This window comes from Rhizobium sp. AG207R (assembly GCF_027109195.1).
Classification (GTDB): Bacteria; Pseudomonadota; Alphaproteobacteria; order Rhizobiales; family Rhizobiaceae; genus Rhizobium; species Rhizobium dioscoreae.
On sequence record NZ_JAEPVT010000005.1, the window covers coordinates 1 to 112,728 of the forward strand.

114 protein-coding genes, 1 pseudogene and 1 riboswitch (1 of these 116 only partly in view) are annotated in these 112,728 nt (G+C 59.8%); of the genes and pseudogenes, 73 read left to right on the forward strand and 42 right to left on the reverse strand.

From position 1 onward, the window contains the following. The 14 genes from JJQ51_RS12405 to JJQ51_RS12470 all read left to right on the forward strand — a co-directional run. The coding region (locus tag JJQ51_RS12405) for a formyltransferase family protein (protein WP_269244778.1) at positions 1-386 on the forward strand (386 nt) is incomplete at its 5' end. Positions 387-389: 3 nt separating this feature from the next. Further along, on the forward strand, positions 390-1,295 hold the full coding sequence (gene folD, locus JJQ51_RS12410) for a bifunctional methylenetetrahydrofolate dehydrogenase/methenyltetrahydrofolate cyclohydrolase FolD (protein ID WP_269244779.1): 906 nt from the start codon (positions 390-392) through the stop codon (positions 1,293-1,295). Between the two features lie 338 nt (positions 1,296-1,633). Next, positions 1,634-1,747: riboswitch (guanidine-I (ykkC/yxkD leader) on the forward strand. Positions 1,748-1,821: 74 nt separating this feature from the next. After that, positions 1,822-2,895 carry a putative urea ABC transporter substrate-binding protein gene (locus JJQ51_RS12415; RefSeq protein WP_152092900.1) on the forward strand — a complete coding sequence of 358 codons (1,074 nt, stop codon included), beginning with the start codon at positions 1,822-1,824 and terminating at the stop codon, positions 2,893-2,895. Positions 2,896-2,952: 57 nt separating this feature from the next. Further along, entirely contained in the window at positions 2,953-3,771 is an 819-nt protein-coding gene (locus JJQ51_RS12420) for an ABC transporter permease (protein ID WP_113329776.1), read from the forward strand. Continuing rightward, positions 3,768-4,589: an ABC transporter ATP-binding protein gene (locus tag JJQ51_RS12425; protein WP_113329150.1), complete on the forward strand. Its 822-nt coding sequence runs from the start codon at positions 3,768-3,770 to the stop codon at positions 4,587-4,589. The genes JJQ51_RS12420 and JJQ51_RS12425 overlap by 4 nt, the downstream gene beginning before the upstream one ends. A 2-nt stretch (positions 4,590-4,591) precedes the next feature. Next, positions 4,592-5,410, forward strand: a complete 819-nt coding sequence (locus JJQ51_RS12430; RefSeq protein ID WP_269244780.1) for an urea amidolyase associated protein UAAP1 — start codon at positions 4,592-4,594, stop codon at positions 5,408-5,410. Between the two features lie 16 nt (positions 5,411-5,426). After that, positions 5,427-6,077, forward strand: coding sequence for an urea amidolyase associated protein UAAP2 (locus tag JJQ51_RS12435; protein WP_269244781.1), 651 nt, complete (start codon positions 5,427-5,429; stop codon positions 6,075-6,077). Between the two features lies 1 nt (position 6,078). After that, positions 6,079-9,615, forward strand: coding sequence for an urea carboxylase (gene uca / locus JJQ51_RS12440; RefSeq protein ID WP_269244782.1), 3,537 nt, complete (start codon positions 6,079-6,081; stop codon positions 9,613-9,615). Then, positions 9,615-11,426: an allophanate hydrolase gene (gene atzF, locus JJQ51_RS12445; RefSeq protein WP_145635579.1), complete on the forward strand. Its 1,812-nt coding sequence runs from the start codon at positions 9,615-9,617 to the stop codon at positions 11,424-11,426. The genes uca and atzF overlap by 1 nt, the downstream gene beginning before the upstream one ends. Before the next feature lie 725 nt (positions 11,427-12,151). After that, positions 12,152-12,994: a transporter substrate-binding domain-containing protein gene (locus JJQ51_RS12450; protein WP_095437550.1), complete on the forward strand. Its 843-nt coding sequence runs from the start codon at positions 12,152-12,154 to the stop codon at positions 12,992-12,994. A gap of 56 nt (positions 12,995-13,050) precedes the next feature. Next, entirely contained in the window at positions 13,051-13,713 is a 663-nt protein-coding gene (locus JJQ51_RS12455; protein WP_113351017.1) for an amino acid ABC transporter permease, read from the forward strand. A gap of 6 nt (positions 13,714-13,719) precedes the next feature. Next, on the forward strand, positions 13,720-14,379 hold the full coding sequence (locus JJQ51_RS12460) for an amino acid ABC transporter permease (RefSeq protein ID WP_113228797.1): 660 nt from the start codon (positions 13,720-13,722) through the stop codon (positions 14,377-14,379). A 13-nt stretch (positions 14,380-14,392) separates the two neighbouring features. Continuing rightward, on the forward strand, positions 14,393-15,163 hold the full coding sequence (locus tag JJQ51_RS12465) for an amino acid ABC transporter ATP-binding protein (protein ID WP_113351016.1): 771 nt from the start codon (positions 14,393-14,395) through the stop codon (positions 15,161-15,163). Positions 15,164-15,326: 163 nt separating this feature from the next. Next, positions 15,327-16,130, forward strand: coding sequence for an IclR family transcriptional regulator (locus JJQ51_RS12470; RefSeq protein WP_113351015.1), 804 nt, complete (start codon positions 15,327-15,329; stop codon positions 16,128-16,130). 107 nt (positions 16,131-16,237) lie between these two features. On the opposite strand, the gene JJQ51_RS12475 is transcribed toward JJQ51_RS12470, so the two are convergent. Together JJQ51_RS12475 and JJQ51_RS12480 are read right to left on the reverse strand one after the other, a co-directional pair. Next, positions 16,238-16,627 (reverse strand): nuclear transport factor 2 family protein, encoded by a 390-nt coding sequence (locus JJQ51_RS12475; protein WP_113351014.1) that lies wholly within the window; start codon positions 16,625-16,627, stop codon positions 16,238-16,240. 24 nt (positions 16,628-16,651) lie between these two features. Next, on the reverse strand, positions 16,652-17,404 hold the full coding sequence (locus JJQ51_RS12480) for an SDR family NAD(P)-dependent oxidoreductase (protein WP_113351083.1): 753 nt from the start codon (positions 17,402-17,404) through the stop codon (positions 16,652-16,654). 105 nt (positions 17,405-17,509) lie between these two features. On the opposite strand from JJQ51_RS12480, the gene JJQ51_RS12485 reads away from it, so the two are divergent. The 10 genes from JJQ51_RS12485 to JJQ51_RS12530 all read left to right on the forward strand — a co-directional run bounded on the left by JJQ51_RS12485 (position 17,510) and on the right by JJQ51_RS12530 (position 28,550). Next, positions 17,510-18,409 (forward strand): LysR substrate-binding domain-containing protein, encoded by a 900-nt coding sequence (locus JJQ51_RS12485; protein ID WP_210248395.1) that lies wholly within the window; start codon positions 17,510-17,512, stop codon positions 18,407-18,409. A gap of 914 nt (positions 18,410-19,323) precedes the next feature. Then, on the forward strand, positions 19,324-20,187 hold the full coding sequence (locus JJQ51_RS12490) for a DMT family transporter (RefSeq protein WP_113351012.1): 864 nt from the start codon (positions 19,324-19,326) through the stop codon (positions 20,185-20,187). A 410-nt stretch (positions 20,188-20,597) separates the two neighbouring features. After that, the gene (locus JJQ51_RS12495) at positions 20,598-21,398 is read left to right on the forward strand and encodes a class I SAM-dependent methyltransferase (protein WP_233788658.1); all 801 of its coding nucleotides are present in this window, start codon (positions 20,598-20,600) and stop codon (positions 21,396-21,398) included. A 91-nt stretch (positions 21,399-21,489) separates the two neighbouring features. Then, complete coding sequence (locus JJQ51_RS12500; RefSeq protein ID WP_113351010.1) at positions 21,490-22,515, forward strand: prephenate dehydratase domain-containing protein; 1,026 nt, start codon at positions 21,490-21,492, stop codon at positions 22,513-22,515. Continuing rightward, positions 22,512-23,939: an FAD-binding oxidoreductase gene (locus JJQ51_RS12505; protein ID WP_269244783.1), complete on the forward strand. Its 1,428-nt coding sequence runs from the start codon at positions 22,512-22,514 to the stop codon at positions 23,937-23,939. Before JJQ51_RS12500 ends, JJQ51_RS12505 begins: the two co-directional genes overlap by 4 nt. A gap of 35 nt (positions 23,940-23,974) precedes the next feature. Continuing rightward, complete coding sequence (locus JJQ51_RS12510) at positions 23,975-25,195, forward strand: alpha-hydroxy acid oxidase (RefSeq protein WP_113329166.1); 1,221 nt, start codon at positions 23,975-23,977, stop codon at positions 25,193-25,195. 38 nt (positions 25,196-25,233) lie between these two features. After that, entirely contained in the window at positions 25,234-26,214 is a 981-nt protein-coding gene (locus tag JJQ51_RS12515) for an ABC transporter substrate-binding protein (protein ID WP_210248394.1), read from the forward strand. Beyond that, complete coding sequence (locus JJQ51_RS12520; RefSeq protein ID WP_113395937.1) at positions 26,211-27,143, forward strand: ABC transporter permease; 933 nt, start codon at positions 26,211-26,213, stop codon at positions 27,141-27,143. The genes JJQ51_RS12515 and JJQ51_RS12520 overlap by 4 nt, the downstream gene beginning before the upstream one ends. After that, positions 27,143-27,940: an ABC transporter ATP-binding protein gene (locus JJQ51_RS12525; protein ID WP_162746304.1), complete on the forward strand. Its 798-nt coding sequence runs from the start codon at positions 27,143-27,145 to the stop codon at positions 27,938-27,940. The genes JJQ51_RS12520 and JJQ51_RS12525 overlap by 1 nt, the downstream gene beginning before the upstream one ends. Positions 27,941-28,031: 91 nt before the next feature. After that, positions 28,032-28,550: a MarR family winged helix-turn-helix transcriptional regulator gene (locus tag JJQ51_RS12530; protein ID WP_233788657.1), complete on the forward strand. Its 519-nt coding sequence runs from the start codon at positions 28,032-28,034 to the stop codon at positions 28,548-28,550. A gap of 208 nt (positions 28,551-28,758) precedes the next feature. Here the strand turns inward: JJQ51_RS12530 and JJQ51_RS12535 are convergent, their stop codons facing one another. After that, a complete protein-coding gene (locus tag JJQ51_RS12535) occupies positions 28,759-29,658 on the reverse strand; it encodes an AraC family transcriptional regulator (RefSeq protein WP_145635575.1) in 900 nt (299 codons plus the stop codon). Positions 29,659-29,832: 174 nt separating this feature from the next. On the opposite strand from JJQ51_RS12535, the gene JJQ51_RS12540 reads away from it, so the two are divergent. The 3 genes from JJQ51_RS12540 (at position 29,833) to JJQ51_RS12550 (ending at position 32,984) form a co-directional block, all read left to right on the forward strand. Then, positions 29,833-30,792: an aldo/keto reductase gene (locus JJQ51_RS12540; RefSeq protein ID WP_113395936.1), complete on the forward strand. Its 960-nt coding sequence runs from the start codon at positions 29,833-29,835 to the stop codon at positions 30,790-30,792. Between the two features lie 306 nt (positions 30,793-31,098). Then, positions 31,099-31,404: a hypothetical protein gene (locus JJQ51_RS12545; RefSeq protein ID WP_113395940.1), complete on the forward strand. Its 306-nt coding sequence runs from the start codon at positions 31,099-31,101 to the stop codon at positions 31,402-31,404. A 545-nt stretch (positions 31,405-31,949) separates the two neighbouring features. Next, complete coding sequence (locus tag JJQ51_RS12550) at positions 31,950-32,984, forward strand: LacI family DNA-binding transcriptional regulator (protein ID WP_113389544.1); 1,035 nt, start codon at positions 31,950-31,952, stop codon at positions 32,982-32,984. Positions 32,985-33,003: 19 nt separating this feature from the next. On the opposite strand, the gene JJQ51_RS12555 is transcribed toward JJQ51_RS12550, so the two are convergent. Then, entirely contained in the window at positions 33,004-33,954 is a 951-nt protein-coding gene (locus tag JJQ51_RS12555; RefSeq protein ID WP_113389543.1) for an alpha/beta hydrolase, read from the reverse strand. Between the two features lie 24 nt (positions 33,955-33,978). Next, positions 33,979-35,127: a Gfo/Idh/MocA family protein gene (locus JJQ51_RS12560; RefSeq protein WP_113389542.1), complete on the reverse strand. Its 1,149-nt coding sequence runs from the start codon at positions 35,125-35,127 to the stop codon at positions 33,979-33,981. Positions 35,128-35,303: 176 nt separating this feature from the next. Between JJQ51_RS12560 and JJQ51_RS12565 the strand changes: the two genes are divergently transcribed. From JJQ51_RS12565 to JJQ51_RS12620, 12 genes and pseudogenes are all read left to right on the forward strand, one after another. Next, a complete protein-coding gene (locus JJQ51_RS12565; protein WP_113395934.1) occupies positions 35,304-36,650 on the forward strand; it encodes an ABC transporter substrate-binding protein in 1,347 nt (448 codons plus the stop codon). Position 36,651: 1 nt separating this feature from the next. Further along, positions 36,652-37,584 (forward strand): carbohydrate ABC transporter permease, encoded by a 933-nt coding sequence (locus JJQ51_RS12570; protein WP_113389540.1) that lies wholly within the window; start codon positions 36,652-36,654, stop codon positions 37,582-37,584. Further along, a complete protein-coding gene (locus JJQ51_RS12575) occupies positions 37,581-38,417 on the forward strand; it encodes a carbohydrate ABC transporter permease (RefSeq protein WP_113389539.1) in 837 nt (278 codons plus the stop codon). The genes JJQ51_RS12570 and JJQ51_RS12575 overlap by 4 nt, the downstream gene beginning before the upstream one ends. Before the next feature lie 5 nt (positions 38,418-38,422). Next, positions 38,423-39,241 (forward strand): sugar phosphate isomerase/epimerase family protein, encoded by an 819-nt coding sequence (locus tag JJQ51_RS12580; RefSeq protein ID WP_113350999.1) that lies wholly within the window; start codon positions 38,423-38,425, stop codon positions 39,239-39,241. Positions 39,242-39,252: 11 nt separating this feature from the next. Continuing rightward, the gene (locus JJQ51_RS12585; protein ID WP_113350998.1) at positions 39,253-40,329 is read left to right on the forward strand and encodes a Gfo/Idh/MocA family protein; all 1,077 of its coding nucleotides are present in this window, start codon (positions 39,253-39,255) and stop codon (positions 40,327-40,329) included. Further along, the gene (locus JJQ51_RS12590) at positions 40,329-41,147 is read left to right on the forward strand and encodes a sugar phosphate isomerase/epimerase family protein (protein ID WP_113350997.1); all 819 of its coding nucleotides are present in this window, start codon (positions 40,329-40,331) and stop codon (positions 41,145-41,147) included. Before JJQ51_RS12585 ends, JJQ51_RS12590 begins: the two co-directional genes overlap by 1 nt. Further along, positions 41,147-41,974, forward strand: coding sequence for an alpha/beta fold hydrolase (locus tag JJQ51_RS12595; protein ID WP_113350996.1), 828 nt, complete (start codon positions 41,147-41,149; stop codon positions 41,972-41,974). Before JJQ51_RS12590 ends, JJQ51_RS12595 begins: the two co-directional genes overlap by 1 nt. Then, positions 41,971-42,696 (forward strand): ribulose-phosphate 3-epimerase, encoded by a 726-nt coding sequence (locus JJQ51_RS12600; protein ID WP_113350995.1) that lies wholly within the window; start codon positions 41,971-41,973, stop codon positions 42,694-42,696. Before JJQ51_RS12595 ends, JJQ51_RS12600 begins: the two co-directional genes overlap by 4 nt. After that, positions 42,693-43,661 carry an ROK family protein gene (locus tag JJQ51_RS12605; protein ID WP_113350994.1) on the forward strand — a complete coding sequence of 323 codons (969 nt, stop codon included), beginning with the start codon at positions 42,693-42,695 and terminating at the stop codon, positions 43,659-43,661. The genes JJQ51_RS12600 and JJQ51_RS12605 overlap by 4 nt, the downstream gene beginning before the upstream one ends. Before the next feature lie 5 nt (positions 43,662-43,666). Next, positions 43,667-43,861: pseudogene (locus tag JJQ51_RS12610) on the forward strand (ABC transporter); the annotation flags it as partial. A 207-nt stretch (positions 43,862-44,068) separates the two neighbouring features. Further along, positions 44,069-44,902 (forward strand): heparin lyase I family protein, encoded by an 834-nt coding sequence (locus JJQ51_RS12615; RefSeq protein WP_162748767.1) that lies wholly within the window; start codon positions 44,069-44,071, stop codon positions 44,900-44,902. Between the two features lie 256 nt (positions 44,903-45,158). Then, positions 45,159-45,896: a L,D-transpeptidase gene (locus JJQ51_RS12620; RefSeq protein WP_308936544.1), complete on the forward strand. Its 738-nt coding sequence runs from the start codon at positions 45,159-45,161 to the stop codon at positions 45,894-45,896. Between the two features lie 460 nt (positions 45,897-46,356). On the opposite strand, the gene JJQ51_RS12625 is transcribed toward JJQ51_RS12620, so the two are convergent. Beyond that, positions 46,357-46,533: a hypothetical protein gene (locus tag JJQ51_RS12625; protein ID WP_173002461.1), complete on the reverse strand. Its 177-nt coding sequence runs from the start codon at positions 46,531-46,533 to the stop codon at positions 46,357-46,359. Between the two features lie 294 nt (positions 46,534-46,827). Between JJQ51_RS12625 and JJQ51_RS12630 the strand changes: the two genes are divergently transcribed. The 6 genes from JJQ51_RS12630 (at position 46,828) to JJQ51_RS12655 (ending at position 52,900) form a co-directional block, all read left to right on the forward strand. Then, a complete protein-coding gene (locus tag JJQ51_RS12630; protein ID WP_113350991.1) occupies positions 46,828-47,214 on the forward strand; it encodes a hypothetical protein in 387 nt (128 codons plus the stop codon). A 197-nt stretch (positions 47,215-47,411) separates the two neighbouring features. Then, entirely contained in the window at positions 47,412-48,101 is a 690-nt protein-coding gene (locus JJQ51_RS12635) for a GntR family transcriptional regulator (RefSeq protein WP_112721997.1), read from the forward strand. A gap of 67 nt (positions 48,102-48,168) precedes the next feature. After that, on the forward strand, positions 48,169-49,683 hold the full coding sequence (locus tag JJQ51_RS12640; protein ID WP_113350990.1) for a putative N-acetylmannosamine-6-phosphate 2-epimerase: 1,515 nt from the start codon (positions 48,169-48,171) through the stop codon (positions 49,681-49,683). Positions 49,684-49,729: 46 nt separating this feature from the next. Further along, positions 49,730-51,055, forward strand: a complete 1,326-nt coding sequence (locus tag JJQ51_RS12645) for an extracellular solute-binding protein (RefSeq protein WP_113350989.1) — start codon at positions 49,730-49,732, stop codon at positions 51,053-51,055. Positions 51,056-51,210: 155 nt separating this feature from the next. Then, complete coding sequence (locus JJQ51_RS12650; protein ID WP_269244784.1) at positions 51,211-52,077, forward strand: carbohydrate ABC transporter permease; 867 nt, start codon at positions 51,211-51,213, stop codon at positions 52,075-52,077. Position 52,078: 1 nt separating this feature from the next. Continuing rightward, positions 52,079-52,900: a carbohydrate ABC transporter permease gene (locus JJQ51_RS12655; RefSeq protein ID WP_113350988.1), complete on the forward strand. Its 822-nt coding sequence runs from the start codon at positions 52,079-52,081 to the stop codon at positions 52,898-52,900. Between the two features lie 69 nt (positions 52,901-52,969). On the opposite strand, the gene JJQ51_RS12660 is transcribed toward JJQ51_RS12655, so the two are convergent. The 4 genes from JJQ51_RS12660 to JJQ51_RS12675 are packed head-to-tail and all read right to left on the reverse strand — an operon-like array spanning position 52,970 to position 56,401. Then, positions 52,970-53,956, reverse strand: a complete 987-nt coding sequence (locus tag JJQ51_RS12660) for a branched-chain amino acid ABC transporter permease (RefSeq protein ID WP_162748766.1) — start codon at positions 53,954-53,956, stop codon at positions 52,970-52,972. Continuing rightward, positions 53,953-54,861, reverse strand: a complete 909-nt coding sequence (locus tag JJQ51_RS12665) for a branched-chain amino acid ABC transporter permease (RefSeq protein ID WP_113350987.1) — start codon at positions 54,859-54,861, stop codon at positions 53,953-53,955. The genes JJQ51_RS12660 and JJQ51_RS12665 overlap by 4 nt, the downstream gene beginning before the upstream one ends. Next, a complete protein-coding gene (locus tag JJQ51_RS12670; RefSeq protein ID WP_113350986.1) occupies positions 54,858-55,607 on the reverse strand; it encodes an ABC transporter ATP-binding protein in 750 nt (249 codons plus the stop codon). The genes JJQ51_RS12665 and JJQ51_RS12670 overlap by 4 nt, the downstream gene beginning before the upstream one ends. After that, on the reverse strand, positions 55,604-56,401 hold the full coding sequence (locus JJQ51_RS12675) for an ABC transporter ATP-binding protein (RefSeq protein WP_113350985.1): 798 nt from the start codon (positions 56,399-56,401) through the stop codon (positions 55,604-55,606). Before JJQ51_RS12675 ends, JJQ51_RS12670 begins: the two co-directional genes overlap by 4 nt. Before the next feature lie 122 nt (positions 56,402-56,523). Here JJQ51_RS12675 and JJQ51_RS12680 point away from each other — a divergent pair, with 122 nt between their 5' ends. The 8 genes from JJQ51_RS12680 to JJQ51_RS12715 all read left to right on the forward strand — a co-directional run bounded on the left by JJQ51_RS12680 (position 56,524) and on the right by JJQ51_RS12715 (position 63,717). Beyond that, positions 56,524-57,258 carry a GntR family transcriptional regulator gene (locus JJQ51_RS12680; RefSeq protein WP_113351078.1) on the forward strand — a complete coding sequence of 245 codons (735 nt, stop codon included), beginning with the start codon at positions 56,524-56,526 and terminating at the stop codon, positions 57,256-57,258. Continuing rightward, complete coding sequence (locus tag JJQ51_RS12685) at positions 57,255-57,743, forward strand: DUF3830 family protein (RefSeq protein ID WP_113350984.1); 489 nt, start codon at positions 57,255-57,257, stop codon at positions 57,741-57,743. Before JJQ51_RS12680 ends, JJQ51_RS12685 begins: the two co-directional genes overlap by 4 nt. A 1-nt stretch (position 57,744) precedes the next feature. After that, complete coding sequence (locus JJQ51_RS12690) at positions 57,745-58,098, forward strand: TIGR04076 family protein (protein WP_095437503.1); 354 nt, start codon at positions 57,745-57,747, stop codon at positions 58,096-58,098. A gap of 5 nt (positions 58,099-58,103) precedes the next feature. After that, positions 58,104-59,159, forward strand: coding sequence for an aldo/keto reductase (locus JJQ51_RS12695; RefSeq protein WP_113350983.1), 1,056 nt, complete (start codon positions 58,104-58,106; stop codon positions 59,157-59,159). Then, positions 59,156-59,584, forward strand: coding sequence for a hypothetical protein (locus JJQ51_RS12700; protein WP_112344874.1), 429 nt, complete (start codon positions 59,156-59,158; stop codon positions 59,582-59,584). The genes JJQ51_RS12695 and JJQ51_RS12700 overlap by 4 nt, the downstream gene beginning before the upstream one ends. A gap of 51 nt (positions 59,585-59,635) precedes the next feature. Beyond that, a complete protein-coding gene (locus JJQ51_RS12705) occupies positions 59,636-60,892 on the forward strand; it encodes an ABC transporter substrate-binding protein (protein ID WP_113329194.1) in 1,257 nt (418 codons plus the stop codon). Positions 60,893-61,026: 134 nt separating this feature from the next. Then, positions 61,027-62,325, forward strand: coding sequence for an NAD(P)/FAD-dependent oxidoreductase (locus tag JJQ51_RS12710; RefSeq protein WP_113350982.1), 1,299 nt, complete (start codon positions 61,027-61,029; stop codon positions 62,323-62,325). A 174-nt stretch (positions 62,326-62,499) separates the two neighbouring features. Next, a complete protein-coding gene (locus JJQ51_RS12715) occupies positions 62,500-63,717 on the forward strand; it encodes an SfnB family sulfur acquisition oxidoreductase (protein ID WP_113350981.1) in 1,218 nt (405 codons plus the stop codon). Positions 63,718-63,799: 82 nt separating this feature from the next. Here JJQ51_RS12715 and ftsZ read toward each other — a convergent pair whose 3' ends face one another. From ftsZ to JJQ51_RS12735, 4 genes are all read right to left on the reverse strand, one after another. Further along, entirely contained in the window at positions 63,800-64,807 is a 1,008-nt protein-coding gene (gene ftsZ / locus JJQ51_RS12720; protein ID WP_145635572.1) for a cell division protein FtsZ, read from the reverse strand. A gap of 375 nt (positions 64,808-65,182) precedes the next feature. Next, positions 65,183-66,388: an acyl-CoA dehydrogenase family protein gene (locus tag JJQ51_RS12725; RefSeq protein ID WP_145319873.1), complete on the reverse strand. Its 1,206-nt coding sequence runs from the start codon at positions 66,386-66,388 to the stop codon at positions 65,183-65,185. 71 nt (positions 66,389-66,459) lie between these two features. Further along, positions 66,460-67,503: a substrate-binding domain-containing protein gene (locus tag JJQ51_RS12730; RefSeq protein ID WP_145635571.1), complete on the reverse strand. Its 1,044-nt coding sequence runs from the start codon at positions 67,501-67,503 to the stop codon at positions 66,460-66,462. 185 nt (positions 67,504-67,688) lie between these two features. Then, complete coding sequence (locus JJQ51_RS12735; RefSeq protein WP_113329199.1) at positions 67,689-68,360, reverse strand: TetR/AcrR family transcriptional regulator; 672 nt, start codon at positions 68,358-68,360, stop codon at positions 67,689-67,691. Positions 68,361-68,464: 104 nt separating this feature from the next. On the opposite strand from JJQ51_RS12735, the gene JJQ51_RS12740 reads away from it, so the two are divergent. After that, positions 68,465-69,832 (forward strand): cytochrome P450, encoded by a 1,368-nt coding sequence (locus tag JJQ51_RS12740; protein ID WP_145635569.1) that lies wholly within the window; start codon positions 68,465-68,467, stop codon positions 69,830-69,832. 41 nt (positions 69,833-69,873) lie between these two features. On the opposite strand, the gene JJQ51_RS12745 is transcribed toward JJQ51_RS12740, so the two are convergent. Further along, positions 69,874-70,911 (reverse strand): dipeptidase, encoded by a 1,038-nt coding sequence (locus tag JJQ51_RS12745; RefSeq protein WP_145635567.1) that lies wholly within the window; start codon positions 70,909-70,911, stop codon positions 69,874-69,876. A gap of 523 nt (positions 70,912-71,434) precedes the next feature. On the opposite strand from JJQ51_RS12745, the gene JJQ51_RS12750 reads away from it, so the two are divergent. The 3 genes from JJQ51_RS12750 (at position 71,435) to JJQ51_RS12760 (ending at position 73,746) form a co-directional block, all read left to right on the forward strand. Beyond that, positions 71,435-72,622 carry a helix-turn-helix domain-containing protein gene (locus JJQ51_RS12750; RefSeq protein ID WP_246661747.1) on the forward strand — a complete coding sequence of 396 codons (1,188 nt, stop codon included), beginning with the start codon at positions 71,435-71,437 and terminating at the stop codon, positions 72,620-72,622. A gap of 269 nt (positions 72,623-72,891) precedes the next feature. Further along, a complete protein-coding gene (locus JJQ51_RS12755; protein ID WP_069609932.1) occupies positions 72,892-73,113 on the forward strand; it encodes a hypothetical protein in 222 nt (73 codons plus the stop codon). A 195-nt stretch (positions 73,114-73,308) separates the two neighbouring features. Then, positions 73,309-73,746, forward strand: coding sequence for a VOC family protein (locus JJQ51_RS12760; RefSeq protein WP_145635565.1), 438 nt, complete (start codon positions 73,309-73,311; stop codon positions 73,744-73,746). A gap of 136 nt (positions 73,747-73,882) precedes the next feature. On the opposite strand, the gene JJQ51_RS12765 is transcribed toward JJQ51_RS12760, so the two are convergent. Next, positions 73,883-74,254 (reverse strand): hypothetical protein, encoded by a 372-nt coding sequence (locus JJQ51_RS12765; protein WP_168192600.1) that lies wholly within the window; start codon positions 74,252-74,254, stop codon positions 73,883-73,885. A 135-nt stretch (positions 74,255-74,389) separates the two neighbouring features. Beyond that, entirely contained in the window at positions 74,390-75,013 is a 624-nt protein-coding gene (locus JJQ51_RS12770) for a glutathione S-transferase family protein (protein WP_233788655.1), read from the reverse strand. Between the two features lie 113 nt (positions 75,014-75,126). Here JJQ51_RS12770 and ftrA point away from each other — a divergent pair, with 113 nt between their 5' ends. Further along, positions 75,127-76,119: a transcriptional regulator FtrA gene (ftrA, locus tag JJQ51_RS12775; RefSeq protein ID WP_113329205.1), complete on the forward strand. Its 993-nt coding sequence runs from the start codon at positions 75,127-75,129 to the stop codon at positions 76,117-76,119. Between the two features lie 550 nt (positions 76,120-76,669). Here the strand turns inward: ftrA and JJQ51_RS12780 are convergent. Together JJQ51_RS12780 and JJQ51_RS12785 are read right to left on the reverse strand one after the other, a co-directional pair. Continuing rightward, a complete protein-coding gene (locus JJQ51_RS12780) occupies positions 76,670-77,494 on the reverse strand; it encodes a hypothetical protein (RefSeq protein WP_113350973.1) in 825 nt (274 codons plus the stop codon). A gap of 231 nt (positions 77,495-77,725) precedes the next feature. Next, positions 77,726-78,748, reverse strand: a complete 1,023-nt coding sequence (locus tag JJQ51_RS12785) for a LacI family DNA-binding transcriptional regulator (protein ID WP_113350972.1) — start codon at positions 78,746-78,748, stop codon at positions 77,726-77,728. 167 nt (positions 78,749-78,915) lie between these two features. Here JJQ51_RS12785 and ltnD point away from each other — a divergent pair, with 167 nt between their 5' ends. From ltnD to JJQ51_RS12815, 6 genes are all read left to right on the forward strand, one after another. Then, entirely contained in the window at positions 78,916-79,824 is a 909-nt protein-coding gene (gene ltnD, locus JJQ51_RS12790) for an L-threonate dehydrogenase (protein ID WP_113389563.1), read from the forward strand. A gap of 3 nt (positions 79,825-79,827) precedes the next feature. Next, complete coding sequence (gene otnK, locus JJQ51_RS12795) at positions 79,828-81,102, forward strand: 3-oxo-tetronate kinase (protein ID WP_113389533.1); 1,275 nt, start codon at positions 79,828-79,830, stop codon at positions 81,100-81,102. After that, positions 81,099-81,749, forward strand: a complete 651-nt coding sequence (gene otnC / locus JJQ51_RS12800) for a 3-oxo-tetronate 4-phosphate decarboxylase (RefSeq protein ID WP_113350970.1) — start codon at positions 81,099-81,101, stop codon at positions 81,747-81,749. Before otnK ends, otnC begins: the two co-directional genes overlap by 4 nt. A gap of 2 nt (positions 81,750-81,751) precedes the next feature. Further along, positions 81,752-82,516 (forward strand): hydroxypyruvate isomerase family protein, encoded by a 765-nt coding sequence (locus JJQ51_RS12805; RefSeq protein ID WP_186450352.1) that lies wholly within the window; start codon positions 81,752-81,754, stop codon positions 82,514-82,516. A 196-nt stretch (positions 82,517-82,712) separates the two neighbouring features. Next, complete coding sequence (gene denD, locus JJQ51_RS12810) at positions 82,713-83,699, forward strand: D-erythronate dehydrogenase (protein ID WP_113329212.1); 987 nt, start codon at positions 82,713-82,715, stop codon at positions 83,697-83,699. Further along, a complete protein-coding gene (locus JJQ51_RS12815) occupies positions 83,696-84,472 on the forward strand; it encodes an SDR family oxidoreductase (RefSeq protein WP_113350968.1) in 777 nt (258 codons plus the stop codon). Before denD ends, JJQ51_RS12815 begins: the two co-directional genes overlap by 4 nt. 55 nt (positions 84,473-84,527) lie before the next feature. On the opposite strand, the gene JJQ51_RS12820 is transcribed toward JJQ51_RS12815, so the two are convergent. Both JJQ51_RS12820 and JJQ51_RS12825 read right to left on the reverse strand, forming a co-directional pair. Continuing rightward, positions 84,528-85,490: a S1C family serine protease gene (locus JJQ51_RS12820; protein ID WP_113350967.1), complete on the reverse strand. Its 963-nt coding sequence runs from the start codon at positions 85,488-85,490 to the stop codon at positions 84,528-84,530. A 172-nt stretch (positions 85,491-85,662) separates the two neighbouring features. Continuing rightward, a complete protein-coding gene (locus tag JJQ51_RS12825) occupies positions 85,663-86,145 on the reverse strand; it encodes a MarR family winged helix-turn-helix transcriptional regulator (RefSeq protein WP_233789797.1) in 483 nt (160 codons plus the stop codon). A 39-nt stretch (positions 86,146-86,184) separates the two neighbouring features. On the opposite strand from JJQ51_RS12825, the gene JJQ51_RS12830 reads away from it, so the two are divergent. Continuing rightward, the gene (locus tag JJQ51_RS12830; protein ID WP_113350965.1) at positions 86,185-87,453 is read left to right on the forward strand and encodes an FAD-dependent monooxygenase; all 1,269 of its coding nucleotides are present in this window, start codon (positions 86,185-86,187) and stop codon (positions 87,451-87,453) included. A 79-nt stretch (positions 87,454-87,532) separates the two neighbouring features. Here the strand turns inward: JJQ51_RS12830 and JJQ51_RS12835 are convergent, their stop codons facing one another. Then, positions 87,533-88,039 carry a hypothetical protein gene (locus JJQ51_RS12835; RefSeq protein ID WP_113350964.1) on the reverse strand — a complete coding sequence of 169 codons (507 nt, stop codon included), beginning with the start codon at positions 88,037-88,039 and terminating at the stop codon, positions 87,533-87,535. Between the two features lie 165 nt (positions 88,040-88,204). Here JJQ51_RS12835 and JJQ51_RS12840 point away from each other — a divergent pair, with 165 nt between their 5' ends. Together JJQ51_RS12840 and JJQ51_RS12845 are read left to right on the forward strand one after the other, a co-directional pair. Further along, entirely contained in the window at positions 88,205-88,486 is a 282-nt protein-coding gene (locus tag JJQ51_RS12840) for a hypothetical protein (RefSeq protein WP_269244785.1), read from the forward strand. A gap of 12 nt (positions 88,487-88,498) precedes the next feature. Next, entirely contained in the window at positions 88,499-88,837 is a 339-nt protein-coding gene (locus JJQ51_RS12845) for a hypothetical protein (protein WP_269244786.1), read from the forward strand. A 150-nt stretch (positions 88,838-88,987) separates the two neighbouring features. Here JJQ51_RS12845 and JJQ51_RS12850 read toward each other — a convergent pair whose 3' ends face one another. Further along, positions 88,988-89,236, reverse strand: a complete 249-nt coding sequence (locus JJQ51_RS12850) for a hypothetical protein (RefSeq protein ID WP_113350962.1) — start codon at positions 89,234-89,236, stop codon at positions 88,988-88,990. 278 nt (positions 89,237-89,514) lie between these two features. Here JJQ51_RS12850 and JJQ51_RS12855 point away from each other — a divergent pair, with 278 nt between their 5' ends. Then, positions 89,515-90,738: an ROK family transcriptional regulator gene (locus JJQ51_RS12855; RefSeq protein WP_113350961.1), complete on the forward strand. Its 1,224-nt coding sequence runs from the start codon at positions 89,515-89,517 to the stop codon at positions 90,736-90,738. 87 nt (positions 90,739-90,825) lie between these two features. On the opposite strand, the gene JJQ51_RS12860 is transcribed toward JJQ51_RS12855, so the two are convergent. The 8 genes from JJQ51_RS12860 to JJQ51_RS12895 form a co-directional block, all read right to left on the reverse strand. Continuing rightward, complete coding sequence (locus JJQ51_RS12860) at positions 90,826-92,853, reverse strand: beta-N-acetylhexosaminidase (RefSeq protein WP_269244787.1); 2,028 nt, start codon at positions 92,851-92,853, stop codon at positions 90,826-90,828. Positions 92,854-92,874: 21 nt separating this feature from the next. Further along, positions 92,875-93,345 carry a GNAT family N-acetyltransferase gene (locus JJQ51_RS12865; RefSeq protein ID WP_145319835.1) on the reverse strand — a complete coding sequence of 157 codons (471 nt, stop codon included), beginning with the start codon at positions 93,343-93,345 and terminating at the stop codon, positions 92,875-92,877. Positions 93,346-93,357: 12 nt separating this feature from the next. Further along, the gene (locus JJQ51_RS12870; protein WP_145635561.1) at positions 93,358-94,284 is read right to left on the reverse strand and encodes an ABC transporter ATP-binding protein; all 927 of its coding nucleotides are present in this window, start codon (positions 94,282-94,284) and stop codon (positions 93,358-93,360) included. Further along, positions 94,281-95,096, reverse strand: coding sequence for an ABC transporter ATP-binding protein (locus tag JJQ51_RS12875; RefSeq protein WP_145635558.1), 816 nt, complete (start codon positions 95,094-95,096; stop codon positions 94,281-94,283). Before JJQ51_RS12875 ends, JJQ51_RS12870 begins: the two co-directional genes overlap by 4 nt. After that, a complete protein-coding gene (locus tag JJQ51_RS12880; RefSeq protein ID WP_145635556.1) occupies positions 95,093-95,995 on the reverse strand; it encodes an ABC transporter permease in 903 nt (300 codons plus the stop codon). Before JJQ51_RS12880 ends, JJQ51_RS12875 begins: the two co-directional genes overlap by 4 nt. Continuing rightward, positions 95,992-96,975 carry an ABC transporter permease gene (locus JJQ51_RS12885; RefSeq protein WP_145319827.1) on the reverse strand — a complete coding sequence of 328 codons (984 nt, stop codon included), beginning with the start codon at positions 96,973-96,975 and terminating at the stop codon, positions 95,992-95,994. Before JJQ51_RS12885 ends, JJQ51_RS12880 begins: the two co-directional genes overlap by 4 nt. 22 nt (positions 96,976-96,997) lie before the next feature. Then, positions 96,998-98,689, reverse strand: coding sequence for an ABC transporter substrate-binding protein (locus tag JJQ51_RS12890; RefSeq protein ID WP_145635554.1), 1,692 nt, complete (start codon positions 98,687-98,689; stop codon positions 96,998-97,000). A 396-nt stretch (positions 98,690-99,085) separates the two neighbouring features. Then, positions 99,086-99,481: a RidA family protein gene (locus JJQ51_RS12895; protein WP_145635551.1), complete on the reverse strand. Its 396-nt coding sequence runs from the start codon at positions 99,479-99,481 to the stop codon at positions 99,086-99,088. Positions 99,482-99,835: 354 nt separating this feature from the next. On the opposite strand from JJQ51_RS12895, the gene JJQ51_RS12900 reads away from it, so the two are divergent. Both JJQ51_RS12900 and ligD read left to right on the forward strand, forming a co-directional pair. Further along, a complete protein-coding gene (locus tag JJQ51_RS12900) occupies positions 99,836-100,630 on the forward strand; it encodes an SDR family NAD(P)-dependent oxidoreductase (RefSeq protein WP_145635549.1) in 795 nt (264 codons plus the stop codon). An 83-nt stretch (positions 100,631-100,713) separates the two neighbouring features. Continuing rightward, positions 100,714-101,607 (forward strand): non-homologous end-joining DNA ligase, encoded by an 894-nt coding sequence (gene ligD, locus JJQ51_RS12905; protein WP_371864880.1) that lies wholly within the window; start codon positions 100,714-100,716, stop codon positions 101,605-101,607. 2 nt (positions 101,608-101,609) lie between these two features. Here the strand turns inward: ligD and JJQ51_RS12910 are convergent, their stop codons facing one another. From JJQ51_RS12910 to JJQ51_RS12930, 5 genes are all read right to left on the reverse strand, one after another. Continuing rightward, positions 101,610-102,176 carry a methyltransferase family protein gene (locus JJQ51_RS12910; protein WP_145635545.1) on the reverse strand — a complete coding sequence of 189 codons (567 nt, stop codon included), beginning with the start codon at positions 102,174-102,176 and terminating at the stop codon, positions 101,610-101,612. 3 nt (positions 102,177-102,179) lie between these two features. Then, positions 102,180-102,917, reverse strand: a complete 738-nt coding sequence (locus JJQ51_RS12915) for a glutathione S-transferase (RefSeq protein WP_145635543.1) — start codon at positions 102,915-102,917, stop codon at positions 102,180-102,182. Between the two features lie 193 nt (positions 102,918-103,110). Continuing rightward, positions 103,111-103,425, reverse strand: a complete 315-nt coding sequence (locus JJQ51_RS12920) for a plasmid stabilization protein (RefSeq protein ID WP_113350951.1) — start codon at positions 103,423-103,425, stop codon at positions 103,111-103,113. A 38-nt stretch (positions 103,426-103,463) separates the two neighbouring features. Beyond that, positions 103,464-103,673, reverse strand: coding sequence for a hypothetical protein (locus JJQ51_RS12925; RefSeq protein WP_113329232.1), 210 nt, complete (start codon positions 103,671-103,673; stop codon positions 103,464-103,466). Between the two features lie 274 nt (positions 103,674-103,947). Further along, complete coding sequence (locus tag JJQ51_RS12930; RefSeq protein ID WP_112721911.1) at positions 103,948-104,217, reverse strand: DUF2934 domain-containing protein; 270 nt, start codon at positions 104,215-104,217, stop codon at positions 103,948-103,950. A gap of 334 nt (positions 104,218-104,551) precedes the next feature. Between JJQ51_RS12930 and JJQ51_RS12935 the strand changes: the two genes are divergently transcribed. From JJQ51_RS12935 to JJQ51_RS12945, 3 genes are all read left to right on the forward strand, one after another. Further along, positions 104,552-106,015, forward strand: a complete 1,464-nt coding sequence (locus JJQ51_RS12935) for a phospholipase D-like domain-containing protein (protein WP_113350947.1) — start codon at positions 104,552-104,554, stop codon at positions 106,013-106,015. 123 nt (positions 106,016-106,138) lie between these two features. Beyond that, complete coding sequence (locus JJQ51_RS12940) at positions 106,139-106,981, forward strand: endonuclease/exonuclease/phosphatase family protein (RefSeq protein WP_113350946.1); 843 nt, start codon at positions 106,139-106,141, stop codon at positions 106,979-106,981. A gap of 103 nt (positions 106,982-107,084) precedes the next feature. Next, positions 107,085-107,882, forward strand: a complete 798-nt coding sequence (locus tag JJQ51_RS12945; protein WP_113350945.1) for an NAD-dependent epimerase/dehydratase family protein — start codon at positions 107,085-107,087, stop codon at positions 107,880-107,882. A gap of 3 nt (positions 107,883-107,885) precedes the next feature. Here the strand turns inward: JJQ51_RS12945 and JJQ51_RS12950 are convergent, their stop codons facing one another. The 6 genes from JJQ51_RS12950 to JJQ51_RS12975 all read right to left on the reverse strand — a co-directional run. Further along, on the reverse strand, positions 107,886-108,932 hold the full coding sequence (locus JJQ51_RS12950; RefSeq protein ID WP_112721908.1) for a sulfate/molybdate ABC transporter ATP-binding protein: 1,047 nt from the start codon (positions 108,930-108,932) through the stop codon (positions 107,886-107,888). 11 nt (positions 108,933-108,943) lie between these two features. After that, complete coding sequence (gene cysW / locus JJQ51_RS12955) at positions 108,944-109,816, reverse strand: sulfate ABC transporter permease subunit CysW (RefSeq protein ID WP_113350944.1); 873 nt, start codon at positions 109,814-109,816, stop codon at positions 108,944-108,946. Next, entirely contained in the window at positions 109,806-110,663 is an 858-nt protein-coding gene (cysT, locus tag JJQ51_RS12960) for a sulfate ABC transporter permease subunit CysT (RefSeq protein WP_069609968.1), read from the reverse strand. The genes cysW and cysT overlap by 11 nt, the downstream gene beginning before the upstream one ends. Before the next feature lie 6 nt (positions 110,664-110,669). Further along, positions 110,670-111,698, reverse strand: coding sequence for a sulfate ABC transporter substrate-binding protein (locus JJQ51_RS12965; protein WP_113350943.1), 1,029 nt, complete (start codon positions 111,696-111,698; stop codon positions 110,670-110,672). Positions 111,699-111,859: 161 nt separating this feature from the next. Beyond that, positions 111,860-112,315, reverse strand: coding sequence for a PTS sugar transporter subunit IIA (locus tag JJQ51_RS12970; protein WP_113350942.1), 456 nt, complete (start codon positions 112,313-112,315; stop codon positions 111,860-111,862). Between the two features lie 99 nt (positions 112,316-112,414). Next, on the reverse strand, positions 112,415-112,728 hold the final stretch of the coding sequence (locus JJQ51_RS12975) for a response regulator (RefSeq protein ID WP_069609971.1). 379 nt of this gene lie beyond the right edge of the window; 314 of the gene's 693 nt are visible here — the last part of the coding sequence; its start codon lies off the right edge, out of view — the gene reads right to left on this strand; the stop codon is at positions 112,415-112,417.

Sequence of the window (112,728 nt, forward strand, 5' to 3'; positions counted from 1 at the left end):
TGGCCCGCTACATGCAGGTTCTGTCGGATGCGCTGTGCCGGAAAATGTCGGGCCGCATCATCAACATCCACCATTCCTTCCTGCCGTCCTTCAAGGGGGCGAATCCCTACAAGCAGGCCTATGAGCGCGGGGTGAAGCTGATCGGAGCGACGGCGCATTATGTGACGGCCGATCTCGACGAAGGTCCGATCATCGAGCAGGACACGGCGCGCATCACGCATGCGCAGTCGGCCGAGGATTATGTCTCGATCGGCCGCGATGTGGAAAGCCAGGTGCTGGCGCGCGCCATCCATGCCCATATCCATTATCGCACCTTCCTCAACGGCAACCGCACCGTCGTCTTCCCGGCAAGCCCAGGCTCCTATGCCTCCGAGCGCATGGGGTAAGTGATGGCGCTCGCGACGGTGATCGACGGGAAACAAGCAGCAGCTTCGGTGATCGAGGCTGTGAAGGCTGCGGCGGCTGGGCTTGAGGCGGAGGCCGGGGTGAAGACCGGGCTTGCGGTCGTCATCGTCGGCGACGATCCGGCCAGCCACGCCTATGTGAACTCCAAGAGCAAGATGGCCAAGGAGTGCGGCTTCAAGTCCATCCAGCACACGCTGCCGGCGGAGACGACGCAGGAAGAGCTGGCAAGGCTCGTCCAGTCGCTGAACGACGATGCCTCCATCCACGGCATTCTCGTGCAGCTGCCGCTGCCGAAGCATCTGAATTCCGATGCGATCATTCAGTCGATCCGTCCTGAGAAGGATGTCGATGGCTTGCATGTTGTCAATGCCGGCAAGCTTGCGACCGGCGATCTCGAAACCGGGCTGATCTCGTGTACGCCGGCCGGCGCCATGCTGCTGGTACGCTCCATCCATGGCGAGGACCTGTCGGGTCTGAATGCGGTGGTCATTGGCCGCTCCAACCTGTTCGGCAAGCCGATGGCGCAATTGCTGCTTTCCGCCAATGCGACGGTCACGACGGCGCATTCGCGCACGAAGGATCTCGCCTCGGTGGCAAGAGGTGCGGATATTCTGGTGGCCGCCGTCGGCCGCCCGGAGATGGTCAAGGCCGATTGGGTGAAGCCCGGTGCCACCGTTATCGATGTCGGCATCAACCGGATCGATGCACCCGAGCGCGGCGAGGGCAAGAGCCGGCTGGTGGGTGATGTCGCCTATGGTGAAGCATCCGAAGTCGCTGCCGCGATCACGCCGGTTCCCGGCGGTGTCGGGCCGATGACGATCGCCATGCTGATGGCCAATACCGTCATCGCTGCCCATCGTGCCGCGGGTAAGAAGCCGCCGAGGTTTTGAGGGAGAGAGCTGTTTAGACCACTGCACCATCGAGCTCGTTTATCGGCGACGGCTAAAGTTAATCGACCAGCACGAGGAGCGTTTTTTGCCTCCTAAGCGAGTTCGCTATCACAAGGTGGGAGGAGAACTAGGCTTATCCAACTCGACACGAGCAAGCTCAGCCTGCTGCTTCCGATCGTTCCTTGTCAGTCGTCTAATGAGGATCATCGCGCTCATCAAAATTGCATATTCTCCGCGCAAATTTTCAGATCGCTCAATTTTTCATCAACACCATAACACCTTCCCTCGAACAAAATCAACCACTTACGATCTGGCACGCCATTTGCTTCGTATTTGGTTGAGTTGGTGGCTAGGGTTCCGGCGCTTCACATGAAGCGTGGCTGGTCCGAGAGCCACCACCGGCTGGGGGAGAAATCCCACCGGATGCACGGCGGGATAAAAGCCCGGGAGACCTCGTAAGCCAAGGGATTGGCGGCGCGATGGTCTTTGCCGATCCCTTTTTGAAAAAAGCAAAAGGGGAATTTCAATGCAGACTTTTTCGAAAATCCTTTCCGTCACAGCCCTGTCCGTATCGCTGGCCTTCGGGCTTGGTTCGGTCGCCAGTGCTGCGCCGAAGACCAGCTTCAAGGTCGCCTGGTCGATCTATGTCGGCTGGATGCCCTGGGGCTATGCGAGCGACCACGGCATCGTCAAGAAATGGGCCGACAAATATGGCATCAATATCGAGGTCACACAGTTCAACGACTATGTCGAGTCGATGAACCAATATACGGCCGGCGCCTTCGATGCCGTAACGCTCACCAACATGGATGGCCTTTCGATCCCTGCGGCCGGCGGCGTCGATACGACGGCCGTCATCGTCGGTGACTTTTCCAATGGCAATGACGCTGTCATCCTGAAGGACAAGACCAGCCTGGCCGATATCAAGGGCCAGAACGTCAACCTCGTCGAATATTCCGTTTCCCACTATCTGCTGGCGCGCGCGCTCGACAGCATCAAGCTCAGCGAACGCGACGTGAAGGTGGTCAATACCTCCGATGCCGACATGGTAGCGGCCTATAAGACGCCTGACGTTTCCGCCGTCGTGACCTGGAACCCGCTTGTTTCGACCATTCTCGAAGACTCCAGCGCCAAGAAGGTTTTCGACAGTTCGCAGGTGCCGGGCGAAATCATCGATCTGATGGTCGCCAACAGCAATGTGCTGAAAGACAACCCGAATTTCGGCAAGGCACTCGCCGGTATCTGGTATGAAACCGCCGCGCTGATGAAGGCCGACACGGCGGAGGGCAAGGCCGCCCGCGAAGCCATGGGCAAGGCATCGGGCACGGACCTCAAGGGCTTCGAGGCGCAGCTCGCTGCGACCCGCCTTTTCGACAAGCCCGCCGATGCGCTCACCTTTACCACCTCGCCGAACCTGCCGAAGACCATGGATCTCGTGCGCAATTTCCTCTTTCAGAAGGGGCTTCTCGGCAATGGCGCGCCTTCCGCCGATGTCATCGGCATCGAAATGCCCGATGGCAAAGTCCTCGGCGACGGCAGCAACGTGAAGCTTCGCTTCACCGAAGCCTACATGAAGTCGGCCGCCGACGGTCTGCTCTGACCTTCCTTGAACGGCGGCGCAGCAGCGCCGCCAGCCTTTCCTTTCGCGGAGCCATTCATGCGTTGGATCAATACCAAGCCAACTCCCGGTGCGCAGCTTGCCTTGACGCTCTTGCCCTTTGCGCTGCTGATCATTGCCTATGCGATCGGTTCCGCCGCAAGGCTTGCCGAAAACGCCAATGACAAGCTGCTTCCGAATTTCGCCGGCTTTGCCGATGCCATCAACCGCATGGCCTTCATCGCCGATCCGCGCACCGGAGACTACCTCCTGTGGTCGGACACTGGGGCAAGTCTCGTCCGGCTGCTCTCCGGTCTTGGCATCTCCACGGCGATCGCGCTTTGCCTGGGCATGCTGATCGGCATGCTCCCCTATCTGAGGGCGCTTCTGTCTCCCTTCGTCGCCGTCATTTCCATGGTGCCGCCGCTGGCCCTGCTGCCGATACTCTTCATCGTCATGGGCCTCGGCGAGACGTCGAAGATCGCCCTCATCGTCATCGGTGTTGCGCCGACGATGATCCGCGACCTGGCCCTGAAGGCGCTGGAACTGCCGCGTGAACAGATCGTCAAGGCGGAGACACTTGGCGGCTCCTCCTGGCAGATCGCCCTTCGCGTCGTGCTGCCGCAGATCCTGCCGCGACTGATCACCTGCCTCAGGCTGCAGCTCGGGCCGGCCTGGCTGTTCCTGATCGCCGCCGAAGCGATCTCGTCCGATTCCGGCCTCGGCTACCGCATCTTCCTCGTTCGTCGCTATCTGTCGATGGACGTGATCTTTCCCTACGTGGTCTGGATCACCCTGCTTGCCGTGGTCATGAACTACCTGCTCGATCGCATCCGCATCGCCGTCTTCCCCTGGTCCGAACTGGAGAAGCAGACATGAGCGAGCTCAGAATCGAAAAGGTCTGGAAGGAATATGGCGACCAGATCGTGCTTGAGGATGTCTCGCTGACGGTGGCCTCGCGTGCCTTCGTCGCGCTCGTCGGCCCCTCCGGCTGCGGCAAGTCCACCTTCCTGCGCATGATTTTGGGACAAGAACAGCCGACGCGCGGGACGATCCTGCTCGATGGCACAGCCCTGCCCTCGGAACCCGGCGCCGATCGCGGCGTCGTCTTCCAGCGCTATTCGGTCTTTCCGCATCTGACCGCGCTCGGCAACGTACTGCTCGGCAAGGAACTTGCCGGCTCGCGCTACAAGGCAAGGCTTTTCGGCTCGGCGCGTCGCCATGCCACCGACGAGGCACGTCAGCTTCTTGAGGAAGTCGGTCTTGCCGGCGCCGAGAACAAGTACCCGGCCCAGCTTTCCGGCGGTATGCAGCAGCGCCTGGCGCTTGCGCAAGCGCTCATCATGCGACCGAAAGTGCTGCTGCTCGACGAACCCTTCGGTGCGCTCGATCCAGGTATCCGCGCCGAAATCCATACGTTGATGAAACGCCTCTGGCACGAGACGCAGATGACCGTTGTCATGGTGACCCATGACATGCGCGAGGCCTTCACGCTTGCGACCCGCGTCGTCGCCTTCGAGCGCCGCCGCGACCGGCCAGAAGAGAAGGAGCGCTACGGCGCCACCATTACCAAGGACATTTCCATCTGGCCGCCGCGCATTGCCGGCGCAGCCTCGATCTTTGGCCCCGACCGGGACGGCCCGGTCTCTTCCCTGGGGCACCGCCGGGACGACCTGGCACCATCGGGAGATATTTAGCCATGCAGCATGTCAGACGTTCGCCAGAAGAGATCGCCGCCAATCGTGCGCGCTATGAAGATCATCAACGCAAGGGGCTGGAATTCGCGCCGAAGGCATTGCCGGCGGCAAGTCCGCTTCCCGCCCCGCCAATCGACCCTTCCCTCGTCCTGCACCGGGAGATCCTGCCCGGCGGCTGGTACTGGTCGACACGCGTCAAGACGGGCGAGACTTTGCGCATCGCGCAGGAGCAAGGCTTTTCCTCCGTATCGCTGATTGCCTGGAACGCGGCGGATCCGAGCGAACGGCTGAACCTCGTCGATACGGTCAAGGTGCAATGGACGACGGCGCTGTCGAAGGGCCGCGTAATCTTCTCCGACATGGGGCGTGTCATGTTCTCGGTGACGGAGGATTCCTCCGGCGCCCATGATTGCCTGATGGGAGGCTCCACCGCCGCCTCCAATGAGACAAAATATGGCCAAGACCTGCGCAACAGCCGCGACAATTTCATCCTGCTCGCGACGAAAGCAGGCTTGGATCGGCGCGATATTCCAGCAGCTTTCACGCTTTTCGCGCCGGTTCGGGTCGATGCGGACGGCAAGTTCGCCTGGAAGCCGGACCTTCTGCATGGCGGCGACTATGTTCATCTTCGCGCCGAGATGGACCTGATTGTCGGCTTTTCCAATTGTCCGCACCCGCTCGATCCAAACCCGCATTACGCGCCGAAACCGGTGACCGTGACCCGCATCGCCGCCCAGCCGATCGCCGAAGACGATCTGTGCCGCACGGCCACCGCCGAAGCCGTGCGCGGCTTTGAAAACAACGAATTCGCCAATCTTTGAACCGGGAGAGACGATCATGAGCGATTTCATTCAGACCGCGCCGTCCCGCACGCTCGACAAGGCGGTGCAGGATCATCTCATCGCTGCCGAAGCGCCGTTTTCGACCATCGTGCGCAAGGGCCAGACGCTGCGCATCGAAGACAGCTACGGCCAGCAGGCAATCGACACGCTGTTCTACAATGCCGAGGACTATTCCGAGCGCTATTCCAACCAGGACACGATGCGCGAACAGAGCGCCGCCTACATTACCACAGGCACCCGGATCATCTCCAACGAAGGGCGCGTCATGCTGACGATGACCGCCGACAGCTGCGGCCGTCATGACACCTCTGCCGGCGCGTGCTCGTGCGAGAGCAATACAGTCCGCTTTGGCCACGGCACGAAATATCTTCACGCCTGCCGGGACAATTTCGTGCTGGAAGTCTCGAAGCACGGCATGGGCAAGCGCGACGTCGTGCCCAACATCAATTTCTTCATGAACGTGCCGATCGAACCGTCAGGTGAAATGACGATCGTCGACGGCATCTCCGCTCCGGGCGACTATGTTGAGCTCAAGGCCGAGATGGACGTGCTTCTCGTCATCTCCAATTGCCCGCAGATCAACAATCCCTGCAACGGCTTCGACCCGACGCCGATCCGAGTCCTTGTATGGGACGGTGAGGCCTGAGATGTTCAAGAAAATACTAATCGCCAATCGCGGCGAAATCGCCGTCCGGATCATCGGCACGTTGCGACGCATGGGCATTGCCTCCGTCGCCGTCTATTCCGATGCGGACCGCTTCTCCAAGGCATCCCTAATGGCCGACGAAGCCGTCAGGCTTGGCCCGGCGCCGGCCTCGGAGAGCTATCTCAATGCCGATGCAGTCATTGCCGCCTGCAAGGCAACCGGTGCCGAGGCCGTGCATCCAGGCTACGGATTCCTGTCGGAGAATATCTCCTTCGCCGAACGACTGGCAAAGGAAGGCATCGTCTTCATCGGGCCGACGGCGGACAATATCGCCGCCTTCGGGCTCAAACACACGGCGCGAGAACTGGCGCGTGCGAGCGGAGTTCCGCTACTACCGGGCAGCGACCTCGTCGAAACGAGCGAAGCGGCGCTCGCGGCCGCGGCGGAAATCGGCTACCCGGTCATGCTGAAATCGACAGCCGGCGGCGGCGGCATCGGCATGCAGCTTTGCGACGATGCCGCAAGTCTGAAGGCTGCCTTCGACAGCGTGCAACGCACGGCAAAAGCCAGCTTCGGCGATGCCCGCGTCTATCTGGAGCGCTTTGTCTCGCGGGCGAGGCATGTCGAGGTTCAGATCTTCGGCGACGGCAAGGGTCGGGTGATCGCGCTTGGCGAACGCGACTGCTCGTTGCAGCGCCGGAACCAGAAGGTGATCGAGGAGACGCCCGCGCCGGGCCTGTCGCCTTCCGTGCGCGAACGCCTGCATGCAGCGGCGGTGGCGCTCGGCACCTCCGCCCATTATCGCTCCGCCGGCACAGTCGAATTCATCTATGATCCCGCGCGGGAGGAATTCTACTTCCTCGAGGTCAATACCAGGCTTCAGGTCGAACATCCGGTCACCGAGGCCGTCTATGGCATCGATCTCGTCGAGTGGATGATCCGCGAGGCCGCTGGCGAAGAAGTGATAACAGGCAATGACCGGCTTGTTCCGAAGGGTGCCGCGATCGAGGCGCGCATCTATGCGGAGATGCCGCATGCTGGCTTCCGGCCAAGCGCCGGCCTTTTGACCGAAGTCACTTTTCCGGAAGGCACGCGCGTCGACGGCTGGATCGAGACGGGCACGGAAGTCACCCCTTATTACGACCCCATGCTCGCCAAGATGATCGTGGCAGCCGAAGACCGGCCGGCCGCGATCGAGAAGCTGAAGCTTGCACTTGCGCAAAGCTCCATCACCGGCATCGAAACCAATCTCGACTATCTGAAGGCCATCGCCGGATCCGATCTGCTCGCCAGCGCCAATGTGGCGACGACGGCGCTGAAGGATTTTCTCTTCGTGCCCGATGTGATCGAGGTGGTGGCGCCCGGCGCGCAGTCGAGCATCCAGGAGCTTCCCGGCAGGGTGGGGCTCTGGCACGTCGGCGTGCCGCCGAGCGGGCCGATGGACGAGCGTTCGTTCCGCCATGCCAACAGGCTGGTCGGCAACGCCGACGAAACCGCCGCCCTCGAGCTAACCGTCTCGGGACCGGTGCTCAAGATCTTCTCCGACGTGACGATCGCGCTTGCAGGCGCTCGCATGCCGATGACTCTCGACGGCGTTCCGTTACCCCACGACGAGGCCGTTATCGCCAAGGCAGGGCAGACGCTTGCCATTGGCGCCATAGAAGGCCCGGGCCAACGTGCCTATCTCGCCGTTGCGGGCGGTTTTGCCGCGCCGCTCACGCTCGGTTCCAGGGCAACCTTCGGCCTCGGTCGCTTTGGGGGCCATGCCACCGGCACGCTTCAAACAGGCCATGTCTTGCGGCTGGCACGCACACCTCAGCCTAAAGTCAAGCCGGCGGACGTGCCCGCAGCCCTCACCCGCGTCTGGAAGGTCGGCGTCGTCTATGGGCCGCATGGCGCGCCGGACTTCTTTCTGGACGACGATATCGAAACGCTGTTTTCGACCGAATATGAAGTGCATTTCAACAGCGCCCGCACCGGCGTCCGTCTGATTGGCCCTACGCCCAAATGGGCGCGCAGCGACGGCGGCGAGGCCGGCCTCCACCCCTCCAATCTTCACGACAATGCTTACGCCATCGGCGCGATCGACTTCACCGGCGATATGCCGATCATTCTCGGCCCGGATGGACCGAGCCTCGGCGGCTTCGTCTGCCCGGCCGTCATCGCGCGCGACGAGCAATGGAAGATGGGCCAGTTCAAGCCGGGCGACAAAATCCGCTTTCATCCGGTGGCGCGAGAGAACGACGCCATCGCAGGTCCGACTGTCCGCCGCGTGCCAGAAGAAACCGGATCGGCAATCGTCGGTCAGAACCAGCGTGGCCCGGTGCCCGTCGTCTATCGTCGGCAGGGTGATGACAATCTGCTCATCGAATACGGGCCGATGACGCTCGATATCGCGCTTCGCCTGCGCGTGCATCTGCTTATGCAGGCAATCGTCGAGGCGCGTCTGCCAGGAATTATCGACCTGACGCCTGGCATCCGTTCGCTGCAGATCCACTATGACGGGACGACGCTGACCCGCAATCGTTTGCTGGGTCTGCTTGCGGAGATCGAGGCTACGCTGCCGGCGGCACATGAGGTGAAAGTCCCGAGCCGGATCGTGCACCTGCCGCTCTCCTGGAACGATCCGCAGGCCGAGCTTGCCATGCGTAAATATCAGGAACTCGTGCGCCCGAATGCGCCATGGTGCCCTTCCAACATCGAGTTCATCCGCCGCATCAACGGCCTGCCGGACGAGCAGGCGGTGCGCGACATCGTTTTTGACGCCAGCTATCTCGTGCTCGGCCTTGGCGATGTCTACCTCGGGGCTCCGGTCGCAACGCCGGTCGATCCACGACATCGGCTGGTAACGACGAAATACAATCCGGCACGCACCTGGACACCGGAAAACGCCGTCGGCATCGGCGGCGCCTATATGTGCATCTATGGCATGGAGGGACCGGGCGGCTACCAGCTCTTCGGCCGAACGATCCAGGTGTGGAACAGCTGGCGGCAGACGCCGGCCTTCGCCAAGGGCAAGCCGTGGCTTCTCAATTTTTTCGACCAGATCCGCTTCTTTCCCGTCACCCATGAAGAGCTCAATGAAGCGCGTGCGGCCTTCCCGCACGGCGGCTATCCGATCAAGATCGAGGAGATGGAGTTCTCCTACGCCGCCTACGAGGCCGGCCTCGCACGCGAGGCTGCGGCGATCGGCGCCTTCAAGTCGAGGCAGCAGTCAGCCTTCGAGGCGGAAAGGCAACGCTGGAAAGAGCTGGGGCTCGACAGCTTCTCCGTCGACGAAGGGGCAGGCCCCGCCCTTGCCGGAGATATACCGGAAGGTTGCTTCGGCATCGAAAGCGCCGTGCCCGGCAATGTCTGGAAAATACTCGTCGAGGAGGGCCAGCCGGTTGCAGCCGGCGATACTTTGGCCATCATCGAGTCGATGAAAATGGAAATTAACGTCACCGCCCATGCCGCCGGACGCGTCCGCGATCTGCGTGCAGCACCTGGGCGCAACGTCAAGGCCGGCGACGTTCTCGTCATTCTGGAGGAAATCTGATGCTGCCCACTATCCTTGACCTTACCTCCCTGCGAGATGCGTATAAGGCAGGCTTTTCACCGCTCGACATGGTGGAGGAAATCATAGCCCGATGCGGGGCATCCGATGATCCGGCAATCTTCATTACGCTGGCATCTCCAGAGGCGTTGCGAGCTGCGGCAACAGACTTGCTGGCGAAGGCACCCGAGCCCAACAGCCTGCCGCTCTGGGGCATCCCCTTCGCAGTCAAGGACAATATCGACGTCGCAGGTCTGCCGACGACGGCCGCCTGCCCGGCCTTTGCCTATCATCCCGAGGAGGATGCGGCCGTGGTTGCGCGTCTGAAGGCTGCCGGTGCCATCGTCATCGGCAAGACCAATCTCGACCAGTTCGCAACCGGCCTCAACGGCACCCGCTCGCCTTATGGTGCGCCCCGCTCGGTTTTCGATCGCGCCTATGTTTCCGGCGGCTCCAGTTCGGGCTCCGCGGTTGCAGTGGCGGCGGGTCTTGCCAATTTCTCGCTGGGAACCGATACCGCAGGCTCGGGCCGGGTGCCGGCTGCCTTCAACAATCTCGTCGGCATCAAGCCAACGCCGGGGCTTGTTCCCAATGTTGGCATCGTACCGGCTTGCCGCAGCGTCGATGTCGTCACGGTGTTCGCCGCGACCGTTGGGGACGGCATCGCCGTCCGGCGGATCATGGAAGGCTATGACGCACGAGATCCGTTCTCACGGGACGCAACTCAGGCGACCCTGCCATCGGCACGCCCTCGTGTCGGCGTGCTCGAAGGCGCCGAACGTGAGTTCTACGGCAACAGCCAAGTCGAGACCCTCTACGATGCCGCCATCGATAGGGCGAGATCGCTCGGCGCGGAGATCGTCCCATTCGACTATGCACCTTTCCGACAGGCTGCCGAACTGCTCTACAACGGCCCCTGGGTTGCGGAGCGCCTGGCGGCGGTCAAGGACTTCCTCGCAAGTAATGCCAGCGATTTCAATCCAACGGTCAGAGCCATCATCGAGGGGGCGAAAGGCTATGACGCGGTTGCGGCCTTCGAAGGCAAGTACAGGCTGGAGGCTTTGCGACAAAAGACGAAGGTGGAGTGGGAGAAGGTCGATTTCCTGATGCTGCCGACATCGCCCACAACCTACACCGTCGAGGAAATGCAGGCCGATCCGATCGTCAGGAACAGCCATTTCGGCCGTTATACCAATTTCGCCAATCTGCTCGACTGCGCGGCAATTGCCGTACCTGCAGGCTTCGATGCCGACGGTCATCTGCCGGCCGGTGTGATGCTCGTCGGGCCTGCCTTTACCGACGATGCTTTGGCGCCGTTCGCCGATGCTATGCATCGAGCGGCGAAAAGCGGGATGGGTAAGGACCGTATGGCGGCACTGCCGGATAACAGCCGTGTGACACCTATGGCTGCCGACATGGTCCCGATCGTCGTTGTCGGCGCGCATCTGACCGATATGCCGCTCAACCATGAACTCACCGGAAAAGGCGGCTACAGGATGAAGACGGGACGGACGGATGGCAGCTATCGGCTTTTCGCCCTTTCCGGAACAGTGCCGCCGAAGCCGGGATTGGTGCGCGATCCCGGCTTTGCCGGCAAGGGTATCGAAATAGAGGTCTGGGCCTTGCCGCCTGCGGCATTCGCCCACTTCGTCCAGAATATTCCGGCGCCGCTGGGGATCGGTAAGATCCTGCTTGAAGATGGCAGCCATGTTTCCGGATTCCTCTGCGAGAGCCACGCCGTAGCTGACGCTAGAGACATCACCGAATTTGGTGGCTGGCGAAATTTCATTCGCGATGCCGATGCCACAGGTTAAATGAAGGAGAAGCAGGATGAGAAAGACCCTCTTACGGGCATTGCAGATCGTTCTTCATGGCCTGACTGCGAGAACCCAGGCAATTGGCAGCCTTGATCGGCCTAAGTTTCACTCCGCTCGTAGCGAGGCATGGTCAGAGACCGATTAAACGCTTCGGACGAGAACATCTCGCAGACTTGAGGGATGGCCGGAAAAACACCAATAAGCGAGTGCAGGCACACGAGATGACTGCACTCGCTCGGCCAAGGATTCAGCTCGGCATCCTGGCCATCCAGTTGAATGGACAACTTTCAAGAAAAGTTGCAAACGGCTACTTTCCTCCTGGTGGGACTTCTTGCGTCGGCAACGCCTGACAACAGATCAAACACAGCGCTCAAATTTCGCAGGCACCCGGATATCCGGCAAGTCCCGCGGAAAATCCCTCGCATTGCGAGTGACCAGCAACATCGAGTGAATCTTGTTTGTTGCCCGGATAATGGCTTAGAGCAGCCTGATGCGGGGAGCTGCCGCAGGGATACCGCACGCCCCCGCCACTGCATTGTCGACGGCGATAACGGTAAATCCGGCTGGAGACACGCCTGACCATTCACTATCTCCGACGATCGGCAACAGCAGTCACTATTGACAAGTTGCCCCGTATATCCCTTGATATGCCTTATCCGAGATAACAGACAGATGTCCGGAATATTGGATTATTCGAAAGCCATTAACCAAGGGGAACAACCATGACCATTTCCTTGCGCGTCGGCCTGATGTCGCTGGCCGCCGCCGCACTCCTCTCTTCCACGCCCGTTCTCGCCGACGGCAGCAAGCTCGATGAGGTGCTTGCGCGCGGTCACCTCGTTCTTGGAACCGGCAGCACGAACGCGCCGTGGCACTTCAAGAGCGCTGACGACAAGCTGCAGGGCTTCGACGTCGACATGGGTCACATCATCGCCAAGGCCCTGTTCGGCGACCCCGACAAGATCGAGTATGTCAATCAGTCGTCCGATGCCCGAATTCCAAACATCACCACCAACAAGGTCGATATCACCTGCCAGTTCATGACCGTGACCGGCGAGCGCGCCCAGCAGGTGGCCTTCACCATTCCCTATTATCGTGAAGGCGTCGGCCTGATGCTGAAGGCCGATGGCCAGTATGCCGACTATGCGGCGCTGAAGGCGGCAGGCTCTTCCGTCACGGTTTCCGTTCTGCAGAACGTCTATGCGGAATCCATGGTTCATGCCGCCCTTCCGGACGCGAAGGTCGACCAGTACGAATCCGTCGATCTGATCTACCAGGCGCTGGAATCCGGCCGCGCCGACGCGGTTGCGACCGACCAGTCATCACTCGCCTGGTACATGACGCAGAACCCGGGCCGCTACAAGGATGCCGGCTATGGCTGGAACCCGCAGACCTATGCCTGCGCGGTCAAGCGCGGCGACCAGGATTGGCTGAACTTCGTCAATACCGCTCTTCATGAAGCGATGACAGGCGTCGAATTCGATAGCTACGCCAAGTCCTACAAGACCTGGTTCGGCAAGGACCTGACCCCACCACAGATCGGCTTCCCGGTCGAATACAAGTAATGGCCGAGCGGAGCGGGACATCTCCCGCTCCGCCAGTCTGAAAGGGGCGGCCCGACATGGGTTACACGCTGAATTTTGCCGCCGTCTGGCGCAATTTTGATTTTCTTATGAGCGGTCTGGCGCTCAGCCTCGGCCTGGCGATCATATCGATTCTGATTGGCGCCTTGATCGGTTTGATACTCGCCTTCGCGCTGACATCGAAAAACCGGGCAGCCATGATCCCGGCGCAGGTCTATGTGACCGTGATCCGAAACCTGCCGATCCTGGTGCTGGTGCTGTTTGCCTTCTTCGCCTTGCCGCAGATGGGCTTTCGACTGGACAAGATCAAAAGCTTCGTCCTGGTCCTTTCCATCTACTCAGGCGCCTATCTTGCTGAAGTGTTTCGCGCAGGATTGCTGTCGATCCCGAAAGGTCTTTCAGAGGCGGGTCTGGCAATCGGCCTGACGCCAATGCAGATTCGCGGATCGGTCATCGCTCCGCTGATGCTGCGCAACGTGCTTCCGTCGCTGTCTTCGACCATCATTTCGCTGTTCAAGGATACCTCGCTTGCAGCCGCCATTGCTGTGCCGGAGCTGACATTCGCTGCCCGCAAGATCAACGTCGAGAGCTTTCGCGTCATCGAAACCTGGATGGTCACATCAGCTATTTACGTAGCAACCTGCTTCCTCATCGCCGCGCTGATGCGTTTCGTCGAGCGCAGGCTGGCTTTGCCGAGGTAACATCGGATGTCTCATAGTTTTCTCGAACAACTCTGGATCGCCCGCTACGTCATCATCAATGGGCTCGGCGTGACGGTATCGATTTCCCTTCTTGCCATTCTTGCCGGTTCCATCGTCGGTGTCTTCGTTGGCCTCGCGCTCGTCTACGGCGGAGCCATTCTGCGCCTTTTGATCCGGGCCTATACCGACATCATCCGTGGTACGCCCGTGCTGGTCCTCGTGCTGGCGAGCTACTACGTCTCTTCTGCGGTAGGTCTTGATTTGGGGCCGTTTTCCGCAGGCGTTCTTGCCCTGGCGATCTTCTGTTCATCACATGTCGGCGAGATCGTGCGCGGCGCGCTGCAGGCCATTCCGAAAGGTCAGACGGAGGCGGCCAAGGCGATCGGCCTCACCTTCACCCAGACCTTCACTTCGGTCCTGTGGCCGCAAGCGATGCGCCAGTGTCTGCCAGCCTGGGTGAACACGGCAGCCGAGATGGTAAAAGCCTCGACATTGCTTTCCGTCATCGGCGTCGCCGAACTGCTCCTGCGCACGCAGGAGATCATCTCCCGCAATTTCATGAGCCTCCAGTTCTATTTCCTGGCTGGCGGCCTCTATTTCATCGTCAACTTCGGTATCGAGCGCTTCGGCAAATATGTCGAGCGCAAGACCGCACTGCCGTCTTGAGGAGATCGGACCGATGGGCAAGACAATTCTAGACATTCAGGGCCTGCGCAAGACCTATGGCCAGCACGAGGTTCTCAAGGGCGTCGACTGCACGGTTGAGGAAGGCGAGGTCATTTCCATCATCGGTTCGTCGGGTTCCGGCAAGACGACGATGTTACGCTGCATCAACATGCTGGAGGAGTTCCAGGGCGGCAAGATCAGCCTCGATGGCGAGGAGATCGGCTATCACGCCGACGGCAGTACCCGTCGTCGCAAGAGCGAGAAGGAGATTGCCCGCCAGCGCGCACTCACCGGCATGGCCTTCCAGCAGTTCAACCTTTTTCCGCACATGACCGCCGCCGAGAACGTGATGCTCGGCCTCGTCAAGGTGAAGAAAATGTCGAAGTCGGACGCACGCGTCGTCGCGGAAAAATGGCTCGATCGTGTAGGCCTTGCCGCTCGCGCCAATCATTATCCGGGCCAGCTCTCGGGTGGCCAGCAGCAGCGCGTTGCGATTGCCCGAGCGATTGCCATGGCGCCTCGGCTGATGCTGTTCGACGAGGTGACGTCGGCCCTCGACCCGGAACTGGTTGGCGAAGTTCTTCAAGTCATCAAAGGGCTCGCCGCCGACGGCATGACGATGCTGCTCGTCACCCATGAAATGCGCTTTGCCTATGAGGTCTCCTCGCGCGTCATCTTCATGAACCAGGGCGTCATCTGCGAAGAAGGTGATCCGAAAGACATGTTCGTGCGTCCGAAGACGGAGCGGCTTGCCGAATTCCTCAAGACCTCGAGTTTCAATTGAGAGGAAACAACAGCTCGGCGCAAGCGTTGCGTCATCGCCCGCCCGGATGCTATCGCAGCGTCTTGCTGAGATCTGACGGCACCAACGCCGTATAGCCGGCACCATGTGCTGATGCGTCGCAGCATGCCGGTTGTGGCTGGTATGGGAATATTCGGAGAGAAGCATGGCCGAGACTGCAAACGACATTGTATCCCGACGCATGCGGGGCCTGGATCGCGCCTTCGAGATTCTTGAGTTTCTGCGGGTAAAACGCCAGCCCATGCGTCCGAACGAGATCGCCACGGAGATCGGCGCGCCGCGCTCTTCCATTTACGAACTCGTCAATCTCCTGCTCGGCCATGGCATGCTCGACTATCAGGGCGGCGACGGCCGGGTCTTTCTCGGCCGCCGCCTCTATTTTCTCGGCACCGCCTATGCCGAACAATTCGACTTGATGCGCGAATGCGGCCGCATGCTAGGCGTGCTGGCGGAGGAGACGCGCGAGACAGCGCAAATGTGCCTGCTGGAAGGCAATAAATATACGGTCGCCATGATGCGGGAAGGCATCCGCCCCTTTCGCATATCCTCGAATGTGGGCGAGCTCGTCGCTATTCCGTGGACCGCCTCGGGGCGCCTGCTTGTAGCCCATCTTTCGGACCGGGAAATCCTGGATTTCATTCCGCCTGAAGATTTCGTCCTTCCGAATGGAAGGCGGCTGGAACCAGCCGATTTCATCGCTCAAGTGCGCCAAGCCGCCGAAGATGGATACTTCACCTTCAACAGCGAAGTGGAGAATTTCACCCATTGCTTCGCCGTGCCCATCAATCAAGCCGACGGCGCCTGCATCGCGACACTCTGCCTGGTAACGCCGCGTGAGGATGGCTTGCGCAACCGCACCGCCTATCTCGACAGCCTCTTGAGAGCCGCTCACGAGATCTCCGAAAAGCTCGGCTTCCGGTCGCCGAAAGGCCGCTTCTTCGGATCCTGAACCTAGCAAGTTTTTTCACGAAAGTGGCAAATCTCCGCACATGATGGGATCCGAACCGGCGCCGATTGAATCGAGTGCGGCGATCGTTCCTAGTGCATTGAGCCCCCTCAGGCCCCGATAGGTGGGCTGGTCGGATCTGGATTTCCATCGAAGAAAAGATAGATCGCTGCGATCTTGCCGTCCTTGGCAATGATGAAGTCCGTACCTGCATATGCAGGCTCTTCGCCGGGCGCACCGGCCACCCATTGCACCCGCCCGGCCTGATCATGGAGGACGTCCGCTGCGGCGATTGTCGTGTATGCAAATGTCGGATGCATGGCGCGGATGGCTCCGGCAATGCGGACGATCTCGTCGCGGCCGCGGTAGATCCCGTGCGGTTCGATGAATATCGCGTCTTCGTGAAGGATTTCCTCCGCCACTTTCCGGCGAAGGACGTCGTCGCCCTCCCCAAAGATGCCCTGCAGATTCCGATCGAGCAGCGTTGCGATGTCTGCCATGGTCATTCTCCCTGATATGGCGGCTTAGATCTGGACGTGGCCGCCATCGACGAAGAGTTCGACGCCATTGATAAAGCTGGCATCGTCGGAGGCCAGGAACAGCACGGCCTTGGCGATCTCTTCCGGTTGCCCGATGCGGCCGGCAGGAATGAGGCTCGCAAGGTAATTCTTCGTGTTCTCCGCGCTTTCACCATTGCCGAAAAGTTCGTTGAGACCGGCCGTATCGGTCACGCCAGGACTAACTGCATTGACGCGAATATGGCGATCCTTGAGATCGAGGATCCAGTTGCGGGCGAAGTTGCGCACGGCAGCCTTGGTTGCCGAGTAGACGCTGAAGGCAGGCGTGCCGGAAATGCTCGTCGTCGACGAAGTGAGAACGATCGAGCCACCATCACGCAGGAGCGGGAGCGCCTTTTGAACGGTGAACAAGGTGCCCTTCACGTTGGTATCGAATGTCTTCTGGTAGTGTTCTTCGGTAATCGCCCCGAGAGGTAACATCTCGCCGCCGCCGGCATTCGCGAAAACCACATCGATATGCGAGTGCTTCTGTTGAACTGCGTCGTACAGACGGTCGATATCGACGAGCTTGCTCATGTCGGCCTGTACGCCCGTGACACGGCCACCGATCTTTTGGAGGGCGGCATCGAGTGCTTCCTTGCGGCGGCCGGTGATGAACACGGAGGCACCTTCCATCGAGAAAGCCTTTGCCGTTGCAAGACCAATACCGCTCGTGCCACCCGTTACGATCACGACTTTGTTTTCGAATTTCTTACTCACTATCATGCTCCTTTGTTGCGGCATTGCCGTTGAATTGAACATGCCAGCGGAACGATGCTGCAAACAGCCAGCAAATTTGATACTCATCGTTCCAAATGGAGAACGATGATGAGATCTGATTTGAATGATCTGGTCTATTTTGCCGAGGTCGTCGCCCACGGCGGGTTCGCAGCCGCGGGGCGCGCTTTGCGCGAGCCGAAGTCGAAGCTTAGCCGACGGATAGCGGGGCTCGAGGAAAGGCTCGGCGTGCGACTGATCGAACGGTCGAGCCGCCGCTTTCGGGTGACCGATGTAGGTCAATCCTTCTACGAGCGCTGCAAGGCAATGCTGGCGGAAGCCGAGCGTGCAGAGGCGCTCGTTGCAGAGGCAAAATCAGAGCCGCATGGTCTGATCCGAATGAGTTGCCCGACAGGGTTGGTCGAACCGATCTCCCCCCTCCTAATGCAATTCCTGGCGCAGCATCCAAAAGTGCAGCTGCAACTCATCGCGATCGACCGTCCGGTCGATCTTATAGACGAGCGGATCGACGTCGCATTGCGCGTCCGAACGTCGTTGGACGGCGATGCCTCCTTGACGATGCGCTCGCTAGGCAACTCGATCCGTATCCTGGTCGCAAGCCCGCAACTTGCCGGCCGCATTGCAGACATAGAAGCTTTGGCGAGCGAACCTACCCTCTCGACCACGGATGATCAGGGCGAAGTGAACTGGTTTCTCGAGACGGACGATGGCCGAAGCCATACGCTCAGGCACGAGCCGAGAATGGGCTGTGCGGACTTTACGGCCGTGAGGGCAGCCGCACTTGCGGGTCTGGGCGTCGCTCTTCTCCCCGATCACACATGCAGACAGGCGCTGGAAGAAGGGAAGCTCGTACGGGTCCTTCCCGCCTGGCATGGCATGAAGGGCCTTGTCCACCTCGTATTCACCACGCGCCGTGGTCTTCCTCCGGCCGTTCGCAGGTTCATCGACTGCCTGGCGGCAGGCTTTCCCAGGGATGCGCTTGTCTGATGATCTGCCTGATTGGACCATAGGTCTCTCGAAAGCGGCGTTGCGAGCGCCTCCGGAGCATGCTGGATAACGACGTATGCCATATTCGGGCAATGCAAAGGTCCGCCGACCACAAACCAGGACAGAGACTGGAAACGACTATCATCTCTTCCAAGTCGAAGATCTTGCCGGCAAGCAGATCGATTGTGGCTCCGGCTGGCGGCGGACCCGTTCCCTAAAACCTGAGACCGGGGCAGTTTGCCAATCTATCGCTCACCAAGTGAAGAGAGGACGGGAAGAGCCATAGGAACCCGGTGCCGACCCGCTTGGAGCTAGCTGATTGTCTCGTTCAACCCTCTCCGCCCATCGCCGACGTTCGGCCGCTTTGTCTTTGTCGCGATCTGTCGATCTGCTCGCGGTTACCGACCTGGATTGGCCGCCGGTTCCGCCGACCGTCGAGCAGGAAGCAAAGAAAACGGCGGGAACAATAATCAGAATGCCTAAGGCAACCGTCCTTGTGAACGCTTTATCGATCGGCTGCATAGACATCCCTAATGCTCTCTTTGACCATTTTCGATAACGGAGATGTTATTCGATTTCGCACCATGGGGAAACAAAAGGCTATTCGGATTTCCGTGTGATCAACAATGACTGGTGCCCGAACCCGCGTCGCGCTCGCCGCCCTGTTGTTCCCCGCCTGTCACAAGCTATATCGCAGCCTCAGGCCGAAAGTGAAAATTACTGAATCTCACCTTCGAAGCCCGAGATTTCCGATAATCGCCGTTTGCCATCGTGGACGCAGGAGCCGCAGCGGCGACGCGAATTAAATAATAATTGCATTTTGCAACTAAATAACCGACATTATGCCTATGCCTGCGTATTCCACGAGTCGAGTCGACTGCCTGGATTACCATTTAGCCACAAAGGATGTGAGGATGACCGCAGCCCTCTTTCTCGCGACCGTGCTTTTCTGGGGTTCGGGCGCGATTGTGACATCTCTCCAGGCAGGCGCTTCTGCTCCCGAGCTGTCGGTAGCGATCCGCATGTTCCTTGTTGGATTGAGCATGCTCGGATTTTCGATCGCCACCGGCAAACCGATCACGATAGCCCGCAGCGATCGTCTTTGGGTGATGATGCAAGGCATATTGTTTTTCGGGCTTGCATTTATCGCCTTTTATAAGGCGACCAAGGGTATCCCGAGCGGGATTGCTGCCCTGGTGCTATCGAGTTCCTCGCTGTTTGCCGCCATCGCCAGCCGTTTACTGCTGAATCTCCGGATCAGCCGCCGCGCGACGATTGGCATAGTTTTTGGTCTCCTGGGTCTTGGCATCGTCGCCGCCCCACAGATCTTCGCACTGCATCTCGACCCGCAGACCGTGACTGGGTTCATCTGGGCAGGCGTTGCGGCGATGGCGACAGGTGCGGGGACCGCAATTGCTGCGCGCAACCAGCGGCGCGGCTTGCCGATCCCGGTGCTCATGGGTTGGGGAGCATTATGCGGATGCGGTTTCGGGGTCGCCTGGGCGGTCGTTGTCGGCACGTCTCTCACGATACCTGTCACTGTCGGCTATCTGGCGCAGCTCGCCTATCTGGCAATTATTGCCTCCTGCGTCACGTTTCTTATGTATTTTACGCTCATCGAGAAGGTCGGCCCCGCACGGGCGGCCTATGCGCTGACCGTTGTTCCGATTGTCGCCATAACCATCTCGGTCATCTTCGAAGGCCTGCACATCGATACCCGTCTTGCCTTCGGCGGCGCGACGATCCTTCTTGGCAATATACTGGTGCTCAATGCTTGAGGCGCAACAATCAAGCACCGGTTCTGCAATCGGCATCCTATCCGTGTTCGCCCGCAGTCCCGGCGATTGAAGTACTTCCGGCGAGACTTAATACTCCTGGCAATTTGTGAAGGGCCGGTGTGTTGCGGTCACAGCTTGAGAGCTGTTTAACGACCGATCCGATAATCGGAAGATGCGGATACCCATCAAGAACATCCCTCAGATCGGCTATTGGCTCCGCTAAAATTGCCTCCAATAAGATCGATTGCACAAAGCTTATGCATGTCTAAATTACTTGCAAATAGCAATTGATTTCCTATCAAATCTATGTTGTAGTTTTAATCATAAGAGGTAAATCGCATCGCGATTGCCCGCAAAACGAGAATCTAGGGAGATGTCCGAACCGCAACAATTTTGGAAGGCATATGTTCATGTATATGTCCTCGACACCGATTGAATCTGACATCGTCTTCTCCGGCCGCCGCTCGGCGACCTACCGCGATGCACTTCATCTCTTTCCCGATGCCTGGCTTGACGATGTCGCTGCCATGCGCCGCTTCCTGCAGCCGATCTACGGCCGGCACGTCTTAGAGATCGGCGCCGGCAACGGTCATTTCAGCCGGGCGATTGCCGAAGATGTCGGCCCTGCCGGCTTATTGGTCGCGACCGATCCGTCCACCGAACAACTTGAGGATCTAGAAGTCGAAAGCGGCGGCCGGATCAGGGTCTTCGGTCAGGCTGCGCACATGCTCGACCTGCCGATCCGCGATTTTGACATGGCCTGGTCGCGCGGCGCCGTGCACCATATTTCCGACAAGACCGCTGCCTGGAAGGCGATCGCAGCCCACATGCGGCCCGGCGGCAAGCTGGTGATTGCTGACATCTTCGCCGGAACGCGGCTTGCCGCCTATTTCGACGATTTCATCGCGCAGAGCTGCTGTACCGGCCACGAGGTCTCTTTCCTTTCACGGGAATTTGCAACGAGCCTGTGCGCTCTGACCGGATGGGACAAGCCTCAATTTACCGATGTCACCACCCGCTGGCGCTTCGACACCAAGGCAAGTCTCGGACATTTCCTGCGATTGCTGTTCTCGGCAACCGACATCTTCACCGACGACGACTGCCTTGTTGCAGCGGAACGCCATCTTGACATCGTTTCCGACGGCAACGGCATCGCCCTGCTTTGGCCGATGACAGTGATGGAAACGACAAAGCTGCCGACTGCGAATTAATCATGGATGAACGATGACAGGCGCTTGACGCGGGACCGGACAAATCCGCCCGCAACGTGACCTGGCGTGCACAATTCCTTCGGAGATCGTCATGACATCGACCGCCGCAAACCGTGGAGCCACGGCCCCTCCCACCGGAGCCCCTTTCGATGCCAGTTCATTGGTTCCGGGCGCCAGGAAACTCGGCTCGGAGACCACAGTCCATAAAGTCGGCTACAATGGTCGGCCCGGCGCATTTGCAGATGTCGCCTGCAGGATGGCGTTCCCGTCCGCGGATCGCATCGCCATGCCGAGCTTGGAGACCACGATCGCCAGCACCGTCCGCGGTGAAGTCGACCGGATCCTCCTGCCATGCGAAAACAGCCTGGTTGGACGCGTGCCGGATGTGCACAGAATCGTGCCCGACAGTGGTTTGCATATCGTCGGCGAGCATTTTCAACGCGTCGAACATTGCCTCATGGCACCGCCAGGCGCATCACTTGCAAGCATCAGACGCGTGCGTTCGCATCCAGTGGCGCTTGGCCAGGTCAGCCGGCTTATCGCAGCGCTCGATCTTGAGGCTATCGCCGCTCCGACGACATCCCACGCCGCCGAGCTGGTGGCATCTTGCGAGGATCCGAGCGAAGCAGCAATTGCCTCGGATCTTGCAGCCGACCTCTACGGATTGGATATCCTCAAACGCAATGTCGAAGACGATCCGCATAATACGACGCGGTTCTACGTGTTGTCTGCCGAACCTCAGGCGATCGAACAAAAAACACAGCTTCTGACGACGATTGTGTTCCGCACACAGAACCGGCCGGGCTGCCTCTACCACGCCATTGCCGGATTTGCCGAAAACGCCATCAACATGACCAAGATCGAAAGCTACCTTGTCGGCGGGCAATTCGTGCCGTCCCGCTTCCTCTGCGAGTTCGAAGGTGATCCGGCTGCACCGGAGGTGGCCGATGCGCTCGATACTCTCGCCCGCCATGCTCGCGAGCTTGTCGTGCTCGGGACGTTTCCGATGGCGAGCCGCCATCTGCGCAACCGCAGCGAAGAAAATCTCCCGTCATGGGGGACCAAGCCTCCGGCCGCCTTTCGATGGTCCGATAGCCAGCAGGAGGCCGGGGGATGACGACCGCGGTGAAGCACTACGGGCGCCATAGCGATCTGGTCGAGGCGGCAATCGCGAAACTGAAGCTGCATTTTGGCGATCGGCTGACAACGGCTACGGCTGTGCGTGATCAGCATGGCCATGACGTGAGCTGGCATCCCTCCTATCCGCCGGACGCGGTCGTTTTCCCTGATACGGCAGATGAGGTATCGCGTATCGTGGCGACCTGCCACGCCTTCGACGTGCCGGTGATCCCGTTTGGAACCGGCACCTCCTGCGAGGGACATGTTGCCGCCCTCATGGGCGGAATATGTATCGATCTCTCCCGGCTGGACCGGATTTTGACGATTCGACCGGACGACATGACAGCGACGGTCGAGGCAGGCGTAACCCGCAAACGCCTCAACGCCGAATTGCGCGACACCGGACTGTTCTTTCCCGTCGATCCCGGCGCTGACGCCTCACTTGGGGGGATGGCCTCGACGCGCGCCTCCGGTACGAATGCCATGCGGTATGGCACGATGAAAGACAACGTCATTTCGCTTGGTGTCGTTCTGCCCAATGGTGATCGGATCCGCACCGCGAGCCATGCTCGCAAATCGGCGGCGGGCTACGATCTGACACGTCTCTGGGTGGGATCGGAAGGCACGCTCGGCATCGTGACCGACGTCACCGTCAAGCTGCATTCAATTCCAGACCATATCGTTGCGATTTCGGCGAGTTTCTCCACACTGGAACAGGCAGTCGGCTTCGTGCTTGTCGCGACCAGGCTCACAGACACCTTGGCACGCATCGAACTGCTGGATGAACTGCAGGTCGAGGCCGTCAATCGTTATTCAAAACTCTCCTTGCCGGTCGAGCCAACGCTTTTTATCGAACTGCATGGTAGCCGCGGAGCGGTCGAGGCGGTCTTGCCGTTCATCGAGGAGGAGGCACATGCCGCCGGTGCCAGTCGGTTTGATACCGCCGTATCGGCGGAAGCGAGAGGCAGGCTGTGGCAAGCGCGCCATGATATCTGGTGGGCCAATCTTGCGCTCCGCCCGGGCGCAAGCGCCCTTCCCACGGATAGCTGCGTGCCGGTATCGCGGCTTGTCGAGGCCATACTTGCCGCCAAGGATGACGTGCGGGATCTTGGCCTTGTCGCACCGATCTGCGGCCATGTGGGAGACGGCAATTTCCATCTTTGCGTCCTTTTCGATCCCGCCGATCCCGATGAGTGTCAGCGCGTCGAGGCACTGACCAAACGTCTCGCGGACCGCGCCATCACCCTTCAGGGAACATCGACGGGCGAACACGGGATAGGCCACGGCAAAATAGCAGCGCTTGTCGCGGAGCATGGTCCAGCCATCCGGGTCATGGCCGCAATCAAACGCGCCATCGATCCTCACAACATCATGAATCCAGGCAAGATCTTCAATCTCGCCGAGGCACCGCCTTTCAATTGAGCGAGATACAAAAACCAGGGAGGTAGTGAGAATTTATGTCCAATCCGCATGGCCCGGCATCGATCGCCGATTTCAGAAACGCCGCAAGGCGCGCATTGCCGAAAATGGTCTTTGACTTCTTCGACGGAGGCGCCGGCTCGGAACTCACGCTGTGCGAAAACCGGGCAGCGTTGGATCGGATTCGTCTCGTCGGCTCTGCACCCGTCGATGTTGGCCACCGCTCGGCGGCCATCTCGCTCTTCGGCGAGCCTCTCTCAATGCCAGTCATCATCGGACCGACCGGGCTGGCAGGCGCGGCATGGCCTGCGGGCGACCAGGCGTTGGCCCGGGCTGCCGCGCGAGCGGGAATCCCCTTTGTCATGAGCTCAGCGGCCAGCGCGACCATGGAAGCGGTGGCAGCCGCCGGCGAAGGCAGGAAGTGGTTTCAGCTCTACCTGTTCCGAGACCGCGAGGTGAGCCTCAGGCTGCTGAAACAGGCCGAAGCACTGGGCTTCGAAGCAATCGAGATAACAGTCGACAACGCCATTCCCGGCAGACGGTTGCGCGATGCCCGCAATGGCTTTTCGCTGCCGTTCCGCTGGACACCCAGGAAGCTCCTGAGCCTTGCGGCTCATCCTGGATGGGCCTTGCGGATGGCCAAGGCCGGCGCTCCGCGTCTGGAAGTCATGGAAGCCGAGTTCGATCTTAAATCCGCGGGAACGATTGCCGAGGTGATGGAACAGCAGCTCGACCCAACCGTGTCCTGGGACGACATCGCCTTCATACGGGATCGCTGGAAGGGACCGCTGATCCTTAAGGGATTGCTCAATCCGAGGCAGGGCAGCCGGGCAGCCGAGCTCGGGCTTGACGGTATCGTTGTCAGCAATCACGGTGGACGGCAACTCGATGGAGCCGTCGCGAGTATCGACATCCTGCCGGAGTTCGTCAGCGCCGTCGGGGGCAAGCTCGCAATCCTGATTGACAGCGGCTTTCGCAGCGGCACTGATGTTGCCAAGGCGCTGGCGCTTGGAGCAACGGCCGTGCAGATCGGACGTGCGACGCTCTATGCCCTGGCGAGTGGCGGCGAGGATGCCGCGTTCAGAGCCCTTGCCATCATCGCCGCCGAACTCGACGTCGCTCAGGCAATGATGGGTGCGCCCACCATTGCCGATCTTCGACCTTCCACGCTTCGCCTTCCCCCGATGCTATTGCGGCCCGAGCAGGTTTCCGCTCGCGAACCCATGTCTCCGCGCCCACAGTCACCATTTGCCGCCTGACCCGTCATTGCCAAAACCCTTACGAGGAGATTGCTCCGGTGAAACGCAAAACCGCTTTCGTACACGCACTAGCCCTCTCGGCCCTGCTTCTGTCTTTCTCCGCCACGGTCACCACCGCGGCAAACAAGACAGTGGCGCTAACCTATATTGTCGAGCATCCGGCCATCGACGCGGCCCGCAAAGGGATTGTCGATGCACTGGCCGATGCCGGCTTCATCGACGGCAAGACCGTCACACTCGACATTGCAAGCGCTCAAGGGAGCATGCCGACGCAGACGCAGATCGCCAAGACATTTGCCGGCAAATCGCCCGACATGATCGTCGCCATCTCCACACCGTCGGCCCAGGCCTGCCAGGCCGCAGCCAAAGGAGCGATCCCGATCGTGTTCTCGGCCGTGACGGATCCCGTTGCCGCAAAGTTGGTCAAAAGCTTCGCTCAACCGGACGGCACGCTGACCGGAACCAGTGACAAGCAGCCCCTGAACCTGACCTTCGAACTGATTCATAAACTGACCCCGACGGCAACGAAGATCGGCGTCCTCTATAATGCCGGCGAGGCCAATTCCGTCGCGCAAGTGGCTGAAATGAAGACCGAGGCGGCGAAGATCGGTATGAGTATCGTCGAGGCGACGGCGGCACAGTCGGCCGCGGTGCCGGACGCTGCCCGCAGCCTCGTTGGCAAGGCCGATGTAATCCTCCTGCCGACCGACAGCACGGTGGTCTCGGCCGTCGAAAGCGTGGTCAAGGTCGGCGTCGACGCGAAGATCCCGGTCTACGCCAGCGACACCAACTCAGTCGAACGGGGTGCGATGGCTGCACTCGGATTCAATTATTACAAGCTGGGACGGCTCACGGGTGAGATTGCCGCCAAGGTCCTGAATGGCGCAAAGCCGGGCGACATCCCGGTCGGAACACTGGACAGCGAGGATCTCTACCTCAATCTCGCCTCGGCCAAGAAGATGGGCGTCACTCTCTCCGAGGCGATGACACAGAGCGCAGCGAAGGTGATCGACCAATGAGCCTGATTGCCCTTTCCGGTGCCTGCGAAGCAGGCCTGCTGTTTGCCCTCGTTGCCCTTGGCGTCTATCTCTCGTTCCGAGTGCTCGATTTTCCGGATCTAACTGTCGACGGCAGTTTCCCGCTCGGCGCGTCGGTTGCAGCGTCAACGATCATGGCCGGCGTGCCGCCCATTGTTGCGACATTCCTCGGATTTGCCGCGGGCGCTTCTGCAGGCTTCGTCACAGCATTCCTGTCGGTCCGGCTGAAGATCATGAACCTGCTTGCAGGGATCCTGACCATGGTCGCATTGTTCTCAATCAATCTGCGCGTCATGGGTAAGCCGAATGTTTCGCTTTATGGGACCGATACCATCTTTTCCTGGATCGGCGGCATCGCAGCGCTCGGGGTCTGGGCCAATACAGTATTGCTCCTCTGCATCGTATTGGCCGCAAAGATGTTCGTAGACTGGTTCCTTGCCACGCAAATGGGACTGGCCTTACGTGCAACCGGCGCCAGCCCGAGGATGGCCGAGGCACAGGCTGTCGATAATGGCCGCATGGTCATGCTCGGCATGGCCCTCGCTAACGGCCTCGTCGGGCTTGCCGGGGCGCTTTATGCCGAAAGCCAGGGCGTTGCCGATGTCTCAATGGGCATCGGCACGATCGTCATCGGTCTTGCCGCCGTCATTATCGGCGAAACGGTCGTCGGCGCAGGATCGGTCGCGCGAGCCACCTTCGGCTGTATCCTCGGTGCATTGATCTACCGGCTGGTCATTGCGCTGGCGCTCGACGGCGGCGTGATCGGGATCCAGGCACAGGATCTCAATCTGGTAACAGCATTGGTCGTCGCCGTCGCCGTGATGATTTCGAAAACGCGGCTGAAGAAGCTGCCCTCCATCAGGCGTAGCCGGCTGCCTGAGCCATCGAAAGCAGAAAGAGCGACCTCATGATGCTGAATCTCGACGCGATATCGGTCACCTTCAACCCGGGGACAGCTCTCGAAGTGGCTGCACTGCGTGGCGTATCGCTGGCCATCCCCAAGGGGCAGTTCGTAACGGTGATCGGCAGCAATGGTGCCGGGAAGTCGACACTCCTTTCGGCCATTGCCGGCGCTACTTCGCCCGATCGGGGCCGGATCGTCATCGACGGCGTCGACGTTACGCGGTTGCCGACCCAGGCACGGGCGCGATTTATCGGCCGCGTATTCCAGGATCCGCGCATCGGAACCTGTGAGGCTCTGACCGTTGAGGAAAATCTTGCGCTTGCTTCCGCGCGCGCCGGACGGCGCGGACTGTCCCTTGCGCTTGGTGGACGGATTGGGCGCGCGCGGTTTGAAGAACAGCTTGCCAGCCTTGGCCTCGGACTTGAAACGAAGCTTAAGGCGGGGATTGGCACCCTTTCCGGCGGCCAGCGGCAGGCGGTAAGCCTGTTGATGGCGACATTGCTGCCCATGAAACTACTTCTTCTCGACGAACATACGGCAGCGCTCGATCCTAAGGCGGCGTCGCGCATCCTGGCACTTTCGGCGGAAATCAGCGAGCGTCAGCGTCTCACCACACTGATGGTCACGCACAGTATGCGCCATGCTCTCGATTATGGCCAGCGCACCATCATGATGAGCGGGGGACGCATCGTGCTTGACGTCGCAGGGGATGAACGGGCTGGTTACGATGTGCCGGACCTGATTGCGCTGTTTGGAGCGGTAAGCGGCGGCGAAATTGCCGAAGACAGGCTGCTGCTCGCTTGACATCCGCCGCGATCATCCGCGGCTTGTTTTCGGAACTTCGCTGGAATATATCTGCAATATGCAATTAAAAAACGATAAAACCGATAATAGGGTGACGGAGGAACGCGAGGATGGAACGGCGGTGAAGCCAGCCTTTCGGCTCGATCGCTGGGTGCCCTACCGCATGTTTCTGGTGGCAAGCAGCACCGCTGAGTTGCTCGCATCCTATTACGGGCCACGATATGGCCTGTCCCAGGCGTCATGGCGAATTCTCGCCATCGCCGGCAGCCGCCCGGGGCTTTCGAGCAAGGAAATCTGCCATGCCGGAGCGCTCGATCAATTCGCAGTAAGCCGCGGCATTGCGCAATTGGTCTCGCTAGGCTTTGCCCGGCGCAATGCCGGTGCCGGTGATCGCCGATTCTCTGCGATCGAACTCACACCCGAGGGCTACAAGGTGCTCGAGGAGATCGTGTCCATCGGTCAGGCGATGGAAGCACGTATTCTCGAAAGCTTGTCGGTTCGTGAGCGCGAGGTGCTACATGCCATGCTTGATCGCATCGAAGATGCATGCGCCGGAGCTGTCGCTCGTGGCTGGCAGGCGGTGGTGGCCGACATCAAATCTGGGATCTAACCCCGAATATGGCTTATCCCGATAAAAGCCCCCGAATGCTCTCCATAGAAAAGCGGCTATGAAGTTCGCATAAAGTCTCAGGGTCCAGCCCGAGGGGATCAGGAGCTGGATCGGTCGCGGCCTTGCTCCATAGGCACATTCGCATTCGGTCCGCATCTTCGACGGGCGCTATATTTGGACTGACCGTCAATGCCCCGGAAAGCTGAATTCAAGCTACCCCTACCAAGCGCGGCGAAGCGCGCAGGCGAGCTATGTCACGCGCCGGCGGTTCTCCAAAGTGGCGCCGATATTCGCGAGTGAACTGCGACGGGCTTTCGTAACCCACGCGGAAGGCGGCGGTCGTGACGTCAATGTCCTGGACCAGCATCAGGCTGCGCGCGTCCTGGAGCCTTAGCTGCTTCTGGAATTGCAGCGGCGTCATCGCCGTCACGGCGCGAAAATGCTCGTGCAGGCTCGACGGACTCATGCCGACTTCCGCAGCAAGCCGCTCGATGCTGAACCGTTCCCGGAAGTTCTGCCCGATCCACGCAATGGCGCGGCCAACCTGCGCCACCCGCCCCTGGCTCGAGGTGATCTGGCGCATCCTGGCACCATCCGGGCCGGCGAGCAGGCGATAGAGAATTTCCTGCTCGGTCAACGGCCCGAGTACGGGCAATGCTGCCGGTTCGTCGAGCAGAAGCAGCAGGCGCAGCACCGCATCGAGCAGACTGGCGCCGGCGTCGGACACCGTCTTGCCTGTGGGCCGAGCGGGCGCTCCCGGCGGCGGCGGCACATGCAACGCCAGCTGCCCCAGCTTGACTGGATCGAAATCAAGGAACAGGCAGAGATAGGGCCTGTCAGGTGTCGCCTCGACCACCTGGCCCGTTGCCGGCAGATCGTAAGTCACAATCCCATAGCGGCCCGGCGCATATCTGAACACGTGGTCACCCAGAGTAACCTCTTTTTGCCCCTGTGCGACAAGGCACAGTTGCGGCCGATATACGTTCGGCATCGGCATCGTCACCGTGGAGGATCGAGCAAGCGTCATCCGTTCGATGGGGGTGGCGTGGAAACCATCCTTGGAGGCGTGTCGGGCAATTACTGCAGAGATTTTGGTCAGTGTTTCCATGAGCCTGACCATTGCATGCGAGCAGGAGGGCAGCAAGGCGAAACCGTGCGGCTTCTGGAGGATTGGGCAGTAATCCCGGCGCATAAGGCTAACGGTTCGGCGTCGCCACACATCATAGTGTCCGAAGCACCTGGGTCGCAGCGAACCAGGCTGCAGAACAAGGACGGAGCAAACATGACGATGGATTATTTGAAAGCCCCCACAGTAGCACTGGGGACCTGGGCGTGGGGCGACAGCGGCGAGACCGGCGACGGTTACTTCGGCAGCCGCCTTACTCAGGCTGGCCTCGAAGAGGTCGCGGAAAAGGCGCATGCGAGCGGATTCACCCTGTGGGATACCGCCATGGTATACGGCATGGGCCGTTCAGAAACCCTACTTGGGGAGATACTCAAACGCTACGCCCGCAGCGGCTATCAGCTCTCCACGAAGTTCACCCCGCAAGCGGCAGGGACCGGTGATGATCCCGTGGCGGACATGCTGGAGCAGAGCCTGGCGCGCCTCGGCACCGACTACATCGACCTCTACTGGATTCACAATCCAGCCGATGTGGCGCGGTGGACTCCGCACCTGATACCGCTGCTGAAGAGCGGAAAGGTCAAACATGTCGGTGTCTCGAATCACAACCTGAGCGAAATCGAGCTCGCCAACCGGATCCTCGGAGAAGCCGGATTCCGGGTTGAAGCCATCCAGAACCACTATAGTCTCCTCTACCGCAGCTCCGAGCAAGCTGGCATCCTGGACTACTGCCGCAATCAAGGTATCCCGTTCTTCGCCTATATGGTGCTTGAACAGGGCGCCCTGACTGGCAAGTACAGTCCGGAGAACCCGCTGCCAAAAGGAAGCAGCCGGGCGGCTGCTTACAATGGCATGCTGCCTCAGCTAAAGGCGCTGACGGACATGCTCGCCTCGATCGGCCAGAAGCAGGATGCGGCCGCTCCCGATGTCGCGATAGCGTGGGCAATCGCCAAGGGCACAACGCCGATCATCGGCGTCACCAAACCCGATCATGTCGATAGTCTCGTCCGAGCCGGCAGCATCAGCCTCACCGGCGACGACATTGCAGAGCTGGAAGCGCTCGCTGACGCCGCGGACGTGAACACCCGCGGCTGGTGGGAAAAAGAGATGCAAGGCTGAAGCTCCGCTATCCTAAGATCTCGGAGCCGTTCCGACCAGTACCGCAGCCGATCATCTCGTTCTGCGGGACGATCGCCGGTCTCCCTGATTATACAAGTGCTCCGGAATGTGTTGGCGCATCTTGCAAGTTCCGGAGCGCGGGATGCCTCAAAGCACCTCGACCGTATCGCAGTACATACTTCCTTCTGAAATATATACAGCCGCAAACATTTGAGACGATGGAGAATGGATCGCCCAAAGTTTGAGTTGACCGTTTTCGATGGCGAGGCGACACTTGCAACCCAAAGCAAGGCAGGAGGAAGAGTGATGAATGAGCCAGACCGCTGGCGGCACATGGCAAGCGCTCCGAAAGACGGCAGTCGGATCCTTGTCACGATCCGCCCGTCAGAACAGGGGCCTGCAGAAGTTGACCTCGCATATTGGTCGAATGGCGATCAATTTGGTACGGAAGGCTGGCGCGCCTCCGATTCTTCACCCGGGCACATCATCGAATATGCCGAGCCGGAACTAAAATGCTGGATGCCGATGCCCTCGGCCAATCTCAATCGCACCTCAATGCCTTCACCTTGGGAAGGCGACAACGCCCAGCAACTCGACGGGTCGGGGATTTGAAAGCTGGCGCCGGCTTGTCGCGCGGATTCGATAACAAATTTGTATCAGGAGAAACGCGCGGCATCCATCAAGGCGACGCCGATAGCAAAACGGCGAGCCCCAGGCCCGGTTCGCGGCGATCGCGAAGAGCAGTCCGAAATTACCATTTGCAAGAGGATATGCATGTCAATGGCCAGCGCGCCGTTCATGCGCCTCCGGCTTTACCCATTCCCGCTTCACACGCGCCAATATCAAAAGCTGACTATGCGGCTGTGGTTCGAATGTCGTCGTAACTACTCATCGGCGCAGCTTGTCGCCATTCGCATGAGCGTTGATGAAGGATCCCAACAGGGGATTTCGTGTGATGCGCTCCATTCCCGCTCGGACCACTCATGCTGCAACTTGAATTTTAACGCGTTAAATAATAAATTTTCGCGCGCTACCTTTTATTGCAACACAAAGCGCAAAAGAACTTGTCGGGATTTTACGTCTCTGGTTGCGCTGCTTTCCACGTATGCGCATAAGGCATTCGTAGCGACGGCAGCTGGAAAAATGGTCGACTTTAGATGGAAAAATTGACGCATAAGACGATGGAGGATTTCGCGAAGTCCTGCGGTGTCTCCCGCCCTACCCTTTCCAAGTATTTCGACGATCCGACCAGTGTAAAACCGGCAACCCGCGCGCTGATCGAGGCGGCGCTTCGTTCGTCGGATTATCAGCCTAATCTTTATGCGCGGAACCTCAATCGCAAGAGAACCCGCAATATCGGCATCCTGGTTCCCGCCCTTACCGATCCCTTTTATGCAGAAATGGTCAATCGCCTGGAATTGCGCCTGCGCAACGAGGGTTACTGGCCGATCGTGTTCTCGTCGCACGGTTTGCCCGAACTGGAAGGCGAAGCGGTCAACACAATGCTGTCCTTGAAGGTAGCCGGTGCGCTTGTCGCACCATTGGGGAAGAAATCCGATCCGCGCACCTTTGAAAAACTCGCGCAGAACCTGCCCATCGTCTATTTCGACACTTATATCGAAGGCAATACGCCCTTCATCGGCAACGACAATTACCAGAGCGTCGCAACGATCGTGGAATATCTTTGCCGATCCGGAGAGGCGCCCGCCTATCTCGACATTCCGCATGTCAATCACAACTCACCCGAAAGGCTGGCAAGCTATATCGCCACCATGGAAGCCGCAGGCTGCGAGCCGCTGGTCATCAGCACCAGTGTTGCCTACACCTGGGAGTTCGAGCGCATCGGATACGAGCAGATGGATGGCCTGCTCCGCGCAAAGTCTCTTCCGCGCAAAACCATCCTTTGCGCGAATGATCGCCTCGCCTTCGGCGTGATGGCAGCCGCCTTCGCGCACGGGCTGAAAATCGGGCGCAAAAAGGGCGACAATCTGCGCATCGCGGCCCATGACGACCATCCCTTGAGCCGCTATACCTGCCCGCCGCTGACGACGATGGCTCAGGACTTCGCCGCGATGACGGCAAGCAGCGTCAGCACGCTTCTGATGCTGCTTGGAGATACGGACGTGCCCACCCAGTCGATCGCGCGCAAGGTCTGCCTGGATGGAACACTAGTCATGCGGCAGTCGGCCTAAGGCGACACCTGCTCTTCATCTAAATCAAGACAGCTTCGAAGCCGCGCCACGCCGCGACGGCCTCCTCCACTGCCCGCCGAGCCTCCGCCACATATCTCCCCATCGACACGAAACCGTGGATCTGCCCCGGCCAATGGCGATGTACCATACGCACCCCTTCTTCCCGCAATCGCCCGGCATAGGCGATACCTTCGTCGACCAGAATATCGTGTCCGGCGGTGGCGATGAAGGCCGGTGCTACTCCGGCCAAGGTCTCGGCTTGTAGCGGAGAAACCCTCCAGTCTGCTATATCGGCTGCAGTGCGAACGTAGTGATCGCGAAACCACCTCATTGTCGGGGCAGTCAAGCCGAAGCCTTCGGCATAACGGCGATAGCTGTCGGCCGTCTGGGCGGCGTCCGTATTGGGATAGATGAGCAGTTGCGCCGCGAGCGGCGGGGCATCGCCATTGCGTGACATCAATGCCAGCACGGCAGCAAGATTGCCGCCGGCACTGTCGCCAGCAACGGCGATCCTCCCGGGATCGATGCCGAGGTCCGCCGCCGATTTCACCACGAATGCCAAAGTCGCAGCGCAATCGGTCACTCCGGCGGGAAATTTGTGTTCTGGCGCTAGCCGGTAGTCGGGGCAGATGACAGTGCATTTGGCAGTATTGGCGAACCATCGGCAGATTTCGTCGTGCGATTCGAGATTGCCGATCACCCAGCCGCCGCCATGCAAATAGATGAGGCCCGGGCCATGCTTCAGAGGCGCACCGATGCCGCGATAGATGCGCAAGGCGATCGGACCGCTCGGGCCGGCAATCCCGCGATCCTCCAGCGAAGCGACCACCTCTCTTGCGCCCTGGAGCGTCGGACAATTCGCATCATAGTCGATACGCGCCTGCTGAGGTGTGCCGGTTTCGAATGGCCGACCGCTCGACCGACTGGTGAGAGCAAGAACGCGCAGCGCGCTTTCATCCAGCTTTTCCATTGGATTATCCCCTCTCTGCAGCGATCAGGCGAGAAGGCTGCGTGCTTCGTCTTCGTCAAGGCGCGGTGGCGGAGTGAATTGCGCGCCGATGCTGACCGACTGCCGGCTTTCCCCCGACTGGAGAATGGCCTCCATGATCTCGAGGACATGAAGGGCCAGCTCTCCCGACGCGCGGGGAGGTCTCCCCTCCTCAAGCGCTCGCGCAAGGTCGGCGACACCGAGCATGCGGTAATTCGCCCGATCCGGTGCATGGAATGGCCAGTTCCTCGCGCCGTAAAGCTCGCCGTCGCTTTCGAAATCATACCAATCGGCGCCCCGCTCGGATAGCGACACCGTTCCGCCGAACGTGTCCGGATCGGGCAAACGGAGCGAACCTTCGGTGCCATGAAGCTCGATTGGATGGTTGGAGTGGCGAAACACGTCCCAGGAGGCGCCGAAATTCACGGTCGCGCCGGATTGGAATTCCAGAAGCGACAGGATGTTTGTGGGAGTGCCGACCTTGAAGTGCGTATTCTTGAACGGGCCGTCGGCGGTGATCAGGCGTTCTTCCTGGCCCTTCGTCGCCATTGCCATGACCCGCACGACCGGACCAAGCAGGTTCACCATCATCGTCAGATAATAGGGGCCCATGTCGAAGACCGGGCCGCCGCCCGGCTGATAGTAGAATTGCGGATTGGGGTGCCAGTGCTCCATGCCGCGCCCCATCATGAAGGCAGTGCCGCTGACCGGCCGGCCGATCGCGCCCTCATCCATCAGGCGCCGCGCTCGGCGGCCTGCAGCGCCGAGGAACGTATCGGGCGCCGACCCCAGCTGCAATCCGCGGCGCTTGGCCTCCGCCACGAGAACCAGTCCATCGGCCGCCGACGTTGCCAGCGGCTTCTCCGTGAAGACGTGCTTGCCGGCAGACAGGGCCGACATCGTGACGTCGAAATGGACGGCGGGAACAGTGAGGTTCAGCACGAGATCGACTTCGGGATCGGCCAGCAATTGGTCGACGCTGAGCGCGCGAATACCATATTCCCGGGCACGCAGCGCGGCGACATCGGCGGATATATCGGCGCAGACGCGCAATCCGACACCGGCAAACAGCGCTGCATTGCGCAGATACGTCATCGAGATGTTACCGCAGCCGATGACGCCAATGCCGAGCTTAGCTTTTGAATTACCAGCCATATTACCCAATCCCCCCTGATCTACCACATCTGTTCGCCGCGCTTCGGCGCATCCGAACGATGACTCCCGGGTTGATTTAAAGCACCTTATTTCTTGACGCGCGATAAATTTTTATAAAACATATGCGAATACTGGCGTGGAGGTTTGGAGGTCGCCAGTCTTCCTGGGAGGGAAACATGACAGATATCAAGAAGACGCCGGCTTACTCCACGAGTGCCGGACAATCGATAATGCTTGATCGTCGTCAGCTGCTGTTGGGTGCCGCCGGCGCCGCCATCGGTACGGCAACGCTTGGAGTTGCTACAAGCCTTGGCATCCGCCCGGCGCGTGCCGCCGATCGGACGGAAATCAGCTTTGCCAGCGCCAGCTTCTTTGGCAAGGAAGGCCTCGGCGACCTCGTCAAGACGTTCAACGAGTCGCAAAACCGCATTACCGTCAAATTCATCGAACTGCCGCCGCCGAGCTCGTCGACGGAAGTCTATCAGGGCCTCGTCCAGCAGCTCGCCCGCCGCAACGGAACGCCCGATGTTTTCAGCCAGGACGTTATCTGGATCGCGGGTTTTGCATCCGCCGGCTGGGCGCTGCCGCTTGACGAGTATTTCCCGAAAGACAAGCGTGCCGATTATTTCCCCGGCACAGTGGCTGCCTGCACCTATGGCGGCAAGTTGACAGCGCTGCCATGGTTCGTCGATTCCGGCATGTTCTACTATCGCAAGGACCTCGTGGAAAAGCACGGCGGCAAGGTACCGGAAACCTGGGCCGACATGGCGACGATGGCGGCAGAGGCGCAAAAAGCCGGCGACGCCAAATTCGGTTATCTCTGGCAGGGCAAGCAGGCCGAGGTTCTGGTCTGTGACGCCGTGGAAATCATCGCATCCAACGGCGGCTCCATCCTGTCCGCAGATGGAAAATCTTCCGTCATCGGCGACGATGCCGCCGTTGCCGCGATCCAGTTCCTGTATGACACCATCAACAAGACGAAGATCAGTCCTCAGAACGTGCTCTCCTGGGACGAAGAGCCCTCTCGCCAGCCGTTTACGTCTGGTGAGGCGATGTTCATGCGCAACTGGTCCTATGTCTATCCGATCGCGCAGGATCCGAAGGCCTCGCATGTCGTCGACAAGGTGGCTGTCGCGCCGCTGCCGCATTTTGCCGGCGGCAGGAGCTCGGCCTGCCTTGGCGGCTACCAGCTGGGCGTCAATGCCAACTCCAAGAAGCGGGAAGCGGCGATCGAATTCCTGACCTGGATGTCTTCACCCGAAACCCAGACCCGGCTTGCCTTTAATTTCGGTCTTGCGCCCTCGCGGCCTGCCATCTTCCAGGATGCGAAGCTCAAGGCCGAGCAGCCGTTCATGGCAAGTCTCCAGAACGTCTTCACCGGAGCCACGCCGCGGCCGATCACGCCGCAATATGCCAAGGTGACGCTGGCATTGCAGTCCAGCATCTCCAAGGCGCTGGTCAGCGGCAACGTCAAGGCCGAGCTTCAGGCAGCCGCCGCCCAGATCAACAAGATCGTCGGCTGAAATGGCCGTGACGATGACGGTTGCCGTTTCCGAGCCAACTCCAGGTAAGTCGAGGGCGCTGTCAAGCGCCCTCTGGCCCTGGCTGTTGCTGCTGCCGGCATTTCTTTCGCTCGCATCGGTATCCTTCTATCCGATCGTCAACGGCGTCTATCTGTCCTTCACCAACCGCTCGCTGATCACACAGGACAATGATTTCGTCGGTATCGCCAACTATGTGCAGCTGCTGGCCGATCCGCCGTTCTGGAATGCCTGGTGGCACACGATCTGGTTTACCCTGATCTCGACGTTGCTCGAAACCTTCATCGGCCTGGCAATGGCGCTGATCCTTTGCGAGACCTTCGCCGGCCGGGGCATGGTCCGCGCCGCCATGCTCGTGCCCTGGGCCATGCCGACCGTCGTGACGTCGAAAATGTTCGGCTGGCTCTTCGACGGTCAGCACGGCATCGTCAATTTCATCCTTCTGCATGCAGGATTGATCGACCAGAACGTCAACTGGTACGGGTCACCGGACACGGCGCTGACGACGATCATCCTTGCCGATGTTTGGAAGACCACGCCATTCATGGCGCTTCTTTTGCTGACGGGGCTGCAGACCGTTCCGAAATCGCTGATCGAGGCGGCACGCATTGATGGGGCAGGAGCCTGGACGATCTTCTGGCATATTCGCCTGCCGCTCCTGATGCCGACGCTGCTGATTGCCGGCCTCTTCCGTGCGCTCGATGCCTTTCGCGTTTTCGACCTCGTCTATGTGCTGACGGGCGGCGGCCCAGCCGATTCCACCGAGACGCTTTCGACGCTGTCCTACAAGGTACTCTTTTCGACGCTTCAGTTCGGCTACGGCTCTGCAGTCTCGACCGCCATGTTCATCACGGAAGGTCTGATCGCCATAGGCTTCTGCGTCTTCCTCGTGCGCCAGATCAGGAGGACGACATGAACGCAGAGCGCTCAGTCCTTCAAAACATCGCCATCTATCTTGGCGCGCTGTTCATCCTCATCTGGTCCGCCGGCCCATTCATCTGGCAGTTTTCGACATCGCTCCAGCTCGACAAGGCGCTGACCGAGGGAACGCCCTCGCTCATACCGAACCCGTTCACGCTGGAGCACTACTACAATGCCTTTGTAGAGAAAGGCCTTCATCATTACGTGCTGAATTCGCTCGTCGTTTCCCTTGCGACCACAGCACTTTGCCTGATCGTCGGTTCGCTCGCGGCCTTTTCGCTGTCGCGCCTCGATGTGAAGGGACGCTTCGGCATCCTGACGGTCATCCTTTCGGTATCGATGTTTCCGCAGATCGCGCTCGTCGGGCCTCTCTATCTCATCGCCTCCGATCTCGGGCTGCTCGATACCTATACCGCGCTGATCATCACCTATCTCGCGCTCGGATTGCCGCTGGTGACCTGGGTGCTGTTCGGCTATTTCGAAACGCTGCCGCGCGAGATCGACGAGGCGGCCCGCATAGACGGCGTCGGCCCTGTCGGTCTGCTCTGGCATATCATCCTGCCAATGTCGCTGCCGAGCCTAGTCACGACAGGCCTGCTTGCCTTCATTACCGCCTGGAACGAGTTCCTGTTTGCGCTGGCCTTCACGTCGGACAGCGACAGCCAGACGATCCCGGTCGGCATCGCCAATTTCACCAACCAATATTATGTGCCCTGGGGAGACATCGCCGCCGCATCGGCTGTCGTCACCATACCGCTCATCATTTTGGTGCTCTTCTTCCAACGACACATCATCGAAGGCCTGACCCAAGGCGGAATCAAGGAATAGCGGGAATGCGCAAGGACATAAAGGTCGGCTGCCAGACATTCACATGGGAAATGCTCGGCAATACCTGGACTGGAACGGCAGATGATCTGCTGTCGGCCATTTCCGTCGGCGGCTACTCCGGCCTCGAAATCACCGATACGATGATCGGTCGCTATGGCGCGGAGCCGCATGCCTTCGCGAATGCATTGAGGGATTGCGGCTTGACGCTCGTCTCCTTCGCCTTCGGTTCCAGGAGCGGCTTTACCGTCGCTGACGCCGTGAAGGACGATCTTGCGACGGCCAAGCGCTGGATCGATTATGCCGCGCATTTTCCCGGCGCGCTCGTTTCCATCGGCTCGGCAACCGTCGTTTCCGATGGCCCGCGAGATGAGAAGTTCGCCATTGCCGGCGAGTTCTACAATCGCGCCGGCGAACTGGGCAAGGCCGCCGGCGTTGAGGTCGCCGTACATCCGAGCTCGCATCACAATACGCTACTGTTCGACCGTGCCGATTACGACCGCATCTTCGCATTGTTGGATCCGAACCTGGTCGGGTGGGTGCCGGATACCGGTCATATCCTGCGGGGGCATGCCGATATGCTTGACACGATGCGCACCTATCAAGACCGTATCCGCTACCTGCATCTGAAGGATGTCGATGCGCAGGGCCGATGGGCGATGCTCGGCAAGGGCGTTCTCGATACGCCGGCCGTGATCGACCTCGTCTCGGCCGCTCCGCGCTTCAATGGCTGGCTGGTGCTGGAGGAGGAATCCGAGACGGCCAGCTCCGATCCTGCCGCTGCGGTCAAAGCCAATCGCCAAACCATGCGCGGCTACGGAGCATAAGGAGTAGAACCATGATCGAAAAGGAAAGTCGTCGTCTTCGCGTGGGAGTACTCGGCTGCGGCCCGATCGCGCAATTCGCACATCTCGAATCCTGCGCCAAGGCGAGAAATGCCGATCTTTATGCGATCTGCGACGCAGCCCCCGATCTTCTGGCCCGCATGGGCGCGACCTATGAGCCGCAGAAGATGTACGATGATTATGATGCCATGCTGGCCGATCCCGAGCTGGAGGCCGTGATCGTCGCGACATCCGACGCCTATCATGTGCCGATGTCGATCAAGGCGCTTGAAGCCGGAAAGCATGTGCTGTGCGAAAAGCCGATCGGAGTGTCCGTCGAGGAAGGGCAGCAGCTTGCCGAGGCCGTGCGCCGGTCCGGGAGGATCCTGCAGGTCGGCCATATGAAACGCTTCGATCCGGCGCTTGAGGCCGCGCGTGATTTCGTACGCGATGACATAGGCCAGATTTTTGCGATGAAGGCGTGGTATTGCGATTCCACCCATCGCTACACCAATACGGATGCGGTGCAGCCCCTGCCCGTCACCAGCAAGCTTGCGCGCAAACCATCAGGCAATCCCAAGGCCGATCTCCGGCAATATTTCATGCTCGCCCATGGCTCACATCTCGTCGATACCGCCCGCTTCTTCTGCGGTGAGATCGTCGCCGTGCGTGCCCGGCTTCTGGAACGTGCGGGTGCCTATTGCTGGTTCGTGGAGACCGAGTTTGCCAATGGTGCTCTCGGCCATCTGGACCTGACAGTTGCCGTGCGCATGGATTGGCATGAAGGTTTCCAGCTTTATGGCGAAAACGGCTCGGTTCTCGCAAAGACCTTCAATCCCTGGTACTTCCGCTCGAGCGAAGTGGAGATCTTTCACGAGAAGGATGCGACGAGTCGGAAGCCGCTCGGTGCCGACGGCCATTTCTTCCGCCGTCAGCTGGAAGGATTTGCAGATACGGCATTAAATGGCGCGCCGATGCGCGGTGCCAATGTCGAGGACGGCCTGGCCTCCATCCGCGCGATGGTGGCGATCGCCCGATCGGTGGAACGAGGCGAGCGCGTCGAACTCGCATCGGTCACGGGAGCGGTCTGATGCAGATCGGCATCTTCGCCAAGACCTTTCCCGGAACGGAGCCGCTCGGCGTTCTCTCGGCCGTGCGCAACAGTGGTTACGCATGCGCGCAGTTCAATCTCGCCTGCTGCGGTCTCCCGTCCATGCCCGATGCCGTTTCGGAAGAAATGATCGCGACCATCCGGGCAGCGGTCGAGGCGACGGGCGTCTCTCTTGCCGCCCTGTCCGGCACCTACAACATGGCTCACCCTGATATTGCTGTACGCCGAGCGGGCCTCGCCCAGCTCGCCGTCGTCATCGAAACGGCGGCGGCACTCTCGATTCCGCTGGTAACGCTTTGCACCGGAACGCGCGACCCGAACGACCAATGGGCTTATCATCCAGACAACGGCGATCTCTCCGCCTGGACCGACATGGCGGCTGAGATATCGAAGGCTCTGGAGTTGGCGGAACGGCATGGCGTCGATCTCGGCATCGAGCCGGAGCAGGCCAATATCGTCACCTCGGCACGCGACGCCCTGCGGCTGATCGACGAGATGGGATCGCGGCGGCTGCGCATCGTGCTTGATCCGGCCAATCTCTTCGAACAGGCAACACCTGCCAAGGCGCGGGCGATAATTGAAGAGGCGGTCGAAACGTCAGCCGGTCATATCGCCCTGGCCCATGCCAAGGATCGTTACAGCGATGGTCGCTTCGCAACCGCCGGACGGGGCGTGGTGGATTTTGCCGACTTCATCGCGCGGCTGCGCTCGGTGAATTTCGAAGGCCCGCTCGTGACGCATGGCCTTTCTGCTTCGGACGCACCGGCGGTTGCCGGCTTTTTCAAGGCGCTAATCTGATGGGCAAGAAATGGTTCAAGCGCGACGATGCGGAACTTGTCGTCTACGAGAATGGGCAAGGACTCCCCGTCATCTTCCAGCATGGCCTTGGCGGCGACGAGGCACAGGTTGCACAAAATGTTCCCGCTTCGGTAGACATGCACCGGCTGACGCTGGAATGCCGTGCGCACGGGGCATCCTCCCTCGGCAATACACGACCCTTTTCCATCCGCATGTTTGCCGAGGATGTTTTGGCCGCGGCCACCGTATACGGGTTCGATCGCTTCATCATCGGCGGCATTTCGATGGGAGCGGCCATTGCGCTGCACCTCGCTCATCATCACGCCCACCGGATTGCCGGGCTCGTTCTTGTGCGCCCCGCCTGGACCTTCGAGGCATCGCCGGGCAATCTCGCGCCGATCCGCACAGTGGCTGCCCTCATCCATTCGCATCCGATCGAGGAGGCCAAAAGGCTCTTTATCGCCTCTGAAACAGGACAGCGGATCGCCTCCGAGGCACCGGACAATTTCTCCTCCCTGCTTGGCTACTTCGACCGACCAGATGCTCTCGCCTTCGCCTCTGTTCTGGCTGATATCGCTGCAGACGGGCCGGAGGTGCCGCGGGCAGCAGCAGCCGCTCTTGCCGTGCCTGCCCTGATTATCGGCAACCAGCACGATGCGATCCATCCGCTCTCCTGCGCGCAGACGCTCGCCGATGTCATTCCAGGCGCGAGCTTTGTCGAAGTCACCGCCAAGGCTGTCGATAAAGATAAGCATTTTGCCGAGGTCCAAGACGCCATCGCGCATTTTCTAGCATCCAAAACACTCCGGAGCTTCGTTTCGTCATGACGTCCAGACCTCTTTCCGGCCCGGCGGCCATCGCAGCGCTTCCCCGCAACAGGCTTCTCGGCGAATTTTCGCTCTGGTCGGCCGATCTTGCCAATATGGAGACCGACCTCAAGCGCATCGAAACCTATGTCGATCTACATCACATCGATGTCGCCGATGCGCGCTTTACGCCGGGCTTCCTGTTCTTTCCTGATTTTGTCGCGCGCATCGCCAAGTCGACGGCGAAGCCGATCCACGTGCATCTCATGGTCGAGGCTGAAATCGTCGAGGAGCAGACACGCCAGTTCATAGAGGCGGGAGCGGATTTGATCAGCGTCCATGCCGAAAACGGCGATGCCGGCTTACGCGCCATTGCACTTGCCAAAGAGCTTGGCGCCGAAGCCGGCGTGGTGCTGCGGCTGGAAACACCCGTTTCAGCGATCGAGCCCTTTATCGATCACGTCGCCTTCGTGACGCTGCTCGGAACCTCGATCGGCGTCAAGGGACAAAGCCTTTCCGACAAGGCATGCGACCGGCTGCTCGAGGCGCGTTCTCTCCTGAAGAAGGCAGGCCGCGAGGATCGCGTAATTCTGGCCGCGGATGGCGGCATTCGCGAGCAGACAGTGCCACTCCTGCGCCAGGCCGGGGCACAGACGGTCGTTCTCGGATCGCTGGCATTCGGCGACAAGAATCTTGGCGACCGGATCGCCTGGCTGCATGGACTGGAGAGCCAGGTTTCGTGAAAAAGGTCGCTCTTGCATTCGATCTCGGTGGAACGGAGCTTCGCGCCGCACTTATCGATGATGCGGGATGCCTATTGTCGTTCTCGTCGCTATCGACGGATGCGGCCGGGGGTCCCGCAGCCGTCATCCGTCAGATCGAACTGCTGGCGGAAACGGTGTTGGCGGAAACGCCCGATCTTTCGCCGATCGGGATCGGGATCGGCGCGCCCGGTCCGCTCGATCCGGACGCCGGTATCGTCATTGCGGCCCCGACGCTGGTCGGATGGCATGAGGTCCCGCTGGCGGAGATTCTCCAAAACCATTTTCAGCTGCCCGTGCGGCTCGAAAACGATGCGAATGCGGCAGCTCTCGGGGAATGGCGATATGGCGCCGGCCGCGGGGCGGGATCGATGGTGTTCGTCACGGTATCGACCGGTATCGGCGGCGGCGTGATTGCCGATGGCCGGATCCTGCATGGCAGACGGGGCCTGGCTGCCGAGATCGGCCACATGACGATCACAAACGAGGGCGAACGTTGCTTTTGCGGCGCAGTCGGTTGCTTCGAGGCCGTCGCCTCCGGCACGGCACTCGGCAGGCGGGCGACGGTCCGCACCAGGCCGTCAGACGGATCGATACTGCGCAAGTTCGCCGCCGATGCCGACGTGACTGGACGACATGTCGTAGACGCCGCACGAAAGGGCGATGCCGATGCATTGGCGCTGCTGATCGACGAAGCGCGGTGGCTAGGGATCGGCTTTACAAACCTGCTTCATCTCTATTCGCCCGACGTGCTTGTCATGGGCGGAGGAATTTCGCATGGCTTCGATCTTCTGCACGACCAAGTGGCGGCGACGGTTCGCGAGCGCGCCATGCCCGCCTATCGCGACGTGCCGATCGTTGCCGCACAGCTTGGGCGCCATGCCGGTCTGATCGGCGCCGCCAGCCTCATCTTCGACGGCTACGGAAAGCCGCCCCGGAGTCGATGAGTCCCAAGGCGCGCCAGCGCGTGGCAGTTGGCCGCGCGATCGTTCGAAATCCGAAGATCTTTCCGTTCGACGAGCCACTTTCCAATCTCGATGCGGCGCTGCGCGTCAACATGCGGCTGGAGCTGATACGCCTGCATGACGAAGTGGCTGCAACGATGATTTACGTCACCCACGACCAGATCGAGGCAATGACATTGTCGATCGAATCACTCTTGACCCGCAATTTTCGGCCGATAGAAATGAACTGAGGCTTTGCAACCAATATCGTTGGTCAAGAAAGCTGGCTGGAGCCGCTACTTCTCAGACCCTGTCCTGTCTTGCGGAAAAGACCGACGATGATGACCTCGAGAACGCCACAGCTTGCCTTCGTCCTATCATGCCTGGGTGCTTTGAACGGATCGCACGCCATGGCACAGGAAGCAGCGGCTCCGCTGTCGGGCAGCTTTGCCGACCTATGCGCCGTCGACGGCGAGCATCCGTCGAAGCTCTGGCGGATCAGCAGCAGGCTGGACCCTGCCTTATGGAGATCGCGTATCGTTTGCGATCTCTCATCTCCTTCCAGGCCGATATTGCGCATCTCGGTGCATCCAGGTGATGCCCCCGACCAGAGTATCGGCGATGCGCCGACCGAACGGGTGGAAATTCAAATCAAGAAAGAGGTTATCAAATTCGATGAGCCGACGTGGTATCATTTTGCCTTCCGGCTCGAAGCCCCCTGGCGAGGGATCGGCAACCGCACCGTCATTCATCAGGTAAAGCAAAATATTCCAACGGAGGAGACGAAGCCTCTTGGAGCTTGCCAGGCGGCAAATCCATTGTTCAAAATCGAGGCTATACCATCGGAAACAGGGGCGAATTTCGTTGCCAAAGTGCGGGGTAGCGCCGACTGCAACGCCGGTCAATCCAAGATAATCTGTGGTCCCTGGCATCTCAATGTGGGTGACTGGAATGATGTGAATGTGATGCTGAAGCCGAGCCTGCAGGAGGGTGCGAGCTCCATACAGGTCTATCTCAACGGACGCGCCTGCGACTCCTCCTATACGGGGCGCCTCGGCTTTCTCGATCACGGTATGCGGCATCAAGACGGCCGCCCGTTCATCGACGTTCAGCCGCGCTTCGGGATCTATAGGGACACTCTTCCCGGCGTCGTGCAATCAGTTGACTTCGCGGATATCCAGTTCTGGTCGACGGACCCTTCCAGCGATCCCGCTTGGTCGAAACTGGCAGTATCCGCCGAGTAATCATCCGATCTTTTCGGATCGATGACAGAAACGCTCCGTGTGGCCGCCCGTTTGCGCATCTCCATCTGAACTTCAAAACAGGTCGGAAAATCTCGACTTTCAATCGCCGCTGCCACAATTACGCCCGCCGTTTCCGGAATTGTCTGCAGCACGCATGCCCCGCTCGCACGGGGTGCAATCCGATGCATTATTCGGGAAGTATGGTTATCACGTGAAGACTAAAAAATTTGTTCTTTTGCCCGCTCTGGCTTTACTGATGGCAGGCTCCGCCGCGCATGCGCAGGAATGGAGATATTTGCCGGATTATGGCGACGATCTGGATGGCGGCTATGTTGCTCCGCGCTATTGGCGGGAGGCACCGCCGCGTTATCGCGACGATCCGCGTCTCGACGACGGCTATTACTATCGGGGCGACCGTTACAACGACTATGACGATGAGGACGGCGATTTCCCGCCAGCCCCTCGTCCACGGCGCCAGGCTTCGATCGATCGGAATGCGGTGTCTCCCCAATTCAGTCCGGGCCTCAAGGACGACAAGCAGGCCAGTCTGGCGCAATCGCCGATCCCGCGCAGTGTTGTGCGTTTTTCCGGCTACGATCCCGGCACAATCGTTATCTCCACCAAGGAAAAGCGCCTCTATCTCGTGCTCAACGACGGAACTGCCCTCAAATACGGCATCGGTGTCGGCAAGCAAGGCTTCGCCTGGAAGGGCACCGAGACGATCAGCCGCAAGGCGGAGTGGCCCGATTGGACGCCGCCCAAGGAAATGATCGCTCGCCGTCCGGAATTGCCTGACCACATGGAAGGTGGGCTCAATAATCCCCTCGGAGCGAGAGCGCTCTATCTCGGTTCCACCCTCTACCGCATCCACGGCACCAATGAGCCAAACTCGATCGGCAAGGCGGTGTCGTCCGGCTGCATTCGCATGGCAAATCCGGATGTTATGGATCTCTATGGCCGGGTCGGCGTGGGAACAAAGGTCGTCGTTCTCTGACTGCACTCCGACCATGCATGGGTCAGCCTGGAGCAATTCCAGGATAAAGTGCGCAGCCGTTTCCGTAGGGAATTGCGTGAAGACAAAAGCTGGAGCGGTTCATATATTCGATGAAAAGCTCAACCGCTCTGGCAGGACCGGAAACGCACACCATTGGACGGGAAGGCAGTCATCACAGGCACCATGGCCGTGACCTGCATTTTGTCGCGCCTCGGCGCATCGCGGAAATCGGATTTTAGGCCACCGGTCTCTCAATTCGCATCCGAGCGGAATGAATAGCGGAGAGAGGAAGGGCGCGGACGAAATCATCGGCGCTATGCAAGCCCGGACTCCGCCATACGCGGAGCCATTCGCCTGCTGAACGAAGCCCGCCGATGCGAGCCGGCCAGATCGGAAAGCCGAGAACAATGAGCAAGGCGTTGTAAAAAACAGCACCTTGCCTCATTCAAAAGGCCACAGTCTAACTACCTGTAATCTTGAATTCATTAGCATATTCTTCCGAACGCAGTACATCGGCTTGGGAGGCCTCTGCCCCGTTGAAGAATTCCTGCAGGAGCCGGGTAATGCGCTCCGGCGATGTACCCTTGGCATATTCTTCCTGCATCCGGCGTCTGACCAGCATTTCCAAGACTGACATGTCTTTCACCTCATAATTCCGGCGCAAGGAAAATGTCGCTCTCAATGACGCGGGAGGCAAGTTACAGTTTTTTCATGGTCTTGATGGCTCGACGACAAGACTTCTGATCTCTTTCCGCCGCCTCGTGCCGGAAACGGTGCCGACCGAAGCGTGATCGATCTTTCACTTGCCAAATGGCGATGTATCGTAGAATTGAAAGCGGCCAATTGGTCGGTTGTTTGCGCTTCGTTAACCTGCGTGCTTTAGCGGGCCACACCCCGACCTTTGGATGATGTCGCCTGCAAGGAATGAATAATGCCCATAAAGAAAAGCTCTGCCTCTGACGTTTTCCAGCGCAAGATTTCGGATTTTTGCGATATGCGGCTCAAGCCGCTGCTTCAGCCGCGTAGCTTCGAGAATATCAAAGGCTTCATGATCGGCCTGATCGTTTTCCAGTCGCGTCCTCCCCTTCGGGCAGGACGTGTCGACTTCCAGGAAATTGCCTCGCTCTGCGGCATGGACGAGGAGATGAGCCCGGAATTCAAGCGGGCTGCCCAGCCCGGCTTCGACGCTATTCTTCGCTGGCTGGGAGCTGCCAAGTCCAATACGGCCCGCATTTCGCCCGTCGTCGCGAAGGCCCCTTTGCGGGTCCCCGGCAAAGCCATGCCAGCCCAGACCGCGCGCCGCGCTCTGGCCTCCTGATACGAACTGCATACCGGCCCGCTTCAGCGGACCGGTATGTCCTTTACCCGCCTCGACAGATCGCAAAAACCTGTACAGTATAATACCAGTAGCAAACAGGGCGACATTTTCGTCGCCATGCCATCAAGGGAAAGTCTGCCTTGGCAACTGATATTATTGAGCTGGTCAAGAAAGAGCTTGCTTCCGGCACAGAGGGGATGCCGCTCTACAAGCAGCTGAAGAGCGCGATCGAAACCGCCATCCGCAGCCACGCCTTCAAATCCGGCTCGGTATTGCCGGGTGAGCGATCGCTTGCGGAAACCCTCTCCCTGTCGCGCGTCACGGTTCGAAAAGCACTCGCCATGCTGGAGGAGGAAGGCATGTTGAGCCGACGGCAAGGTGCCCGCAGCGAGATTGGCTCGCGCGTCGAAAAATCGCTTTCCACCCTCACCAGTTTCTCCGAAGACCTGCGCGCTCGTGGAATGGAGCCCGGTTGCGTCTGGATTTCCAAACAGTTAACCCGACCTTCGCCGACGGAGATGATGGCGCTTGGCATCTCAGCCAATGCGCAAGTCCTGCGGATGCGCCGCGTGCGAACAGCCGATGGCGCACCGATCGCAGTCGAACATGCCGCCGTACCCGTGCGCTTCCTTCCCTCACCTTCGTTCGTCGGCGATTCCCTCTATGAGGCGCTGGCCGAGCGCGGCTTTCTTCCTAGGCGTGCCGTCCAGCGCATGCGCGCGCGCGCCGCCTCGCCCGAGGATGCGCAGCATCTGCGCTGCGAACCGGGCGCACCGATCCTGACGACCGAGCGGCGTTGCTTTCTAGCCGACGGAGAGATCGTCGAATATTGCGAGACCCGCTACAAGGGCGAGGTCTATGATTTCGTCTTCGAGCTGCAGAGATAATACCAGTTTAAAACCGGTTGCTTTCTGGTGATCATTCTCTATCGTTGCGCTCCGAAAGGGGTGCCGAATGCGCAAGGAAGATCTCAATCTGAGCCTCATTGTCTCATGCCAGCCCGTACCGGGCGGAGCGATGGATGAGGCCATTTTCGTTAGCGGCTTTGCGCGTGCGGCTCTGGCCGCTGGCGCCCGTGCCTTGCGCATCGAGTCGGCGGCTTACGTTGCAGCCGTCAGGGCGGCCGTCGACGCGCCGATCATCGGCATCGTCAAGCGTGACCTCGATGACAGCCCGGTGCGCATCACTCCCTTTATCACCGATGTTGAGGCGCTGGCCGATGCCGGCGCCGATATCATCGCCTTCGATGCGACCGATCGGCCTCGCCCGGCAACGATCGAAGCGCTGATTGCCGCCATCAAGGCCCGAGGTCTGCTGTCAATGGCGGATTGCTCGTGTGTTGGGGATGCCAAACGCGCTCTCGATGCCGGCGTCGATTTCGTCGGCACGACCATGTCCGGCTATGTCGGCGGCCCCGAACCGGTGGAGCCGGATATCGCGCTGATTGCCGCCATGCGGGAGCTCACGCCCTATGTGATCGCCGAAGGCCGCATCCGCACGCCCGAACAGGCGGCGGATGCCGTGCGGGCCGGTGCCTGTGCCGTCGTCGTCGGATCGGCAATCACGCGCACCGAGCATGTGACACTCTGGTTCGACGACGCTGTTTCCGCTGCCTTTTCCGCGCGTGATGACGCAACGCTGGCGATCGATATCGGCGGCACGAAGACCCTGGCGGCCCTGGTCCAGGGCGGGCAGGTACTTGATAAGGCGACCATCGCGACCAGCCGGCAGGCAGGCCCGGACGCCTGGCTGGCCGCCGTCGCCGAGCACGCAAAGTCCTGGGTCGGTCGATATGAGCGCGTCGGCATCGCCGCAACCGGCTTGATAAACGACGGCTGCTGGTCGGCCCTCAATCCCGCGACACTCGCAATTCCGGACGGTTATCCACTGGTGGCACAGGCCAGCAAAATCTTCGGCAAGCCGGCTCTCGCCGTCAACGATGCTCAGGCTGCAGCCTGGGGCGAACACAGGTTCGGCGCGGGCGACAACGAGGATATCGTCTTTTTGACCATATCGACGGGCATCGGCGGCGGCATCGTAATTAATGGGCGGCCGCTATTGGGTCTGGCAGGTCATTTCGGCCTGCTTCGCGGACCGATGCACGGCCAGTCACCACTGGAGGACGTCGTTTCGGGTCGGTGGATGGCGGCCGAAGCCGCCCGCGCCGGGCATCCGGCCGAGGCACCCGAGATCTTTCGAAAGGCACGCGAAGGTGCCGGCTGGGCCGAAGCGATCATCATGCAGTCGGCGTCACGCGTCGCGCTTCTATGCCGTGACATCCAGATGATGCTCGCGCCGAAACGCATCGTTATCGGCGGCGGTATCGGTCTGGCATCCGGCTATCTCGACGCTGTCGGTACGCAACTCGAGGGGTTGCCGCCACATGTGGCACCGCGCCTGGTCGCCGCAAGCCTCGGCTCCAATGCCGGCATCATCGGCGCGGCAGATCTTGCTGCACGCCATCGATGAAAAGATCTGCTCAATTCAACAAACAACGATAAGGAAAGGGAACAAAATGAAATTCAAGCACATATCGTCCACACTGCTTGCTCTCATGCTGTCGGCAACGGCCCTACCAGGACTTGCCAATGCCAAGGTCGTCGTGCTCGGCTGGCCGGGAGGCTCAGAGGAAACGGCGCTGCGCGCCACCGCCGATCTCTACAACAAGACGGCATCGGATGCCGACAAGGTCGAGCTGCTGTTCTTCAATCGCGACGGTTTCTTCGACAAGCTGCAGGCCGACATGGCAGCCGGCTCGAACGCCTTCGACGTCAATCTGGTCGCGACCTATTCGATCGGCCGCTATGCACCTTACATGGAGCCGATCGAGCTTAATGCGGATGCCTCCAAAGTGTTCGGCGACACGGTGCTGAAAACGATGCAGTTCGATGGCAAGCAATATGGCGTGCCGACGGACCTGTCGCTGCATTTCATGTACTACCGCAAGGATCTCGTTGATGCCCTTATCGCCGATCCCGATGCCAAGACCAAATATGCCGAGATCTCCAAGAAATATCTCGGCAAGGAGCTGGCGCCGAAGCAGCCCGACGACTGGACCTGGGATGATTGGGCAGCGACTTCGCTCTATTTCAGCAAACAGGTGAACCGCCAGAGCCCGGTCCGCTATGGCACCGTGCTGCAGATGAAGAACCTTCTCTTCAATATGATGGTGTTCCAATCCCTGCCGCGCTCCTATGGCGGCGACTGGATGAACGCGAGCGGCAATGTCACGATCGACTCGGATGCCTACAAGACGGCACTGAAGCTCTATAAGACGCTTTACGATGCCGGCGCATCGCCGAAGGATTCGCTGAGCTACGAATATGCCGAAACCAATGCCGCCTTCAGCTCCGGGCAGGCCGCGACTGCCCTGCAATGGAATGCCGCAGCGGCCGAGCTCACCGATGCAAAGAAGTCGCCTGCCGTCGCCGACGCCACCGGCATCGTTGCGCCGCCGGCCGGGCCGAACGGTCGCGTCGACCATATCCACGGTCTCGGCCTCGGACTGAACAAGAACGCGCAGAACAAGGAAGGCGCTATCAAGTTCCTCAAGTGGCTGTCCTCCGAGGATGCGGCCCTTGCCTATGCGCGTGCCGGCGGTTCACCGGCGCTGACGCCGGATGTCGTCGCCAAGGTGGCCAAGGAGCGTCCCGATCTCGTGAAGCTCGGCGAGTTTGCCAGCAAATATGGCTACGTCATGACGGGGGCCACCTCGGCCAAGGCGCTATCGGTCTACGAGCTGCAGGCCAAGGAATTCACGGGCTACTGGTCGGGTCAGCAGAGCCTTGAGGATGCGCTTGCCCATACTAAGGCAGGCATGCAGGATTTCTTGAAGAAATAAGGAGAAGGCCGGGTGCCGGCTTCGGAGCAATTCCAGGAAAAGTGTATTGCGGTTTTCCGTCCGGTATTGCGTAAAAGCAGAGGAATAGAGCCTTTTCGCGATTCGACGAAAAGTGAAAAGGCTCTCCCGGCATCCGGCCAATGCGGCTGAAACCCATGGCTCTTGTAAAACGCGCCGAAGGCAGGCTCTACCTGGCACCGTTGGTCGGGTTTCTGCTGCTGTTCCTCGGCTTCCCGGCTCTTCTCAATCTTCTCTATTCCGTTTCGACCGTTTCGTTCGAGACGTTGCGCAGTCCACGGATCAGCGGTCTCGGCAATTACGTCACAGTGCTGACGGAAACCGCATTCTGGCAATCCGTCTGGTTCTCCTTCCGCTTTGGCATCATCACGGCTATCTCGGAATGCCTGCTCGGCCTTTTCCTGGCGATCTTTCTGAAGCCGCTTCTATCGGCACGGCCTGTTCTGATGGCTCCGCTGATGCTGCCGCTGATGGTCGCACCAGCCATGGTCGGCCTGATGTATCGCCTCGTGCTGCATGAATTTGCCGGACCTGTGCCCTATTATCTTTTCGAATGGTTCGGCGACAGCCCGGCTTTCCTCGACTATCAGAACGCCTTCCGCACGCTTGTCATCGTCGAAGTGCTGCAATGGACACCATTCGCCTTTCTGCTCTTCTACGTCGCCTACATCGCCATTCCCGAAGATGTGCGCGAGGCTGCAGCGCTCGATGGTGCGACCGGTCTGCAGCGGCTTTGGCGTATCGAATTGCCCCTGATGCTGCCGACGCTGACCGTCGCCTTCTTCATCCGCTTCATCGACGGCTTCCGCGTGTTCGACAATGTCTACGCCCTGACCGGCAGCGGGGCCGGTGGATCGACGACCTCATTGTCGATCTACATCTACCAGGCCTTCTTCAAGGAAGGCGCCATCGGCAAGGCGGTGGCGGCATCCGTCGTCCTGTTCATCACTTCATTGCTGGTTCTCTACGGCCTGAACTGGCTTGGCGCGCGAAGGAAGAGATGAGATGCTGAAATTCCTACGTTGGATCGTTTATGGTATCGTGGTCTTCGCGACGAATTTTCCGATCCTCGTCACCCTCATTACTTCATTCAAGACTACACGCGAGATCTCCAATAATCCCGGCCTGTGGATCGAACAGCCGACCTTCGACAACTACGTCAAGGTATTGACGGACACCGAGCGCTTCAACATTTTCCTTTATCTCGCAAACAGCGCCGCGGCAGCGCTCATCGGCACCCTGCTGGCGATCGTCCTTACCTTCCCGGCGGCTTACGTGATCGCCCGTAGCGAGACCGGACAAAAGCTCCTGCTTCCGCTGGTTATCAACCTTCGCGCCGTGCCGCTGGTCGTTTTCGCGATCCCACTTTATATGATGTATCAGTGGCTTGGCCTGCTCGACACCCGGATCGGCCTTGGGCTTATTCTGACGATCGTCAATATCCCCCTGGCCCTGGTCATGCTGGTCAATGCCATATCCGACATACCGATAGAGCTCGACGAGGCCGCGACGGTCGACGGAGCCAACGTCTTCCAGATCATGATCAGGGTCATTCGTCCGGTGATCCGCCCCGCGCTCGTCACCACCTTCATCTTCGGCTTCATCACTGCCTGGAACGAATTCCTCTTCGGGCTGATGCTGACGACCAACCGCGCCGTGCCGATGACGGTCGGCGCCTCCTTCTTCTTCGCGGCCAGCGGCGGCGGCGTGCAATGGGGGCTGGCATCCGCCGTCATGATCCTCGGCGCCTTGCCGCCAGCCTTGCTCGGTCTCGTGATGTATCGCCAGCTTTCAGGTTCGATGACGGCAGGCGCCGTTAAAGGTTAGGGGCAACGCGCCTTGCGACTGCGCATAGCTTAAAGCTGGAGCGAGGCTTCTGCTCACTCAGGCGCTAGGCTATGAGGCGGCGCTGCTCTTGTCCTCGGCCGGTTTTCGTTGCGGCGCGATCACAGATCGCCGCCGCGGCATGTCGCCAAAGAGGCCGCCGGGACGCACCAGCAGGATGATGCAGAGCATGACGCCGATCGCTACGATCTGCAGCGATGCCGCACGAGCCTGCTGTTCCGGCGAAAAGAGGATGCTCGTCAGCGCACCGGAACCAGCCCAGATAGCCCAGACCAGAACGCTGCCGACGATAGCACCCTTGTTGCTGCCAGAGCCACCGACGATCAGCATGACCCAGACCTGAAAGGTTAGGATCGGAAGATAATTGTCCGGCGCGATAAAGCCGATGAAATGCGCCTGTATGGCGCCAGCCAGCCCCATGATCGCACCGCCGACGGCAAAGGCCTGTACGCGATAGAAGCGAGCGCTCTTGCCAAGAGAAATGGCGGCGCGCTCGTCCTCACGCAACGCCTTGAGGACGCGTCCCCAAGGGCTTTTCGCCAGATGCTCCAGCGCAAAATAAACGATCAGCAATGCGACGACCACGATGCCGAGATTGGCCAAATTGAAAAGAAGTGGCGTTTCGGCGAGGCTGGAAAATGGGCGCGGAATGAAACCGATGCCAAAGGGGCCACCGGTCAGTTTCTGCGCATTCAGGGCCACGAGCTGGACGACGACGGCCACGCCGAAGGTGGTGATCGCCAGATAATCGGATTTCAGCCGGAGCGTCGCCACGCCGATAATGGCGGCGGCAAGACCGGCGACAATCATCGCGCCGAGCCAGCCGACGAGGATCGGCAGATCGAACCCACCGAACCGCCCGGCCGTATCCGGCGTCGTCAGCAGGGCCGAGGTATAGGCGCCGATCGCTACGAAGCCGGCGAGCCCGACATTGAAGAGGCCGGTCAGGCCCCATTGCAGGTTCAGGCCGAGGGTGATGAAGGAGAAGATCAACGCTGTGGTCAGGAAGAAAGCGCCGTAGCCAATAATGTCCATCATCGCTCTCTCACTCCGAAAAGGCCGATCGGCCGGATGAACAGCACCGCCATCAGGATGATGAAGGAAATGGCGGCACGCCATTCCGCACCGATAAGCTGAACCGCGGCCGCTTCGGCAAGGCCGATAATCAGGCCACCCAAAACCGCGCCCGGAACGCTCCCGATACCGCCGAGAATGGCGGCGGCAAACATCGGCAGAAGCATGTCAAAGCCCATCAGCGGGCGGATCTGCACGAGAATGCCGATCATGACGCCGGCGACACAGGCCAGTCCACCGCCGATCAGCCAGGTGACGCGCACGACCTTGGCGACATCGATGCCGACGACGCGGGCAAGCGCCGGATTTTGGCTCAGCGCCTGCATGGAACGCCCTGTCTGCGTCCTCGTCATCAGCATATGAACGCCGAAGACCAAAAGCGCCGTCACAATCAAAAGGGCGATCTGATCGGGCGTGATGCGGATGCCGAAACCGATCGGCATGGCGATCTGAATGGCGCGGCTGAAATAGGCCGGGCGCGACGTGAAGAGAAATTCGAGCAGGCTGCGCAGCGCCATGGAGGCACCGAAGCTCGCCATCACGACGATGATCGACTGGCCTTTAGCCCTTAGCCTGGCAAACAGCACCTTGTCGAGCGCGAGGGCAAGGATGCCGGTAAAGCCCATCGCCAGGATTACCGCCACGATCAACGGCCAGCCGAAGGAAAGCGGGCCAATGGGAGCGACCTTGCCGAAGATTGCGCCTATGGCACTGACGACAGCAAGCGTTGCATAGGTGCCCCAGGCCATGAAATCGCCGTGGGCGAAGTTCGAGAAACGCAGGATCGAATAGGTGAGCGTCACACCTATCGCGCCTAGGCCGATCATCGAGCCTGTGAGCAAGCCATCGATGATGAATTGCAGGTTCATGCCGCACCTCCCCTTGCCGAAGTTGCGGGTCGCTGCCCGAGGTAGAGTTCGGCTACGACAGGATCGCTCCAAAGCTCCGATGCAACGCCTTCATGCCTGTCTTTGCCCTCGACGAGAACATAGGCACGATCGCCAATCGCAAGCGCCGCCTTGGCATTCTGCTCGACCAGGAGAATGGTGACGCCGGATTTGCGGATTTCGCTCAGCATGTCGAAGACCATCGAGACGAATTTCGGCGAGAGGCCCGCCGAGGGCTCATCGAGCACGAGAAGCTTCGGGTGAACGATAAGAGCTCGGGCGACGGCCAGCATCTGCCGCTGCCCTCCCGAGAGATTGCCGGCCGCGATGCGGCGATGACGGGCAAGATCCGGAAAGGTCGCATACATTTCTTCGATGCGAACGGGCACGTCCTTCGGCTTCAGGATGCCGCCGGCAACCTTCAAATTGTCTTCGACGGACATCAGCGGAAAGACATTCTCCGTCTGCGGCACGAAGGCAAGGCCGAGCCGCACCATGATGTGCGCGGGCGTACTCGTTATATCGCTGCCGCCCAGTTCCACCGTGCCGCTTTCGACCGGAACCAGACCGGCGATCGCCTTGATGAAGCTCGACTTGCCGGCGCCGTTGGGGCCCAGCACAACGACGATTTCCCTCTCCTTCACCGTAATCGAGGCGCCACGCACGATCGGAACACCCGGCTCGTAGCCGGCAACGAGATTGCGAACACTCAAGACCGGTTCGCTCATGCCGCGCCTCCCAAATAGGCCTCGATGACGCGCGGATCCCGGGCTACCTCTTCCGGTGTGCCCTCGCAAAGAAGCTGGCCGCTCGCCATCACAAGCACGCGGTGACAGAGGCGCGTGACCATATCGATATTGTGTTCAATCAGAAGAAAGGTGACACCGCGCTGGTTGATATCGCGGATACGGTCGATGATCGTCTCCAGAAGCGTGGCGTTGACGCCGGCGGCGGGCTCATCGAGCAGGATGAGGGCAGGATCGGCCATCATGACGCGGGCAAGCTCCAGAAGCTTGCGTTGACCGCCCGATAGAACGCGCGCCGGTTCATGCGCCAGACGCGTCAGGTGAACGAGGTCAAGCAACTCCATCGCTTTTGCATAGGCCGCCTTCTCCTCAGCGGCGACCTTCCATGGCCGCAGGAAATTCGACAACAAGCGCTCTCCTGTCTGACGTTGGGCGGCCAGCATCACGTTGTCGAGAAGCGTCAGATTGGGAAACGGCCGCGGGATCTGGAAGGTGCGTCCAAGTCCGCGTGCGATCCGTCGATGGGCAGCCTCGCCTGCGACTGCGGTGCCATTCAAGACGATTTCGCCGGTGCTCGGCGCGACGCTACCGGCCAGAAGGTCGAACATCGTCGTCTTGCCGGCGCCGTTCGGACCGATCAAGCCGAGGATTTCGCCCTGGCGCACATGGAAGGAAACATCGTTGACGGCGACGAGGCCGCCGAAACGCCGCACCACGTTTCTGGCCGTCAGAACAGGCTGGGCTTCCTCCCCATGCCGTTCAGTTGTCGTACTCATGAGATCCCTCTGGCCGGAAAACGATCATTGCCGTTTCCCTGATTATTTGATTTGTGATCACACTTGCATTGATCACGCTAATCAGCTTTAATCCTCTTCGCAAGCCGAAAAAGGGATTTCGAATGCAAAAGGCCACCGCCGACAAGAGCGATCCGATTGCCGCACAGCTTGCGCCAGTGGGGCGAGAAACCGTTCAGGACCGGGTCTATCTGGAGCTGCGCCGGGCGCTGATCGGCGGGCTTTTCGAGCCGAGCCAGGTGCTGACGATCCGCGGTCTTGCCGACGCGCTGATGACCAGCACCATGCCGGTGCGCGAGGCGCTAGGTCGGCTCATTACCGAAAAGGCATTGGAAGCCCTCCCCAATCGATCCGTTCGCGTGCCGCCGATCACGCTGGAGCGCATGGACGATCTTCTGCGCGCTCGCATCCTGATCGAGGGCGAGGCGATCGCGCTTGCCGCGATCCGCATGACGCCGCGGCAGATTACGACCATCGAGAGCATGCTCGGCGAATGGGACGAGATGCGCGCGCTGAAGCACAAGAAGGATGTCGACCGCGAGGTGACGCTCAATCAGGCCTTTCACTTTGAGATCTATCGCGCCTGCGGTTCCGCCGTGCTGATCCCGATGATCGAAAGCCTTTGGCTGCAATCGGGCCCCTGTATCCGCGTCGCGATTTATGCCTTCTCGGATGCCGGCGAGGTCGATACCGCCCATTATCACCGCACCATCGTCAAGGCGATCGCCGCACAGGACGCCAGAGAAGCGCGCGATGCGCTGGTGGCGGACATTAGCCGGCCGTTCACCTTCCTGCGCAGCAAACTGGAAGCCGAAGCCAAAAGGGGCCAATCCGCATGAGCCAACGCGCCATCAAGATCTCCGAACCCAGTTCCGGCCTCAGTATCTTGGCACCTCTGCTGGAAACCAAGGCGCCCGATAATGCCGCCTTTCTCTGGACCTATCTCGGCGAAGCTCGCGTGGTTGGCGGCATTCATGCCATGTGGACCGGACCGGAAATCTCGTGCCCAATCCCGCCGGCGCATCTGAAGGGTGCTTCCTATGCAAACGCCCTGCCCGCCGAGAACGCGACACTGACGCCGCAGCCAGGCGATATTGTGCTCAGCTATGTGCCGCCGCGTATGTGGGGCGGCAATCCAGATGCGATCTTCGATATCGGTCTGTTCTATGGTCAGGGCGCTCGCCTGCTCTTCCCGATCGGCTGGCTTGCCGGCAGCGTCGTCGCGCAAGTGCGCCCAGAGGAGCGCGAACACTTCGCGGCGGCCTGCGGCGTCATCCGCCGCAAAGGCGCCTGCGACGTCACCTTCGAACGCGTGGAGATCTGAGATGGCCGCTGAAAGCGACGACAGTTTCGAGCTCTTCGACCTTAGAGTGGAAGCGGTCATTCCCGAGGGCAAGCCGATCTATTGCGGCGCCAAGCCGGGTGACTATTTCGAACTCAAGGGCGAGATGCTGTCCCTGCCTGCGGGCCAGGGCTTTTCGATCTACTCCATATCGGCCGTCCTGCCGCTGCTGGCGGCCAAGCAGCGACCAACCCACAAGAACGACTGGATGACCTCGGACGCGGAAATCGCCTGCCCCGACCCCAACTGCGCGAGCCGGCTGCGGATCGTCAGAACGGGCAAACGGCGGTTCAGCCATGCCGAAACAACGGCCGTGCCGTTGCCAGAAGGAGAATGAATTGCATGACCGCCAAGACTTTTGAGCTCAGCCCCGGATACGAGATTTCCCGCATCATCCGCGGCGGCTGGCAGCTTGCCGGCGGGCACGGCGAAATCGATCGCGCCCAGGCCGTGACCGACCTGATCGCTGCTTTCGACGTCGGCATCCGCACCTATGATTGCGCTGATATCTATACGGGCGTTGAGGAGCTGATAGGCGAGGCGCGCGAACGGCTTCGCAACGAGCGCGGCACGGAAGCCTCAAGCGCGATGAAGGTCCACACGAAGCTGGTTCCCGATCTGGAAAAGCTCGCAACCATCAGCCGCGACTATATTCGCGGCATCGTCGACAAATCGCTGCACAAACTGAAGACCGAACAGCTTGACCTGGTACAGTTTCACTGGTGGGACTACTCGCTATCAGGCTATCTCGAAGCCCTGAGCTGGCTGGACGAGATGCGCCGCGAAGGCAAGGTGCGTAATGTCGGCACGACCAATTTCGATACGCCGCATGTTGCCGAGATTCTGAAAGCCGGCATTCCACTCGTCAGCCAGCAATTGCAATATTCCGTTCTCGATCAACGGCCATCGCGTAGCCTCGCCAAGCTGGCGGCGGAGAACGACGTGAAGTTCCTCTGCTACGGCTCAGTGGCCGGCGGCTTCCTGAGCGACAAATGGCTAGGGGAGCCGGAACCGGAAATGCCGCTCGAGAATCGCTCGCTCGTCAAATACAAGCTGATCATCGATGACTTTGGCGGCTGGGAGCTGTTTCAATCACTGCTCGGCACGCTGAAAGCTATCGGTGATCGTCATGGCGTCGATATCGCCACGATCGCCAGCGCCTGGGTGTTGGAGCAGCCGCAGGTGGCCGCGGTCATCGTCGGCGCCCGCAATCAGGCGCATGCGCTCGCCAATGCCAGGATCATGGACATTGCCCTTTCGGACGAAGACCGCCGCCAGATTACCGACATCATCGCCCAAAGCCCTGGTCTCGATGGCGATGTCTATACGCTGGAGCGCGACCGTACCGGCAGGCACGGCTCGATCATGCATTACAACCTCAATGCGGGGAAGGTATGAGCCAGCAATCGCCTCTCTTCCGCAAAGCCAGCGCCGAAGTCATCGATTTCCATCGCTTCTTCGAAGCCTGGTACGATGCCGCCACTGCCGATCATACGGATTTCGGCCGCTGCGAGCGCACCTTCGGCCAGGCGTTCCATATGATCCCGCCGACCGGCCGTATCTTCGACCGCGCTGAAACCATCGAGCTCATCCGGGCAAACCGGGCGACGTTTCAGGGCAATTTCACCATCGAGATTTCGGATATCCGCGCGAGCTACGAAACTACGGATACGATCGTCCTGACTTATGTCGAAGCGCAGACGCGGGCTGGCAAATATAGCCGGCGTCAGGCGAGCGCCCTTTTCACTGCAAGTTCATCGGCACCCAACGGCGTCGAATGGCAGCATCTGCATGAAACCTGGCTGCAGATGCCGGAGACCTGACAGGTTCTAAAAACAGAAATGAAAATCGTTGACCGAACAAGGGGAACAAAGATGAAGAAGACGATATTTCAAATCACCACGGCTCTCGCCCTTCTGACTGCAGCCGGGGCCGCCAATGCCGCAGACTGCAAAGTCACGGTCGGCCTCGTGATGGAACTGACCGGCCCGGCCGGCGAATATGGCCAGGCGGGCGCGAAGTCCGTCGAGATGGCCTTCCGCGATATCAACGCCGCCGGCGGCGCCCATGGCTGCGATCTGGTGACGGATACGCGCGACAGCCAGAGCCAGGGCAATGTCGCAGTGGATGCTGCAACCCAGCTGGTGCAGGTCAAGAAGGTACCGGCTATAATCGGCGGCATTATTTCTTCGGTGACGATCCCGATCCTGACGTCGGTCACCGCACCCGCGAAGGTCGTGCAGGTATCGCCCGCTGCCTCCTCGCCAACGCTGACGGCGCTCGGCCGCGACGGCAAGACCAACGGCATCTTCTTCCGCACCATCACCTCGGATTCGCTGCAGGGCATTGCAGCCGCCAAATATGCGATCGACAAGGGGTTCAAGAAGCTCGCGATCATCCACGTCAACAATGATTTCGGCGTCAACATGGTCGCCGAATTCTCGAAAGCCTATAAGGCGCTCGGCGGCACGATCGTCTCGACGACGCCCTACAATGAAAAGCAGTCAAGCTATGCTTCCGAAGTGACAGCCGGCATGGGCGGCAATCCGGATGGCCTCTACCTCGTCAGTACGCCGGTTGATGGTGCGACGATTGCCCGCACATGGATCTCGCAAGGCGGCCCGCAGAAGTTCCTGCTCAATGACGGCATGAACAGCCCGGACTTTATCGATTCCGTCGGCGCCGACTATCTGAAGGACGCCTACGGCACCTCCTCGGGCACGACGCCGACGCCCTCGACCGACTATTTCAACAAGAACTACAAGGATTTCTCGGGGATCGAACCGACCAATCCGGCTGCTGACCGCGCCTATGACGCCGGCGCGATTGTCGGTCTCGCGCTGGCTATCGCCGGCGACGACACATCCAAGCTCAAGGATGACATCTATAAAGTCGTCGATCCCAAGGGCACGCCGATCTATGCCGGTAAGGAAGAGTTCGCCAAGGCGCTCGGTCTCATCAAGGAAGGCAAGCCGATCCGTTACGAGGGCGTCATCGGCCCGGTCTCCTTCGATCAATATGGCGACATCACCGGCCCCTTCCGACTCTGGAAGATCGCCGACGGCAAGGTCGTCACCGACGGCGAGCTGAAGATGGAAGACGTTTCAGCCCTGAAGGATAAGATCAAGTAGGCAACACTCTATTTTGCAAAAAGGCGAGGCGCTCCCATTGGGGTGCCTCGCTTGAAATCATCCTGGCGCAATCCTTTCAGCGGCTGATCTATGGTGACAGCTATCTGGCGTAGTTATTGAGAGACCCTCCGCTGATGCCCAGCAGTGCCGCTCGCCCTACCAATCCTACCCTGTGGACGCTGACAGCCGGCCCTGCCCCTGAACTTTCCCACGACCTGCCTTCCCGCTCAGATGTCGTCGTGATCGGCGGCGGCTTCACCGGCCTGACCGCAGCACTTCATCTTGCCCGCGCCGGCCGCTCCGTGACCGTTCTTGAGGCCGGGCGGCTGGGTGCGGGAGCCAGCGGCATGAATGCCGGCTTCGTGGTTCCGAATTTTGCCAAGGCCGATCCGACGACCGTCCGTCAGAAGCTGCCGCGCGGCAAGGCAGATGCGCTGTTGTCGCTCGTCGGTGCAGGCGCCGACGAGGTGTTTGCGACCATCGCGGAGGAACAGATTTCATGCGATGCGGTGCAGACCGGTTGGCTGCAGCCCGCTTATGGCGACGACATGGCAGCGATCCTGCGCCAAAGGGCGAAGGACTGGACAGAACTTGGTCGTCCAGTCGAATTTCTCGATGCCGGCGCCATCCGCAATGAGACCGGTATGGCGATCTATTCCGGAGGATTGATCGATCACTCCGGTGGCACGATCCACCCGCTGAATTATCTCTACGGGCTCGCAAGGGCGGTCATGCAGCGCGGCGCCATGATCCGCGAAAACAGCGTGGTCGAGCATGTCGAGCGACATGCCGGCACCTGGCGCGTTAACCTCGTGGACCATGAAATCGAAACGGAGGTCGTCATCCTCGCCACCAACGCCTTCACGAGCGGCATAGCTTCCCGCATGGGTCGAACGGGCGTGCCGTTAAAGGTGTATCAAGTGGCGACGAAGCCGATCGATGCCGAAACTGTTGCGCGGATCGCCCCAAATCGCCGGCCTGTCGGCGATACGCGCTCCAACCTCTTCACCTACCGGCTCGATCGCGACAACAGGCTGATCAGCGGCGGTATGGCGATCAATCCGGTCGGCGCCTTCGAGCGCGTCGGTCGCGCCGTCGTCGACCGGCTCACATCCGAACTCCGTCTGCCGCGTCATCCGGGTGTGGAGATCGTCTGGACCGGAACGGCGATCATGACGCCGGACTTCCTGCCGCGCCTCTATCATTTCGGCGACGGCTTCTTCGGAGGGATCGGCTGCAACGGCCGCGGCATCGCCATGACGGCGCAACTCGGTCGGACACTGGCGAGACTGGCGCTCGGCGAAACGGCGGAATCTCTGCCGATTCCGCTGCAATCCGGCCGCGCTCTGCCATTTCATTGCTTCACGCCGGTCATTGCTTCGCTTGCGCTCGCACATGCACGCTTTGAAGATTGGCGAACCGGACGCCGCTAATCGGCGTAAGATCAATATTCATGAGCACCGGTACAGCTCCAGGCAGTAATTGACCATTAATTCTATAGAGAAAGGAATGAAGACGCGACCTCATCCCCAAAAAATGAAATGCCTTTTCTCGAAGCCCGGCTTTGAATGCGGCATCGTGGCGCCGAATGAAATCGGAGCCTGTCCATGAACGCGCAATTGCACCATATCAACGCCACGCATCCGGAGGCCACGGTACTGGAGACCGAGCAACAAGCGCTGGCCGTCGCGCAGGAGCTTGCAGCACGCTTTGCCGCTAGCGCCTCGGAGCGCGACAGCGAGAGGCTGCTCCCCTTTGCCGAGATGGATGCCCTGGCACAATCCGGACTGCTGGCGATCACCGTCCCCGAGGAATATGGTGGTCTCGATGTTTCGAATGCGGCGCTGGCCGAGATCACGGCGATCCTGGCTGAGGCGGATGGCTCGATTGGACAGATCCCGCAGAACCATTTCTATATCCTTGAGGCTCTGCGCGTCGATGGCTCCGAGGATCAGAAACGCTTCTTCTTCAGCCGCGCATTGGCCGGCGACCGATTCGGCAATGCCTTGTCCGAGCGGGGCACGAAAACGGTCGGGCACTATAATACCCGCATTACTCGCGATGGACCCGGCTATCGCATCAATGGCCGCAAGTTCTATTCGACGGGCGTTCTCTTTGCCGATTGGATCACCGTCTTCGCGCTGGATGAAGCTGACAAGCTGGTCATGGCTTTCGTGCCGAAGGGTACGGAGGGCGTCGAAATCATCGACGATTGGGATGGCTTCGGACAACGTACGACAGGCAGCGGCACGACGGCGCTCAACAATGTCTATGTGAACGCCGACCATGTCGTCCTGCATCATAAGGGCTTCGAGCGGCCGACGACGATCGGTTCCGTCGGCCAGATCATCCATGCCGGCGTCGATCTCGGCATTGCCCGGGCCGCTTTCGCGGAAACGCTCGATTTCGTGAAAACCAGGTCACGCCCCTGGATGGATAGTGGCGTCGACCGCGCCAGCGACGATCCGCTAACGATCGCCAAGATCGGCCAGATCGCCATCCGGCTTGAAGCGGCGGCTGCGACCATCGAACGCGCCGGCCGCAAGGTAGATGCCGCTCAGGTCGAGACGACGGAGAAGCGGGTGGTCGAGGCGACGCTGGCCGTTGCGGCAGCCAAGGCACTGACGACGGAAATCGCGATCGAAGCGACGAACACGCTTTTCGAGCTTGCCGGAACAGCCTCCGTGAAGCTCGACCTCAATCTCGACCGTCACTGGCGCAATGCCCGCACGCATACGCTTCACGACCCCGTTCGATGGAAATATCACGTCGTCGGCAATTATCACCTGAACGATGTCATTCCGCCGAAGAATGGCGCGCTTTGACGGATAGACGAAGGCCCCGTCGCAGACGCCGGGGCTTTCATACAAACAAAGGCGTAAGTCAGGAGCGCCACGCTGAGGCCAGCTAGTGCCGATCCATATGGAGTTCCATGGACTGATCGGCGGCCGCCGCGAGGCTTTCCAGACCGGTTGCAACGACCGATACCCTGAACACCCCGTCGAGAGTCTTGTCGAAGATCGCACCGACGACGATATCGGCATCGGCAAAGACTTCGTCGCGGATGCGACTGGCGGCCTCATCGACCTCGAACAACGTCATATCTGTCCCGCCGGAAATGGAGATCAGCACACCCCGCGCGCCCTTCATGCTCATATCGTCGAGAAGCGGATTGGAGACGGCGGCGTCTGCCGCTTTCAGCGCGCGGCCCGGCCCTGACGCCTCGCCCGTTCCCATCATCGCGCGCCCCATTCCCCGCATCACGGATTTGACGTCGGCGAAGTCGAGATTGATGAGACCTTCCTTAATGATCAGATCCGTAATGCAGCTGACGCCCGCATACAGGACCCGATCCGCAGTCACAAAGGCATTCTCGAAGGTGGTCGTGGCGTCCGCAATGCGAAACAGGTTCTGATTGGGGATGACAATGACGGTATCCGCACTTTCGCGCAGCCGCTCGATGCCCTGGTCGGCCGTGCGCATGCGTCGGTTACCCTCGAAGGTAAAAGGCTTGGTGACGACTCCGACCGTGAGGATGCCCGCCTGACGCGCGGCCTGAGCAATGATCGGGGCGGCGCCCGTGCCGGTGCCACCACCCATTCCGGCCGTCACGAAGCACATATGCGTACCGTGGAGATGATCCATGATCTCATCGATGGATTCCTCGGCGGCGGCTCGTCCGATGTCCGGCAGGGAGCCTGCACCGAGACCTTCCGTCACTTGTGCGCCAAGTTGAATGCGCCTGGTCGCTTTGGACGTCGCAAGCGCCTGTGCATCCGTATTTGCCGCTATAAATTCAACGCCCTGAAGTTGTTGCGCGATCATGTTGTTGATCGCGTTGCCGCCGCCACCGCCGACACCGACGACGGAAATCTTCGGTATCACCCCGGAAAGTGGTGCGCGCATGTCTGCCATGAAGGACTCCATTGGATCAATTTCATTCTCAATCGCGATCGCCTGTCCCTATTGGAAACGGACATTGGAGCGATTCGTGATGGAAGAGATCCTAGTGAGGAACGTGTGCGCATTGCGGCGTGCGGCGGCAGCCCTCCACAGAATAGTGAGTTGAGCACAGGATTTATGAGCCGGATATCAGAACATCAATCGTCCAGCATCGCGGGAGACCACAAGCGGGCGAGCCTGTTTGAAGCTGTGGCGTGTTCCAACACTGGTCCACGCCACACCAGATGCCAATGACGCTGATCGATCTTGAGTGCGGATGAAGTCACCATCAGCTCGGATTACGAGCCGATCCACTTCTTAAACTCCGCCGCGTCCCCGCCCCGGCGTTTAGCTGTAGAGGCTGACCTCTGGAATCCGGTCATTGAGCACGAACTCGCCGACCTCCTTGGCCTTGTAAAAGACCGGATCGTGCAGGGTGTGCGTCCGCACATTGCGCCAGAAGCGATCGAAGCGATATTTCTCCGCGGTCGAGCGCGCGCCGGTCAGCTCGAAGACGCGCGAGGTGATATCGAGGGCAACGTGGGTCGCGTGCACCTTCGCCGCATAGGCTTCGGCCGCTGCTTCACCGCGCTCGCGCGCCGTTGCCTTGTGTCCTCTAGCAAGAGCTTCCTGAACCGTCGCAGCAGCGCTGTCGGCCAGGGCGGCGGATGCCTTGAGGGCTGCGGTAAATTCACCGACACGCTCCAGAATATAAGGGTCGTCCGATGCCCGTTCGACACCGGAAGTGATCCAGGGCCGCGTCGTCGTGCGGACATAATCGACAGCCTCGCGTAGCGCACCCTCCGCTGTGCCCAGATAGAAATTGACGAAAACAAGCTGGATGAGCGGCGTGTTGAAGGTCGCAAGCACCGGCGCTTCGCCACCGGTCGATGCCGCCTTGTCCAGGTCCTCTTCGTAAACAGGAAAATCGTGGAACTCGACACTGCCGCTGTCGGAGAGACGCTGGCCGAAATTGTCCCAGTCGTCATTGGCTTTGTAACCGGCCCGATTGGTCGGGACGGCAAAGCCAACGATCCGGTCATCAAGCGCGGCATTGGCGTTGACGTAATCGGAGACATGCGCGGCCGTGGAAAAGGACTTGCGGCCGTTCAGGACATAGCCGTTGCCGCGGCGCGTCAGCACGAGGCCGGGATCGCGCGGATTGACTGCTGCACCCCAGTAAAGGCTATTGGCGACCGTCTTGCCGCCGAGCTCCTGGGCGCGGGCCTCGTCAAAGGCCCAATAGATGTACTGGCTGTTGACGTAGTGATAGCCGAGAAGCTGGCCGATGGAGCTCTCACCGCGCGCAAGAATGCGCACCAGCCGCAAACCATCCACCCAATCGAGGCCGCCGCCACCGATCTGCGACCCGTGCAGCGCGTTCAGCAAGCCGGCATTTTTCAGCTTGACGATCTCGCCAAGCGGCGGCCGGCCTTCGCGGTCAAGCTCTGCGGCGCGCTTGGAAAGATCGGCTGCAATCTCTTCCGCTCTGGCAAAGAGATCTTCCCGCGTGACATTACGATTGCCCGCAAAGATGACGTTGGACTGGCTCATGATGTGAACTCCGGTTCAGTAGCGTAATCTGGTGGGATCGGAAATCCCGCCGACATATCGACAATGGCTGCTTAAAAAAGCTTGTCCGGGATCCAGCTGGCGGTCACTGCATCGCTGGCGCTGAAGGCGGGAACTTTCTTGGCCAGTTCCTCAATCGTCTGGACGTTGGCGGCGCGAAGTCCTTCCTGCGTCAGCAGCGTCGGCTTGACGGTGATCTGATGCGGAACCTCCTGCCCCGCGACCTGCAAGGCGGCGGCACGGATGGAAACGGCGCCGACGACGGCCGGATTGGTCGCGACCGTAGCCACCCATGGGCTGCCCGGTTCGGTGATTTCCTGAATGTCGGCCGTCGATACGTCGGCCGAGTAGATCTTCAGTTTGTCGGCAATGCCGAGATCCGTGGCAGCAAGCTTCACGCCGCGGGCAAACTCGTCATAGGGTGCGAAGACGACTGATATATCGGGATTGGCCGCCAGCGCCGCCTTTGCCTGATCGGCAGTCGAGGTCGCGGTCGTATCGCTGACGTTACCGAAGCGAGCCTTTTCGACGACACCGGCATTCTGCTTCTTGAAAGCATCCCAGACCTCATTGCGGCGGTCGAGCGGAGCAAAGCCGGCGACATAGACATAGCCCGCCTTGAAACTGTCGCCATTTTCCTTGACCACCTGCTTCAGGGCGAGGTCGGCAAGTTCGTGATCGCTCTGCTCGACCTGTGGAACCCTAGGATTGTTGAGATTGACGTCAAAGGCAACGACCTTGATACCCTTGTCGAGCGCCTGCTGAACGACGTCGCCAAGTGATTCTGGTAGACCGTGATCGATGACGATGGCGGAAACGCCGAGATTGATCGCCTGAAGGATCTGTTCACGCTGGGCGGCTGCGTCCTGGCGCCCGGGGAAAACGCGAAGATCGATATCGAGCGCCTTGGCCTGCGCTTCGGCACCCGCCTGATAGGCCTGGAAGAAATCGCCGGCGGAAATGTAGCTGACCAGAGCAACTTTTACGCCACCCTTGTCGAAAGGCGCAGGCGCACCGTTCACACCGGCAGCCAGCGCCGTCTGTGCCAGAAGAAGCGGGGCAACGGCCGACAGGGCAAGCCGTGTGAATAATCTCATCGTTGCGATCCTCACGATCCATCGGAAGCGTCGTCTGACGGATAGATGACCCTGCGACGCATGCAATTATTAGATATAAACCCTATATTTTTAGTAGATTAAATCATCCGATTTTGGCTGGCTTCGGAGATTCTTTGTTCGTTTGCCGAGGGAATGGCGGCAAGGACTTACCCGGCGGAAAAGCCTCAGGCGAAGGGTTCCGCGAGCATTTCCTCGAGATCGGCCCGTGCCTGTGGCGAGAGATAGGGTCGCAACAGGCTCGCGACCTGGCCGAGCCCCCAATGCACATGCTGAGGCGTCAATTCCCCCACACCTTCCTGAAGACCGAGATAGACGGCCCAATAGGTGGCAACGATCCGCATATTGGTCATCAATGCATTGCGCTCCTCCGCGGCGGTGCTGATCAAGCCAGCCTCTTCCATGCGCTGAAAAATGGCATCGACGGAAACACGCATGCCGGCGCTGACCATCAGGATCGGCCCTCTCAAGCCAGGTGCGATTGCCAACAGGCCGGGAATATCGCGAAAGAGGAAGCGATGGGTCCAGACTAGCGAGAACCATTTGCGCAAAAAGCCGGCATAGGCTTTTGAATCCGCCCCTTCTACGGAATCGGCCTGCCTGACGAGCGCCAATGCATCGGCTTCGAAGCGAGAAAACAAGGCCAGGACAAGCGACTCCTTGGTGCGGAAATGATAATAGAGATTGCCCTGGTTGATGTGCACGGCCTTGGCGATTTCCGCCGTGGTGACGGCTTCCGGTCCTTTCTGATTGAAGAGCGACAATGTCGAGACGAGAATCCGCTCGCGCGTATCGGGCCGCGCAGCCACGTCCTTCTTCCCACCTTTGCTGGCCGTCATCTCGTCCCCCTTGAAGCTCTAAGGTATCCACCTTATTCTTTGTAAGGCAAATACCTTAATCCTGATCTACAGGCATCCGCCGGGCTGAACAAGGAGACTGAAGGATGAATGCACGTGTGAACGCTGCCGATCTCTCGCAGACGACATTTCCCCTCACTCCGCGCTCAATGCCGCATGTCCTCCTGTCGCTGATCCGCAATCCGCTCGACGCACTGCCGCCGGAAATCTTCACCGAGCCCATGGTCTTCACCAAGGTGGGTGGAAAACTGCGGATCTATCTGGCCGATCCCGAGCTCATCTATCAGGCGCTGGTGCGCAATTCCGACGCGCTCAGCAAAGGCGAAGATGTGCGCCGCGTGCTAGGCCCGGCTCTCGGCAACGGCATTCTGACCTCCGATGGCGCCCATTGGAAATGGCAGCGACAGTCGGTGGCCGGCGCCTTTCGCCATGAAAAACTGTTGGAACTGCAGCCAGCCATGATTGCGGCGGCCGGGCGCAGGCGTGATCTCTGGCTCACCCGTAAGAACAGCCCCATCGACCTGTGTCAGGAAATGATGCGCACCACCTTCGATATTATCGTCGATACGATGATGTCGGGCGGCGAAGGCATCGATGTCGACAAGGTCGAGCACAATATTACCAACTACCTCAAGCCGACCGGCTGGAAATTCGCGCTCGGCCTTCTTGGCCTGCCCGACTGGATGCCCCATCCCGGCAAGGAGAAGGCGCGATCGGCCGTTGCCTTCCTGCGAACGACCCTTGGTACGGTGATTGCCGAACGACGCCGCAGCGGCGGGGAACGGAGCGATCTGGTTTCCATGCTGCTTAACGCAGCCGACCCCGAAACCGGTCGCATGATGACCGATGAAGAGATCATCGACAATCTGATGACCTTCATCACCGCCGGGCACGAGACGACGGCGCTCGGTCTTGCCTGGACCTTCCATCTTCTTGCGCGCCATCCGGATTGCCAGGCCAAGCTCTTTGAAGAAATTGCCACCGTGACCGAGGGCGGCCCGCTGACGGCAGAACATCTCGGCAAGCTCACCTACACCAGGCAGGTCTTTTCGGAAGCCATGCGGCTCTATCCGCCGGCGCCAATCGTTTCGCGCGCGGTCACTAGCGAATTTGCCATCGGCACGCACATGATACCGGCGGGCACCATTATCTATGTACCGATCTACGCCGTGCATCATCATGCGGATCTTTGGGAAGACCCGCAGCTTTTTGATCCCGACCGCTTTGAGCCGGCGGTGGCGCGAAATCGCCATCGCTACACCTTCATGCCCTTCGGTGCCGGCCCGCGCGTCTGCATCGGCAATGGCTTTGCAATGATGGAGGCCGTCGCGATCCTCGCCGTACTCCTGCAGAAATTCCGCGTAACCGGCTCGACCGAGTCTTCGCCCAAGCCGGTCATGAAGGTTACGTTGCGGCCCATGCATCCGCTGTCGATCAATCTCGTGGAGCGATAGTCGAGCGGGTCGTCTGCCCCGAACAGAAACGAGGGGGCGTCTCAGCCGCCCCAAGTTTGTTCGAGGACACGGACCCAGTTCTGATGGGCGATTTTGGCAAGCGACTGATCGTCGAACCCGTGCGCGCGCAGGGCTTCGATCAGCTTCGGCAAGCCGCTCGCATCGCTGAGCGCCGCTGGAATGGTCGTGCCGTCGAAATCGGAGCCGAGCGCGACATGCTCGATGCCGATACGCTCAGCAATGTAAGCGACGTGGCGAACGAGGACTTCGAGCGGCGTATCGGTGTTTCTAACACCATCATCCCGCAGGAAGAGCACGCCGAAATTGATGCCGACCAGGCCGCCGGTATCGCGGATCGCGTCGAGCTGCTTGTCGGTCAGATTGCGGCTGTGAGGGCTGATGGCATGCGCATTGGAATGCGAGGCGACCAGCGGCGCATTCGACAGCTTGGCGATATCCCAGAATCCCTGCTCGTTCATATGCGAGAGATCGATCATGATCCTGAGCTCGTTGCTGGCGCGGATCAGATCCTTGCCGGCGTCGGTGAGCCCTGGGCCGATATCGGGCGACGAAGGAAACCGGAAAGGCACACCATAGGCAAAGACATTGGGGCGGCTCCAGACCGGCCCGAGCGTGCGCAGGCCGGCCTGATGCAGAACGTAGAGAGCATCGAGATCGGCCGCGACCGCTTCCGCACCTTCGATGTGGAATACGGCAGCAAACTGGCCTTCGGCAATCGACCGCTTGATATCACCGGCCGTGCGGCAGACCTTCACGGCTCCCTGGGAGCGCGCTTCAATCGCAAGCAGAAGCCGCGCCATGGCCAGAGTTTCATTCAGCGCGTCGGGCTGAGCAGGTGTTGCGAAATCGGCATTTTCCGCCTTCGGCTGATCCGGCGACGGGATAAATATGGCGCAGAGGCCGCCCGCGAGACCGCCACGGCGAGCGCGAGGCAGATCGATATGTCCGGCAGCTTCGCCATTCAGGAAAGCATCGACGGAATTCAAGCCACCGCGGCGCAGCCGGAGCAGCACGTCATTATGGCCATCGAAGACGGGGATTATCGAGGATTCGGTCATGTCTCATTCCAAAAATTGCAGTTGATATCTGCCTAGGCAAGCTTGGCGGAATGGGCAACTGCAAACTACGTATAGGGTCTGCGAAAATGGAATTGGTCGGTTGCAAGACCCCGCTGTGAAAACGTTCGGAAATTACGATGGCGGCCGGGCGGTGCCAAGGCGGCGAGGCAAAGGCGGAATAGTTTCGCAGCGGTTTTGCAGAGCGTCTCCATGGAGCGAGTTTTCGCTTTTGACGTGGCAGATGTGCCTGCACGAGACAAATCGGCTCAGCCAGCGCAATATTTTGCGGCAATTGCAGCGGGAATATAGGTTTGGCGACCCGCAACACTTGCTTTTTCTAAAATGCGCAGCAAATGAAAGCTTTAGTATGGTGAAAGAGCTGGGAATACGGCAGGAATTACAGCAGCATACCAGCTTGCTGAAGAAGGCGGCTCGAAGCGGAGACAGCCGTCTGCTTGAATAATGGATGGAGCGTAGATGGCGGCGCTCATGTCCTGTTCTAGCCGTATTCGAGGAGAACGGATTGTCTGATTTTCGGCGCGAGGAACGATCCGGATCTGCGTCAGACGAGGCGAAAGAATCGTCATGGCGCAAGGACAGGAAGTCATTACAGTCAGAACGGCGGCGCTTCCCGCGACCGGAGAAGGCGGCGACGGAGGAAGCCCTGCCGCCTCCAGCCTTGCAGCCGCTGAAGTTTTCGACGCGCGACATCGAGCCGGCCGCGCAATTTGCCGCCTGGCAAGCTTATGTCGCTCCCGTGGCCGACGTGCGATTGCCGGACAATATCCCGCCGGAAGCCGGCTTTCCGGCCGATCATATCGCGTGGAATCTTGGCGGCATGCTCATCGTTCAACAGGATACGCCGCCCCATAGCTACATGCGATCGCAGGCGAAGGTGAAAACCAATCACATCGATCACTGGCAGGTCTCAGTGCCGACCAGTGGCCGGACCTGGACGGAAGTCGATGGCCACGTTCTGGAAGGCGAGCCGGGCAAGGTGGAACTGCGATCGCTGGGACACCCTTTTCGAGGGCGCTCGACGGAGGCGAAGGGCCTCTCGCTCTTCCTGCCGAGGGCATTGCTGTTCGACGTTCCCACACCGGTCGAGATCGAGAACAATATTGCGCTCTCCGGCGTGTTTACCAGCATGTTGATCGAATTCCTCGATAGCGTCGAAAACAATCTCGCGCGGTTTGCAGCCACCGATCTGCCGCACGTCGTCCAGACGGTGCGCAATATGATTGTGGCCTCCGTTTCGACCTCGGCGGCACAATCGACCGGCACGGAACAGCATAGCATTCTCGCCCTGACGGAACGCGTGCGGCGGTTCGTGGAAAGCAATCTCATTTCGGGCGATCTGACGGTAGAGCACATATGCCGTGAGCTCGGCATATCCCGTACCAGGCTCTATCAAATATTCGAACAATATGGCGGCGTGCATCACTATATTCAGCGCCGTCGCCTCCTGTCGGCTCATGCCGCCCTCAGCGATCCCGCCAATCGGGAACAGATCGTCGACATTGCCTTTGCAGTCGGCTTTTCCTCGGCAGCGCACTTCAGCCGAGCCTTCGGCAAGGAGTTCGGCTATAGTCCCCGTGAAGCCAGAAACCTTACCATCCCGCGCTATCTCGGGCAGGTCATCTCGCCGGCATCCTCCGGCAGCAGCCACTCCTTCGACGAATGGCTGAAAACCCTCGGCTATTATCACTAGACCGCGGATTTCGATGCCTCGAGACGCGTGCGCACCGGTGGGCACGCGCAAGCGAAGGGCACATCTTCCCACCAATCCCCGTGTCGACCCGAAACCGCACTTCAGCAATTGCGAAAATGGACGCTGCTGCAAGTTTCCGGATGCACGTCTAACGACATATGGTGCGTAACCCATTAAAAAAGAAGAAGAATAGTCGTTCGGAGACCGAAGCCCTAGTGTTTGGTGAATGTACTGTGCGTCCAACGGGGCAAGTCATAGGGAAAACAGCAATGGTATCTACTCGCCAGACAATAGAGATCAGCAAGCCTCAGCATCCCGTCAATGACTCATACCGCGCAGTCGAGCGCGAAGAGGTCCTTGAAGTGGCCTTTCGTGACTTTGTTCAAATGGCGCTCGCTGCCGGCTGGAACGAGCCCGAGGTTGCTTTGACCTTGGCCGATATTGCCGATGACTATGTGATGGCTCTCGCTGGTAGAGTTGCTGAGAAATAGTGTACCGCGTCCGTCCGAGCTCCGCAGGGGTGAGCACGAACGGTTAGGAGCAACTCTCCAGCATGCCGTCGGTGACACCGCTCAAGAGAACAAGAAGGCGGCTCACCGGCGGCATGAATTTTATTCGGCAAGCAGTCAGCATGCTTCCTTCATGCCCTGCCCCATCCAGGCAAGATTTGTAGAAAGCAGGTCACGATGAAGATCAGACAACATCTCTGGTTTCAACATGACATGGAAACGGCGATCGAACTTTATACGTCGCTTATCCCGGGTTCGGCAGCCGGATGGGTCTCAAGTATTCTCACCGACAATCTGAATGGACCCGCCGGTAGCGTAAAGTTTGCAGGTTTCACACTTGGAAATCGCGCCTATATGGGCTTCGAGGCAGGGCCATTCGACCGCTCGGAGCATAGTTCTTCCATCACAGTCGAATGTGCGACACAGGACGAGGCGGACCGTTTGCGTTATGCGCTGGGGAAAAGCCGTCCGGACGATCGCGGCCTTGTGAGAGATCCATGGGGCATATATTGGCAGTTTCTGGTCAGGCAGCAAAGCGCTGACGCCAAAATATCCGCCAAATCCGAGCAAATCGGCAGCGTCACGGTCACAAAAAAGAAATTCGCCGCCGCCTGAAAGGCGCGGCAAAGCTATCGTAAAACTCGAAGGTCGCAGCAAACGCATGGCTTTCAGCCAGTCGAGAGCATGCGCTGCCGTGATGTAAGCGGAGGCCGACCCACACTCGGCTTCCGCTTATGCTCTATTTCGAGCGTCAGTCGAGGACCGGGCAGCCGCGCCGATTGGCGAAGACCATGCGGTCCGGACCGCCATCGTTCCAGCCGCGAACGACGATGCGGCGTCCGTTACTGTCGACCGAATCAATGCGACGGAAGCCTTCCGCCCGCGCGGCGCGCATGAGATCGCGTCTGTCGCAACCGCGGTCACGATCCCAGCCCCTGTCGCGGTCACGATCCCAGCCGCGCGGCGGACCTCTCCAGTCTCGACCCTGGTCACGCTGCCAGGGCGGCGGTGCATAATCGTCATCGCCGCCATAATACTGCGCCGAAGCGACAGACGTCATCAGTTGCAACGCGGCCAATCCGACCACGGCAACACGCGAAATCCGTACCAAACCTTCAAGCATTTCCCTTACCCCCATTTCCTGTCTTGTAGACAAGAATAAAGATATGCCGATTCGCATGAACTCTGCCTGAACGCAGTCGGAACTGGATTGGGTGCCGCGCTGCCGCCCAATCGCAGCGCTTTTGCGCGACATGTCTCAGCTGAAGGGAAAGGCGCGAAATTCCGCGCTCTCCTCGGCACGCACCGACAGCGCATGAAGGCGCGGGCAAGCCTTTACATCGAGGGCATCGGGCAGCATCTCGCGCGTAAAGCGAAACGCGACAACACTGGTGATATCAGCCTGGAGCGGCCGTCTACCGAAGAGCCAGGGATCGGCCTGCGGCATTTCCGCCTCCAGCAGACGGTACGCCGCCGCAAGCTGACCATGAATTCGATCAAGCCAGGGCTGATGCTGCTTTTCCATAGGACGCAGCTTATGCTCGTAGACGATCTGAACCGTCTTTTCACACGCTGCCAACGCAAGACCGATGATGCGCAGAGACCGGGCATGATCCTGCGGATCGACGGGCATGAGGCTGCGCCCCGACGGCGCGATGCGTTCGGCATGCGCAAGTATTAGGCTCGAATCCATCAAGACGGTTCCGTCATCCGTGACAAGCGACGGCGCCTTCACGACAGGATTGATATCGGCAAAAGCCTCGAAAGCGCTGAAAACAGAAAGCGGCTCATGCACGAATGCTATATCGAGTGCGCGCAGCGAGATCGCCACACGCCTGACAAAAGGTGAATCCAGCATTCCGATCAGTCTCATATCCACCATCACCATCTCTTTGCTTGGACAAGCGCAAGGACCGCGCCGCGATCCGATGAGGAATAGTAGTCGTGGGCGGACGGCTATTGCCAGTGGCCGAAAAAGCCATTAGCGCAAGGATCATGCCAAAGAACGCCAACCCGCTTGTCGTCATCGCCGCCTATGACCAGCTCTGCACCTTCGAATTCGGATGCGCCTTCGAAGTGTTCGGATTATCGCGACCGGAAATGGGGCCGGGCTGGTATCGCTGCATGACCGCTGCAGTAGAGCCCGGACCCATTCGAGGTGCCGGCGGCCTGACCGTCAATTCGGACGGTGGCCTTGAGCTGTTCGATCAGGCGGATACGATCGTCATACCGGGTTGGCGGGGGCCGGGCGCCGCGGCTCCCGAGCCGCTTCTCGAAGCGCTGCGGAAAGCCCACGCCAAAGGTGTCCGGCTGGTGTCGATCTGCGGAGGCGCCTTCGTGCTGGCTCAAACCGGCCTGTTGTCCGGCAGACGCGCGACGACCCATTGGCATCATGCCGCAAGGCTTGCTTCCGCCTATCCGGAAATCGATGTCGAGCCGCATTCCCTCTATGTCGACGAAGGCGACATATTGACATCGGCCGGCAGTGCGGCCGGGCTCGATCTTTGCATTCATGTCGTGCGCAAGGATTTCGGCGCCAAGGCAGCCAATAGCGTGGCCCGGCGCCTTGTCGTCGCCGCCCATCGCGAAGGCGGCCAAATGCAGTTCATCGAGCGCCCGGTCGCAGGGCGCGGTGCCACGCGGCTATCCGCTCTGCTGGATGCGATCCGAAGAGACCTCGCACAACAATGGAGCGTCCAGCGCATGGCGGAAGAAGCATGCGTAAGCGTGCGGAGCCTGCATCGTCACATTCGCGAGGCGACGGGGGTCGCACCCGGGGAATGGCTTCAAAACGAGCGTCTCGCGCGATCACGCGAGCTTCTGGAAGAAACAAGCCTTCCTGTTTCGGTCATCGCAATGCATGTCGGTCTGGGAAGCGCTGCAAACTTCCGTCATCATTTTCGCACAAGCGTCGGATTGTCACCGACAGCCTATCGATCGCGATTCCGCAGCTCCGACGGCGAACAACAATCCCGTGCGTCTAACTGAACAATATCTATCGCGATTTGGAGCCTTTGGAGATGTAGGATCTGCTCCCGGCTGTACGGCGAGGACGTGGCGTCGCCCGCGAGAGCCCATCTCCGCGGTGCCAGTCTGTGATTGCCGAATGGACAGATTGGGATAGAAGCATCGCCCCGGCCAGGCAATAGAGCAGGACGATGATGGCTGCCTCGACGATCAGAGGCAGAAACGCAAAGCGAGCGCCGGGGCTTTCCTCCTCTTCAGGGAGCAGATCAGGCAACCCGAGGATCATCGCCGTCAACGGCGAGGCAAGGATAGCAACGAAAGCGACACCATGAATCCAGAGGCGAAATCGAGGCAATTTTCCCGCCACCCAAAAGGCCAGAAGCGGAGCGCCTATATTGCATATCAAGCCAAGTAAAACAGCGATCTCTGTCGGCAGGATCGAATCGTCGTGCATGAATTCCCAATCCCTCAATGCTACCCAGATTAGTGCCATGCACCCTAAAAAACAACTTGATCGTCTGCGCCCACACCCAGCAGAAATGAGGCTTTCACCGCTACAAATGATCGGAAATCATTGCCACCATGGTTCGCGGCGATGCCATTTAAGATCACGCCGGCGGCTCCTTCCCTCAGCCTTCCTGTCACCCTTCAAATGATCCAGATAACCGCCCAGGACACTATTGATGAAAACATGGGTTTTCGTCAGACTTGAGCCGAGCCGCCTGAATCTGGCTTCCTTGTCCTGTTCCATCTGCTGGAGCACCTTCCAGAAGACGAAGCTGTCATGGCTTTCCTTCAGCGTCAGGAAATAGCCGGAGGAATAAGCCCCTTCGAAACGGTCGATGAAGGTCAATATCGCCGGATGACGCAGGTTGTATCCCACCCATCCGCATTCGGGATAGATTCTCCTGTTCAGATAGGCGGCAAGCTGATTTCCACGCGGGGCGATTCCATCGAGAAAACTCTTCGGAATGGGCCTATGGGTCACGGTATCGGCATCGAGCCATATCAGTTGATCGACCGTGTTATGATAGCGCCTGACGGCATCGGCGACCGCAAAGACCTTGTTGGAAAAGCGCACGGCGTCCCACCGGAAATCCCGCACCAGCCCATTGCGTGACGAGATATATCCATTTGCCTGCGGTTCGCTACCATAGGCATCGCGAAAGCCGCGCAGCCGGGGCAATGTCTCGCAATGATCGAAAACCAGAAGACGGCGGTCCTTCTCCTCGATTCCGACATTCTCGGCATAGACGACCAAAGAGACTTCCTTCGGCCAGCAGGCAAGGAAGGTCTCGATACATTTCTTGCCGTAGTCACGATAACCCTTTTCATGAAAGGTGGTGACAACGATATGGCTCAGCTCTTCCCGTTGCCACGGATTGGTCAGGAACATCGGCAGTCGGACTCCGCAATAAGATAACTCCCCATGCGTCTATCCGATCGTCTTGGCCTGCCGGTTTCCAAATATTTCCGAACTGTGGATTTTCGGGGAAATCTTGTTGCAAAGCTTAGGCTTAAAAGGGCTGGAACCCACATGCAGGCATCACGGCTCATCTGGTTCAAACGGACCTGTCGCCGACATCAATCTAGGCATGCGTCGGAAGGGAGGAATTATGAAGAGATATCAGGAAGCGCCGTCAGCCGCTCCATAACCATCGATTCCCACGATTGTCGGCTTGAACGCTACGGTTTTCCGCATTGCATCCCCGCCGGTCACGACCGCATGGCGCACCAATTGCGCCGCAACCTCACCAATAGCGCGTCGGGGCGAGCGGGAGGTTGCGATCGGCGCGGGTAGCGAAGCGACCAGATCCAGCCCGTTGAAGCCGGCAATCAGGATCTTCTCAGGAACCGCGACACCCAGCTCCATGCAGGCAAACAAGCCGCCGCTCGCCATGTCGTCGTTGGAATAATAGATGCAATCGAGATCCGGCACCGCTGCAAGCAGCGATGTCGTGAGCCGCTTTCCAAGCGCGATCGAGGAAAAGGCATCTTCTATCCGCTGCTCGGCAAACCCCAGACCATGGGCATGCAGGACGCGTTCGAAGCCGGCCTTGCGCTTGGCCGCGCGCAGATCCTTTACCAGAGCACTGCCGACATAACCGAACCGTCTTCGTCCCGCCGCAATCAGCGCCTCGGCCATATCCTCCCCCGCCGCACTATGAGACAGTCCGACATTGAAATCGATCGGCGTGCCATCGAGATCCATGAGCTGGATAACCGGAATATTGGAGTGGCGGAGCAGCTCCACGGTCTCCTCCGGCTGATCGAGCCCGGTGACGATGATGGCGCAGGGCTGCCAGGAAAGCATGTCGCGGATGATCTCGCGCTCCTTGGCTATATCATAGTCAGATATGCCGAACACGGCCTGCATGCCGGAACCGTCGAGCCCGGCGGAAATACCGGCGAGGACCTCCGGAAAGACGATGTTCGACATGCTGGGAACGACGACGGCGACCAGATTGGTGCGCTGCGAAGACAAGGAGAGCGCCAGCCTGTTGCCGACGTAGTTCATCCGCGTCGCTGCTTCGATCACCCTGTCACGCGTCTCGCTGGAAACGTCGGCGACGCCGCGAAGCGCACGCGATGCCGTCATCTTGCTGACGCCCGCTTCGATCGCGACTTCTTCCAGAGTGGGTTTGCGCATCCCCAAGCAACCCTCGATGAACCATGGCGGCTGGCACGATGCCGCCCCTCTTCATAGAATGTTTCCCGAAAAAGGCAAACATCCTCCTATTGACAAATACCGGGAAATTGAGGCTTGTTATCGATACCGGTACCGGTAACATAGCCGAAAATTGCAGAGGTAGCACGGTGCAGAACACGAAGAAGGCCGCCGTCATCGGCCTGGGGTCCATGGGTTGGGGCGCCGCCCTGTCCCTTCTCAAGGCAGGTTTTGCCGTCAGTGGCTGCGATGTTCGCAGCGAGGTTCTTGCCCGCTTTGCCGAGAACGGCGGCTCGCCCTGCACGACGCCGGCATCAGCGGCCGACGATGTAGACGTGATCCTTGTCTACGTCGTCAACAGCAAGCAGGTCGAAGACGTGCTTTTCGGCCGAGACGGTGCGCTGAAGACCGCACGGCCCTCAACCGTGTTCCTGCTCTGTACGACCATGGCCCCGAGCGCTACGATCGCCATTGCGGAACGACTGGAGGAAGCAGGCATGCTCGTTATCGACGCTCCCGTCTCCGGCGGCCATGTCCGTGCGCTTTCGGGTGAGATTACCGTCATGGCATCTGGCACTCCCGAAGCTTTCGAACGAACCTCCGCGGTGCTCGACGCCATCTCGGCCAAGGTGTTCCGGCTGGGAGATCGCCCGGGCGCCGGCTCGCAGGTCAAGATGATCAACCAGCTGCTGGCCGGGGTGCACATCGCCGCGACAGCCGAGGCCATGACGCTCGCCGCCAAGGCCGGCATCGATCTGAAAACGCTCTATGACGTGATCTGCGTATCTGCCGGCTCGTCCTGGATGTTCGAGAATCGCGGCGAACACATCGTATCGGGCGATTATACGCCGCGCTCGGCGGTCAACATTTTTGTCAAGGATCTCGGGATCGTCACCTCGGAAGCTGACAAAGCCGGTGCTGTTACTCCACTTGCAGCAACGGCGCTCAACCTCTTTGTAGAAGCATCGGAGGCGGGCCTGGGCCTGGAGGATGACGCAGCCGTTGCGAAGATCCTGGCCGCCAGGAGCGGTGCCAGCCTGCCGGGCGTAAGGGACTAGGCCATGACGCTCCTGCTTGGCTGCATCGCGGATGACTTTACCGGGGCGACCGATCTGGCCGCGCTGCTGGCGCGCAGCGGATTGCCCGTTTCGTTGCGGATCGGCATTCCGCAAGACAAACGCGACCCGAACGAGACGGCCGCCTTCGAGGTCATCGCCCTCAAATGCCGGACATCGCCCGTCGATACCGCCGTTGATCAGGCACGTCAGGCGCTGGCATGGCTGAAGGACGCCTGTGCTAGCCGCTTCTTCTGGAAATATTGCTCGACATTCGACAGCACGGCCGAAGGCAATATAGGTCCAGTCGCGGATATGCTGATCACCGAGACCGGCGCGACCCAGACGATCTATTGCCCCGCCTTTCCGGAGAACGGACGCAGCGTCTTCATGGGTCATCTCTTCGTCGGCGAACAGCTTCTGTCGGAGAGTCCGATGAAAGATCATCCGCTGACGCCGATGCGCGATTCCAACCTCGTGCGGCTTCTGACACCGCAAGTGTCCGGCCGGGTTGGCCTTGCCAATCGCAACATAGTTTCAAAGGGCGCCGTAGCGTTGAAAGCACGGCTGGAGGAGTTGGGCAGTGAGGGCATTCGGCATGTGATTGTCGATGCCATATCCGACAATGATCTTCGAACGATCGCGGCGGCATCCTTCGACATGCCGCTGCTGACGGGCGGCAGCGCGATCGCCGGTCAGCTTCCGCGATTTTACATGGAACAGGGCCTCGTCCGCCTCTCCGAACATCGACAGGCACTGCCAAAGGTCACCGGCGGCTCGATCGTCCTATCCGGCAGCTGCTCCGCCATGACGCGCCGACAGGTTGCCGACTATGCCGACAAAGTTGCCAGCCTGCGGCTCGATCCGATCGCGCTTGCGCAAAACGGCGCAAGTGCTGCACTGGAGTGGTTGCATCAGCAATCTCCCGATGCACCGAAGCTCATCTATGCCACCGCCGAACCCGACGAGGTGCGGCAAGCTCAGGAGCAGCTGGGCAAGGACAAAGCGGGGCAGGTCGTCGAGGATGCTCTTTCGAAAATAGCCCGCATCGCTTTCGATTGCGGCACGCGCCGCTTCGTCGTTGCAGGCGGCGAGACATCCGGCGCGATCACGCAGGCGCTCGGCGCGGCGCATCTGACTATCGGACCAGAAATTGCACCCGGCGTGCCTTGGACTTTCACGACCCTTGGGAATGAAACAGTCGCCCTGGCTCTAAAATCTGGCAATTTCGGCGAGGAAACCTTCTTTACGGACGCTTTCGACAGATTGGGAGCGGCATGAGCGAAGAAGCCGCGCTGCGCGAACAGATCTGCATGATGGCCAAATCGCTTTACGATCGCGGCCTGACCGCTGGCTCCTCCGGCAATATCTCGGCGCGCCTCAGCGACGGACGGCTGCTGGTGACGCCGACGGGCAGCTCCTTCGGTCGCCTCGACCCCGCCCGCCTCTCCCTCTTTGACAGCGGCGGGCGCCTGATCGGCGGCGACAAGCCGACGAAGGAAATGCCGCTACATGCCGCCTTCTATGAGACTCGGCCGAAAAAGACGGGCGCCGTCGTCCATCTTCACTCCAGCCATTCGGTGGCACTCTCGATCCTGCCTGGCGTCGACGCCGACAACATGCTGCCGCCGCTGACAGCCTATTCGATCATGAAGCTCGGCAAAGTGAAACTCCTGCCCTATTTCATGCCTGGCGATCCGGCCATGGGCGATGCCATCCGCGGCCTGGCCGGCAAGCGCAGCGCCGTGATGCTGGCGGCACATGGTCCTGTCGTTTCGGCGAAGGATCTGGAAGCCGCTGTCTATGCGATGGAAGAACTGGAAGAGACGGCAAAGCTTGCCATACTGACGCGAGGAGCCAATCCTTCGCTGTTGACGGATGCGCAGATCGCCGATCTCGTCCGCACCTATGATGTGGAATGGGACTGAACATGACGCGCTTTTCGGCCAATCTGGGATTCCTGTGGCAGGAGCTTTCCCTTCCCGACGCCATCCGCGCCGCCAAGGCCGCCGGCTTCGATGCCGTGGAATGCCACTATCCCTATGACACGCCCGCTGAAGCCGTGCGTCAGGCATTGGAGGAAACCGGCCTTCCCATGCTCGGCCTCAACACCGCCCGCGGCAATGTCGCAGCCGGCGATAATGGACTTGCCGCCATTCCGGGCCGCGAGGACGAAGCCCGCCTGCTCATCGATCAGGCGATCGACTATGCGGCCGCCATCGGTGCGCGAAACGTGCATGTGATGGCCGGCAAGGCAGCCGGCGACGAGGCAAAAGCCACCTTCATTGCCAATCTGCGCTATGCCTGCGAACGCGTCAGCAAGATGGGGGCGACCATCCTGATCGAGCCACTTAACTATCGCGATGCGCCAGGCTACTTCCTTCAAACGGCGGATCAGGCACGCGACATCATAGCCGCGGCCGGTGCCGAGAACCTCAAACTGATGTTCGACTGCTATCACATCCAGATCATGCAGGGCGATCTGACCCGCAGGCTGCAGGATCATATGACGGCAATCGGCCATATTCAGATCGCTGCCGTGCCGGATCGGCGCGAACCGGACCATGGGGAGATCGATTATCGTCACATTCTGCAGGTCCTGGAAAAGCTTGGCTATGACAAACTGATCGGCGCGGAATATCGGCCGGCAACCACGACGGATGCAGGACTTGCCTGGCTGCAGGCATTCAAATGAGAGACCGGCTTCGAGAACGACTAACGGCCTTCAAAGAGATTCACTCGGGAAGTGTCCCGAATACTGATGTCAGCTTGGAGCAGTTCGGCTTTTCCTTGAATCCGTGAGCCGCTCCGTCTGTTTGTTTCTCGCAATTCCGGACGGAAAACCGCTACGCACTTTTCCTGGAATTGCTCTATTGGGAGGAAAATCCGATATGCATGTTTTGATCCTGGGTGCCGCAGGCATGGTCGGCCGCAAGCTCGTCAACCGCATCGCCGCCGAGCCGAAAATTCTCGGGCAAGCCATCGATCGCCTGACACTGGTCGATGCCTTCCAGCCGCCAGTGCCGGAAGCGCTTCAATCCGTATCAAAAGCCCTGACGATCGATCTTGCGACAGCAGGTGTTGCGGAAAAGCTCATCGAAGACCGTCCGGATATGATCTTCCATCTGGCCGCCATCGTCTCCGGCGAAGCCGAGGCCGATTTCGACAAGGGGTACTCCGTTAATCTCGATGGCACGCGGGCACTCTTCGAAGCCATCCGCCAGCAGGGACTGAAATCCGCCTATGTACCGCGCGTCATCTTCGCCTCCTCCATTGCCGTGTTTGGCACCCCCTTCCCCGAAGTTATCGGCGATGAATTCCTGACCGCGCCGCTGACGAGCTATGGCACGCAGAAGGCGATTGCCGAACTCCTGCTTGCCGATTATTCACGCCGTGGCATTTTCGATGGCATCGGCATCCGACTGCCAACCATCTGCGTTCGGCCCGGCGCTCCGAACAAGGCGGCCTCCGGGTTTTTTTCCAACATCCTGCGTGAGCCGCTGGTCGGCAAAGAGGCTGTCCTGCCCGTCAGCGATACGGTGCGCCACTGGTTTGCAAGCCCGCGAGCGGCGGTCGGTTTCTTCGTTCATGCGGCAACGCTCGATACGGCAAAGATCGGGCCGCGGCGCAATCTCACCATGCCGGGGCTTTCGGCGCTCGTTTCCGATGAGATCGATGCGCTGCGCCGTGTCGGCGGCGACAAGGCGGTTGCGCTGATCCGCCGCGAGCCTGATCCGGTGATCGAGCGCATCGTTTCCGGCTGGGCGACGCAGTTCGACGCCAGGCGGGCGAGTGATCTCGGCTTCAAGGCAGAACAGAGCTTCGACGAGATCCTGCGGGCGCATGTTGAAGACGAACTGGACGGGAGGGTCGCATGACGGAGGCGTCATCGAACGCACAAAGCGCAATCGCGCTGGTGACCGGCGGCGGTACCGGCATCGGCCGAGCCATCGCTAAGGCACTCGGTTCGGCAGGCTTCAAGGTCATCATCTCGGGGCGCCGGGTTGATGTTCTCAAAAAAGCTGCTCATGAGCTTTCGGAGGAGACCGGGACGGAGTTTCTTGCCGTTGCTGCCGATGTCAGCGACCCCACATCGGTCCGCAGCCTCTTTGATGTGATCGCCGACCGCTATGGCCGCCTCGACCTTCTGGTCAACAATGCCGGGATGGGTCTGCCGGCCGTGCCGATGGAGGAACTGAGTTTCGAGCAATGGAATGCTATTGTCGGAGCCAACCTGACCGGCGCGTTCCTCTGCACGCAACAGGCTTTCCGTCTGATGAAAGCCCAGGTGCCACACGGCGGCCGCATCATCAACAACGGTTCGATCTCGGCAACGACCCCGCGGCCGCATTCCGCACCTTATACGGCCACGAAACACGCCATTACAGGCCTTACAAAATCGACGGCGCTCGACGGCCGTCCCTTCGATATCTCCTGCGGGCAGATCGATATCGGCAATGCCGCCACCGACATGACGGCGAGGATGAGCGCCGGCGTGCTGCAGGCAAATGGCGAGACCGCAGCAGAACCGACGATTTCGGCAGAGCATGTCGCCCGCGCCGTCGTCTACATGGCCACGCTGCCGCTCGATGCCAATGTTCTTTCCATGACCGTCATGGCAACGAAGATGCCGCTTGTCGGCAGAGGATAAAAGAGAACGGCAGCACCGAGTGCAATGCTGCCGTTTTTATGGTTTGCGCTATTCGTTAGATTGCGGGTCGTGCGGAAGGCTTGACCTGCCTTCGCTCGATCAGGCCGGCAACGCTGAAGATCAGGACCTCGATCTCCATGCCGATCTTGTCGCCATCGAGCAACCGGACGACATCGTCTATGCCGGATACAGCCTGGCCATCGATGGCAAGCAGGTAGTCACCCTCCTGCAGTCCGCCCTTTTCGGCCGGGCTATCCTTCTCGATACGACGCAGCCGCACAGCGGTCGAATGCGTGACGCCAGCCTCCAGCGCGATGCGCCGATGCAGCTCGACCGTGTCAGCCGCAATGCCGATATAGGCGCGCCGGACATGGCCGAAACGCAGGATCTCTGACACCACATGCTTGGCCGTGTTCGAGGCGACCGAGAATGCGATGCTCTGCGCACCCTGAATGACGGCGGTATTGACGCCGATAACCTCACCCGCCGACGAAACCAGCGGACCGCCGGAATTGCCGGGATTGAGCGCGGCATCCGTCTGGATGATATCTTCCATCAGCCGACCGCTCGCCGCGCGCATGGAGCGGCCAAGCGCCGAGACGATGCCGGCCGTGACAGTCCATTCGAAACCAAGGGGATTGCCGATAGCGATCGCGATATGACCGCGCTTGAGCGATTTGGAATCGCCAAGTCGCGCCCAATAGCCCGGCCAGTCATTGGCGCGGATGAGAGCGAGGTCGGTATCCGGATCGCGCCCCAGCACCCTGCCCTCGACAGTCGCGCCTTCCGGAGTCTTGATGCGCACGGCTTTGGCGTCGTCGACGACATGATTGTTGGTGACGACCAAGCCGTCCGGTGAAATGGCAAAGCCGGAGCCATGTCCGGCGCGGCCGCCCAAACGCTCGATCCGGCTGACGGCCGGCCCGACGAGATCGACGGCACTCGATACCGATTGCGAATAGGCATCCAGCAGCCCGGCATCGGATGACGGCTGGATGTCACGATCAATGAAGCCCATGAAAACTCCTCCGACGCGGACGCGTCGCTACGAGGACCGGCAGCAACTGTTGGGAGGCAGGAGGCTGTCAGTTCGACAGATTGAAGTGGTGACTATTCAAATGAGATGTCACCCTATCGAGTTCAAGAGCCGACCGAACGCACTCTTCCAACCGACCTCACGGCGGCCGAAATCAGCTCTTGTCGTGCTGCAACAGCCGCTCCAGTTCCCGCTCCTGCATCTCGATAGCTTGCGTGACGAAGCGCAAGATCACCTGCTTTTCCGCCTTTGAAAACTGTTTGAGCATCTGCGAGCCGGCCTGCGCGATCGGGCCATAGGCTTCGCGTCCTAGCCTGATCGCCTTCTCGGATGGTGCTACCAGCACGCGACGCCGGTCGTTGGGATCGGGAACGCGGTGAAGAAGACCGCGTGCCGAAAGGCGGTCAATCAAAGCAGTAACGGAAGGAGGCGCAAGGCCGATAGCTTTGGCGACGGCGTTTGCCGGCTGCGGCGTGCGCATGATCACGCTGAGACAGCGGCGCTCGGCGCTATTGAGCCCATGCAGCTTGCCGAAGGTTTCATCGAAGCTCTCCGTCGCCTCTTGCCAGCGCATGCAGGCAAGGCTGATGGCTTCCACGAGGTGATGCTCATCTTCATTTGACTTTTGTTCGATCATCGAATAATTCATTTATCAAACCATTAGAAGGAAGAACCAATGTGCCCCATTGACGATCCTGCTGCAACCATGAATCGAGCAACAAACCCCGAGGTCACGGTCGGCATATGCGGCGCCGGTATCGGCGGGCTTGTGCTCGCGCTCCGGCTGGCAAAGCTCGGCTTTCGTCCGGTGTTGTTCGAAGCCCGCTCAAAGGAAGCCGCCTTGTCCGAAGGGGAGTTTCTGACGCTCGCTTCCAACGGCATGAACGGGCTGCGCACGGTGGACTGCTACGAAGAAGTATTGCGCCAGGGATTGGAGACCCGCGCCATCGAACTCTGCAACGCGCGCGGTAAAAGGCTCGCACTCATCGACCAGAGCGACCATTTGGCGACATTCGGCACGCCCGCCGTCACTATTAAGCGCGGCGTTCTCACAGGCATCCTGATCGAAAAGTGCCAAGCCGAAGGCATCAGCGTGCAATTTGGCTGGCGCGCGACCAAGGTCGACAACCTCCCGCATGCCGTAACGCTCAACTTCTCCGAAGGCGCAGGCCTTGCCGTCGACCTGCTCGTCGCCGCCGACGGACTGCGATCCTTCGTCCGTACGCAAATATTTCCGGATTATCCCCTGCCGCAATTTACCGGCCTGATCGGCACAGGCGGCCTCGTCGATGCCGACATACCAGATATGGATGGCGTGATGCGCATGACCTTCGGAGAGAAGGCCTTCTTCGGCTACATCAAGACGGCATCCCACCCCGTCTACTGGTTCGAGTCCTTCCCCGCCGACACACCCGACGCTGTACGCACACTGGAACCGACGGCACTGGCCGCTCATGTTCGCCAGATGCATGTCGACGATCCCGAACCGAACAGATCGATCCTCCAGGCGGTCGGTCAGATCGAACGCAGCTATCCCATCTTCGACATGCCGCAGCTTCCGGTCTGGTCGAGCGGGCGTGTCGTCTTGCTCGGCGACGCCGCGCATGCCATTGGCCCGCATGCCGGCCAAGGCGCCTCGATGGCTATAGAAGATGCGGTGGTCTTGTCATCTTGCCTGGCGGATACGCTCGATTACGGTGCCGCCTTTGCCCGCTATGAGGCCCTGCGGCGCCCTCGCATTGCCCGCGTGGTGAAGCTCACCCGGCAAAATGCTTCCAGGAAGCGGAAAAACAGTAGGCTCAGCCTGTTTCTGCGCGATTTGCTTCTGCCCTTGCTTATTCCGTTAAGTGTCAGAGCCGGCCGCAGATTGTTTGCATATCGAGTCGATCTCGACCCGCTCAAGGCAAATCCCTCAACCGAAAGCGCTCACAAGGATGCCGCCTGACATTCGGTCGGTCTGCTGAGGCCAATCTAGGAAATCGGAATAGCCGGCGCAATTCCCTATGCCTGCCGGCACGGAGGAGCTATTCGCGCGGCCAAGCCAGCCTGCTCCAATTTGCAATATAGATTACAAATGCGATGAACATTCCCGATCCAATAAGGTCCAGCCGATGGCGGCCGAAAAGGAAGAGGCCGAGAAGCGCCAAGCCGATCGAGGAGGCGATCAGGAAGAGCGAGGGGATTATGCTTGTGATGGGCACCCCCGCCTCGCCTTCGGCTTCGACGCCATCGCCGGTCACGTGACCATTGGAGCCCGGTGATCGATTAACGAGCCTGACCGTCACCTTGCCGCGTCTGGTGGCGAGCCTACCCCGAACCTTCTTTCTTGAGGTCAGAAGCACGAGCGCCATCGATATCAGCATGCTGCCGAAGCCCCAGGAGAAAACCGTGCATGCTGCCATGGCGGTCGCGTTTGCATAAGTCCGATAAAGGTGAAGTGCCAAAGCTCCCATCGCTATGGTAATGGCAAGAAACAGGGAACCGACAATCAGGAATGTGACCCTGCCGGATAATTGCGTTTCGCCTACCACGTGACCTCCCCATCGACGTCCATCTGCTCAATGCAAATTAGGAGGATGCCGACGATCTTCAAATGCCGGCGCGATATTCAGCCCAGTTCAGCTGCACGCCGGCATGATCTTTACGAAGCAGCGAGCGGCCATAATTAGCTGACGTATCGGGTGATGGAGGTACTCATGAAGATACGAAGATCCCTTTCGGCGATGATCATCATCGGCCTTTCTGCCATTCCTGTCGAAGCTGCGGGGATCGATTGCTTAAAGCCGGGCTCGCCAAGCGATCATGTGATCTGTCAGGACAAATCGCTGCTTGCCCGCGATGCGATGGTGAGGGATCTCTATGCCGCCGCTCTGAAACGCGATGATTCGGACAAGATCCGGGAACGGCAGCGCCGCTGGATCACCAAAGTGCAATCCTGCGGCGATGCAGCATGCGCCCGGCAGGCCTATGACGACTAGATTGCGTCTCTCTTGAGGACCAAGGGCGGACAAAGCGCTTCGACGGATTTCCAGTCGAGCAGCGCCGACGGCAACGAGGGTCATCTTGTCATCTTCGGACCGGTCGGTGGTCTCCTCGCAGTTTCGCTCTCCTCGACCTTCGTCGGCCCGGGCGGAGCAGATGCCGGCGACGTCAACGCCGACGGTCTCGATAGCGTCGTACCGCTGACGAAGGGACACGCTGAACTCTCCAGAGACGCCTGCAAGATCGATCTCGATCGCCTTAACGCAAAGACCTGGCGTGTGTCGCAGGCGGGCGTGTGCGATTTCGCCGCCGGGGTAACCTTGCAGGGTACCTATCGCAAACAGTGATATGGCCTAAGCCCGGTTGACTGCCAGGCGAGGAATATCTCGCAATATGGCAACGTCACCGTGCACCAGGCCGTCATCGATAACCAGGAATTTTTGTGATCCAGCCGCCAACGGCGGCCGGGTGATTTGAGAAAGACTGAAATCCGGTGATCAACTGCCAACTGCGTCGGAGGTGCACTTCTTGACGAAACTCGTCTTGGTGGCACCGGCAAGCTTCTTCGCTGCGGCCTGAGTATCGCAGGCGCTTGCGGCATCCTTCTCGCATTTCTTGGTAAAGCTCGTCAAAGCGGCGCCTGCGAGCTTCTTGTCGGCGGCCTGGGCCTTGCATGTCGCATCCGCTGCCATCGCACCGCCGGCGATGCTGGTCGAGACAATGGCTATTGCGAGCAGTCTGATCATCGAATTCCTCCGGGCTATCCCGGCAAAAGACTGGGTTAGTGGAGTCTAACGGAATGCCTGCCGGAGTAAAGATATGCGCCAATCATCCATGCAAAAGAAAAAGCCTTCTGTATTATCCCTCAAACGGCACGGACCTGGCCGACCCCGTCTTGAATCGATCGACAAAAGAATAGAAACTGCCCACATAGGGGCAAGCAATGTCATGCGGCCACCCTCACCTCACGCATTGGCGAAGCGCGACAAGCAGCAACACGAACTGAGTGCTCCACTATCCTCTCATGAAGACTATTTCAGGCACGAATCTCGAACAGGCCAAATCTCACAACCGGCGCGTCGTGATCGAAGCCATTCGCACCAATGGCCCGATGTCGCGGGCCGCCATTGCTCGCATGACGGCGCTGACCACACAGACCGTTTCGAATATCGTGGAGGAACTCGCGCGTTCGCATCTCCTGATCGCGATGGAGGCGCAGAAGATCGCCCGCGGTCAACCGATTACGCCCTATATGATCAATCCGGCTGGCGCCTACTCCATCGGTTTGGAACTCGGGCGCCAGCGTGCGGCCGGCGTGCTCACCGATCTGTCCGGCACGGTCTGCGCCCGCGTCGAGCGCCATGTCGACAGACCGGGGCCGACCGAGGCAATGCCGGTCCTTGCAGAGATCGTCAGGGATCTGCAGGAAGCCTTCTCCTTTGACCGCGACCGGCTGCTCGGCGTCGGTATCGCCTTGCCCGGACGCTATGCCGATGGCGGCGTAACCTCGCTCAGTCCGCTCAACCTGCCGGGTTGGCAGGATTTTCCCGTTGCCAGTGAGCTGGAACGCCTGATCGGCCTGCCCGTACTTGTCGAAAACGACGCTACCGCAGCGGCGATCGGCGAGCGGCTCTATGGCGTTGCCCGCGGCCTTGGCAGCTTCGTCTATCTCTTTCTTGCCGGTGATGGCGGCATTGGCGCCGGAATGTTCCTCGACGGCCATCTCTACAAGGGTAGCCGCGCCAATGCCGGCGAAATCGGCCACATCATCGTTGAGCCGCATGGCAGGCTTTGCACTTGCGGCAAGCGCGGCTGCCTCGATCGCTATGTCTCGCCATCCGTCGCTTACGAATGTCTGGGCATCGAGAATGCACAGGAGCTGGACCCCGACGATCTGGATGCATTGATCGCGGCAAACGGCCATGGCCTGAAGGCATGGCTGGAACAGGCGGTACAGCCGCTGCGCCAGACGATCGACTTTCTCGAGCTGGCCTTCGATCCGCAGACGATCGTGCTTGGCGGCAGTGCGCCAACATCCTTGATGACGGGGCTGGCCGAAAGCGTCGAACCTCTCCACACCCCAGTCAACCCAACCGAAGAGCGCAGCATTCCGCGGTTGATGATCGGCGCCAGCGGCAAGGATACCGCCATTTTAGGTGCGGCCGCTCTGCCTATCTTTTCCGAAACGAACCCGCAGTTCGATGTCCTGCAGAAGCCGTTGACGCATCGTGCCGTTACTCAGCCTTGAAGGGCCAGCATAGCGCCAGCCTTGCATTATTGATTTAACTCAGGCGCGACCAATGCGGGTCGCGCCTGAAGGCCACGCATCAGGCTGTCACAATTGATGCAGGCCGTATAGCAGCGGCATGGTGCCGGCCAATGCCTTGAAACGTTCCCAGGATTTAGCCGACGGCTTCGTCCAACCCGTCTCGGCAAGTGCCGAGAGGCGCGGAAAGACCAGCCGGTCGAAGATGGCCCGATCGGTCATCGATTCCGACCAGATGCAGGCCTGAATGCCACGAAGCTTTTCCTTCTGGGCGTCCGTCCAACCACCGATGGGATCGAAGGTGTAGAGTTTCTCCGGATCCGAATGGCCTGCCCAGCTTGCGCCCGGCTCGTCCCAATCCGGGCGCATCGCCATGTCGAGATAATAGACCTGCCCCGGGCAAACGACGATCTCGTATCCGCGACCGGCAAGCTCCGCCGCCACCTCGACGCTACGCCAGCTGCAGAGATAGCTCTTGTCCTTGTCGATCCTGTCGCCATGGGCCGCCTCTTCCCATCCACCGGTCACGCAACCCTTTGAGGCGAGAAATGCCTGGATGCGTTCCAGGAATTCCGCCTGCAGGAAGGCCGCGCCCGAGCCATGAATATCGTCGGCTCCATGCGTATTGGTGATGACGTTCAATCGCTTGGCATGCGCTTGCGCAACGTCATCACCGGCGATCTCACGCAAGCGTGCCAGCGCCTCCGGCGAGCCGGACCAGGCGCCGAGGGGAACCTCGTCGGCACCGATATGGATCGTCTTGAACGGGAAAAGCTCGATCAGCTCAGAGAGGATCGTCTCGATCACTTCATAGGTCTTTTCACGCGCCGGGTTGATGCAATTATCCGGGAAACCCTGAACAGAATAATAGCTGCCGGCTTCGTTTGGATCGCGCAGCTCCGGAATTGCCTGAAGCATGGCATAGCAATGGCCGGGTATATCGACCTCCGGCAGAACCTCGATGCCAAGACCCTTAGCGTAGGAGACGATGTCGCGCACAACGGCCTTGGTGTAGTAACCACCGGTGCGGGCCGGGCTGGAGCCGAGAAGCGGCGGCACCGGCAGGCCATGGCCGCGCCACGCGCCGACCTCGGTCAGAGCCGGATAGGCATCGATCTCGACACGCCACGCTTCATCATCCGACAAATGCCAATGGAAGCGGTTCAGCTTATTCCAGGCAAGCACTGCCATCAGCTTCTTGATTTCAGCCGAACCGTAGAATTGCCGTGCGACATCGAGGTGCAGGCCGCGCCAGCTCATCGCGGGTTCGTCGACGATCTCGCCGGCCGCAGGGAAATGGAAAGCCTGTGGGTGCAGGCGCGCGCCGCGCCAGATCTGGCCGATGGTGACGAGACCATAGACGAAGCCGGTCTGCGCGCTCGCTTCGACGGTTATGGTTTCGGGCGAAAAGACGATTTTATAGGCCTCGGCGCCTAAACCCTCGACCTCTCGCAATTCCACGGGTACGGCACCCTCCGCTTCGGAGCGGATCAGTCCTTCGGCGGAAAAGAGGTGCTCGACGAGAGCCGTAAAGCTTTCGGCGGCAGCCTGCGCCTCCGGCGCCATGGCCTTCAAGGCAAAGCCTGCGGGAAGCGGGCGACGGGAGGAGACAGCGACGCGATTCGGCCAGGGAATGATCGCCAGCGGCACCGGCGGATTGGCCGGCACCGGGTAGACCTCCGCGCCGCGCTTCAACGGCGCATTGCTTGACGACGTACGCGTCGGCTCCGTGCCAAGTGAAACCGTAGTGCCATCGGCAAATGCGAGATAGGCGCTGTTGGCACCATCGTTCCAATGTCGGAACTGCCAGCTCAGCGCGCGAACGGTGATCGTCCACGTCCCGCCACCGGCCAGCACGAAGCCCTCGGGCGGCTGGAATTCGGTAAAATTGGACAGCCGCCTGGTAACCGTCGCACCTTCGACAATGCCGGCTGGATCGACACGACCGGGGCCGCTGACACAGAGCGTAAAGCCGGAAAGCGGCTCCGATGACAGGTTCTTCAGCCGCAGCACATAAGAAAATTCCTTTTCGTCGGTTGGCGGGTTCCAGGTGGTTTCAAGCAGCAGAGCCGGGGATCGCGGTGTGGACATGAGCATTCTTTCTTCCTGAAGGATCGTTCAAAGCTTGAGCATGCCGGCATAGATACCGGGTGCGGAATTGGGGATTTGGATCGCGCCGACCGTCTTCTCGTAGAATTCCGAAGGCCCGACATCGCCGATGACGGTGTAGGCATAACCCATGGCTTTTGCGTCATTGAGGCAGGCAAAGAGAAGCGCGCGACCGATGCCAAGACCGCGCACGCTCTCGTCGACGCCGGTCGGGCCGAAGAAGCCGCGCGCCGTCGCTTCGTGGCAGGCAAAGCCGACAAGCTCGCGATTACGGGTAGCGATGAAGCAGGTCGGCGGCTGGCGGGTCATCGCGACCGTCGTCTCGCTTGCCCAGCCCTCGCTGAAATGTTGAGCCACCCAGCCGGTGATCAGTCGCAGTTCCGGCGGCAGCGCGCGGCGGATGGTGACATCAGCCTTCGCCATGCGCTCGGGCGATTGCGTGTCGACCGGCAGGGTCGATAGATTGACTAGGTAGTCCAAGGGGAATTCCTCCTAATTCGATGCGACCAGCGCACGCATGAAATGATTGGGGCCGACCTCCTCGACCACCGTCGAGATCGGACGGCTGAGCGCGCGGATCCTCTCCGCCTGCTCCAAGAAGCGGGCACTGCCACCGGTCACGAACCTGCGGCCGCCGTCCGGCACAGCCGAAAGCAGAAGCTGCGTATAGGGATGCTTCGGATCGGCGAGCACGGCATTGGTCTCGCCCCACTCGACCATCTGGCCAGCAAACATCACGACGATCTCTTCCGCAACATGAGCCGCCGTTGCGATATCATGGGTGATGTAGAGCATGGCGAGATCGTTTTCCCGCTTTACCCGCGCCAGCAGATCGAGAATGTCCTTGCGGATCGAGACATCAAGCATCGAGGTCGGCTCATCCGCCACCAGCACGCTCGGAGAGACCGCTAGCGCACGGGCGATATTGACGCGCTGACGCTGGCCGCCGGAGAGTTCGTGCGGGAATTTCTGACGCGTCACCGAAGGATCGAGCCCGACGCTTTCGAGTAGCTTCGCTATATCCTCGTCCCGCTCGGCCTTCGGCTTGTCCTGACCGTGCAATTGCAGCGGCCTTGCGATGTGATGATTGATGGTAAAGGCCGGGTTGAGCGATGAGAACGGATCCTGGAAGACCATCTGGACGTCCTTACGGTACATCCGCTCTTCCCTGCCCGACCCTCGCGCCGTGCGATCCTGCCCACGAAACTGCAGCCTGCCGGCCGTCGGCTTGTCGAGCCGGGCGATGATGCGGGCGCAGGTGGTCTTGCCGCAGCCGGATTCGCCGACCAATGCCAGCGCCCGTCCCGCAAACAGCGAGAAAGAGACGCTCTTCAATGCGTGTACCGGGCCGAAATGGCGCTGGATATCATCGAGCCGGATGACGGGTTCTGCAGTTACGGCCTGTATCTGCGGCTTCATGCGAAAACTCCGGAGGGGTGGGCGCTGGCCGGAAGCTGCGGGATGGCATTCCAGAGCTTGCGCGTGTACTCATGGATGGGCGACTGACTGACCTGGGCGACATCGCCGACCTCAACCAATTCGCCTTTCAGCATCACGCCGATGCGATGGCAAAGCTGAGCCATCAGATGCAGGTCATGGGTAATGAAGAGCACCGAGAAACCATAGGTCTGCTGCAGGTCGAGAACCTGCTCCAGAATCTCACGCTGCACGACGACATCGAGCGCCGTCGTCGGTTCATCCATGATGATGAGTTCAGGACGCAGCGCCAGGCAGATGGCGATGACGATGCGCTGACGCATGCCGCCGGAAAACTGGTGCGGATAATCGCCGACGCGATGCGCGGGAATGCCGACCAGCTTGAACATCTCCTCGGCCCGCGCACGCGATTCCTGGCGTGAGCAGCCGGTATGGCGATGCAGGACGTCGTGGAACTGCGCCTCTACCCGCATTAGCGGATTGAGCGAATTCATGGCGCTCTGGAACACCATGCCGATGCGCTTCCAGCGGATCTTCTGCAACTCGCCTTCCGGCATCTTCAGCAGGTCCTGCCCGTCGAGCCGGATGCTTCCGCCACTGACCCAGGCCGGCGCCTTCGATAGCCGCGTGATCGCATAGGCGATCGTGCTCTTGCCGCAGCCGGATTCGCCGGCTAGGCCGAAAATCTCGCCGCGGCCGATATTGAAGGATACATCCTTCACCGCCCGGAAATCGCCCTTATCGAGCAGATAGTCGATATTGAGATGTTCGATCTCAAGCAGGTTTTCGCTCATTGCTCGGCCCTCATCATGCGGTTGCGGGCACGCGTCAGGCGGAACCAGCGGGTCAAGGCCGGGCCGGAACGCAATTGCGGATTGGCGATTTCGTCGAAGGTGAAATTGATCAGCGCGAGACCAAGCCCCGTCAGTGCGATACCGATGGCCGGCACGCCGATATCCCACCAGGCGCCGACCATGATGGCCGAGGCATTCTGGGCGTTATAAAGCATGGTACCCCACGTGACCTTTAGCGGATCGCCGAAGCCGAGATATTCGAGCGTGGTCTGGGCGACGATCGCGTAGATGATGCTGCCGACCAGGTTGATGCCGATGAGCGGCGTCAGGTTCGGCAGGATTTCGACAAAGATGATGCGCCAGGCCGGTTCGCCGATCATTTTGGCTGCAGTAACGAAATCACGGTTGCGCAGCGCCATCGTTTGCGAACGCGTCATGCGTGCGCCCCATGGCCAGGATGTCAGCGCAATGATGGTCATGATTGTCATCGGCCCGACCGTGCCCGCGAAGGAGGCAAGCAGGATCAGGAGCGGCATGTTCGGGATGACTAGCACGGCATTGGTAGCAAGGTCGAGCGCCGCGTCCGTCTTGCCGCCGGTATAGCCGGCGATGAGGCCGATGGCGGTGCCGAGCACGGTAATCGCGATACCCGTGGCAAAGCCGACGGAAAGCGAGCTTCTGGCGCCCCAGACAAATTGTTTGTAGACGTCGCGGCCCATCTTTGTCGTGCCGAAGACATGTTCGACAGATGGCGGCTGATGCGACCGACCGACGCGAGCGCCGGGTTCGCCTGGAGCAATGACCGGCGCTAAGATTGCCATCAGGCATAGCGCCGCGACGATGATGAAGCCGACAAGCGCCTTCTTCTGGCTGAAGATGGATCGGAACGAGAAGCTCATCGGCCTGCCTCCCTTAATCGCGGATCGACGAGACCGTAGATGATGTCGACGAGGAAATTGGCGCCGAGGGTTGCGAGTGTCATCAGCAGCAATTGCCCCTGGATCACAGGATAGTCGCGCGCCACGCTGGCGGTAAACAGCGTCAGGCCGAGGCCTGGATAGTTGAAGACGATCTCGGTGACGATCGAGCCGCCGAAAACGGCGCCGAGCATCAGCGCGAGGTTGGTGAGCACAGGCAGAAGCGCATTGCGCGCGCCATAGCCGAACATGACGGCGAGATTGCTCAGCCCCTTGGCCCGCCCCATCGTCACGTAATCCTCGCCGAGCACGACGATCATGGATGAGCGCATCGTCGTCTGAAACTCGCCGATCAGGAAAGGCGATAGCGTCAGAACCGGCAGGATCGCGTGCATGAACACGCTGCCCACGAAGGTGAAATTAAAGCCCGGATCGAGATTGGGATCGTAGGCATATCCCACCGGGAACCAGCGCAGTGACACCGCGAAGATGAACAGGGTCGTGAGCGCGACAATGACGGGCGGTATCGAGAACAGGATGACTGCGAAAGGCGATACGATCGTATCGAACCGCCCGCCGCGTCTCCAGGCCGCGATGGCGCCGAGCACGACGCCGACGCACAGCGAAAATATGATCGCCGTAACCACCAGGAAGATGGTCCACAGCGTCGCCCGGCTCAGCACCTGGACCACCGTCTGAGGGTAATATTTGACCGAAACGCCAAGATCGAAGGTGGCAAGGCCTTTGAGATAGTCGAGGAACTGCATCATGATCGGCTGATCGATCTCGCCGAAACGCGCCTTGATCGCCTCCACCGCCGCGGGTGTAGCCCGCGGCCCGAGTTGCGCGACCATGGCATCGACGGGGCTCCCCGGCATAAGCCGGGGAAGAATGAAATTCACGACGATCGCGAAGGCCAAGGCCACCGCATAGACGCCGAGGCGCCGGCTTGAAACACGCATCTCTGCTTCCTTCGCTGTGGTCTTATTGGACCGGCTTCAGACGCAGCAGATGCATGAGACGCATGCGGTTGTTGTCGTGGTTTTCCGGGTTCATCACCGGATCCTTGTCCGTGACCCAACCGGTGAAACGCTTGCTGGAATATTGGTACCAGGTCGGACCGTTGAAGACGGGAACGACCGGGAAGTCATCGGCGATTAGAACCTGAATGTCGTTGAAGATCTTCTTGTGATCCTCATCAGAAGAAGACTTCAGATATTGATCGAAGAGCGCATCAAGCTTCGGGTTGGAATAGCGCGCCGCGGCGACGGTAAGCTTACCGGCATAGGCCGTCGACAGGCTCTGATAATAGCCCTGGAACGGCGTTGCACTGTCGGCACGCGAGTTCATGACGACATCGAAGCTGCCGTCGAGAAGCTGCTTGCGCCACTGCTCGTATTCGGGCGTGGCAACCGAGGCGTTGATGCCTGCGGCGCGCAGCCCTTCGACGGCGATCTGCACTGCGTCGATCCAGTCAGTCCAGCCGTTCGGTACGATGACCGCGAAGGTGATCGGCTTGCCGCTCGGCGTGGTGCGGAAACCATCGGCACCCTTCTTGTAGCCGGCATCGTCGAGGATCTTGTTTGCCTTTTCGGTGTCGAAGCCCATGAAGGCGTCCTTATCGCCCTCGGCAGCCTTATTGCGCCAGCTCTCGAAGCGCGGCGGCAGGCCGCTGGCATGCAGGTTGACGACCGGATAACCGAAGCCGGCAATATCGACCATCGACTTGCGGTCCATCGCCAGGCTGAAGGCATGACGGAAGTTGAGGTCCTTGAAAGCTTCGAGATTGCCGGCATTCGTGGATTTGAAGTTCATCTCGAAGGCAACGGTTTCAGCCGGCGGCTGCCAGTAACCATTATGCTGCGGGTCGAGCGCGACGAAGGTCTTGTCGATCTGCGGCAGGAACGAGCCGATCCAGTCCACGGTGCCTTCCGGCAGCAGCGCCAGCATCTGGTCATTACCCGAAATCTGCGGCAGACGCAGGCAGTCGACATGCAGCGACGCGGCATCCCAGTAGTTCGGATTGCGGCACTGCTCGTAGACTTGCGGCGTAAAGCGGCGGACCTCGGTCATCGGGCCGGAACCGACGGGCTTCTCGTTCTTAAAAGCGACCGGATCGGCAACGTCTTTCCAGATATGCTCGGGTACGACGGCGAGATCGGCGAGCGATTCAGGGAATTCGGAATTCACAGCCTTGAGCTTGATCGTCACCTGCGTTGGCGACGGCGCTTCGACGGAGGCGACCGTCTGACCGACACCGACGGTATCGACGGCCGGGTTCTTCAGCATCAGGTCGATCGTGTACTTGACGTCTGCGGAGGTCAGCGGCTGACCATCCGACCACTTCACGCCGGGGCGCAGATCGTAGGTGATCGACTTGAGATCGTCGGAGAACTTGTAGCTTGTCGCCAGGCGCCAGACGGGCTTGCCGCCATCATTGGCGTTGAAGATGACCAACGGCTCGTAGATGAAATCCATCGTGCTCTGGCGACGACCGGCCAGATCGAACGGATTGAAGTTGCTGACCCAGCTGGTCTGCTCCTCGATATGCATCGTCAGTACGGATTCAGCCGCGGAGGCGATACCCGCACTAAGTGCCAGCGAAGCGCTGAGCGCCGCCGCTGCCAGTGATGTCCGCTGAAATAGATTGCGCAATGACTTTTTCCTCATTCTCATTTCCAGCCCCTCTTGCTGTTTTAGAGTAGTCAATCAAATTGATTTAATCGTGAGTTTTGAAACTCGTCAATCGCTGATTGGAAATCAACAGGCATTGATTTTGAGGTCTGAAGGGCTGCCGCGGATGTCGGCACCCACACCGCCGCTACCGGAAATTGCGAGGAGATATCGGAAGCTACGGCGCAGTGGCACGTTTGCAGTTGCGATCATACGGAGCCGCAAGCGCGAAAAAGCGTGCGCTTATCCACAATACCGAAACAGGCACCCTGCCGGCTTGTGCATTTAAGAGCAAATATTCGGGAGATTGATCATCTGGACGCGCCATTGCACATGGACGCGGGATTGATTGCGATGCAGTTCTGGCCGCACCGCAATCGAAGCGAAATCAGCGTTTGCTCAGTCGAGCGGCTTGTAGGCGACCACATCCATTTCGACTTTGACATCCACCATCATGGGCGACTGAACGGTCGAGCGGGCTGGCGGATGATCGATAAAATGCTTTTCGAAGACGGCGTTGAAGCTCGAGAAATCGCGAGCGTCATCCAGCCACACATTCACTTTCACCACATGCTCGAGCGTGCAATCGGCAAGGGCAAGGACATCCTTGATATTGGCGATGACCTGCTCGGCCTGAGTGACGATATTGCCCGCAACGATTTCACCGTTGATGGTCGGAACCTGGCCCGAGACGTAGACGAAATCGCCTGCCCTGACGGCCTTGGCGAAGGGGCGGCGCTGGCCGCCAGCCTGATTGTCGGCGACGTCGAAACGGATCAGCTTGTTCTTGCTCATGATATCCTCAGTCTTTCCCTGTTGCTGAAAGCCGCGGTCGCCATCGTTTCATCGGAACAGGCGCACGCGTTCGACTCTCCTGGTAGCTTCCTTATCTGTCGCAGCGGCGCCACGCCAGATCGTTTTGTCCGTTTGCGAGATGGGTGTGGAGCAATGCATCTGCGACTTCGATCGAAACCTTAACTTCAAATGCAAGAAAAACTCTTTTATTTTCCGCAGATTACGGACGCTTCCTCCACGAAATCTCATCTCGTCCTTTTGTCGCGCCTGGCATGATTGCCTTTCTGCCCCGGAGCCTGATAAGACAAAGACATATTTCGTCGTATGATTGGTTGACGTTCAGGAGGAGTCGTCATGACAGAACTCGCGCAATCGCTTGCGTCCATCCGCATTCCCGATCTTGCCGGCAAAAGAGTGCTGATAACGGGCGCCTCGACCGGTATTGGCGCTGCCGTCGCGCGCGCCCTTGCCGCCCAGGGCATGAAGATCGGCCTCCACTTCAATGCAAGCCGCGAACCGGCGGAAAAACTGGCCGATGAAATCAAGGCTGGCGGCGGAACTGTGCATCTCATCCAGGGCGATGTCTCCCGAGATGGCGAGACCGAACGTGTGGTCAAGGACGCAGCCGAAGCTTTCGGAGGCCTCGATGGCCTGATCAATAATGCCGGCGGCATGCTCGGGCGTCTTCCGACCGCCGAAATGACGGATGAGCATTATGAGCGGGTGATGAACCTCAATGCACGCTCCGTGCTTGCGGCGACCCGCGCCGCTCATCCTCACCTGAAAAAACAGGGCGGTTTCGTCATCAACACGACCTCCATTGCCGCACGCAATGGCGGCGGCAACGGCGCGATCCTCTATGCGGCCTCCAAAGGGTTCGTCTCGACCATTACCCATGGCCATGCCAAGGAATTCGTCAACGACAAGATCCGCGTCAACGCCGTCGCACCCGGCGTCATCGCAACGCCTTTCCACGAGCGCTATACCAATGACGAGCAGATGGAGCTGCAGCGCAAGACGATCCCCATGGGATTCGTGGGCACGCCGGAAGATTGCGTTGGCGCCTACCTCTTTCTCGCCTCTCCCACTCTTTCTGGCTACATTACCGGCCAGATCATCGAGGTCAATGGCGGCCAGCTCATGCCGTGAGAAGTGGCCCGCGGTCGCTTTGTGTGGCGGGCAATGCTAGTCTTGTCCGGCACGGCGCCTTCGCGTCGAGGAAGATGGAGCGCATGCAGATGGCAAAGACGCCCATTCATGACGGCATTGAAACGTTGGTGGAATTGACCCATCCGGAACGGATCTATTGGCCCGGCGACGAGGTCAGCAAGCAAGACCTTCTTGATTACTACGCATTGGCCTGGCGTAGAATGGCGCCTTTCGTCGTCAACCGTCCCCTCGCCCTCCTGCGGTGTCCGGATGGCATCGATGGACCACGCTTCTTCCAGAAACATGCCTGGAAGGGCATCAATCCGCATATCCAGGAAATTGCCGATCCAGAAGATAAGGACGCTGCGAAGCTTCTGAAGATTGGGGATTTCGATGGCCTGGCAGCTCTTGTCCAATCCGCGGCGCTGGAAATTCACCCTTGGGGCACGACGACGGATCATTGGGAAAAGCCCGACATGATCATCATGGATCTCGACCCCGGGGAGGATGTCGCATGGAGTGAGGTCGTGACTGCAGCGAAGGAGATCAGGGAGCAGTTCGCCACCCTGGGACTAACATCCTTCGTCAAAACGTCAGGCGGCAAGGGATTGCATGTGGTTGCATCCGTCAAGCCGCAGGCGACCTGGCCGCACGTCAAGGATGCCGCCGAGGCAATCGCCCACGCCATGAGTGCCGATAGCCCGGAGACGTATTTGTCGGTCGCCAGCAAGGCGAAGCGGGCGGGCCATATCTTCATCGATTATCTGCGCAACGGCCGCGGCAACACAGCCGTGGCACCCTATTCGACACGCGCCAGAAAGGGCGCTGCCGTTTCGATGCCGGTCAGCTGGGAAGAATTGGACGGCAAGATCGGGCCTGCTTCCTTTACCGTCAAGAATGCGGCATCGCGCCTCGACCAATCGAGCACGGATCCCTGGGCCGATTTCTTCAAGGCGGCATCGCCTCTCGAGGTCTGACGTTACACCAGAAACGGGACCAGCGCGGGCGTGCTGGCCTTATAATCGGCATAGGCCGAGCCGAACGTCTCGTTCATCCAGCTCTCCTCGATTTGCACGCGACGCAATACGGCATAGAGCACCGCGATGATCGCAAGGACGGCCGCGATGTCACCGCGCGCAATTGCCGAGCCGATAATGGCCAGCATCAGACCGGAATAGATCGGGTGCCGCACAAGCGCATAAGGACCGGAGCGGATGAGCGCGTGATCCTCCTTGAGAGTGATTACCCCGCTCCAGTTGCGCCCAATATGATAGCGAGCCCAGACAGCGAAAACGAGACCGATGAAGGTCAGAACCGCGCCAATCGCATAGGATGTGAGATCCTGTGGGATGAGGCGTAACCGCAAGGGACCCAGCCAGGATGGATTGACGACAAGAAGGAAAGCGCCGATCCAGATCGGCACGGTATTGCCAAGCCGCGACAACGGATCCTCCTGCCGCACGCTCCTCTTGACGCTGAATGAAGCGAAAAGCCAGATCAGTAGCCAGGCGATCCAGCATGCGGGAATGAATTGATAGATGAGCATCGCTCACGCCATATCTCTGTCAAGTTCCGGATAGTGTCGGAAAATGCCGCTCTCATTGAAGGGAATGCGGCGATCGGACTGAAGATAGCGAGCAATGTTGGGCCGTTTCATGACAGCTCTGTGCAGCGCGGTCAGATGCGGATATCGGCGATCCAGATGTGCCGTCGCGCGGGGGAAGGCATAGCGCAGACCCTCATAGACCTGAAACAGCGAAAGATCGACATAGGTCAATTCTCCGCCGAAGATATGGCTCGATCCTTCGGGGTTTTGCTGAAGCACTTTCTCGAAATAACCGAGGAACTTGGGAATGCGGTTTTCGATGAATTCTGCAGCCCGCGCCTTGGCCTCTTGCTTCTGATCCTCGTAATATTTCGACGTCGCGATCGGGTGGTGCGTGTCGTGTACCTCGGCGACGAGATCGGTGATCGTCAACTGCAGCCCGTTCAACACATGGCGCCTTCCCTCGTCCCTCGGCGCCAGACCCAGCTTCGGCCCGAGATACATCAGGATATTCGCCACATGCGGAATAATGAGATCACCGTCCTTCAGAAACGGTGGGGCAAATGGGAGACCGAGTTCAGATTTACCCTCCATGATGGCGAACATGGCGGGCATACCCTGCCCCCTGCCTGCAGGAGCACGACAAACATCGACATAGTCTGCACCGGCTTCCTCCAGCGCCAGCCGAACGAATTCGCCGCGCCCCTGAATGCCATCCCAATAGTAGAGTTCATAGGCCATTCGGTTTCATCTCCCCGATATTGAGAGCAATCCGCTGCAATGATCGCCGCAAGACTGCAATTTAGCGTCGACATCGCGAAAGGTAAGAGGCAATCGACGATTACAGGCGCAGGCATATGCACCGGAAACCTTATGAACTTCATAGCGACGGCCGAATGGATCTCGACGATCGCATCCAGTTCTCACCGATGGCCTAGGAATGTGTGTTGTGCTCGTGGCGTTTACGCGTCGCAGCCGCCTTTTTTGCAGAGGCGGAGCGCTCCGCAGCGGGTCGGCTTGCAGCGGCGCGTCCGCCGATCCTCCCGCCCTTTTCGGACGATTCGTGGTTTTCGGAATGGCCGCGACCGGAGCCTGACTTCTTACCGCCGCCGCTTTCCTTGTTTACGGTCGCCCAGGCACGCCGCTCCGCCTCTGCGTGCGAAACGCCGCGGTCTTCGTAGCCTTCCTCGATATGTTCGGCCTTGCGCTTCTGCTTGTCGGTATAGGCGGATTTATCTCCTCGGGGCATGATCTTTCTCCTTGCTGGGAAGGAAGAGCAACCCGTCGTCAGGGAAAAGGTTCCGAGATTTGGCCTGAAGAATTGCGATTGCCGGATAGCAGATTGCTCGGGAGTATCCAGAAGCGCCGACCATGCCGCACAGCGACACGCTGCTTGGCAGAGGCAGGGAAAAAGACGCCGACCGAGCGATCGATGATCAGAATGAGGACCAAGGCCGTCAGAAGATACAGCGCAGCGAGCACGAGGAGTGATGTCATCCCACCAGCTCCAATCTAGCGGCAAGCCACAAAGGCCACTGCGCTGCGACAATCGCCGCAACCGTCATTTCCACATCATCGATATAGCTGCCACACATTGCTGAGCTCCCTTCACAATCTGTAGCATCAATGTGTGACAACTATTTCGCGGATGAGAGCCAAATCACCGAAATTATTGCGAATATTCCGCCAGCTACCATCTCGAAAAGAGAGACGGCCCGATGTTGCCATCGAGCCGCCCTCATCTCCGCCACACTCCTAAAGCTGACGCGTCCTACACCTTCGCGGCTACACCCTTCTTCGATATCTTCTTTGCTGGCTTAGCCAATTTTTCCTCGGCAACAGCCGCCGCGGCGACCGCCGTCTTGCGCTTCGCCTTGGGCTTGATGTCGATCGCGCCGCCGTCTGCTGCCGTTTTCTCAAGCGCGATGCGCTCACTGCTCGCCTGCGCCCAGTGCTCGACGTCGCGACCGGAAGGATGGCCTTCCTCTTCCCATATGGCGTATGCGCGCTTCTTGATCCATTCGTCCCGAGATTCCAACATCTGCTGTTCTCCGTTCGCATCATTGAACAAGGTTTTGATGAACGATGCCCGTTCTTGAAACGCGGGCTTTGATGCCTCCCCCGAGCAGCCAAGACGCTATGGCTAGCGTTCTTCGATCTCGACTGTCGAACCGCAGTGGCGCTTCGAACGAGAAACAGAAGTTACCGTGGGGGACGGTAGCGAAGCAGCCGAAGCAACCTAAGTATGATGCTGGTCAGAACAGGGTTCAATTAAAATTATCTAATAAGATGAAGTTTCGCACCGCTATTGATGACATCTTGACGATCGCCGGCCCACTCATTGCAGCTTTTGCGGGCAAGGATATACTTGCATCATGATCGACCTCGTGGCTGCCCATTGGGGCCAAATTCTCGCCGTCCTGTCCATTGTGATGGGGGCGGCCGCTGCAATCCATGCAGCCATGACCAAAGAAGATGTCCGCGCCGCGATCGGCTGGGTCGGCGTCATCATCCTGTCGCCCATCATCGGTGCCGTCCTCTATGCTGTCGCCGGCATCAATCGCATCCGCCGGGCCTCCCTCAGCTCGCAGCGCGACGCGCTCTTTCGCAAGGATGCGAATGGCGAGCTCTCCAGCTTCGACGCCGATGGCGGCGAGGTGCGCCGGCGGTTCGGCGATCGTTTCGGTTCTATGAAGACGCTCGGCGACCGCGTCGTTCGCTATATGATGAGCACCGGCAACACCATCGAGATGCTGACGAACGGCGACGTTGCCTATGCCGCGATGAAGGCTGCAATCGACGGCGCCGAGCGCAGCATCCTGATGGAAACCTACATCTTCGATCGCGACCCGATCGGCCTCCGCATCGCCGATTCCCTGATTGCTGCGACCAAACGCGGTGTCAGCACGCGTGTACTCATCGATGCTGTCGGCGCCCGCTACTCCGTGCCGAGCATCATGGGCTATCTGCGCGAAGGCGGCGTGCAGGTCGACGTCTTCAATGGCAACGTCATCATCGGTCTCCGGTTGCCCTACGCCAACCTGCGTACCCACCGAAAGATCCTCAGCATAGACGGGCGAATTGCCTTTACCGGCGGCATGAATATCCGTCAGGGTTTCACGCGCGAATTCGCGCACGAGCACAGCGCTCGCGACATGCATTTCTGCGTGACGGGACCTGCAGTCGCCGATCTCTTCAATACGGCAGCCGAGGATTGGCGCTTCACCACAGGCGAAGTCCTGAATGGCGAGGAATGGCGAATTGCCGCGCCCTCCAACGAGCCTGGAGCGCCCGTTTTCATGCGGGTGGTTGCCTCCGGCCCGGATCGCAGCGTCGAGACCAATCACAAGATGCTCATCGGCGCGCTGTCGGTGGCGCACAAATCCATCCGAATCATGTCGCCCTATTTCCTGCCGGATCGCGAGTTGATCAGTGCGCTGGTGACGGCGGCCCGGCGTGGCGTCGAAGTCGATATCGTCGTGCCGACAGCCAACAATCTGGTACTCGTCGACCGGGCCATGACGGCGCAATTCGACCAGATGCTGAAGAACTATTGCCGCATCTGGCGCGCCGAAGGCGCCTTCAACCATTCCAAGCTTTTGTCCATCGACGGTATCTGGGCCTATGTCGGCTCATCCAATCTCGATCCGCGCTCCCTGCGGCTCAATTTCGAAGTGGATCTCGAGGTACTCGATCGCGGCTTTGCGAGCACGATCGACGATCATATCGGCGCGATCCTGGAAACTGCACATCCGGTAGACCTCGAAAAGCTCAGGGCGCGGCCGTTTGTCGTACGGCTTATCGAAAAGGTGCTGTGGCTTGGCTCCCCCTATCTCTGACGACTGCAACGAAAGACTATCTGCCTTTGTCGCAGCCTTTTTACATGACAACGCCAACAATCGCTTCTTATACTCTGTCCCACGTGCCCGACATGATCTGATCAAGGAACGGTCGACGGATAGATGCGAAAAAAGAAAGAAAGTCTCCGTGCGAGCATTCTGGAAAGCCTGAAGAACCGAAAGAAATCGCGCCCCACACCGGCCGGCAGCAAGCCGGACCGCCCGGACGGCACGTTGATCGCTTCCTACAATGTCCACAAATGCGTCGGCGCCGACCGCCGCTTCGATCCGGAAAGAACGAGCCGCGTCATCCATGAAATCGATGCCGATATCATCGGTCTGCAGGAAGCCGATACGCGTTTTGGAGAACGCACGGGCATTCTCGATCTGCGCCGGCTCGAACGCGAGACAGGCCTCATCCCGGTGCCGATTTCCGGCGTCACCAAGGCGCATGGCTGGCACGGCAATGTGGTTCTTTTCAAACAGGGCACGGTTCGCGACGTTCACCAGATCAATCTGCCAGGGCTTGAACCGCGCGGCGCCTTGATCGCTGAACTGGAATTGGCTCGTGGCGGAAGCCTCAGGATCATCGCGGCGCATCTCGGCCTGCTGCATCGCTCGCGCGCGCAGCAGACGCGTCTGATCGTCGACCTCATGAACGACGGCAGCGAGACGCCGACCATCCTGCTGGGCGATCTCAACGAATGGCGCCTTGGCGACCGCTCATCTCTCAATACCATCCAGAACGCGTTCGGACCGCTACCGCCTGCCGTACCGAGCTTTCCCTCGACACTGCCGCTTCTGGCGCTCGACCGCATCATGGCAAACCGCCGCGGCATGATCTCCGCAGTCGAAGTGCATGACTCGCCGCTGGCACGCGTGGCTTCCGATCACCTGCCCATCAAGGCCGTGGTCAGCCTGGAAGTGCTCGACATCGACGCTCGGACGCATTCACAGACTGCCTAGACGTTATCGACATACTTCATGTTGATCCCACCGATATATGTGATGACGGGCGGAGGACCATCTTATAGGCTCTCCGCCGAAATGACCGATCCGGGAGACAATCATGCTGAAAACTCTGTTGCTGACCGGCGCCGCCGGCGGTGTTGGCCAGGCAATCCGGCCGCTTCTGTCGCAGATCGCCGAGAACGTCCTTTTGTCAGACCTCGCGCCGATAAGCGACCTGCGCCCGAACGAGCGTTTCGTCGCCTGCGACCTCGCCGACCGCAGCGGCGTCGATGCGATAGTGAAAGGTGTTGATGGTATCATCCATCTCGGGGGGATATCGGTGGAAAAACCCTTCGATCTGATCCTGCAGGGCAATATCCTCGGCCTCTACAATCTCTATGAGGCCGCGCGCGCCGCCGGCAAGCCGCGTATCGTCTTTGCGAGCTCCAATCACACGATCGGCTTCTACCGGCGGGATGAGCGGATCGACAACAAGGTGCCGACCCGGCCGGATTCGCTCTATGGCGTCTCAAAGGTGTTCGGTGAGGCCGTTGCGAGCCTCTACTTCGACAAGTTCGGCCAGGAAACGCTTTCGGTACGCATCGGCTCGTGCTTTCCCGAGCCGCGCAGCACGCGCATGCTCGCCACGTGGTTCAGCATCGGGGATTTCGTCTCGCTTTGCGATTGCGCCTTCAACGCCCCGCGCCTCGGCCATACGATCGTCTACGGCGTCTCGGACAATGACGAACAATGGTGGGACAACAGCAACGCTGCCTTTCTTGGCTGGAAGCCGCGCGATAGTGCGGCTCCTTGGCGCGCCGAAATTCTGTCGAAAACACCCGCTGAGGATCCGAATGATCCCGCAATCGTCTATCAGGGCGGCGGCTTTGCTTCTGCCGCTCACCCCGAGGACTGATCGTCAGACACCGTTGCGAAAGAGCTTCCAGCGTGTCGGTCTGAAGGCGATGCGGTTGCGATCCAAGGCATCCGCCTTGTTCGGCGGCAGTTCGATCTCGATGGGATCGTGCTCGGCACCGATGTTGATTTCAAGATGGCGAGTGCCTGCCACGCGCCTGCTGGCAACGAGCAGACCCGCGATCGCGCCGCCATCGCCGTCACGGATTTCGATATCGTGGGGTCGAAAATAGAGATAGGCTTCGCCATCGGGCTCATGCGGCGTGCTGAGTCCCAGCGGTTTGTCATCGAACCAGATCTCGCCGCTGGTGATGCGCACCTTGAGACGATTGGATTGGCCGATGAAGCCATAGACGAAGGGAGAATTCGGCGAGTCGTAGATCTCGTCCGGCGTTCCGACCTGTTCGATCGCGCCCTTGTTGAGTACGACCACGCGGTCGGCGAGCTCCAGCGCCTCTTCCTGGTCATGGGTCACAAAGACGGTGGTATGGCCGGTCCGGTCGTGGATTTCCCGCAGCCATTTGCGCAGGTCCTTGCGGACCTGAGCATCGAGAGCGCCGAAGGGCTCGTCCAGAAGCAGCACGTTCGGCTCGACCGCCATGGCGCGCGCCAGTGCCACGCGCTGGCGCTGGCCGCCGGAAAGCTGGGCCGGATAGCGCTTCTCCAGGCCGTTCAACTGCACCAGTTCCAACAGCTCCAGGGCACGCCGGCGAATTTCATCGCGTGGCGGACGACGCGATGCCGAGCGGACTTTCAGGCCGAAAGAGATATTGTCCAGCACCGTCATATGCCGAAACAGCGCGTAGTGCTGAAACACGAAGCCGATATTGCGCTGCTGCACCGTCTTTCGCGACGCATCCTCTTCGCCGAAGAAGATCTGTCCCTCCGTCGGGGTTTCGAGACCGGCAATCAGGCGCAGCAGCGTCGTCTTGCCGGAGCCCGATGGACCAAGAAGCGCAATCAATTCGCTCGAGCGGATATCCAGCGACACGTCATGCAATGCGGGAAAGCGACCGAATTCCTTACGCAGGTTTTGAACGCGAACTTCCATCAAGAATTCCTTCAGTGACGCCGGCTGGCTGCGATCTCTTCGCTATAGCGCATTTCCAGCAGCGTCTTCAGTATCAATGTGACAAGAGCGAGCAGGGCCAGGAGCGTGGCAACCGCGAATGCCCCCGAAAAATTATATTCGTTATAAAGAATTTCGACCTGCAGGGGCATGGTGTTGGTTTCGCCGCGGATATGACCCGAAACGACCGAAACGGCTCCGAACTCACCCATGGCGCGGGCGTTGCAGAGCAGCACGCCGTAAAGCAGGCCCCATTTGATGTTCGGCAGCGTGACATGCCAGAAGGTCTGCCACCCATTAGCCCCGAGCGAGAGCGCCGCCTCTTCGTCTGCGCTGCCCTGTTCCTGCATTAGCGGGATCAATTCACGCGCGACGAAGGGAAAGGTGACGAACATCGTCGCCAGTACTAGCCCAGGAACCGCAAACAGGATCTGGATGCCATGGCTTTGCAGCCAGGGGCCGAGTGTGCTGTTCGAATTGAACAACAGCACGAAGACCAGGCCCGATATGACCGGCGACACCGAGAAGGGCAGATCGATCAGCGTCGTCAGCAAGGCCTTGCCCTTGAATTCGAATTTGGCGATCGCCCAGGCGGCTGCAATGCCGCAGACGAGGTTCAGCGGCACGCTGATGCCGGCAACGATCAATGTCAGCCGGATCGCCGCGAAGGTTTCCTCGTCAACCAAGGCTTCGAAGAAGGTCTCGATCCCCTTGCGGAAAGCTTCGACGAAAACGGCGGCGAGAGGCAGAAGCACCATCAGCGTCAGGAACGCGAGCGAGATCAGTATGAAGACGATGCGCGCAAGCCGGCTTTCGGTGATGACCGAATGACCGGTTTCGACTGATGCAGAAAGATCATGCGCCATAGCCATATCTCCTTCTGCTCCACGACTGGATGAGATTGATGATCAAAAGCATGGTGAAGGAAATGAACAGCATCACCGTCGCGATCGCCGTCGCTGCGGAATAATTATATTCCTCCAGGCGAATGACGATGAGCAGCGGCGCGATTTCCGAAACATAGGGCTTGTTGCCGGCGATGAAGATGACCGATCCGTATTCGCCGGCCGCACGTGCGAATGCCAGCGCAAAGCCCGTCAGAGCGGCAGGGGCGAGGCCCGGCAGCAGCACGCGGGTTATGGTCTGAAAACGCGAGGCACCAAGGGTCGCCGCAGCCTCTTCGACTTCGCGGTCGATCTCCTCCATGACCGGCTGTGCCGTGCGCACCACGAAAGGCAGGCCGACGAAAATCAATGCGATGACGATGCCGACCGGAGTGAACGCGATCTTGATGCCGAGCGGCGTCAGGAACTGACCGATCCAGCCATTCGGCGCGTATAGCGTCGTCAAGGCAATGCCGGCGACGGCCGTCGGCAGGGCGAACGGCAGATCGACCATGGCATCCAGGATGCGTTTGCCCGGAAAGCGATAGCGCACCAGCACCCAGGCAAGAATAAGCCCGAGCACGGCATTGACGAGCGCGGCGATGAAGGCGCCGCCGAAGCTCATGCGCAGCGCATAGAGCGTGCGCACGTCAAGCGCGAGGGCCCAGAAATTCTGCCAGCCGAGGGCACTGCTTTTCCAGAGAAGCCCCGACAGCGGAATGAGTACTATGAAGATGAGCCAAGCCAAGGTAACGCCGAGCGCCAATCCGAATCCCGGAATGACGCTCGGCTGCCGTAACCGCCACCGTTTGCGGGTTATAGAATGCATTCAGTCTTATTGTCCCGGCTTGTAGATCTGATCGAAGACGCCCCCGTCAGCGAAGAATTTCGGCTGAGCTTGAGACCATCCGCCAAAGTCGTCAATAGTGGCGAGCTTCAGGGACGGGAAACGAGCGACATCCTTCGGATCGGCCGCTTCCGGCTTAATCGGCCGGTAATAGTGCTTCGCAGCGATCTTCTGACCTTCATCCGAGTACAGGTAGTTCAGGTAGGCCTCCGCGACCTTGCGCGTACCTTTGGTATCGACATTGCCATCGACAACGGCAACCGGCGGATCGGCGCGGATCGAAACGGACGGCGTGACGATTTCGAATTTATCGGGGCCGAGTTCGTCGAGCGAGAGATAGGCCTCGTTTTCCCAGGCAAGCAGAACGTCACCAAGACCGCGCTGGACGAAAGTCGTCGTCGCGCCGCGCGCGCCGGTGTCGAGGACCGGGACATGCTTCAGGAGCTGCGCGACATAGTCCTGCGCCTTGGCATCGTCGCCGCCATTGGCCTGCTTCGCCCAGGCCCAGGCAGCGAGAATGTTCCAACGCGCACCGCCTGATGTCTTCGGGTTCGGCGTAATGACTTCGACGCCGTCCTTGACCAAATCCGGCCAGTCCTTGATGCCTTTGGGATTGCCCTTGCGCACCAGAAAAACAATGGTCGAGGTGTAGGGAACCGAATCGTTCGGGAACTTGGTCTTCCAGTCGGCCGGGATCTTGTGCGTCGCCTTGGCGATCGCGTCGATATCGCCTTCGAGGGCGAGCGTCACGACGTCGGCATCGAGGCCGTCAATAACCGAGCGAGCCTGCGCGCCGGAACCGCCATGCGAAGCCTTGATATTGATGGTTTCGCCCGTATCCTTCTTCCACTTGGCAGCAAAGGCCGTGTTGAAGTCCTTATAGAGTTCACGAGTCGGATCATAGGAAACATTGAGAAGCGTCTTGTCCGCCGCCCAGGTCGGCGCGACGGCCGCGATCGAGAAACTGCCGATCAGAATTGCGGTGGCGAGAAGCCGAGAAAGCTTAATCGTCTGCATGGATGCACCCCCTTCGTTTGTCCTTAAACCCTATCAACTTGGTCGTATAAAGTAACGAAGGCAGTTTCCGTTTTCGGTAACTGCGGAGAACAGCATCCCATAGAATCCGGAAAAGTGAAATCACATTCCCGAATGACGCCAGACGTGCAACGAGTGCGTCGTCAGCGGATGGTGTCGGACATAAAGACGGAATAGAGTTCGTCGGCGCTCTTCGTCTGCCGCATCGCTGTCAGAACGCCTTCCGTACGCAAACGCCTCGCGATCGCGGCAAGCACGTTCAGATAGTCGCCCCGGCCGCCCTCTCCGAACAACAGCACGAAGGCCCATTCCGTCGGTATGTCGTCGATGGCTTCGAAATCGACTGGATGTGCAAAATGCACCATCAGTCCCCGAGGCCTCGTCATGCCAGCGATGGCGGCATGCGGAACCGCGACGCCATTGCCGATCCCCGTCGTGCCCAATTTTTCGCGCGTCTCCAGCGCCCGCAGGACCACTGCCTCGTCCAGGCCAAAGCAATGGGCTGCCTTCGACGACAGCATCTGCAATGCCCGCCATTTCGTCGGAGCGGAGACGCCGACAAAGACGTGTTCGGGAAGAATGATCGTGGAAAGGTCCATGGTCGCACTCAAGGTCCGGCAATAAATTCTGAAATGGCATTCATCGCCACAAGTCCGAGGCCAAATCGCCTCGATGATGGGCTCGAAATTTCCGCCGCCTCAATCCGGCTCGCGCAGCCGGTAGCCGACACCTGTCTCGGTGGTGATATAGTGCGGCTGATCGGGAATCTCTTCGATCTTCTGCCGAAGCTGGCGCACATAAACGCGCAGATACTGCACATCGGCCGCCGGCCCCCAGATCTGCTTCAGCAGGAATTGGTGCGTCAGCACCTTGCCGGCATGCTGGGCGAGCACGCGCAGGATGTCGTATTCCTTCGGCGACAGCTTGATCTCCTTGCCATCGACCTTGACGATACGCTTGACGAGATCGATGGAAAGACCGCCGGTCTGGAAAATCGCCTTCTCGCCCTGCT

What these genes read in the sequence shown, in the direction of transcription:
- folD (WP_269244779.1), top strand. Translation starts at nt 390, where the DNA reads ATGGCGCTCGCGACGGTGATCGACGGGAAACAAGCAGCAGCTTCGGTG.
- JJQ51_RS12415 (WP_152092900.1), top strand. Translation starts at nt 1,822, where the DNA reads ATGCAGACTTTTTCGAAAATCCTTTCCGTCACAGCCCTGTCCGTATCG.
- JJQ51_RS12420 (WP_113329776.1), top strand. Translation starts at nt 2,953, where the DNA reads ATGCGTTGGATCAATACCAAGCCAACTCCCGGTGCGCAGCTTGCCTTG.
- JJQ51_RS12425 (WP_113329150.1), top strand. Translation starts at nt 3,768, where the DNA reads ATGAGCGAGCTCAGAATCGAAAAGGTCTGGAAGGAATATGGCGACCAG.
- JJQ51_RS12430 (WP_269244780.1), top strand. Translation starts at nt 4,592, where the DNA reads ATGCAGCATGTCAGACGTTCGCCAGAAGAGATCGCCGCCAATCGTGCG.
- JJQ51_RS12435 (WP_269244781.1), top strand. Translation starts at nt 5,427, where the DNA reads ATGAGCGATTTCATTCAGACCGCGCCGTCCCGCACGCTCGACAAGGCG.
- uca (WP_269244782.1), top strand. Translation starts at nt 6,079, where the DNA reads ATGTTCAAGAAAATACTAATCGCCAATCGCGGCGAAATCGCCGTCCGG.
- atzF (WP_145635579.1), top strand. Translation starts at nt 9,615, where the DNA reads ATGCTGCCCACTATCCTTGACCTTACCTCCCTGCGAGATGCGTATAAG.
- JJQ51_RS12450 (WP_095437550.1), top strand. Translation starts at nt 12,152, where the DNA reads ATGACCATTTCCTTGCGCGTCGGCCTGATGTCGCTGGCCGCCGCCGCA.
- JJQ51_RS12455 (WP_113351017.1), top strand. Translation starts at nt 13,051, where the DNA reads ATGGGTTACACGCTGAATTTTGCCGCCGTCTGGCGCAATTTTGATTTT.
- JJQ51_RS12460 (WP_113228797.1), top strand. Translation starts at nt 13,720, where the DNA reads ATGTCTCATAGTTTTCTCGAACAACTCTGGATCGCCCGCTACGTCATC.
- JJQ51_RS12465 (WP_113351016.1), top strand. Translation starts at nt 14,393, where the DNA reads ATGGGCAAGACAATTCTAGACATTCAGGGCCTGCGCAAGACCTATGGC.
- JJQ51_RS12470 (WP_113351015.1), top strand. Translation starts at nt 15,327, where the DNA reads ATGGCCGAGACTGCAAACGACATTGTATCCCGACGCATGCGGGGCCTG.
- JJQ51_RS12475 (WP_113351014.1), bottom strand. Translation starts at nt 16,627, where the DNA reads ATGGCAGACATCGCAACGCTGCTCGATCGGAATCTGCAGGGCATCTTT.
- JJQ51_RS12485 (WP_210248395.1), top strand. Translation starts at nt 17,510, where the DNA reads ATGATGAGATCTGATTTGAATGATCTGGTCTATTTTGCCGAGGTCGTC.
- JJQ51_RS12490 (WP_113351012.1), top strand. Translation starts at nt 19,324, where the DNA reads ATGACCGCAGCCCTCTTTCTCGCGACCGTGCTTTTCTGGGGTTCGGGC.
- JJQ51_RS12495 (WP_233788658.1), top strand. Translation starts at nt 20,598, where the DNA reads ATGTATATGTCCTCGACACCGATTGAATCTGACATCGTCTTCTCCGGC.
- JJQ51_RS12500 (WP_113351010.1), top strand. Translation starts at nt 21,490, where the DNA reads ATGACATCGACCGCCGCAAACCGTGGAGCCACGGCCCCTCCCACCGGA.
- JJQ51_RS12505 (WP_269244783.1), top strand. Translation starts at nt 22,512, where the DNA reads ATGACGACCGCGGTGAAGCACTACGGGCGCCATAGCGATCTGGTCGAG.
- JJQ51_RS12510 (WP_113329166.1), top strand. Translation starts at nt 23,975, where the DNA reads ATGTCCAATCCGCATGGCCCGGCATCGATCGCCGATTTCAGAAACGCC.
- JJQ51_RS12520 (WP_113395937.1), top strand. Translation starts at nt 26,211, where the DNA reads ATGAGCCTGATTGCCCTTTCCGGTGCCTGCGAAGCAGGCCTGCTGTTT.
- JJQ51_RS12525 (WP_162746304.1), top strand. Translation starts at nt 27,143, where the DNA reads ATGCTGAATCTCGACGCGATATCGGTCACCTTCAACCCGGGGACAGCT.
- JJQ51_RS12535 (WP_145635575.1), bottom strand. Translation starts at nt 29,658, where the DNA reads ATGGAAACACTGACCAAAATCTCTGCAGTAATTGCCCGACACGCCTCC.
- JJQ51_RS12540 (WP_113395936.1), top strand. Translation starts at nt 29,833, where the DNA reads ATGACGATGGATTATTTGAAAGCCCCCACAGTAGCACTGGGGACCTGG.
- JJQ51_RS12545 (WP_113395940.1), top strand. Translation starts at nt 31,099, where the DNA reads ATGAATGAGCCAGACCGCTGGCGGCACATGGCAAGCGCTCCGAAAGAC.
- JJQ51_RS12550 (WP_113389544.1), top strand. Translation starts at nt 31,950, where the DNA reads ATGGAAAAATTGACGCATAAGACGATGGAGGATTTCGCGAAGTCCTGC.
- JJQ51_RS12555 (WP_113389543.1), bottom strand. Translation starts at nt 33,954, where the DNA reads ATGGAAAAGCTGGATGAAAGCGCGCTGCGCGTTCTTGCTCTCACCAGT.
- JJQ51_RS12560 (WP_113389542.1), bottom strand. Translation starts at nt 35,127, where the DNA reads ATGGCTGGTAATTCAAAAGCTAAGCTCGGCATTGGCGTCATCGGCTGC.
- JJQ51_RS12565 (WP_113395934.1), top strand. Translation starts at nt 35,304, where the DNA reads ATGACAGATATCAAGAAGACGCCGGCTTACTCCACGAGTGCCGGACAA.
- JJQ51_RS12570 (WP_113389540.1), top strand. Translation starts at nt 36,652, where the DNA reads ATGGCCGTGACGATGACGGTTGCCGTTTCCGAGCCAACTCCAGGTAAG.
- JJQ51_RS12575 (WP_113389539.1), top strand. Translation starts at nt 37,581, where the DNA reads ATGAACGCAGAGCGCTCAGTCCTTCAAAACATCGCCATCTATCTTGGC.
- JJQ51_RS12580 (WP_113350999.1), top strand. Translation starts at nt 38,423, where the DNA reads ATGCGCAAGGACATAAAGGTCGGCTGCCAGACATTCACATGGGAAATG.
- JJQ51_RS12585 (WP_113350998.1), top strand. Translation starts at nt 39,253, where the DNA reads ATGATCGAAAAGGAAAGTCGTCGTCTTCGCGTGGGAGTACTCGGCTGC.
- JJQ51_RS12590 (WP_113350997.1), top strand. Translation starts at nt 40,329, where the DNA reads ATGCAGATCGGCATCTTCGCCAAGACCTTTCCCGGAACGGAGCCGCTC.
- JJQ51_RS12595 (WP_113350996.1), top strand. Translation starts at nt 41,147, where the DNA reads ATGGGCAAGAAATGGTTCAAGCGCGACGATGCGGAACTTGTCGTCTAC.
- JJQ51_RS12600 (WP_113350995.1), top strand. Translation starts at nt 41,971, where the DNA reads ATGACGTCCAGACCTCTTTCCGGCCCGGCGGCCATCGCAGCGCTTCCC.
- JJQ51_RS12615 (WP_162748767.1), top strand. Translation starts at nt 44,069, where the DNA reads ATGGCACAGGAAGCAGCGGCTCCGCTGTCGGGCAGCTTTGCCGACCTA.
- JJQ51_RS12620 (WP_308936544.1), top strand. Translation starts at nt 45,159, where the DNA reads ATGGCAGGCTCCGCCGCGCATGCGCAGGAATGGAGATATTTGCCGGAT.
- JJQ51_RS12625 (WP_173002461.1), bottom strand. Translation starts at nt 46,533, where the DNA reads ATGTCAGTCTTGGAAATGCTGGTCAGACGCCGGATGCAGGAAGAATAT.
- JJQ51_RS12630 (WP_113350991.1), top strand. Translation starts at nt 46,828, where the DNA reads ATGCCCATAAAGAAAAGCTCTGCCTCTGACGTTTTCCAGCGCAAGATT.
- JJQ51_RS12635 (WP_112721997.1), top strand. Translation starts at nt 47,412, where the DNA reads ATGCCGCTCTACAAGCAGCTGAAGAGCGCGATCGAAACCGCCATCCGC.
- JJQ51_RS12640 (WP_113350990.1), top strand. Translation starts at nt 48,169, where the DNA reads ATGCGCAAGGAAGATCTCAATCTGAGCCTCATTGTCTCATGCCAGCCC.
- JJQ51_RS12645 (WP_113350989.1), top strand. Translation starts at nt 49,730, where the DNA reads ATGAAATTCAAGCACATATCGTCCACACTGCTTGCTCTCATGCTGTCG.
- JJQ51_RS12650 (WP_269244784.1), top strand. Translation starts at nt 51,211, where the DNA reads ATGGCTCTTGTAAAACGCGCCGAAGGCAGGCTCTACCTGGCACCGTTG.
- JJQ51_RS12655 (WP_113350988.1), top strand. Translation starts at nt 52,079, where the DNA reads ATGCTGAAATTCCTACGTTGGATCGTTTATGGTATCGTGGTCTTCGCG.
- JJQ51_RS12660 (WP_162748766.1), bottom strand. Translation starts at nt 53,956, where the DNA reads ATGATGGACATTATTGGCTACGGCGCTTTCTTCCTGACCACAGCGTTG.
- JJQ51_RS12665 (WP_113350987.1), bottom strand. Translation starts at nt 54,861, where the DNA reads ATGAACCTGCAATTCATCATCGATGGCTTGCTCACAGGCTCGATGATC.
- JJQ51_RS12670 (WP_113350986.1), bottom strand. Translation starts at nt 55,607, where the DNA reads ATGAGCGAACCGGTCTTGAGTGTTCGCAATCTCGTTGCCGGCTACGAG.
- JJQ51_RS12675 (WP_113350985.1), bottom strand. Translation starts at nt 56,401, where the DNA reads ATGAGTACGACAACTGAACGGCATGGGGAGGAAGCCCAGCCTGTTCTG.
- JJQ51_RS12680 (WP_113351078.1), top strand. Translation starts at nt 56,524, where the DNA reads ATGCAAAAGGCCACCGCCGACAAGAGCGATCCGATTGCCGCACAGCTT.
- JJQ51_RS12685 (WP_113350984.1), top strand. Translation starts at nt 57,255, where the DNA reads ATGAGCCAACGCGCCATCAAGATCTCCGAACCCAGTTCCGGCCTCAGT.
- JJQ51_RS12690 (WP_095437503.1), top strand. Translation starts at nt 57,745, where the DNA reads ATGGCCGCTGAAAGCGACGACAGTTTCGAGCTCTTCGACCTTAGAGTG.
- JJQ51_RS12695 (WP_113350983.1), top strand. Translation starts at nt 58,104, where the DNA reads ATGACCGCCAAGACTTTTGAGCTCAGCCCCGGATACGAGATTTCCCGC.
- JJQ51_RS12700 (WP_112344874.1), top strand. Translation starts at nt 59,156, where the DNA reads ATGAGCCAGCAATCGCCTCTCTTCCGCAAAGCCAGCGCCGAAGTCATC.
- JJQ51_RS12705 (WP_113329194.1), top strand. Translation starts at nt 59,636, where the DNA reads ATGAAGAAGACGATATTTCAAATCACCACGGCTCTCGCCCTTCTGACT.
- JJQ51_RS12710 (WP_113350982.1), top strand. Translation starts at nt 61,027, where the DNA reads ATGCCCAGCAGTGCCGCTCGCCCTACCAATCCTACCCTGTGGACGCTG.
- JJQ51_RS12715 (WP_113350981.1), top strand. Translation starts at nt 62,500, where the DNA reads ATGAACGCGCAATTGCACCATATCAACGCCACGCATCCGGAGGCCACG.
- ftsZ (WP_145635572.1), bottom strand. Translation starts at nt 64,807, where the DNA reads ATGGCAGACATGCGCGCACCACTTTCCGGGGTGATACCGAAGATTTCC.
- JJQ51_RS12725 (WP_145319873.1), bottom strand. Translation starts at nt 66,388, where the DNA reads ATGAGCCAGTCCAACGTCATCTTTGCGGGCAATCGTAATGTCACGCGG.
- JJQ51_RS12730 (WP_145635571.1), bottom strand. Translation starts at nt 67,503, where the DNA reads ATGAGATTATTCACACGGCTTGCCCTGTCGGCCGTTGCCCCGCTTCTT.
- JJQ51_RS12735 (WP_113329199.1), bottom strand. Translation starts at nt 68,360, where the DNA reads ATGACGGCCAGCAAAGGTGGGAAGAAGGACGTGGCTGCGCGGCCCGAT.
- JJQ51_RS12740 (WP_145635569.1), top strand. Translation starts at nt 68,465, where the DNA reads ATGAATGCACGTGTGAACGCTGCCGATCTCTCGCAGACGACATTTCCC.
- JJQ51_RS12745 (WP_145635567.1), bottom strand. Translation starts at nt 70,911, where the DNA reads ATGACCGAATCCTCGATAATCCCCGTCTTCGATGGCCATAATGACGTG.
- JJQ51_RS12755 (WP_069609932.1), top strand. Translation starts at nt 72,892, where the DNA reads ATGGTATCTACTCGCCAGACAATAGAGATCAGCAAGCCTCAGCATCCC.
- JJQ51_RS12760 (WP_145635565.1), top strand. Translation starts at nt 73,309, where the DNA reads ATGAAGATCAGACAACATCTCTGGTTTCAACATGACATGGAAACGGCG.
- JJQ51_RS12765 (WP_168192600.1), bottom strand. Translation starts at nt 74,254, where the DNA reads ATGCTTGAAGGTTTGGTACGGATTTCGCGTGTTGCCGTGGTCGGATTG.
- JJQ51_RS12770 (WP_233788655.1), bottom strand. Translation starts at nt 75,013, where the DNA reads ATGGTGGATATGAGACTGATCGGAATGCTGGATTCACCTTTTGTCAGG.
- ftrA (WP_113329205.1), top strand. Translation starts at nt 75,127, where the DNA reads ATGCCAAAGAACGCCAACCCGCTTGTCGTCATCGCCGCCTATGACCAG.
- JJQ51_RS12780 (WP_113350973.1), bottom strand. Translation starts at nt 77,494, where the DNA reads ATGTTCCTGACCAATCCGTGGCAACGGGAAGAGCTGAGCCATATCGTT.
- JJQ51_RS12785 (WP_113350972.1), bottom strand. Translation starts at nt 78,748, where the DNA reads ATGCGCAAACCCACTCTGGAAGAAGTCGCGATCGAAGCGGGCGTCAGC.
- otnK (WP_113389533.1), top strand. Translation starts at nt 79,828, where the DNA reads ATGACGCTCCTGCTTGGCTGCATCGCGGATGACTTTACCGGGGCGACC.
- otnC (WP_113350970.1), top strand. Translation starts at nt 81,099, where the DNA reads ATGAGCGAAGAAGCCGCGCTGCGCGAACAGATCTGCATGATGGCCAAA.
- JJQ51_RS12805 (WP_186450352.1), top strand. Translation starts at nt 81,752, where the DNA reads ATGACGCGCTTTTCGGCCAATCTGGGATTCCTGTGGCAGGAGCTTTCC.
- denD (WP_113329212.1), top strand. Translation starts at nt 82,713, where the DNA reads ATGCATGTTTTGATCCTGGGTGCCGCAGGCATGGTCGGCCGCAAGCTC.
- JJQ51_RS12815 (WP_113350968.1), top strand. Translation starts at nt 83,696, where the DNA reads ATGACGGAGGCGTCATCGAACGCACAAAGCGCAATCGCGCTGGTGACC.
- JJQ51_RS12820 (WP_113350967.1), bottom strand. Translation starts at nt 85,490, where the DNA reads ATGGGCTTCATTGATCGTGACATCCAGCCGTCATCCGATGCCGGGCTG.
- JJQ51_RS12825 (WP_233789797.1), bottom strand. Translation starts at nt 86,145, where the DNA reads ATGATCGAACAAAAGTCAAATGAAGATGAGCATCACCTCGTGGAAGCC.
- JJQ51_RS12830 (WP_113350965.1), top strand. Translation starts at nt 86,185, where the DNA reads ATGTGCCCCATTGACGATCCTGCTGCAACCATGAATCGAGCAACAAAC.
- JJQ51_RS12840 (WP_269244785.1), top strand. Translation starts at nt 88,205, where the DNA reads ATGAAGATACGAAGATCCCTTTCGGCGATGATCATCATCGGCCTTTCT.
- JJQ51_RS12850 (WP_113350962.1), bottom strand. Translation starts at nt 89,236, where the DNA reads ATGATCAGACTGCTCGCAATAGCCATTGTCTCGACCAGCATCGCCGGC.
- JJQ51_RS12855 (WP_113350961.1), top strand. Translation starts at nt 89,515, where the DNA reads ATGAAGACTATTTCAGGCACGAATCTCGAACAGGCCAAATCTCACAAC.
- JJQ51_RS12860 (WP_269244787.1), bottom strand. Translation starts at nt 92,853, where the DNA reads ATGCTCATGTCCACACCGCGATCCCCGGCTCTGCTGCTTGAAACCACC.
- JJQ51_RS12870 (WP_145635561.1), bottom strand. Translation starts at nt 94,284, where the DNA reads ATGAAGCCGCAGATACAGGCCGTAACTGCAGAACCCGTCATCCGGCTC.
- JJQ51_RS12875 (WP_145635558.1), bottom strand. Translation starts at nt 95,096, where the DNA reads ATGAGCGAAAACCTGCTTGAGATCGAACATCTCAATATCGACTATCTG.
- JJQ51_RS12880 (WP_145635556.1), bottom strand. Translation starts at nt 95,995, where the DNA reads ATGAGCTTCTCGTTCCGATCCATCTTCAGCCAGAAGAAGGCGCTTGTC.
- JJQ51_RS12885 (WP_145319827.1), bottom strand. Translation starts at nt 96,975, where the DNA reads ATGCGTGTTTCAAGCCGGCGCCTCGGCGTCTATGCGGTGGCCTTGGCC.
- JJQ51_RS12890 (WP_145635554.1), bottom strand. Translation starts at nt 98,689, where the DNA reads ATGAGAATGAGGAAAAAGTCATTGCGCAATCTATTTCAGCGGACATCA.
- JJQ51_RS12895 (WP_145635551.1), bottom strand. Translation starts at nt 99,481, where the DNA reads ATGAGCAAGAACAAGCTGATCCGTTTCGACGTCGCCGACAATCAGGCT.
- JJQ51_RS12900 (WP_145635549.1), top strand. Translation starts at nt 99,836, where the DNA reads ATGACAGAACTCGCGCAATCGCTTGCGTCCATCCGCATTCCCGATCTT.
- ligD (WP_371864880.1), top strand. Translation starts at nt 100,714, where the DNA reads ATGCAGATGGCAAAGACGCCCATTCATGACGGCATTGAAACGTTGGTG.
- JJQ51_RS12910 (WP_145635545.1), bottom strand. Translation starts at nt 102,176, where the DNA reads ATGCTCATCTATCAATTCATTCCCGCATGCTGGATCGCCTGGCTACTG.
- JJQ51_RS12915 (WP_145635543.1), bottom strand. Translation starts at nt 102,917, where the DNA reads ATGGCCTATGAACTCTACTATTGGGATGGCATTCAGGGGCGCGGCGAA.
- JJQ51_RS12920 (WP_113350951.1), bottom strand. Translation starts at nt 103,425, where the DNA reads ATGCCCCGAGGAGATAAATCCGCCTATACCGACAAGCAGAAGCGCAAG.
- JJQ51_RS12925 (WP_113329232.1), bottom strand. Translation starts at nt 103,673, where the DNA reads ATGACATCACTCCTCGTGCTCGCTGCGCTGTATCTTCTGACGGCCTTG.
- JJQ51_RS12930 (WP_112721911.1), bottom strand. Translation starts at nt 104,217, where the DNA reads ATGTTGGAATCTCGGGACGAATGGATCAAGAAGCGCGCATACGCCATA.
- JJQ51_RS12935 (WP_113350947.1), top strand. Translation starts at nt 104,552, where the DNA reads ATGATCGACCTCGTGGCTGCCCATTGGGGCCAAATTCTCGCCGTCCTG.
- JJQ51_RS12940 (WP_113350946.1), top strand. Translation starts at nt 106,139, where the DNA reads ATGCGAAAAAAGAAAGAAAGTCTCCGTGCGAGCATTCTGGAAAGCCTG.
- JJQ51_RS12945 (WP_113350945.1), top strand. Translation starts at nt 107,085, where the DNA reads ATGCTGAAAACTCTGTTGCTGACCGGCGCCGCCGGCGGTGTTGGCCAG.
- JJQ51_RS12950 (WP_112721908.1), bottom strand. Translation starts at nt 108,932, where the DNA reads ATGGAAGTTCGCGTTCAAAACCTGCGTAAGGAATTCGGTCGCTTTCCC.
- cysW (WP_113350944.1), bottom strand. Translation starts at nt 109,816, where the DNA reads ATGGCGCATGATCTTTCTGCATCAGTCGAAACCGGTCATTCGGTCATC.
- cysT (WP_069609968.1), bottom strand. Translation starts at nt 110,663, where the DNA reads ATGCATTCTATAACCCGCAAACGGTGGCGGTTACGGCAGCCGAGCGTC.
- JJQ51_RS12965 (WP_113350943.1), bottom strand. Translation starts at nt 111,698, where the DNA reads ATGCAGACGATTAAGCTTTCTCGGCTTCTCGCCACCGCAATTCTGATC.
- JJQ51_RS12970 (WP_113350942.1), bottom strand. Translation starts at nt 112,315, where the DNA reads ATGGACCTTTCCACGATCATTCTTCCCGAACACGTCTTTGTCGGCGTC.